This window comes from Methylotenera sp. (assembly GCF_036401095.1).
Taxonomy (GTDB): Bacteria; Pseudomonadota; Gammaproteobacteria; order Burkholderiales; family Methylophilaceae; genus Methylotenera.
Window position 1 is genome coordinate 1 of sequence record NZ_DASWWA010000008.1, and the last position, 115,343, is coordinate 115,343.

The following is a 115,343-nucleotide window of genomic DNA, read 5'->3' on the forward strand; positions in this document are numbered from 1 at the left end:
AATGAATGGTGCATCTGGGAACATCTCTTTCAACTCTGGCATCAAAGGACCGTTCGGGCCATTCTCAAAGCTAGTAGTTAAGATCGTTGGCAACTTAAAGTACTTAGCTGCATCTGCTAATGCCAACACATTGTTCTTGAAACGATCTGGCTCGATATCGCGCACTAAAGATAACAGGCCTGCTTGGTGATCTACTAATAAAACTACTGCGTTATCACGGTCTAGACGTACGTATGGTTTGTTCATGGTATTACTCCTCAATAGATAATTTGAAATTAAAGTTTGGTATTGTTTTTATGCCGCTACTGCAAAGCGACCATTGTTGTAGTCATCAACAGCCTGATTGATTTCTTCCCAGGTGTTCATGACAAAAGGGCCATGGCCAACCACTGGTTCATTCAGCGGTGCCCCGTTTAATAACAGTAAAACTGTGTCTTGCTGTGCTTCTAATACCAGTTCTGCTCCTTCGCGCTGCATCACCGCAAGCTCGGATGGCTGGATAATGTGTACATCGCCAGTGCTGATTGCACCATGCAACACAAATAAGGCAGTGGTATGACCCTCTGGTAAATTGAATGTGGTCGTGCTGCCGGCATTCAAGCGTACATCCCACACATTCATGCTACTGAATGTATGCGCAGGGCCTTTTTGACCTGCAAACTCACCTGCAATCACGCGCACTTTCCCTGCATCCCCAGCTAGCTTAACTTCTGGAATTTGCGCACTGGTAATGCCTTGATAGCTAGGCGCTGTCATCTTGTGTTTAGCCGGCAGATTGACCCAAAGTTGAATCATCTCTAAAGGGCCACCGGTACGGGCGTAATCATCTCCGTGATATTCCTCATGGATAATGCCGGAGCCGGCTGTCATCCATTGCACCTCACCTGCACCGATAGTGCCGCCGGCATTGGTCGAGTCATGGTGTGATACTTGGCCATCGTAGACTATCGTTACTGTTTCGAAGCCACGGTGCGGGTGTTTGCCTACACCACGGCGTTGCTCGGTTGGCTCAAAATTGGCTGGGCCTGCGTAATCCATGAGTAGGAACGGTGACATTTCTTCGTAGATATCACGGTAAGAAAAAATGCTTTGCACAGGGAAGCCGTCACCTACCCAGTGATTGCCGTTGCTTCGTTTAATAAAAGACAGTTTTTTCATGATGATTTTCCTTGATTTCTGTACTTCAGTTTTTTTACTTAGTTACGATGGTTCCCACTATAAACACATGACAAATCATAGACTAGATGGTTAAATATTAAATTACTTTTCATTTAAATGAACAATTATGGATTTCAACGAATCGGCAGTGTTTGTAAAAGTAGTACAGGCTGGCAGTTTTAGTGAGGCGGCTAGGCAGATTGGCCTGCCTACCTCTACAGTCAGTACCAGAATTTCTAGGTTGGAGAAGCGCTTGGGCATTACGTTGTTACAGCGTACGACGAGAAGGCTTAGCTTGACTGAAGCCGGCAACGTTTATTATCACCACGCATCGCAGGGGCTGAGCTATTTACTGGAGGCTGAAGCCGCTGTTGACGAGGCGCGCAAGCAACCGCAAGGCAAGCTGAAAGTGACCGCACCTGCCGACCTTGGCGATAGCATGCTTGCCAATCTGATACAGCGTACACAGCAAGAGTTTCCTCAATTAGAGATGGAGTTGCTGTTGACCGACCGCTATATAGACTTGGTAGCAGAGGGGGTGGATGTCGCAATCCGCACCGGTGATTTACGCGATTCCAGCTTGGTTGCAAAGTCATTGGGGACCATACATTGGGAAGTATTCGCTAGCCGTGATTATTTAAAGAGCGCTGCCCCATTGGAGGTGCCACAGGATATACATGCGCACCATTGCCTGCAATTTACGCCTATGGGGCGTGATGCCTGGACCCTAAGGAGTGAACACGGCAACGTGACTATTCCATTACAGGCACGCACCATGGCTAACAGTATCGGCGTGGTGAAGTCGATGGCAGAAAATGGGCAGGGGGTAGCACTATTGCCAGCTTTTATCTGCAGACAGGGTTTAACTAGCGGTGATTTGCTAAGAGTGCTGCCGGAGTGGCAAGGTAGGGCCGACCCCGTGCATCTTGTGTACCCCAGACAACGCTTTATGCCGCCTAAGCTGCGGGCATTTTTAGACCTTGCCCAAGCGGAACTAAGGCCGCAATTTATTACTTAGCTAATTTAAAACCAGATTACGCCTAAAACTAGGTTTAGCTTAAAGCCAGATTGCACATTTGGTAATCAACTCAGCTTGATTTGCGGCATTGAGTGTATCTCTGGCGTTTCTGAGTTGGTTCTCTATGGTGCGTACAGATTTACCTAATTCATTTGCAATTTGTTTGTAGCTCATGCCCTTAGCTGCAAGTTTGATTGCAATTAACTCGGACTCGGTAGGTTTTTTGATGAGCTGGTATTTTTTAGGGTCATGCCAAAAATGACTAATGCCTAGTAAGGGTCCTAAAAAAGTTTCGCAGAATTCTGCGACAAATTCGATTTCAGTTTGCGTCCAAAAATGAGGCTCATGCGTAAAATCAATACAGGCCATGCCCAGTGGGCTTCTATCCCATACTAATCTTTGAAATAAAATAGACTTGCTCTGGATTGACTCGAATTTTTTCCTGGAATCAAGCAGCAGAGGGCTGGAAGTTACATTGTCACAAGCTACCGGCAGGCGCTGATGCCAGGTTTTCTGGAACACTCTGTCTTGGTTGGAATACACTGTTCCAGTGCAGTTCAGCGGACTTGAGCTTGCGTTGTAATAAATAAAAGCAGGCCTGTAAATACTGTCTTGTGGCCTGACAAAGCCAATATCTGCACGGCACGCTTCGAGTTTTTTCACGATAAACTCTAAAGCCACCGACATCATTTCATCCGGGCTTTCAATCACCAAAATCAAGTGCGCAACACAGTTAAGCGTATCTTGCGGAAAGGCGTCTCTGTTAGCATCAATGAAGTGCTGTTTCAATAACCGCTTAGATGGCGGCTCATCTTTATAATTGAACAAGTTCAATCACTTACGCCTTAAATAACTCTAGTTAGCAGCGGACTGCCTATTTATATCTTACTCCTAATTTTTAATGATTAGACAAACTATTCAACAATATTGATTCACAGTTTTATTACAAAAATATTTAGTTTTTTTGATTTTTATAGGGGTTTTTTGTCATGTCTGTACACTCTATTAACAAATAAGATATCTCCAATGAAAGAGCAATCTTTCTTAATTGAAACATTAATTTTTAATATTGGAGATGGACATGAAAAAGTCATATTTATTAAGTGGTTTGATCGCAACTTTAGCTGTTTCTTATGGCGCTGCGTTAATGGCGCACGGCGTAGAGGTACCTGCAGGCAGCAAAAAAATGGAGTATTTTAAAAATGCCTCACGCATGAAAATTAAATCGATGAACATTAAAGGCACCAATGCTTACTTGCAGGATATCGTTGCCTCTAGCGACCCGAAAGCGCCGATTGCATGTGGTTTGTTTAAAATTGAAAAAGGCAATTCATTAACTTATACATACGGTTACGATGAGGCTAAAATCATTATCAAAGGTGAGATGATAGTGAACGATGGCACTACCAAAGTTAAAGCGGTACCTGGTGATGTGCTTTTCTTTCCTAAAGGTTCAACCATCACTTTTAGCACAGAAAGTTCAGGTTTAGGATTTATCTGTGGTCAACGTGAAATTGACGGCGCTTAATATTCAATAGCAAAAATTTCAGTTGAACCAGAGAGCTCCAAGGAGAGCGAAATGAACAAACTATCAACTTATGCAGTGCCATTGTTTGCTTCCCTTTACATTGCATCATTTGGCACCCAGGCAGATGAAAGTATTAATCTTACCGATCTGACGCAGGGCGACCCGTTTTTTTATACCAGTGATCAGAACATTAAAGATGACGATGCACAGAAGGCTTTACTAGGAACGGGTCGCCCGAACAAGACCCATTCTCAGATTCCGCATCTGCCGTTTTATACAGGATATATGAGTACCAACTATACCTATCGCTTTGTGACGGTGGCAGAGCAAGTGCTGACCATGATAGGTGAAGGTAAACATGGCCTGTGGCGTGTGCAAGAAAACGGCACAGTCCGTGAGTACCTTAAAAAAGGTGCGAGCGGATTACCCGCAACTGCCGATTTAACCGCTAAAGAAAACTTAGCAAAAATCGAAAGTGACTACAGCGCTTATTTGCCACAGGAAAGCTGGTCTGGCTATAAATACCCAGATGAGAAATTGAGTAAAGATGGCCAGCTAAACTATATTGATTTACCTATCAGCCATCCTAAATATAAAGGTAAGTACGCAAAGCACGAGCCTATTGAACTGCCAAACTTTTATTGCACTATGTCTGAAAACGACTATCCATATGCCAAACAGGCAATGAATTTTGCGTTTAACCAACCGGGGGCTAACAAAATTGGCCCGCTTGGTAAACGCGCAGGCTTAGATGTAAAAGAAAACTACACCAATGTGCTCAGGTTGAATCAATTATCGGATGCGCGTTCCTGGATTAACGTCGGGCAGAAGGGTAAGGACAATCTCCATGTGAAGTGGGAGGCTGTTGATGCCAATAAAACCAATGTTGAATACTACTTGGTGGAGCGTCCATTCTTTAATAAGCCTTATCTTTTTGTGACTGCGGTATATGACAACAAAGATAACAATGACTTACGGTATGTGCGACCTGAAGGCCCTTATTACGACAGTATTAAGAATGAGGGCTTGAAGTTAAAAACCACTGTGACTGCCCAACCTAGATTTCACTTGGAAAATGGCGAAATCGGGCAACCAGTTGGCCTACCTATTTATGGCGTACACCACCCAAACCGTGCTGCATTTGGTGGCGGAGGTGCTTGCCCATTTAAAGGCGGGGATTGGGGGCGTTACCCTAAAACCACAGGTGGTTCTGGCTGGCCGACCCAATATGAAGAGGTGACCCCACTGTGCGATGCTGTATTAGTAGACATTAAGTTCTATAGCAACCTTGATGGCAGAGATTGGAATGATGCCAACAAATATATGGCCAATGCAGGTGTAGGTGACAAAACCGTTACTTACAAAATGCAGCCTGGTGAATATGGCGTATTTGATGACGCATACAACACCAAACGTGGCGTTAAAAATGCTGAAGCGCAAAATGTACCAAATGTAGTAACACTCACTTACCCCGCAGTTGAGCCTGCCGTTACTTATGTTGAACCACCCAAACTGGACCTAGCTAACCGCATGGTTCCTACAAAAGGCACCACCTGCCGACCTGTACAGCAATAACAATAAAACAGCTGTAAGGCCACATCACAACTTAGGAGAGAATAATGTACACACGTATATTAAAAACCGTGAGCTTGCTCATGGTGAGTATGGTTTTGTCTGTAAATGCCGTAGCGGCAGGCGCAGATAGACCAAAAGACGAAACTGGACCTGTAGAAACAGGCCCTGTAAAAGCTGCAAAAGAGTCCACCACATTTGATGATTTTTTAGATGATGAAACTTTGTTTGGCGGTAAATTTTCTACTTGGGTAGAGTTTGCCTCTGATTACGTTTTTAGAGGTGAATCAGAAACCAATAACGGTAAAATTCCATCGTTAAAAGCGGCCATTACCTGGTCACACCCTAGTGGTTTTTATCTAGGCTATTACGGGGCAAATAACTTGTTCCCAGGCAACGATGCTGCGCACAACAACCCCAATATCAATGCGCTTTGGGGCCCGTATGCAGGCTATAGCGTTAAGGATATAGCAGGTAGCGGCATTAACTACAACGGTATGTTTTTCCAATACATCTACCCAGGGTCTAGAGATTCAAATTACCTAGAGATGTTTAACTACTTAGATACGCAAATTGGTAACTTGAATCTTAAGTTTGAATACTCACCAACGATTACTGATTGGTTTGGCGTTAAAGGCCTGCAATCTCATAACGTTGCCATTCTTCCCAGCTATGCGCTGCCACATAAGTTTGTTGTCTCTGGCGGGGTGGGGTACCAGTTCTTTAATAACCATGGCCCTAACTTGGATGCAAACGGAAATGGCAAAGAAGAACTGAATTGGGTGCATTGGAATATCGGCATCAGCCGTAAGATGTTTGGTTATAACGTAGACTTACGTTACCACGACACTAATATTAAAGAGGGTCATCATGATTTTTATGGATTCTCATCCAATCACCAGATTGTAGATTCACGTTACGTATTTTCACTATCAAGAAGCTTTTAACTCTCAACTTATCCTGCCCACTTAAGCGTTGGGCAGGTTTCTCATATATAAAACAGTGCATTTGTGTTTTATCTCATATGAAAATTGCTACAGGCGGCGAATCATCATATCTAAATCTACAAGATGATAAATTAACCTCTTAGCCAGTCTCCACTATTTGGCAGATTTAACACAATTTCTACCCTCAAGTTTCGCTTTGTACAAAGCTTTGTCCGCACGGTTAAGCAGGCTTGCTGTGCTTTCTCCATATTGCATCTGCGCGACACCAAAGGATGCAGTTACAACGCCAACCATACTGTCGTCCTTTAGCTCGAAGCTGTTTCTGATTCGCTCAGCAAACTTTAAAGTAGCCTTAAGCGTAGAGTTTGGTACGACAATTAAAAACTCCTCGCCACCCCAGCGGATGACGCTATCTGTAATCCTTGCCTCATTTTTGAGTAATTGGCTGCTAGCTTTTAATACCTGGTCACCGACTACGTGTCCGAACGTGTCATTGATTTTTTTAAAGTTATCAATATCCAACATAATCAGGCAGAGCATATTGTTAGGCGGCTGTTTCATATCATCGTACTGCTTAAGTAGTTGCTCGCCAGACCTTCGGTTGAGTAGACCCGTTAAAGCGTCTCTGGATGCCAGATCTTTTAGCTCAAGCTCCTGTTTCAGTCTGTCAGTTGAGTCTTTACTAAAACTCACATAATGCGTTACGTTTCCAGCGTCGTCCTGAATCTTGGCAATACTTTGATCGACATAAAATACTGCTCCATCTTTACGTAAATTAGGCGCTTGTGATTTGAAATGCATGCCGAAGACTTGTGGGTCTGAGTTATCAGAAGCTATTTCTGATGATGTGTAGCCCCATAAAAAAGATGGCTCTTTGCCGAGCACCTCATCTTGCCCATAACCGGTTAATTGTTCAAAACCAGTATTCACAAATATAATTTTATTTTGTATATCAGTAATCATCACGCAATCGGGCGAGTCATTAAGTGCTTTTGCCAGCAGGCTGCGCTCTTGCTGCACTGCAATTAAAGCGGTGATGTTTTTTTGTACAGAAATGAAGTGTTGAATAACGCCAGATTGATCCTTAATCGGAGAGATAGACCACTCTACATTGTAAGGGGAGCCATTTTTATTGTAATTAATCGTGGAGCCTTCAAAAAACTTTCCGCTTTGTATGCATAACCGCATTTCTTCTATCACTCGTTGATCCGTGAGTGGGCCTTGCAGAATTTTAGGAGACCTGCCGATCAGTTCACATAGCGCATAACCGGTCATTTTCTCAAATGAAGGATTGGCATAAATGATGTGAGGGCCGTCATTTTGGGTGTTGGCATCTGTAATCACGACAGAGTTGTATGACTGATCCAGCGCTACTTGAAAAAGTAGCGTTTTGGCTTCAACTGGCATCGCCAGGTCTGAATGCGTATTGCTGTTCAAATCAGTCATGCCTGTTTAAATCAAAAGAAGGGCAATAGGTGGTTAATGAAAACAGATGCCATCATAACCATGCCTCTTCTCTAATCGAAGGCAATGTTTCAAAACCGGGTCTGGCAAAATGATAGCCCTGAAATAAATCGACTCCTTGCTCAAACAAGGTTTTGCATTCCTCTTCGCACTCAATACCTTCAGCAATGATTTTGATCGATAGTTCTCTGCATACCGTAATAATGCCAAACACTAAAGACCTGCGAACGCGGTCATTATGGATGTTTCTTGTTAATGACATATCCAGTTTGATGACATCAGGTTGCCAGTCCGCTAGAAGATTTAGTCCCGCGTAACCTGCGCCAAAATCATCGATAGCAGTAGTAAAGTTTTGTTTTTTATATTCAATAAAAATGCTCTTTAAATGATTATGGTCTTTAACTTTTTCACCTTCGGTGACCTCAAACATAATGCGGTCAGTTGGGAAGTCTAATTCTGCTGCGGCTTCAAGCGTTGCTCGAATACAGGTTTCTGGACGATATACCGCATTAGGCAGAAAGTTGATACTCAACATTCCCTGCAGGTTCAGTTTTTTTGCTAAATCCAGCGCCTTTACTCGAATTGCCTGATCGAACTTATAGCGGTTGCTGTCATTGAGCTGTGAAAGTACAGAGTCTGCACCTTCACCATTGATACCCCTGACCAGTGCTTCATATCCAAAGATAGATTTATCGCGCACATTCACTATAGGCTGAAAAGCCATGGTGAATTGGATTCCGAGCTTTTCCGGATCACGACAGTCTTTGCAGCCGACAGACTGAAATGGTTTAACCTCAATCATTGAATTTTACCCCCGATGCTAACTATATAATTTTTATACTTTCAAATTATGCCACGGACAGACATAAGTGTTACTGCAGAGAAAACAAACGCACTTATCGAGAGGAATAAAGCTAAGATTACTAGCTTCTTATAACCACTTGGTTGCGGTAGTGTGTGCTGGATTACGTCTTTGGCATCTGCCTCTAGCATTAACGTTGGGTCATATGCGTCAATTAGCAGCCCCAAAACCTTTTCTGTCATGGCTGGAACAAATGCGTAGGGATCGAATGTCTGATATCCATTCTCTTTCAGGAATTTACCCATTTTTTCATCAAGAGGCGCATATTTCATCGCCCAATCTGGGAAAGAGAGCTTTGCAATATGTTTCCTGGAAATTAACTTGAGGTCTTTATGACGAGGATCTTTTTCGATTTTGGCAAAAAGAGTATTAATTGCGTCCTCATCGCCTTCCAGACATTGAAAGAATGCACCATCGCCAAAATACATCACACCAACCAAGCCATTCTTGCGGTTATTAATTCTAGATTTCGCCAGAATTCTCACCACGTTTGGTTCTATCTTATTTACTTTATCCGCACTTTCAAAAGTTGAACGGCTGATATAGATAATCTGAACAAGCTTTCCCATATTACCCCTTGTAATATTTTGATTTGTAGCGGTTTAAACAGCAGTGTTGATTAAAATTGCCTTCAATTGACAACTGAATTGACGACTTGTTCTGTCGTTTCACAAATTGGTTAAAAATCACAGCTGAACCAAAGGCTTAATATCGGATTTTCTACAAACTTATATTCATGTATCCCTTTGATTCAATAGATAATTAAAACCTGTAAAAGCTTGTTACTGATACCCGTATTCAGGCAGGATTTTTAGCGCATATGAAAAGTATATACAGATCTGTATAAAAATGGTGAACTTTAGTGTTAATTAATGCTCATAGCAACAAGTAGCTCAAGCTACTTTACTGTTAAACCAGCAAATGAACATTAATTAAGGGGTCAAAAAATGAAATTAAGTCTTGTGGTATCGTCTTTAATACTTGGCATGTCTTTCAACACTTTTGCTGCGGATGCAAAAAAGCTTACTGTCAATGAAACCGTAACAATTAACGCACCAGCGGCTAAAGTTTGGGAAAAGGTACATAACTTTAATGACCTAGGTGCTTGGCACCCTGCCGTTGCTAAAACAGAAATTACTTCAGGCACAAATAATAAAAAAGGGGCTGTGCGCCAATTAACACTGCAAGACGGTGGAAAGATTAATGAAAAATTATTAGCCTTTAGCGATAAGCATATGACTTTTAAGTATGCGATTATTGATGGTGTGTTGCCGGTAAGTAATTATGTTTCCAGCGTTATCGTTAAAGCAGACGGTGCTGATAAATCAATCGTGATATGGCGTGGTGACTTTAAACGTAAAGATTTAAACAGCACCCCTGCAAAAGATCAGGATGATGAAACAGCGACTAAAACTATTACCAGCGTATATCGTGGTGGTTTAGATAATCTTAAGAAAATCAGTGAGTAATTATCCAAGTAAAATAATAGGTAACTTTGGTTAAAAGCATCTGACTCTTCATGATGGCATGTAACTGTTAGTACCTATTTTATGTGTTTGGCTTTATAAAGGCCTACTTCCCATCGGGGGTAGGCCTTTATAGTTTTTACGTGCCATAACAATGCTAGGGATAGCTATGAGTAAGTATTGAGGTGGTGAGTTATGGCGGCCAGTAAGGCCAGAAATTGCCTCTCGCAGATAGTTAAGTTAAATTTGGTTATTCACCTTAAATCAGCTATTAAGTATAAGTTTTAAACAAGGCCTAAACCGATGTAAGAGTGTAGCTGATGTAAACTCTCATTAATTAAGTCGATGATATTTTTATGACAGCACAACGTACATTCTGGACATTAGTTATTTCAGCAGCTGCAATTCTGGCTGTTACCATGGGTATACGGCAATCATTGGGCTTATTTTTATCACCATTAAACACCTCTACTGGTTTAGGGATTGTGACTGTGAGCTTTGCAATGGCCGTTGCCCAGTTTACATGGGGTCTAGCCCAGCCAATGTTTGGCATGCTCGCCGATAAAGTTGGCTCTTATAAGGTCATCGTATTAGGTACTTTACTGCTAGCCATAGGTTTGGTGCTAACGCCTTTTATGACCTCAGGCTTTGGTTTGATATTTGCAATCGGCATCCTGACAGCAGCAGGTGCGGGTGCAGGAAGCTTCTCAATTTTAATTGGTGCTGCAGCACAGCGATTACCTGCTGAAGGTCGTTCTAAGGCTGCCGGATTTATCAATGCCGGTGGCTCGTTAGGCCAGTTTATTTTTGCGCCTGTCACGCAGGCTTTAATCAGCTCATTTAACTGGGTAATTGCCTTATTTGCCCTAGCCGCCACTTCACTGACAACCATGCTTTTAGCACTGCCGCTACGTGAGAAAAAAGACATTGCAGATAAACGTATAGCAGCACAGGGCGATGGGATGGGTTTGAAGCAGCAACTGCAACTTGCATTTAAAGATAAAAGCTACCTCTGTTTGAATGCTGGATTCTTTACTTGTGGCTTTCATATTGCTTTTTTAGTGACGCACCTGCCAGGTGAGGTCAGTCTGTGCGGTTTGCCCGCATCGGTAGGGGCCGTATCACTTGCCATTATCGGCCTCTCAAACGTAGCCGGAAGCATTGCCGCTGGCTTGCTAGGTCAAGTCAAGCGTATGAAAATGATTCTGTTCTGGATGTATGCTTCGCGCGCTGTTGCCATTGCTATATACCTGATGGCACCTAAAACAGAGCTCACTTTTTATATTTTTGCAGCCATCCTCGGGCTCACCTGGCTGGCAACCGTACCGCCAACGGCTGGATTAATAGGAAAGTTATTTGGCCCGCGTTATTTAGCAACGCTGTTTGGATTTGCTCTACTTAGCCACCAGATTGGCGGTTTTTTTGGAGCATGGTTGGGCGGAATCACATTCGTGCAAAGCGGAAATTACGAATGGATGTGGTACGCAGATATTGCACTTGCAGGTATTGCGGCGTTGGTTAATCTACCCATTCGTGAGGCACATCCAAAATTGTCGGTGACTTCGGCTTAATGCTTAAACGGTGTTAAGTCATAGCCTTTCATTATTGGCTAGTGCGTAATTCAGGCATTTTTAATTGAATGCAGCACAGTTGGGTATAGCCAACTGTGCTGTTAAAGCTGCAAAAGTTAAGCTTGATAACGACTAGCTGCTTGCGTGTGTGACAAGTTTGGCCCAAGTGCTTTGCGGGCATTATCTAATGCATGCCATTCTTCAATATTGGGTAGTGAAGGGATGGTAATGACTTCGCCTAAGTCAAACCCGGCTAGTGCCGCATCAACCAAACTCTCTGGGCTCATCACTATTTGCGCAGGTAGATTATTCACTGGCAATCCGCTCTTGTCCCAGAACGGTGTATCAATGGCGCCAGGTAATACAGCCTGTACTCTGATACCTTTATCTACAAGTTCATGATGCATTGACTGTGTGAAGTTAACGACGTATGACTTAGAGCCGCTATATGCACCATTTAAAAGCTCCGGGGCAAGTGCAACGATAGAAGCAATATTGATAATTGCGCCATGAGCATTTGCAATCAAGCCCGGCACAATTGCAGCTGAAAGTCTTGTCAGTGCGATCACATTTAATGAAATCATAGTTTCAATATCGTCCATATTGGATTCTGCAAGTTTGGTCACCGCACCCAAGCCTGCATTATTGACCAGCAGCGTAATGCTTTTATCAGCCTTTAATAGATTTTCTATCTGTGCTAACTCTGATTTTACTGTCAGGTCAGCAGGTACAACCGTCACATTAACTTTGTAATCAGACTTTATTTTATTGGAAACTGCATTTAGCTTATTCTCATCACGGGCAACTAAAATAAGATCATATCCTCGCTTAGCAAGCCTATCTGCATACACGGCACCCATGCCGGTTGATGCCCCAGTAATTAATGCTTTACCTTGATTTTCTATTGAACTCATCACAACCTCGCTTATTAAAAATGAATGAAAATTTATATTTAAATACCAATCGGTAAATAAATATAATTCAGCGCAGCTTGCTTTGTCAACACTTTTTTGTAACAATTGGTATATTATTAAATTTATGAAATTTAACGATGTCTATTAATGATAAAAAATTACGCGGTCGACCTAGAGTTTTTGATATGGATGAGGCGCTTGATAAAGCTTTAGCCATTTTTTGGAAAAGAGGCTACGAAGGCGCGTCACTGGCTGAGTTAACGGAAACGTTGGGGATCAATAAACCCAGCTTGTATGCCGCGTTTGGTAACAAAGAGGAGTTGTTCAAGAAGTCGTTATCAAGATATACGGCGGGACCAGTTGCCTTTGTGAAAGACGTAATTAATGAGCCTACAGCATTCAAAGTGGCCGAGCGTTTTTTATTAAATGCTGCAGAGTTTCTTACCGCCGCTAATCACCCTAAGGGTTGCATGATTGTTCAGGCAGCATTATCTAGCGGAGAAAGCTCCGATATAGTTAAGGATTTATTGATTCAATATAGATATGCTTATGAGCAACAGTTAGCCGCACGTTTTGAAAAAGCCCAAATCGATGGAGATTTAGCTAGTGATGCTAACCCTAAATCACTGGCCAAATATTTGGCTACATTACATCAGGGCATGTCGGTACAAGCAACCAGTGGTGCTAGCAAAGATGAATTGTTCGAAATTGCTAAATTAGCGCTTAAAAATTGGCCGAATAAAAATAAATCGAGTAATTAATTAAGTGCAGGACGTATAAGCAAGTTATCAATTAGATTAACTATCGATCAAATTGAAGTTGAGCACGCTGCGAGTCCTCTTTACCGATTTTATGGCATTGGAGGCAACGCTTCCGATGAACGTCTGCATCACCACCAATGTTTAAATACTGATCATTCGTTTTTGAGGGGGCAGCCGCCTCAGCAAAAACGCTATGACGCCACATTCTAGCTGGCCTTAGCAGCCATATTGGCACGGGCCGTATGCAGCTTTCTGTAGCTGTCAATTAGGCGGTGGTGTCTGTCTAGCCCTTCTAATTTCAGACTGGTTGGCGTTAAGCCGAAGAAGCGCACGCTACCGTCTACTGAGCCCATCACAGCGTCCATTCTGGCATTGCCAAACATCCGGCGGAAGTTTACCTCGTAGTCGTCCAGCTCCAACTCTTCATCTAGCAGAACTTCCAGCACCACATTCAATGCTTGGTAAAACAATCCGCGCTCGACCGTGTTGTCGTTATACTGCAGGAAGGCACCCACTAACTCATGTGCCTCCTCAAATTGCTGCAAGGCTAGATTAATTAGCAGCTTCAATTCAAGCACTGTGAGCTGGCCCCAGTCCGTATTCTCATCAAATTGGATGCCGATTAAAGTGGCGATGTCGCCGTAATCATCTAACTCGTTATTCTCTAAACGCTCAAGTAGAGCCTCCAAGCTCGCATCATCCAACTGATGCAGATTTAAAATGTCCGCACGGAATAACAGCGCCTTGTTGGTGTTATCCCACACCAGATCCTCTACCGGATAAACTTCAGAATAGCCTGGCACCAATATGCGGCAAGCCGTGGCACCTAGCTGGTCATACACTGCCATGTAGGCTTCCTTGCCCATAGCCTCCAGTATGCCAAACAAGGTTGCCGCTTCCTCGGCATTGGAATTCTCACCTGCACCAGAGAAATCCCACTCAACAAACTCGTAATCTGCTTTGGCACTGAAAAAACGCCACGACACAATACCGCTAGAATCAATGAAGTGCTCCACGAAGTTGTTTGGTTCAGTGACGGCTTCACTGGCAAAGGTAGGTTGTGGCAAATCGTTCAGGCCTTCTAAGCTGCGCCCTTGTAGTAATTCGGTCAGGCTGCGTTCCAGCGCCACCTCTAAGCTTGGATGCGCGCCGAATGAGGCAAACACACCACCAGTGCGCGGATTCATCAAGGTGACGCACATCACTGGGTATTCGCCCCCAAGCGACGCATCTTTTACCAGTACCGGAAAGCCTTGCTCTTCCAAGCCTTTGATACCGGCCACTATGCCCGGATACTTCGACAGTACTTCTTGTGGCACATCAGGCAAGGCGATTTCACCCTCCAGAATTTCGCGTTTCACCGCCCGTTCAAAAATCTCCGACAGGCATTGCACTTGTGCTTCAGCTAGGGTATTGCCGGCACTCATGCCATTGCTCACGTACAAGTTTTCAATCAGGTTAGATGGGAAATAGACAGTCTCGCCGTCCGATTGACGCACATAGGGCAGCGCACAGATGCCGCGCTCGGCATTGCCGGAGTTGGTGTCTATCAGGTGCGAGCCACGCAGTTCGCCATCTGGGTTGTAAATCTCCAGACAGTAGTCATCCAGAATCTCTTTCGGCAACGCATCTTTACGGCCAGGCTTGAACCAGCGCTCGTTCGGGTAATGTACAAACGCTGCGTTGGCGATATCCTCGCCCCAGTAAGAGCCAGCATAGAAGTGGTTATTACTCAGGCGCTCAAGATACTCGCCCAAGGCTGACGCCAACGCGCTTTCCTTGGTTGACCCTTTTCCGTTAGTGAAGCACATCGGTGAGTGCGCATCACGGATATGTAATGACCACACATTGGGAATGATATTGCGCCATGAAGCGATTTCAATCTTAATGCCTAGGCTCGCCAGCAGCTCAGACATATTGGCGATGGTTTGCTCTAGAGGTAAGTCTTTGCCGGTAATGTAGGTGTGCGTATCGGCAGATGGTTTCGCCATCAGCAAAGCCTGCGCATCTTCGTCCAGATTCGCGACTTCTTCAATCACAAACTCAGGGCCAGCTTGCACCACTTTTTTAACCGTACAACGGTCTATGGAGCGCAAAATCCCTTGGCGGTCTTTGTCAGAGATATCCGCTGGCAACTCAACCTGAATCTTGAAAATCTGCTGGTAACGGTTTTCCGGATCAACAATATTATTGTGTGAAAGACGGATATTGTCGGTAGGAATGTTGCGCGTATCACAGTACAACTTCACAAAATAAGCCGCGCATAAGGCTGATGAAGCCAGAAAGTAATCGAAAGGGCCGGGCGCCGAGCCATCGCCCTTATAACGGATAGGCTGATCTGCAATCACCGTGAAGTCATCGAACTTGGCTTCAAGACGTAGCTTATCGAGAAAGTTGACTTTAATTTCCATGGTGATAATTCCAAAAATGGTGCAAAAAATGATGTGGGCGCTATTATCCCTCACAACGCCGATGCCGTGTAATACATCGATGCTTTTAACGAGCGTGATTGTATCTGGATACGCTGCGAACGAGAGTAGGCTGCGAGCTTTGTGGTAGATCTTAAATTAGCAGTTAAAGCTATTTGAATCAAAAGTTGGCGGTGGGTATGAAAATGCACAGATTGATTGTTTTTAATCAATCAGTATCGGTCCATGCATTGACCACTCTAGAGCGTTTGGCACACTTTTTGTAAACTTCTGGCAGAGTCTCACAATTTATTGCGAAACGGCCACTGAGTTTCAGTGGCCGTACATACTTAGACCTGAGCTAAACCACCATCAACAAAGAATTCGGCGCCTGCGATAAAGCTTGCATCCTCAGAGGATAGAAAAGCAACAGCTTTGGCAATCTCTTCAGGTTCACCTACACGTCCCAGTGGAACTTGTGACCCCATGTAATCCAGCAAGCCTTGTTGCGCTACTGGGTCGTCGCCTGCAAGCTCTACCAAGCCCGGCGTTCTGATTGGGCCAGGGCTAACGACATTGACACGAATACCACGTTCTTTCAGGTCGATGGTCCAGCTTCTTGCCAGGTTACGGATTGCGGCTTTAGTGGCACTGTAGATACTGAACGCAGCTGTACCCGTAATGCTTGTTACAGAGCCAGTCAACACGATTGATGCGCCATCTAGCAGTAAAGGCAAAGCTTTTTGAACCGTGAATACCACTCCCTTAACATTGCTATTGAAAGTATTATCGTATTGCTCCTCGGTGATTGCGCCTAAAGGCAACATGGTGCCGCCACCTGCATTGGCAAACAGCACATCAATCTGGGAATGCTGTTGTTGAATCTCATCATATAAACGATCTATATCCGCCAGTTTTGACATGTCACCCCTGACGCCAACCACAGTACCACCTATTGTTTTGATGGCTTGATCTAGCTCAGGCTGACGGCGACCAGTGATGAATACCTTGGCACCTGCGTCGGAAAAATGTTTAGCTGTTGCAAGACCAATACCGCTAGTACCACCAGTAACTACAACTACTTTATTTGTAAAATCGTATGACATTTCGTTCTCCTTAATTAATTGAATTGCGTGAGGAGAATATTGCCATTGGGCTAATACATGCACTAGACTGTTATTGTGAGTTACATTGTTCCATTAATGAGTCAATATGCGCGATATTAACGATTACATACTGTTCACAGATGTGGTAAAAGAAGGCAGTTTTGCTGCCGCCAGCCGCAAGGTGAAAATTCCAAAGTCTACCATCAGCAGGCGAATAGGCAATCTTGAGGCTAGGTTGGGTGTCCGCTTGGTAGAGCGGTCAACCCGACGCTTCAGGGTGACAGAGATTGGTCAAACATTTTATGAGCGCTGCAAGACTATATTGCTGGATGTAGAGCAAGCTGACTCCATTGTGTCAGAGTCTTTGAGCGAACCGCAAGGACTGGTGCGCTGTAGCTGCCCACTTGGTTTGTTTGAGTTACTTTCACCCACGTTTTCATCGTTCATGCTTCAATTCCCGAAAGTAAGATTGCAACTGATCGCCGGTGATCAGCCCGTGAATTTGATAGAAGATAGAATCGATGTGGCCGTCCGAGTGCGCATCGCACTTGAGACCGATGCATCATTGATAGTGCGAACCCTGGGGCATTCCAGAAGGATTTTAGTGGCTTCACCTACACTGGCTGTAAAGTGCAATCACGCCGATATTCAACACCTTTCATCTCTACCTACCTTGGCGACGGTAGAGCATGCGGGCGAAGTTGATTGGAAATTCAATCACCTTGAGTTCGGCGATGAGGTCGTTAGGCATGAGCCTAAAATGACCTGTGTGGATTTTGCTACCGTAAGAGAGGCTGCAATCAATGGATTGGGTATTGCATTGTTACCAGACCATACATGTAGAGAGTCGATTGAACGCAATAAGCTGGTACATGTATTTCCGGACTGGAGTGCCGATATGGGCATAATGCATATTGTGTTTACAACCAGACGCGGACTTCCGCCAGCAGTAAGATTGTTTATTGACCATCTGGCTAAATCACTCAAATGATTTTGTAGCGGCATTAGGCCGATAGTGGTTTTTTTTAACTAGAATCAGTAAATGTTGTGATGAGTAAAAGTGGCCCAGACAACAAAGACAAAAAGCTCACAGCTATTAAACTGTGAGCTTTGTTTTTCCTGGCGCGCCCGGCGGGATTCGAACCCACTACCCTCGGCTTCGGAAACCGATACTCTATCCAAATGAGCTACGGGCGCAAAGTAGCGTTGCATTATAGCAAACTGAGGTGCTGTATGTAGCCTTAATGCGCAATGGAGACACGCTACAAAGTCATATTTTTTGTGGGGGTGCTTTTTGTCATAAGCTAAAGTGTAGGTATAATAAGGTTTTTATCCATATATTTTCAGGAACAAACGTAATGAGCAATGTAGATAATGAAGCTAAAGGCTACTCTCTAGGGCAGATTCTGCTCGCGACTTTTGCTGGTGTCGTTGGTATTGTTGCATTTATAGTGATTGTCGCTAAAGTTTTTGGTGTGACAGATCCAGTTGAAGTTGATGAGCCTGTGGCGGCGGTTGCAGCTAAGCTTGAAGAAAACATTAAACCTGTTGCGGTTGTAGAAGTTGCAGAAGAAACTACTGGTGCGACAGCAGGTAAGAGCGGCGCTGAGGTAGTGAAAGCCGTTTGTTCTATGTGTCACGCGGCTGGCTTAATGAATGCGCCAAAAATTGGTGATAACTCACAATGGGCTCCACGTATCGCTCAAGGCTACCAAACATTGGTAAAACATGCGCTTGAGGGTATTCGTAGCATGCCTGCTCGCGGTGGTAATCCAGCATTAACCGATGATGAAATTGCAGCTGCAGTGGCTGAAATGGCAAACGCATCAGGTGCTAAATTTACTGCACCTAAACCTAAAGCGGCTGACGCGGCGCCTGCTGCAAAAGCAGCCGAAGCTGCACCTGCAGTGACTGAGCCTGCTAAAGCGGTTGAGCCAGCAAAGGCAGCAAAAGGATCGGACCTAGTTGCTGCAGCTGCAGCCTCTGCACCAGTTGCTGCCGGTAAAAGTGGCGAGGAAGTGTATAAAGCGGTTTGTTCTATGTGCCACGCTGCAGGCTTGATGAATGCGCCTAAGTTTGGTGATAAAGCACAATGGGAGCCGCGCATTAAACAAGGCTACGACACATTGGTTAGTCACGCAATTAATGGCATACGTACAATGCCAGCTAAAGGTGGTAACCCTGCATTATCTGATGCAGAAGTTGCTGCAGCAGTAAAACATATGGCAAATGCTGCGGGTGCCGGATTCTAAGCAGAGATTTTTGCAAGGTAGTACACTAAAGCCACTTGATACATTAAGTGGCTTTTTTATTGGCGATATATTTTAACTATCAGGGCGGTATGGGTTAGTGGCTACTTATGCAATAGGCGATTTACAAGGTTGTTATCATGCTTTTCAGGCATTATTAACACGTCTTAAGTTTGATCAAGATAAAGACCAGCTTTGGCTAGTGGGTGATTTAATTAATCGCGGCAGCGGCACGCTGGAGGTTTTGCGCTGGTGCTATGCACACCGAAACAGCTTACGTATTGTGTTGGGTAATCATGATTTGCATGCCATCGTGGTAGCTGCGGGTATCGTTGCTGCGCATAGGGGTGATACTTTGCAATCATTGCTGGCTGCTGATGACCGCGATGTGCTGCTAGATTGGCTACGTCACCAGCCCTTGGTGTATCAGGAAGCTGATTACTTGATGGTACATGCTGGTTTGCTGCCTCAATGGACTGTAGATCAAACTATGGCCTACGCGGCAGAGGTTGAGTCAGCGTTGAGTGGTGAGAATTATCTGCACTTTTTAACGCACATGTATGGCAACTTACCCAACTGTTGGACGCCAGATTTAACGGGGGTTGATCGTTTACGCGTCATTACTAATGCGGCAACACGCTTGCGTATATGTACGGCAGAGGGTGAAATGGAGTTTAAATTTAAGGGCGAACTGCAAGATATCCCTCACGGTTATATGCCTTGGTTTGATGTGCCTACGCGCGCGAGCAAAGATACTCAGGTGATTTTTGGGCATTGGTCTGCGTTAGGGTTGCAACAACGTAAAAATCTATTTGCTTTAGATACCGGATGCTTATGGGGCGGCAAGTTAACTGCCCTGAATTTAAATACTAAAGAAATTGTGCAGGTCGATGCACACCCTTTAGATCGGCCAATAGCGATACAAAAATCAGAGCATTAATTGTTTGCGAATTAAACCTTCAATATGCAATGTGATGGTGCGCCTGTCCATTGCCTCGTACTCTGCTGGCGTGATTGGCGCTAAGAAATGCAAGGCGATGACTGGGTTCTTTTGCAATAGCATATTACGCATAGATTCAACCAAGGTGGTTTCTCCTGCGTAAGCAATCTTAGTGTTGATGCTGCCATCAGCGTTTGGGTAGTTTAAGGCTACTGGCCAGATGGGTGATTTTGCCAGAATAGCAGCCTGAATTAAGCTGCTCTTAAATGGCTTCATTTCTGTGCCATCTGTCGTAGTGCCTTCAGGAAATAAACACAAGTTATCGCCGTTTTGCAGGCTGGTGTAAGCGATATCAATCGTGCGCTTAGCGTCCTGCCGTTTAGTCCGATCAATGAATAATGTGTTGGCTTTGCTAACTAGATAGCCAAAGATTGGCCAGTTTTTAATTTCAGATTTTGCAATAAAACGTAACGGAATCACACTATTGAGTGCGTGGATGTCGGACCATGAAACATGGTTTGCCACAAACAAGGTATTGGTGAGCACCGTGTTTTCGTTAGGCGGTAAACCGGTCTTTTTTACTTCAATATTGAATGCGGCCAGTAAGCCACGGCACCACCATTGAATCAGCTTGGCTTTTATTTGATTGCCGGTGAATGGAAATAAAACGGATGCCAAGACTAATCCCACACATGTGTGGCACACGATGCGCGCTACACGGAAATAACGAGTAAGCGCATTGGTTGGGTGGGTGGGGGATTGTGTTGGTTGCAAAGTAACAGAGCTAATCAAGGGCCGGGCTTTTATTTTACATGAGTTATATGTTGTTGCATCTGACAATATGCCACAACCTTGGCGCTTTTAACCTTAGCTGGTGTTGCGCAGTTTGACGCACAGCACTGCAGCCAAGCTAGGTGAGTCAGCACTAGATTTATTTTAAAAAGTGCGCGGCGTATCTTGGGTTGATTCTGGATAGTGGCAGCATCACCAGCATATCTGCGGTGTTGAAATAAGGGTCCCAAGCTGGCTCGCCGCAAATATAAGCACCTAGACGCAAATAGCCTTTAATCAGAGGCGGGCATGCAACTTGCAAGTTGTCATGTAATGCCTGGATTGGCAATGGGTTGCGTGCAAATACACGGTACTCTAAAGGTGATAAGTATTCGTCACGTAATTTGTTGTAAAGGCTGGCTGCGCTGTGGCCGCCATCCGACATGCTCATGCTGCCGCAGCCAATCATGTACTCGTAGTTATGAATCTGCATGTACTTGGCAAGGCCCGCCCATAACATAGTAATGGTTCCGCCGTTGCGGTAGTTCTGGTGTACGCAGGCTCGGCCAACTTCAACAGTACGGTCAAACAGGTGAGAGAGGCGGCTTAAATCAAACTCACCGGCAGAGTAGTAGCCGCCAGCTTCGTTAGCCTTGGATGGGCTTAATATTCTATAAGTACCAATCACTTGATTGGTGCCGCTGTCACGCACAATCAGATGGTCGCAAAATTGGTCGAAGCCATCAATATCTAAACCACCAGTACCTGAAAGTTGTGCACCCATTTCTTCAGCAAATACTTTGTAGCGCAGGCGTTGTGCTTCTTCAATTTCAGCCTGCGTGTGTGCTAGATTCACATACAGTCTTCTTTGTGATGCTGACTCTTGGTTACGTGTATTGATGCTGCCAATTAGGGTTAAATCTTTACGCATGATCTGGCGACTCTCCATGAAATTTATCTTTTATGCTTGAACAGCACTTTAAAGATGGAATATGAAGAATTAATGACGTGCAGATGATGCTTTGTTGACAGCAGTTTGGTGTAAAGCAAAGCTATGTTCAGGTTTGATATAGCGAACGCTCAGCACTTGGCTTTAGATTGTTTGGTTTGTTGAGTGAGTGGTGATTCTCAGTAATGCAACCGCGATGCCTAATTTATCTGTAGCTTAGGCATCACGGAGGTTGTGAGCGTTAGTCGCTGTTTAGTGCGATACGCGTGTGGTGCCGCCGTTTTCAATCAGGCGGACTCTTTGACCTGCAGAAAATGCTTCATCCGCTTCTTGCACCACTGCAAGCAGACCGCCGCCATCAAGTTTGACAGTGATTTCCAACGCATCTTTTCTAGTGGCTACTTCTTCAGCAGCTGAGCCCGCAAGGCCGCCAACCACAGCGCCAATCACTGTGGCGATTGCACTGCCTTTGCCGCCACCCACTGAACTACCTGCGATGCCGCCAACTGCGCCACCAGCTAGGGTACCAATCGGTGATTTTGTGCCTTCAAGTTTTACCTGACGCACACTTTCTACGGTACCAGTTCTTACTGTTTGCGTTTTTCGGGCATCTTCTCTGCTGTACACAGAGCCAGAGTTGGAGCTTGCGCAAGCAGCTAAAAATACGCTGAGTAGGCTTACTGCGATAAGTCGACTGATATGCATTTTATTTTTCCTTTAATCAGTGAATATAAATTTTAAAAGTTTTACCTCTACCAGCATACTAAAGGTAGCCAGTATTTAATTGGCTAAGCCTTCAGTTAACGCCGTTTCATTGACGAGTGCCTGAGTGTAAATAATCTCAATCTCTGCACGTGTCGGTGCATGGTTTTGTCCACCACGGTGCGCAATTTTAATTGCGCCCATGGTCGAAGCAAGCCTGCCGCAAGTTGGCCAATCCCAGCCTTTAGCAATACCATACAGCAAACCTGCACGGTAGGCATCCCCACAGCCGGTTGGATCAACAATCTTATCTGCCACAACGCATGGAATATCAAAACGTTGACCATCAGCATAAATTTGTGAGCCCTGACCGCCTAAGGTTACGACCAGCGCTTTAACTTTTAGTGCCAGTTGCTCGAGAGATAAGCCGGTTTTATCTTGAATAATTTGTGACTCATAATCATTAACAGCAAGATAGTCAGCCATTTCAATAAAGTGCAACAGCTCTTCACCATTGAACATAGGTAAGCCTTGTCCAGGGTCAAATAAGAACGGAATGCCAGCTTCATGGCATTCGCGCGCATGCTGAAACATACCGTCTCGGCCATCGGGTGCAATCACTGCCAAGGTGATATCTTTGGCTTCTTTTACACTGTTTTGGTGAGACTCTATCATCGCACCTGGGTGGAATGCTGTGATCTGATTGTCATCAGTATCTGTTGTAATAAAGGCTTGGGCAGTAAAGCTGTTAGGAATGATTTTGATGTGGGCTGTGTTGATTTTGTTTTTATTCAGCCATTGTGTGTAAGTGCCAAAATCTTCACCGGCGGTTGCCATGATGAGCGGGTTGCCATCTAGTAGTTGCAAGTTATAAGCAATATTACCTGCTGTGCCGCCAAATTCACGACGCATTTCAGGCACATAAAACGCAACGCTTAAAGCGTGAATTTTATCTGGCAAGATATGATTTTTGAATTTATCTTGGAACACCATAATGGTGTCAAAAGCGAGTGAGCCGCAAATAAGTGTGTGCATGGAATTAACGCAGAAATGAAAAAAGAATCATTATCTTAGGTATTAGCCCAGATAGGCAAGTTTAATAGATGGGCTAGCCTAATATCTGCCAGTATTTGCTGTGCGCGATGCACGTGTTCGTTTTATTGCGTTGACGCGCCGTCTATGAGAATTTTTGCTGCTGTTTTTGCGTATTTAATTGCACCTGAGCCACGCTTCATTTGCTCAGCCTGTACCGCGCCTTCAAATATCAAAGATAGCTGTAGCGATAAGCCCTCGGCATCTTTAATATTGGCCTCGGTTGCCAAGTGGTGAATATACTGCTTAAACTGCTGCGATTGCTGTGAAGATAGTTGATGCACCGGGTTATCTTCTTGAGGAAACTCTGCTGACGCTTTAATAAAACCTACGCCATGAAAATCGGGAGAGGTGACCCACTCTTCAATGTAGTCAAACAGCTTTTGCAACTTTTCGCTAGGTTGCTTGGTGTTGTTGCTCAGTTTGTCGTTGAGCCAGTTTTGAAAATCGAGATGACCTTGTTTCAGTACTTCGAGAATAAGTACTTCTTTGCTGCCAAAGTATTTATATAACGTCATTTTGGTAGTGCCGGCGACAGCCACAATGGTATCAACTCCGGTTGAGTTAATGCCCTGCGTTTGGAACAGATTGCTCGCAGTAGTGAGTATTTTTTCACGTAGGCCAGTCATAGCATCATTATACTAATCTGTATACAGTGATTGCAACTGTTTTTAGCGTGTGGTTTTCTATTTGGATGCAGCCATCAGCATTGGCGTGTAGTTGCATCGTATTTTTTCTAAGTATTCATTCGCTATAGCAAGGTCTTCCAGGTTGGCTGGCAGCTTGCCAGCCACTACATTTTCTAGGTAGATGGCTTTATGCTTATCTGGCATTTGTAATACTTCAGGAAACTGACATGAGCCCTGACGCATCAGCTCAAATTTAGCGTACATCTGCGTTGCATCTTGAGCGGTCAGGGGTTGTGTTGCTGCAACAGCCTGCTTGCTGTTGTTTGTATCGCTTGTTTCAGCGCGTGCATGTGTTGCTAATTGTTGATCTTTTAGCATAGGTGCCCATATGAGTGAGGCACCTATGGCAAGCGCCAAGGTTGCCGCAATACTGTATGCAACCGGCTTGTTAACGGCGCGCTTTACCTGAGTAGGCGCCGGTGGTTGGGTTTGTGCCAAAATGAGAGCATTAGCTGCTTTTTTGGCATGCATTAGGCTATTGCTTAATGGGTGCGCAATGTTTTGCTGGGCAGCATTGCGCGCAATCAGTACGATATGTTCGGCTAAAGTTTCAGGACTTTCTGCCCCTAACGCTTGTGCCTGCGCGATACAGTAGCTAAGTAATAATGCATGGTTGGTATTACTTAAATGACAGTGCTTCAGCATGTTGGGTGCTTTTAACCAGTCATTAAGAATATCAAACAAGCTTAATAAGCGCCCTTCGGGGGTATTACTTGATTTGGCTAACATGTAAATGAGCCAAGACGAGCCTAGCAGGTCAGAATCTTCATTATTCATGTTTAATCTTTCTATTAAAAAGGTTTAACCACAACCAGTATGACAATGGCGATGAGAATGAGCACCGGCAGTTCGTTAAACCAGCGATACCAAATATGGTTGTGCTGGTTTTTATTCTGCTTGAAGTCATTCACGAGTTTGCCGCAGTAGACATGGTAGCCGATAAGTATAGCTACCAGTGTTAGTTTTGCGTGCATCCACGCGCCAGAAATGCCATACCCCAGCCATAGCCAAAGGCCAAAGCCAAGCGCTAATATGGCGAGCGGTAGCATAAAGCGGTAAAGTTTGTTTTCCATCAACTTCAGGCGTTCAGAGGTGTTTTGGTCGGGCGTTGCGCTATCTAGCACCATCGCGTGGTTAACAAATAGTCTGGGTAGGTAAAACAAGCCGGCAAACCAGCTAGTGATGAAAATAATGTGCAGCGCTTTAATCCAAAGCATTTAAACACCTAACTCTTTATTTAATAATTGCTGTAATGCTGCAAAATCTAACTCACCCATGGTTCTTTGCAGTAAATCGCCTTGTTTGTTGTAGATAAATGCAGTGGGTGTCAGGCGCACTTGACCGAATAGTTCAGTGAGTGCTGCACTTTGGTCATATGTCACAGGGAATGGCAGTTGTTGAGCTTTGCTGTAATTTTTGATTTGCGATATTTCATCATGTGGCATGGCAACCGCAATGATTTCAAGCCCCTTGGATTGATAGGTGTTATATGTTTTAATTAACTCAGGCATTTCTTTAATGCAGCCTGGGCAGTCTGTGGCCCAGAAGTTAACGATGACGACCTTGTCTTTCAAAGATGCCATTGAGATTTCTTTGCCATCGATCGTGTTAAATGTCACATCCGGCGCTTGTGGCTTTTTGGTTAGCTGTAACCCTAGCAGAACTAAAAGTGCAATAATAATTACCGGCAGTAAAGATTTCTTTAATAATTGTTTCATCTTGGTAGTCTAACTTTATTAATGGATATTCAGGGTGAATTTTTTTCAGGTGTTGCTATCATAAATGTGTGAGTGTGATAAATAACCATATCACAGTCGCGCTTATTTGCCAGCTTACACCATGTTATAATGATTCTTTAATAGCAAAGCTATTTGTCAAAAACTACAATGAACGCACCTCTATTAAGCACTATTTTAAACGCAGAGCCTAAGCCTGCTACGCGCTTGCGCGAAATTCCCTATAACTATACTTCTTTCTCTGACCGTGAAATTGTCATTCGGTTTCTTGGAGAGGAAATTTGGAGTATTTTAAATGAATTGCGCGGCGAGCGTAAAACTGGGCGTTCCGCACGCATGCTATTTGAAGTGCTAGGGGATTTGTGGGTGGTCTCTCGCAATCCTTATTTGCAGGATGACTTATTAGAGAACCCTAAGCGTTGCAAAGCGCTAGTCGATGCCTTAAAACACCGCATTGCTGCGATTGATGAGCGCAGTGCGGGCAACGCAAAAGTAGTTAAGCTGGTAGTGGCTGCACGCCAAGCTGTGACTAAATTCGAGAATGAATTTAAGCATACAGCTAATCTACGTAAAAAAGCACTGGCTAAACTTTCAAAAATTACGCGCAAAGATAATGTGAAGTTTGATGGCTTATCACGTGTATCTCACGTGACTGATGCTACCGACTGGCGTGTAGAGTATCCATTCCTGGTGTTGACGCCGGACACCGAGGGCGAAATTGCTGCCTTAGTACGAGCATGTATTGAGTTAGGGCTTACTATCATTCCACGTGGCGGCGGTACTGGCTATACGGGTGGTGCAGTCCCATTAACACCTTTGTCAGCTGTAATTAACACAGAAAAGCTGGATCAACATACAGGCGTGCAAATGCGCACCTTGCCGGGTGTTGCTCGCCAAGTTGCTACTATCGAGTGTGGCGCTGGTGTGGTCACCAGACGCGCGATGGAAGCTGCCTCTGATGCAGGTTTAGAGTTTGCTTGCGATCCAACCAGTGCCGATGCCTCTTGTATCGGTGGTAACGTAGCCATGAATGCGGGTGGTAAAAAAGCCGTGTTATGGGGTACTGCTTTGGATAACCTAGCCTCATGGCGCATGGTGACGCCAGATGGCGAGTGGATGGAAGTTGAACGCTTAGATCACAATCTAGGTAAGATTCACGACATTGAAATGGCTAGATTTAAAATCAGCCGTTACAGCGAAGATATGAAAACGCTGTTGTCTGAGCCTGAGATTTTGGAAATTCCAGGTCCAAGTTTCCGTAAAGTTGGTTTGGGTAAAGACGTTACCGATAAGTTCTTATCTGGCTTGCCTGGCATTCAAAAAGAGGGTTGTGATGGTTTAATTACTAGCGCTACTTTCATTTTGCATCGTATGCCTAAGTACGTGCGCACCATTGCCTTGGAGTTCTTTGGTAATGTGTCACATGCAGTGCCGGCTATCGTAGAAATTAAAGACTACCTAGATGCAACCGCGAAGCAAACGCCAGCCGTTATTATGGCGGGGCTTGAGCATATGGATGAGCGCTATATTAAAGCGGTCGGCTATGCCACCAAAGCTGCCCGTCAGCAACGCCCGAAAATGGTGTTGATTGCAGACATTGCATCCGATGATGAAAATGCTGTAGGTGAAGTTGCGTCCAGCATGGTGCGTTTATGTAACGCACGTAATGGTGAAGGCTTTATTGCAGTATCTAGTGAGGCACGTAAGAAATTCTGGTTAGACCGTGCACGCACAGCTGCAATTGCTAAGCATACCAATGCGTTCAAAATCAATGAAGATGTGGTGATTCCGTTGCCGCGTTTGGGCGATTACTCTGATGGTATTGAGCGCATAAATATTGATCTATCTATCAGAAACAAGCTTAAGCTGATTGATGCCTTAAAAGTATTCATGCAAGGCGAACTGCCTTTGCAAGCAGACGAAGATGGTAATGCTGATTTGAATATGGTGAAAACAAAGCAAACAATGGCGTTGGCTTTGTTAGATGATTTGCGCGCACGCTGGAGCTTCGTGTTAGAGCATCTGGATGAGCCTGTTTCAGTGTTAGGCGAGGCTGGCAAAGCATATGCACATTATGAGAATGTGTTCAGAGCCGTGCAGTCTTATGACTTACGAATTTCTTGGAAGCGCGAACTAAAACGCCCAATGGCAGATATTTTTGCCGGACGTGAGTATCAGAAAATTCTTGAGCGCTGCGATGAGATTCATAAACAAGTGCTAAAAAGCCGCGTGTTTATTGCGTTACACATGCATGCGGGCGACGGTAACGTGCATACCAATATCCCAGTCAACTCAGATGATTATGGCATGATGCAGGATGCTCATGCGGCCGTAGCTAAAGTAATGGCACTGGCACGTAATTTAGACGGTGTTATTTCTGGTGAGCATGGTATCGGCATTACCAAAATGGAGTTCTTGGATCAATCTACCATTGATACATTTACTAACTATAAAAATAAAGTAGACCCTAACGGGCACTTTAATAAAGGTAAATTGCTAGCTGGCTCTGGTTTAGAGAATGCTTATACGCCAAGCTTTGGTCTGCTTGAGCAAGAATCTATCATTATGGAGCAATCTGCAATTGGCGAAATTGCAGACGACATTAGTGATTGTTTGCGTTGCGGTAAGTGTAAGCCTGTGTGTTCTACCCATGTGCCTCGTGCAAACTTATTGTACAGCCCACGTAATAAGATTCTAGGTACATCATTGCTTATTGAAGCCTTCTTGTACGAAGAGCAAACACGTCGTGGTATTTCAATTAAGCATTTTGATGAGTTTAACGATGTAGCTGACCATTGTACGGTTTGTCATCGCTGTGAGAAGCCGTGTCCTGTGGATATCGACTTTGGTGATGTCTCCATCAAAATGCGTAACTTCCTGCGTGAGCAAGGTAAAAAGCAATTTAATCCAGGCACAGCGCTAGGCATGGCATTTTTGAATGCTAAAGATCCTGCCACCATTAAATTATTGCGTACTGTAATGATTAATTGGGGTTATAAAGCACAAAATCTGGCACATAGTCTGGCTAAGCGCTTTGGCTTGCTGCGTGATAAAAAACATCCGCCGGCAACCGTAGGTAAGGCAGAAATCAAAGCACAGGTGATACATTTTATTAATCGCCCTATGCCGAAGAAAATGCAGTCTAAAACCTCACGTGCTATGCTGGGCTTGGAAGACGATCATATGATTCCGGTAATCCGTAACCCGCAAAAGGTAACGGATGATTCTGAAGCAGTGTTCTACTTCCCAGGCTGCGGCTCTGAGCGTTTGTTCTCAAATGTAGGTTTAGCTACGCAGGCCATGCTGTATGAAGTTGGCGCGATTACAGTGTTGCCGCCAGGTTATCTATGTTGTGGTTACCCGCAAACATCCGCAGGCAATCATGACAAAGGTCAGGAAATTACTGCAGATAACCGCGTGTTGTTCCATCGTGTCGCAAATACACTGAATTACCTGGATATTAAAACGGTGATTGTGTCTTGCGGTACTTGTATGGATCAGTTGCAGAAATACGAGTTTGAAAAGATTTTCCCAGGCTGCCGCTTGTTAGATATCCATGAGTATCTGATGGAGAAAGATGTGCGCTTGCAAGGCGTTACCGGCACGCGCTATATGTATCATGACCCTTGCCATACGCCTATGAAAACGTATAAACCACTAGAAGTGACTAATACGCTAATGGGCCAAGATGTAGCATTAAATGACAGATGCTGCGGTGAGAGCGGTACTTTTGCGGTAGCACGTCCAGATATTTCTACGCAGGTAAAAATGCGTAAACAGGAAGAGCTGGAAAAAGGCATGCAGCAAATGGGCTTAACTGTAGGTGCACCGGAAGAACAAGTGAAAATACTGACCTCTTGCCCAAGCTGCTTACAGGGTCTGTCACGTTATGGTGAGGATACTGGTATTGAAGCTGACTACATTGTGGTGGAAATGGCTAAACATATTCTAGGTGAGAACTGGATGCAAGAATATGTACACAAAGCCAACAATGGCGGTATCGAGAAAGTATTGCTGTAATAGTAACTACGATTCCATGTAGATTGCATACTGCAATTTACATGGGACGTTAGTGGTAGTCTTTGGGTTGCGGTTCGGTGCAGAAGTGTTGCGTAGCGCAATGCTCAGCAAATATTTCGCTTGAGAGCTCAGTAAGTTAAGCTTTTAGGTTAGAACGGCAAGAATAGGGCGGTAGCAAGGTTCTGCACTACGCGTGAAATCAAACGTTGCGACTTCTCAGCCAGTACAAGTGCATACAGGTCAATGCGGCCAATCATTTTCCCAAACTCACGTTCAAACGATAAGTTCTTATCGTGATCATTAATCTCATTGCTAAGTAAATACAGTGCGCCGGTTTCGTCCCTGGCGTTTGATAGTTTCCACACAGCAATTTCTATATTGCGCGCCACATTGTATATGCGCTGTGGGTCTAGGCTGTCTGTGAAGTAAAACTCGGTTTTATCGTTATGTGCCTTGAGTAGCATGGTGTGCAGGCCGACGGTAAACGCTAGCACTCTGTCGCCTTTGAACTCCGGATTAAACGCCAGGAAAATTGCATCAGTCGTCACCAGATTGTTAATCTCCGGCAGTTGATAGTGATGCTGCGCTGCACCATCAAACACCCAGTCAATCATTTTTTCGGCAGGATCTGAAGTGCTTTTCTTGAGTTCCTGCGGGTTACGTTTGTACAACTTGAGCATCAGCAGGCGTAAGCTCTGCGCGTTCTCGCGCATTTCTACATCGGCCATTCTATCGATATCTGCTTTTGCAATCTGGCTAAGCGTACTTTTGTCTTTTTGGTCTGGAACGTTCTTTTTACCGTTTTTATCTAGCGGCACATTGGAGGCGCAGGCAGAAAGTAAAAAAGCACAACCGATGTATGGCGTGATTTTCTTAAGCTTAGCAGCAGCGCTTATCACTTTTGTATAATCCGCGCTTTAGGGAAGACAGCGCTGAATGTACTACCCACGCCAAGTTCACTGGTGATTTCAAGCTTTGCCTGGTGTCTGGTTAAGATGTGCTTAACGATAGAGAGCCCGAGCCCCGTGCCGCCCGTTTCGCGGCTGCGGCCTCTGTCCACACGATAAAAACGCTCAGTTAAGCGATGAATATGTTGTTGGTCTATACCAATACCGTTGTCTGATACGCTAAACACACCTTGGTTATGATTTAGTTGCCAGCTGATATTAATTTCACCGCCTTCTGGTGTATAGCGTATGGCGTTGCTTACTAAATTGCCTAAAGCGCTTTGTAACTCATCAACAGCGCCGGTTAAGTCGAAATGTGGGTTGGTTTGTGCGGTAATCTTGTGTTTGCCTTGGCTCAGTGCATTGGCGTCATTTAATAACATATTCATGAGCATGGACATATTAATCGGGTTGTTGTCAGGAGCCTGCGTGTTACTTTCTATATGCGAAAGGGTGAGTAAGTCCTCTATTAGGCGTCGCATACGCGTCGTCTGGTCTTGCATCATACCAAAGTAGCTACGTATGCTCTCGGGAATTGCACCTTCCATGTCTGAAAGTGTTTCAATAAAACCGCCAACTACGGTCAGTGGCGTGCGTAACTCGTGTGACACGTTTGCAATAAAGTCACGGCGCATCGCGTCAACTTTTTCAATTTGCGTGACATCACGGCTAATCAACAGTTTTTGCTTGGTTGCTAGCGGAATTAGCCAAATTTCAAGGGTTGACTCAGTACTCTTAACGTCTTTCAGTTTAAATGGCTCGTCGTAAACTTCATTATACAAATAAGCAATGAAGTGGCTGCTTCTGAGTAAGTTAACTATGGGCAGATTTTTATCGGTTCTAAGGTCTAATCCTAGCTGGTATTCTGCATGGGATGTACACCACTCGATAGTATTGGCTGCGCTGAGGATAACTAGCCCATCTGGAATCGCATTTGCAACAATTTGAAAGCGCTCTAAGGCAGAGTTTAATTCTGTTTGCTTGAGCGTATTGTTGCGTTCGTATTTGAGTAGGCTACTGTATACATCTTCCCACAGACCTGAGCCCTCCGGCACCTGACGTATGTCCGGTGTTTTGAGCCAGTTGTTGAGTTGGTGTATCCAGCGAATATGGTTAACGAGGTAAAGTAACAGCCCCAGTGTAAATACAACCAGGGCGGTTACCAAGCTTGAGATTAGCCAAAGAAAAACGCTCACTATGCTTAGAGCGCAAATAAATAAGGCGGCTTTCCAGCGTATATCAATCACGAGTCATATTTTCAGTTGTTTTTATTAAAGTGATTATAGCGAGGATTTGCAAGTAAGCATGAGTTTTTGCTGTCATGTGTAACCACTTGATGTTCTGCGTGCACTGTTTAATTGTGACTGGCTTCACTAGGTTGCGAAGATAGTCGGTAGCCGGCACCTCTTACTGTTTGAATCAAGTCTTCGTGCCCTGAAGCTGACAGTGCGTTGCGTAAGCGTCTGATATGTACATCTACAGTGCGGTCTTCAACAAATACACGGTCGCCCCAGACTTTGTCCAACAGTTGACTGCGGGTATGTACGCGCTCGGCATTGGTCATGAAGAAGTGTAGCAGTCTGAATTCTGTCGGTCCTAAATCTATGGTTTTTTGATTGCCAGTCACGCGGTGCGTGGTTGGGTCTAACCTTAGTCCGCTCAGTTCAATTGGGTCATCTGTCATTTGTGGTGCCCTGCGACGTAACACAGCTTTGATGCGCGCATTAAGCTCGCGTGGGCTAAATGGTTTTGTAACATAATCATCGGCGCCAACTTCTAGGCCGCGCACCTTGTCGTACTCTTCGCCACGTGCGGTAAGCATGATGATAGGAATATTTTTAGTGTAGGTGTCTGATTTAAGTTTGCGTGCAAGTTCTAAGCCGTTCATTCCGGGCAGCATCCAGTCTAACAGGATTAAATCAGGCACGGTTTCACGCATGAGGTCTAGCGCAATTTCACCACTAAGCGCGCGGATTGCGTTGTGACCAGCTTGGGTGATGTTCAAAGCGAGTAACTCTTGAATGGCTGGTTCGTCTTCAATTACTAATATATTGGCTGGCATATATATTTCCTCAATTAAATTGCCTCGGATATTTAAGCCTAATCAGTTTATGACGCTAATATGACATATTCATGACAAAGTTTAAACATGTATATATGCAGGTAAATGCAATAACTAAATTGCCATTTTTAACAATTTGTTACACTATACCGTTAGCGATATTAATCGGGTATTAAAAAATAATAATGCGTGTGGAGAGTAATGAATGACGGATTTTTTTTCTAAAGAGAGAATCACGGCTAGTCCTAGTTTTAATCGTTGGCTGGTGCCGCCTGCCGCCTTGGCAATTCATCTGTCTATAGGCATGGCGTATGGGTTTAGCGTGTTTTGGCTGCCCCTCTCGAAAGCGCTAGGGATCCAAGACCCAATTGCGTGTGCTGATACCATGGGGATATGGGCACGTGCGTTTGCGACAGACTGTGATTGGAAAGTAAGTGATTTAGGCTGGATGTTTACTTTGTTTTTTGTATTTTTAGGCACATCAGCTGCCGTGTTTGGTCATTGGCTGGAGCATGCAGGGCCGCGTAAAGCGGGTGCAGTTGCTGCGGTATGCTGGGGTGGCGGTCTGCTATTGTCCTCCTATGGGGTTTACACGCATCAGTTATGGTTGATGTGGCTAGGCTCTGGGGTGATTGGCGGCATTGGTCTAGGCTTGGGTTACATCTCACCAGTTTCTACATTGATTAAGTGGTTTCCGGATCGCCGTGGTATGGCAACCGGTATGGCAATTATGGGCTTTGGCGGCGGTGCCATGATTGGTGCGCCACTTGCTAATACCATGATGTCGCACTTTGCTACGCCTACTTCAGTTGGTGTATGGCAGACTTTTGCAATTATGGGTGTGTTCTATTTTATTGCCATGATGATAGGTGCATTGAGTTATCGTGTGCCGCCAACCGGCTGGGCGCCTAAGGGCTGGGTGCCGCCTGTGAACAATGGCAACAGCATGATTACCAATCGCCATGTGCATGTGAATCATGCGCATAAAACACCGCAATTCTGGCTGCTTTGGGCGGTACTGTGCCTGAACGTGAGTGCAGGTATTGGTGTAATTGGCATGGCGTCACCTATGTTGCAAGAGGTGTTTGGCGGTGCCTTAATCGGCGAGCATTTGAAGTTAGCTGAACTGTCGCCAGAGCAGTTGTTACGTGTGACGGCGATTGGCGCTGGCTTTGCTGGCTTACTCTCCCTGTTTAATATTATCGGCCGTATTGGCTGGGCGTCGCTGTCAGACTGGTTGGGACGCAAGCGTACTTATATTATCTTTTTTGCATTAGGTTTCTTTTTGTATATCTCTGCGCCATGGGCAGGCGGCACCGGCAGTGTTGCTGTGTTTGCCGGTTTGTTCTGCGTTATTTTGACCATGTACGGCGGTGGCTTCTCTACTATTCCAGCTTATCTGGCCGATATTTTTGGTACCCAGCATGTGGGTGCGATTCATGGGCGGCTCTTAACCGCTTGGGCTACTGCCGGCGTGTTGGGTCCTGTGATTGTCAACTACCTGCGAGACTACCAGTTGGATCACGGCGTGCCCGCTAGCGCAGCATACAATGTGATTATGTATGTGTTAGCTACACTGCTTTTGCTTGGTTTTATCTGTAATTTGCTGGTAAAACCAGTAGCAGAAAAGCATTATATGACTGACGCCGAACTAGAAGCAGAGCGACAATTAGCGCATGAAAAATCAATCAAATTAAATGGCGATAAAGTGGAAAGCCAGCAAGCTGAGAGCCATCCGCTACTAGCTATTGTCGCGTGGACTCTGGTTGCGATCCCAATTTCGTATGGCATATTCAGTACATTGCAAAAAGCTTGGATATTGTTTCACTAGTTGATACTGATTTTATCTAGGTCGAGTGCTTTGAATATATCGCCTATGATGTTGGCGATATGCGGTAAAATATTGCTTTATTAAGTTTAAGCAAGTTTAAAGGAAGCGTACGTGAGAGAAATTAAGAAAAACCTAGATGGATCAGGGATGCAGGTAGGTGTTGTTTTATCAAGATTTAACAGCAATATTGGTGACGGTTTACTTGAGGCGTGCAAGAACGAGCTGCTTAAGTTAGGTGTGGCTAGTGATGCAATTACCATTGCAACGGTGCCAGGCGCGCTGGAAACACCTCTGATCCTTCAGCACATGGCTTTAAGTGAAAAGTATGATGCGTTAATTGCTTTGGGTGCGATTATCCGTGGTGAGACCTATCATTTTGAAGTGGTAGCCAATGAATCTGCTCGCGGAATTTCAGAAGTGCAATTGAATACAGGCGTGCCTGTTGCAAATGCAGTGCTGACTACAGAGGATGATGATCAGGCGATTGCACGCATGCACATTAAAGGTGCTGAGGCAGCTCAGGTAGCTGTTGAGATGTTTAATTTGGTTAAAGCGCTATGATTGAAAATAAACCAGCAGTAACAAGCTTAGTGATAGATACCGAAGCCGAAACTGGCGCTGCTGCCAGTGGCGGTGCTAAAAAGCCGGGCTCTAGAAGTGGTGCCAAAAAAAGCGGTAGTCAAAATCGTAGAAAATCACGCGAGTTAGTATTAAAGGCAGTTTACCGCGGTATGTTAAATGACTCTGAGCTGTCACAAGTGTTCCGTGATATGCGTGATGACCCAGATTACAACAAGGCCGATGAAGCTTACTTTAAGCATTTATTGCAAGCAGTTACTGAAAATTTGACTGCTATTGATGGCAAGATTGTTAACTTTATTGACCGTGCTATCAGCGAGCTTAGCCCGGTAGAGCATGCAATTTTACGCATTGCAGGTTGTGAATTGATGTTTGATCTAACCATTCCATACCGCGTTGTGATCAATGAAGGTGTTGAGTTGGCAAAAGTGTTTGGCGGTACAGATGGGCATAAATATATCAACGGTGTTTTAGATAAATTTGCAGCAGATGTACGCGAAGCAGAAGTTAAAGCTGCGAGAAGCTAGTCTCTGATATTAAACACGGTAGTTTTGTGATGCATGCTCAGTCAAGGCAGATATCATGGATTTGAGCCACGCTCTGGAAATTGTACGTTTAACAGATGTTGGATTGCTGCGTAGTCACAATGAGGATGCCATCGCCAGTGATGCTAGCATCGGTTTAGTGGTTCTGGCCGATGGCATGGGTGGTTACAATGCAGGAGAGGTGGCCAGTGAGATGGCGGTGCTTAGTATCACCGCTGAACTCAGCGAGGCATTAGGTTCTTATTCAGCGGCATCTGGCGTGCTGGATATTGTTGATAGACCCTTTGTAAGTAAAGCAACTCTCAGAAAGCTCTTGATTGATGTAGTGGCTACGGCAAATGCATCTATTTATCAGGCATCACAAACATACTCGCAATGTGCGGGTATGGGTACGACTTTGGCATTAGGATTGTTCACGAATAATCAGTTGCTCGTCGGACATATTGGCGACTCTCGCGTCTACAGGCTACGCAACCATCAGTTGCAGCAAGTGACCGAAGACCACTCCTTATTGCAAGAAGAGATTAAAGCTGGTGTCGTGACTTTGGAGCAGGCAAAGCATTGTACCCATAAAAATCTGGTGACCAGAGCTTTGGGTGTGGATCCAGAGGTTGAGTTAGAACTGAATGAATTTAAGGTTGAAGTAGGCGATATTTATCTATTTTGCTCTGACGGATTGAGTGATTTAGTGGATGATGCGCTTATCCAGGCAACACTTAATCATTACTTATTGGATTTATCCAGCGCAGCCGATGCGTTGGTACGCTTGGCGAATAATCATGGCGGTAAAGACAATGTTTCTGTCATACTAGCCAAAGTTAATAGCTCTTATGAAGATAAGAATACCTGGTATGATAATTTTATAGGTTGGATAAAGTAACAGGATAGATTATGGCAAAGCTTATTCTTACCCTAGACGGTTCATACTTAAATGAATATACATTAAGCCATCTTAAAACTACCATCGGTCGTAAATCCAGCAATGACATTCACCTTGATAATCTAGCCATCAGTGGTGAGCATGCTGTTATCCTGAAACAAGGGAATGATTTCTTTGTGGAAGATCTTAATAGTACCAATGGTACGCGCATCAATAATACAGTCGTTAAAAAACAGCAGTTAAACAATGAAGATGTGATTGAGTTGGGTCGGTTCCACCTTACATTTCATGAGCATGAGGCGAGCGTCGCAGGGTTTGAAAAAACCATGATGGTGCATCCTTCAGCTTTTAGTGCCAAACCTCAACAGTCTTTTTCTAATGCAGCATCTGAAGCACAAACCTCAGCACCACGGCAAAGTGTTAGGCCATCAGCTATTTCAAATGTAATATCTGACGATAGTGACCAAGCCCAGCCAGCTTTAGTTGGCAAGATACAGGTATTAAATGGTTCTAGCAGTGGGCGAGAGTTGGTGCTCAATAAGGCGCTTACCACATTGGGTAAAACTGGCGTGCAGGTCGCTGTGATCACCAAGCGCCCTAATGGTTATTTTATTACGCATGTAGAAGGTAAAGTCTTGCCTGTGGTTAATGGCGTTTCTACAGGTGTGCAGGCGCATGCATTGGTTGATCATGATGTGATTGAGCTGGCAGGCGTGAAAATGGAGTTCTATCTATCTCATGCATAGAAGTACTGAGCATGAGTTTTAATCAGTGTGTTTGCGTTATGTGCTTAAGGCACAGTGTTAAAGAAGTTTAAGTTACCCAGTTAATGAGGTATAGCATTCAATGTTTGAACATCAGCACCCATACTTATTAGCGCAGCTAGAGCGCCTAAATGCAATCGGTATTGCGCTCTCGGCTGAGCGCGATCACCAGCGCTTGTTAGAAATGATTCTGCTTGGCGCACAAGAGATCACCAATGCTGACGGCGGTACCCTTTATACCATTACGCAAGATCAGCATCTTAAGTTTGAAATGATGCGTAATAAGTCGCTGAACATGTATCTAGGCGGGACGACGGGTAAAGAAATTCCATTTTTGCCATTGCCTTTATATTTGGAGGACGGAAGCCCTAACCTAACTACTGTTGCCGCCTATGCCACCCTACAAGATCAAACGGTTAATATAGCGAACGTGCGTGAGGTAGATAGTTTTGACTTCTCCGGTACGCGCAAATTTGATGAAAAAACTGGCTATCATTCGCAATCATTTTTAACGATTCCGATGAAAGACCACGAATCAAAAGTGATCGGTGTGCTGCAACTGATTAACGCTATAGATAAAGATACTGGCGCTATTATTCCATTCTCAATAGCCAATCAAACACTGGTCGAGTCTTTGGCGTCGCAGGCCGCTGTCGCGATGACCAATCACCACTTGATTGAAGGGCTGAAAGGCCTGTTCGAGGCGTTTATTGAGTTGATTGCTGATGCCATCGACCAGAAGTCACCTTATACAGGCGGGCATTGCCGACGCGTCCCCGAGCTGACTATGATGCTTACGCAGGCCTTAATTGACGCTAAAAGCGGGCCTTTTAAAGACTTCACGCTAAATGAAAATGAGCTTTACGAGCTGAAAGTGGCAAGCTGGCTGCATGATTGCGGTAAGGTGACGACGCCGGAGGCGATCATGGATAAGCCGACAAAGCTATCCTCGATTTTTGACCGCATCCAGTTGATTGAGCAAAGGTTTGAGCTCTTAAAACAGCAGGCCGAGTGCGCAATGCTAAGAGAGCAAGTGGCAATGTTGAAGGCGGGAGAAACAGAGCAGGAAAAGTTCAATCAGCAGCAATCAACGCTAGATGCTTTTAAAGCCTATTGTGATGAGGCTGTTGCCTTTTTAAGGATGGCCAACATTGGTAGTGAGTCTATGACTGCGAGTGATTTACAGCGCATACAAGAGATTGCCAAGTTGGAGATATTGGATACCTTAGGCAATAAAGTGACATTTTTGAATGAAGACGAGACCTATAACTTAAGTATCAAGCGTGGCACTTTAACTGCAGAAGAGCGCCAAGTGATTAATAACCATATTGTCGTGACTATCAGCATGCTGGATTCGCTACCGTACCCGCAGAGCCTGGCGCGTGTTCCAGAGTATGCGTGTGGCCACCATGAACATATGGATGGCAGTGGCTATCCTAAAGGCCTAACACGAGAGCAGATGTCGGTGCCAGCGCGCGTGATGGGAATTGCAGATATCTTTGAGGCGCTCACGTCTAAGGATAGGCCATATAAAAAAGCAAAAACGCTTTCTGAATCATTGGCGATATTGGGCCGGATGAAAGTAGATAATCATATAGACCCAGAGCTATTTGATATCTTTATACGAGAAGGTATTTACCTGAGGTATGCTCAGCAGTTTTTAGAGCCTGAACAGATCGATCAAGTTGATTTGACCTTAATACCAGGGTACCAGCCGTAATGCTTGGTTGCTACGCCACGTAGACTAAGCTGGTTTAATTGCTGTTAAGGTTGACGCTACGGCAGCCTGATGCATCGCACACCAAGTAGCTACCCTGTTCATACCAGTCACCCAGCACCCATCTTGTGGTTGTGTTACCGTCCACTAGCAATTGGTGCTGATTTGGTCTGTGTGTGTGGCCGTGAATCAGCAGGCTAGGGTGGTTATATTCTCTTAGCAACTGGTTTACTGCATCTGGATTTACATCCATGATCGCAGCTGACTTATTGGATTTTTCTTGTTCACTGCGTAATCTAATAGCTTCAATCTGATTCTTGCGTGCCTGTAATGGTTGGCTTAAAAAATCTGCTTGCCACTGCTTATTTCTCACCTGCGTGCGGAACTGCTGGTAGGTGACATCATCCGTACATAACGCATCGCCGTGGCTTAATAGCGTAGTGTTTCCACTTAAGTCTATCAGTGTAGGGTCATTGATTAAATGTATCTGTGCCGCGTTACAGAAGTCATCGGTAATTAAAAAGTCACGGTTGCCGTGCATTAAGTAAATCAAGACGCCGGAAGTGGCTAGCTGCTTAAAACCTTGAAGGATCTGCTTGTTAAAAGCGTCCTCAATATCATCATCACCAGCCCAGTATTCAAATAAATCGCCCAGTATATAAATCGCTTTGGCTGACTTTGCCTCGGATGATAGAAATTGCAGAAAAGCATCGGTGATATGCGGACGACTCGCACACAGATGTAAATCAGAAATGAAAATAGTCACGTCTGATGAAGCGGGGCTGCCAGTGTTGAGATTAACCAAAATGTGCAGCCCCGATTTTATTGCGTTTGCCTAGTTTGCTTGGAAGTTTCAGCATATTATTTAACTGGATAAGTATTCTGCAGCAAACTAATGCTAATCAATATTGCGATTAAACGCGTGTAGCACGCTCAATCACTACGTTGCTTGAAGGCACGTCTTGATGGCCTTTAAGGCTGGTGGTAGCAACTTGTTTGATTTTATCAACTACGTCCATACCTTCTACCACTTTGCCGAACACACAGTAGCCCCAGCCGTTACCGCTAGGCGCAGTGTGGTTTAAGAACTCATTGTTTGCAACGTTGATAAAGAATTGGCTGCTTGCTGAGTGTGGTGCAGATGTACGTGCCATAGCAATAGTATATTTTTCGTTACCTAAGCCATTATCCGCTTCATTTTTAATTTCAGCCTCTGTGCTTTTTTGTGTCATGGTAGTGTCAAAGCCACCACCTTGAATCATAAAGCCATTAATCACACGGTGGAAAATTGTGCTGTCATAAAAACCGTTATCCACGTACTGTAAAAAGTTAGCTACTGTAATCGGCGCTTTTTCAGCGTTTAGTTCGATAGTGATATCGCCAAAATTTGTTTGTAGTTTAACCACGAAATTTCCTTAATAAATAATTGTTAAAACTGTTGAAGATACCTAATAAAAATTAGCGGTGTGCCTATAACGGCGTTTTGTTCACTTTAACCTGATGCACAACGATAGGTGATCTTGGAACATCGCCGTATGGTCCTACATTGGCAGTTGATGTTGCGGCAATGTCACGCACCACATCCATGCCTTTTAGCACTCGGCCAAACACGCAGTAGCCAATAAGTTGTGCATCCGGGCTTTGGTAGTTAAGAAACTGGTTGTTCTCTAGGTTAATGAAAAACTGTGAGGTTGCAGAGTCTGGGTCTGAAGTTCTTGCCATGGCAATGGTGCCTACTTCATTGGTAAGGCCGTTGTTGGACTCGTTAACAATGGGCGCGCGTGTTTCTTTTTCTGTCATGTCGGCATTAAAACCACCGCCTTGAATCATAAAGCGCTTAATCACGCGATGGAAAATAGTATCTTGATAAAAGCCGGAGTTCACATACGCCAAGAAGTTTGCCACAGTTTTAGGTGCTTTTTCAGGATACAACTCCACGATAAAGTTGCCGCGATTGGTTTCAAATACCACTTGTGGGTTGGCCGCCATAGCTGGGCTGCTAAGTAGTAATAAGGTTAGAAGAATATAGAGTTTGCGCATAGGGTTCCTTGAGTGATGATTGAAGCAGCCTAGTGGAAACTAAGCCGTACCTTCATAAATGATTTTCCAGCGGTTGCCTTCTTGAATCCAGTACTGGCGTTTTTGCATGACATTTTTTAAATGTGGGCTATTAAAACTTTGTGTGAAATCGACCACCACCAGCTTTTTCTGTGGGTCAGGATAGCTAAACATACTGATGTTTGACAGTGAAATGTCGATGTCAGGCTTACTAGCTTGCACGCGATATTTATGCTCAGCCCACTGCTGATAGTTGATACCATTGGTTGAAAAGTCTTTGGAGTAATGCGACAGGTATTTCTCTGTATCCTGTGCGCGCCAGTCGTTCAGCCAATGGTCTATTGCTGAGTTGAGTAACTCTTTTTCAGCTTCTGGTGCATCAGAGCTGTTTAACCATTCCAGATTGTTGGCAATGATAATCGGAGTTTTACCTGATTGCAGTGCAGGCTCCAGCGCTTTTAAGTCTTGATTGGCAACTACAACACAGCCATCGCTTGCGCGTGGCGGGCGGCTATAAGTGCTGCTTGGTGTGCCGTGCAGCCAGATGCCTGAGCCGTTTCTATTATGTGCTTTATCCCATTCATTAGGGTAGCTAAGCGGGTAAGCGCCTTCGCCATAAAAGTCCGGTAGTTGTTGTTTTAGTTTGGTGCTGGCAAAGTAGACGCCAATCGGTGTGCGCTTGTCGCCCTCTGTCTGTTTCTCAACACCATTTTTGCCTACGGTAATGTAATAGTCAGCAACGTATTTGAGTTGATTGTCCTGTTTTTCATACAGATACAATCTGGATTTGCTGGTGTCAATCAGCATCAAATGGCTTTGTTGGGCATTAGGTGCCAGAATCAAATTGGGTTGTTTCGCTTTGGATTGCTTGGCTAGATATCGCTCAATGCGAACGCGCGCTTCTTCCTGCAAGTCTTGCACTGCTTCTGGGCGATTGATGCTTGGGTCGCCAAACGCCTGCAAATACTTACCTTGCGCCATGAGTAAGTCGCCACGTACCAAGTGTGCAAGCTTGAAATTAGGAACGCTTTGAATCAACTGATCTATGGTATTCAGCGCTTGCTGGTGCTTACCCTCAGAAATCTCGAATAAACTTTTTACCAGTAATTCCTCTACCAGATTAGCTGCCGCGTTAGATGCGATGGCTGCTGCGCTACCGAAGCTAGCTTTAGGCAACAGGTTGCCAAAGCTAAAGCGATTCACAGCGGTTGCATTCCATGGCACCAGCGTAATGGCAGCTAATAGCGTATAGGTCAGTGCTTTGTTAATCATCATGCCTTATATTTCAATACCACTATTTCAAAAATACCATGCGCAACTAGTTGCTTGCGATTTCTTCAGTAATTAACCAGTTGTCGCCTGATTTTTTAAGCAATAGTGTTTTGCTGGTACGGATTGGTGAGCGCTTGTCAGCTTGGTAGCTTTGCTTAAAGCGTACTTTTGCTGTATTGCCTTCATTTGCGACCACCGCAATATTGTTGAGTTCAACATTGATTTTAGATGGCGCGCTAATGCGTTCGCGTCTTTGTTTTTCCCATGCTTTGTAATTTTGACCTTTAGCCGGCTTAAAGTCGTCTGCATAGCTAGCAAAGTATTTGTTTAAATCCTTGTTAGACCAAGCTTGCGCCCAACTGTTTATAGACGCTGTAATGTTGTCTGTATTGTTGCTTGCTGGATTTGGTGCTTTTTTAACTTCAGCCGCCGGTGTTGGGGCAGGAGTTGTTGCGTTTGCTGTAGTTGACGCGCTGGCAGTTTTTACAGGCTCTCTAGCGGCAATGGTAGTTTTGTTGCCGGTGCCGAACAGGTCTTTAATTAAAGATAGTTTGCCTTGCGCACGCGTGTTGGCGGTGTCAAGTTGCAACGCTTTATCATAAGCCTCGCTGGCCATACGTGCATAAATGTCGCCTAGGTTTTCGTGAGCGGTTGCATAGCTAGGATGGGTTTTAATTGCAGTTTCCAGTGCTTTGCGCGCTTTATCAAACTGGCCTTGGTCAGCATATAACACTGCTAGGTTGTTGTATGGCTCTGGCAGGTTTGGGAAGCGTTCAGTGACTTCAGTAAATGATTTGATTGCTTCATCTCTACGTCCTTGCTCAGCTAGCAATACGCCTTTCATAAATAACGCTTGTGCGTTTTTTGGGTTTGCCGCAATAAACGTATTGATGCGGTCGAGTGCTACCGCAGTTTGACCTTGGTCAGCTAGTTTTGTGATGTCTTTTAGTTCGTCTGCATATGCAATATTGAATGCAAAACTTGCTGAAGCTACTAGAACAAAGCGAGCGATTGAAGGAGTCAGTGACGCAATAAAATTATTCATTGTGATATACTTTTTGGGTGAATAAATAAAGTGTAATTCTATCAATAGCCTAAGCAACCTCCAATAGCTCATTTTGATTTAAGCCAATATATTTCTTCATTGCGCACATTAATCGGCTTGGTGGGCGCTTAGTTTCAGATAAAAACAAATAACCAACCCTCTAGCTCTTAAATATATGTTAAAAATTTACAATACATTAGCCCGCGAGAAGCAAACATTTACACCGATTGTTGCTGGCAAGGTCAGTATGTATGTATGCGGTATGACCGTTTATGATTATTGTCATTTAGGCCATGCGCGCGTGATGGTGGTTTTTGATATGGTGAGCCGCTGGTTGAGGACGTCTGGCTATCAAGTAACTTATGTACGCAATGTGACCGACATTGATGACAAAATCATTAAACGCGCCAATGAAAATAACGAAACCATTGCGCAGCTGACCCAGCGCTTTATTGATGCCATGGATGAAGACTCTGCCAAGTTGGGTGTGTTGCGCCCGGATATAGAGCCTAAAGCTACCGAGTTCGTCGGCGGCATGCTCACCATGATTACTGCGCTAATTGAAAAAGGATTTGCCTACCCAGCAGCTAACGGTGATGTATTTTATTCAGTGAGCAGCTTTCAAGGTTACGGCAAATTATCAGGCAAATCTTTAGAGGACTTACGTGCGGGTGAGCGCGTTGAGGTAGATAACTTTAAAAAAGACCCGATGGATTTTGTATTATGGAAGGCAGCAAAGCCTGGTGAGCCAAGCTGGGATTCACCTTGGGGTAAAGGTCGACCTGGCTGGCATATTGAATGTTCGGCAATGAGTTCGCATCACCTAGGTCAGCATTTTGATATTCACGGTGGCGGGCAAGACTTACAGTTCCCGCATCATGAAAATGAAATCGCACAGTCTGAGGCTGCGCATAGCCATGATGGCAAGCCATGTCAGATGGTGAATTACTGGATGCATAACGGCTTTGTGCGTGTTGATGATGAAAAAATGTCTAAATCTTTAGGCAATTTCTTTACGATACGTAGAGTGCTGGAGAAATATGATGCAGAAGTCATCCGCTTTTTTATCCTGCGCGCGCACTATCGCAGCCCGCTTAATTACAGTGATCTGCACTTGAATGACGCCAAATTGGCGCTCACGCGCCTTTATACTGCGCTGCGTGGTTTAGATGTTACTGATACCACTATTGATTGGCAGAATCCTTACGCTGCGCGTTTTAAGCTAGCCATGGATGATGACTTTAATACGCCGGAAGCAATGGCGGTGCTGTTTGATTTGGCCAATGAGGTGAATAAAACCAAGTCTGCCGAAGCGGCAAGCCTGCTTAAGCATTTGGCTGGTGTGCTTGGCCTATTGTCACGTGACTCTGACGAGTTTTTGCAGGCTAAGTCAAACGCTAGTAGTGCGATGTTAGCTGCAAATGGTGAGACGGTAGCGTTGAACGTGGATGATTTAATCACGAAGCGCCTTGAGGCAAAACAGGCCAAAAACTTTGCAGAGGCAGACCGCATCCGTAAAGAGCTGGCAGAAGCTGGCATTATTTTAGAAGATACGCCACAAGGTACAACCTGGCGTAAAACTTAATCAGCTTGTTTTTAAATATTATTTGAATTGAGTAAGGAACTGTTATGCCAGTTAAATTAACTGCACCCCTAGCTTCATCTTTATTGCCTGTTAGCGGCGTTGAGTTAGGCTATGTAGAAGCGCATGTGAGAAAACCTAACCGTAAAGATGTATTGGTGATTAAGCTTGCTGAAGGCACGCGCGTGGCCGGTGTTTTTACTAAAAATCGTTTCTGTGCTGCGCCAGTGGTGCTGTGTAAAGACTTTTTAGCGCAACAAGCTGGAATTCGAGCTTTGCTAGTTAACACTGGTTGTGCCAATGCAGGTACGGGCGAGGATGGGTTGCAACGTGCTCAGCAAAGTTGTGATGCGCTAGCTAGCTTGCTTGGTATCCAAGCGAATCAAGTGCTGCCATTTTCTACTGGCGTGATTTTAGAGCCATTGCCTGTTGATAAAGTAGTGGCTGGTTTGCCGGCAGCTATCGCTAATTTAAAGGCTGATAACTGGCTGAATGCAGCTGAAGCAATTATGACCACTGATATTGTGGCTAAAGGCACATCTCGTCAACTGAACGTGGGTGGTAAAACCATCACCATTACTGGCATGAGCAAAGGCTCAGGCATGATTCACCCTAATATGGCCACCATGTTAGGCTACGTTGCAACTGATGCTGCGATTAGCCAATCTGCACTCGAAAGTATGATTCAGTACGCAGTGAATAAGTCATTTAACTGCATTACGGTAGATGGCGATACTTCGACCAATGACAGCCTGATTTTCATGGCGACCAACCAAGCGGCTAACGCTGAAGTTACCGAAAATAGCGCAGATTACATTGCGCTGCGTGATGCATTTACCGATGTGGCGGTTGAGCTGGCGCAAGCGATTGTGCGTGACGGTGAAGGTGCAACCAAGTTTATGTCGATTGTTGTCGAGCGTGGCCAAAATGAAGAAGAGTGCCGCAAAGTGGCTTATGCCATTGCTCATTCACCATTAGTTAAAACCGCATTTTTCGCATCAGACCCTAATTTAGGCCGTATCTTAGCTGCGATTGGTTATGCAGGCGTAGATGATTTGGATGTAAATGCCTTACAGTTGTATTTGGGTGATGTGTTGGTGGCTGAAAAAGGCGGTAGAGCTGCTTCATACCTAGAAGAACAAGGCTCTGCCGTAATGAGTGAGTCAGATATCGTGGTGCGTGTGGTGCTTAACCGTGGTGATGCCGCAGTAACGATTTGGACATGTGACTTCTCGTATGATTACGTAAAGATTAATGCAGACTATCGCTCTTAAATCATCATTAAGCTGCATTTAACTCAAGCTAACAAGAAAACCTAAAACATGAGCACCAGCGCCCTTAATTTCTCCTCAGATAATTCGGCTGCAAGTATGCCTGTTTCGCAAGTGACAGAGGCAGCTGTTGGCATTATTCAGCGCGATAACGGCATGGTATTGTTGGGTGAGCGCCCAGTCGGAAAGCCCTGGGAAGGTTATTGGGAGTTTCCAGGAGGTAAAGTAGAGCCTAACGAGACGCCGGCACAAGCCCTGAAAAGAGAGTTGCTGGAAGAGTTGGGCATCGTTGTCACACGCTTTCACTCATGGATTACGCGCACTTACGAATATGAGGCGCGTTATGATCAAGCAGGAAAGTTAATCACACCAGCTAAGGCCGTCAAGCTACATTTTTTTATTGTGGTAGAGTGGCAAGGTGATCCGGTTGGTTTAGAGGATCAATTGTTAAGCTGGCAAAATCCGGAAAAGCTCACGGTGGGGCCTATGTTGCCAGCCAATAGTCCAATTCTCACTGCGCTCAGCTTAGCGTCTACTTATGCCATCACTAATTTAAAAGAAATGGGTGAGGCGCAGTTTTTTGAGCGCTTAAAGATTGCGCTGGAAAATGGGTTGATGATGATACAAGTGCGCGAACCGCACTTATCCAAGCAGGATTTAATGCTGTTTGCCGAGCATGTGATTGCGCTGGCAAAGCCGTTTGAGGCGAAAGTATTTATCAATACCGATGTAGAGAGTGCGCAGCAGCTTAACGCTTCTGGCGTGCATTTGTCAGCACAGCGCCTGATGCAGCTTACGACTAAGCCTGACGGCTTGTTGGTTGGGGCTTCTTGTCATAATGCCGCGGAGCTAGCGCACGCAAAAATGCTGGCGCTAGATTATGTAACACTGTCACCAGTTAAATCTACGTTAAGCCACCCGGATGCATCGCCGCTTGGTTGGGATGTATTTAATCAGATGATTGCCGGTTATGCACTACCTGTGTTTGCGCTAGGTGGTATGCTGCGGGAAGATCTGGATGCTGCAAGAGTCTATGGTGCACATGGAATAGCGATGCAGCGCGATGTATGGGGTGCGCTATAAGTTGGTGTGTTCTGTCAATCAGTGGCTATGGTGGTGTTCGTGATTGTCATGGTTGGCTGGGCCGCTAATATTTTCTGCGCTCTTAACCATGGCTTTTACACTTTGTTTGAATTCAACATTCTGCTTGTTTTTAAATGTCAGTTCAAAGTTCACCGTTTGTGTATCTGCTAACGGTTTTTTCAGATCGAACAGCATAAAGTGGTAACCTGCCGGTTCTAGCTTGTAAGGCTTGCCCGCAGTTAATGGAAGTGAGGTTAGCATGCGCATTTTCATCACGTTATTTTCCATTTTCATGCTGTGAATTTCCACGCTATCGCTCACGTCACTTTCAATCTTCACTAAAGTCACATCATTGGCACTGGTGATTGTCATGTATCCGGCGCTGACACTCTGTCCTGGGTAGGTGGCTTTTACCCACGGGTTGTGGATGCTAATGCTCTCTTGCGCATAACTTAGTGTGGCTGTGGCGGTAAGTATTAACGCTAAGCCATAACGCAAGTTACGCTGTATGTGGTTACGTATTAGGTGTAGCTGCGTCATTATCATATTGAACACCGTGAGATTTATCGTGGATTAAGTGCTTACTGTGTTAATTCATCAGGTAAGTCATTATCTTTTGCTACTGCCGGTATTGCGTAGTCTTCATTGGCCCAAGCGCCCAAATCTATCATTTCACAGCGTTTGCTACAAAATGGCCTATAGGCGTTAAGTGGAGAAAATTCCACTAGTTTTTTGCATGTCGGGCATGCAACCAGCCGTTTGTTTTGGGTCATATGTAGGTGCTTTGCTATTGCTTTATGGTTTAAGCATTATATCTTGAAGATGGATGTGACTTGTTTAGGCGTATTGCACTTAAAGATTACATAGCGTTAAAGTGAAGTCTACATCTTCTTCAAATTTTTGAGGTTTTTGTGTGCAGTCCAGCGTATTAAATCTAATATTGATCGCGTATTTGTTGGCGCTTACCTCAGGGAAGCAGTTGAGGTTGTCCGCAAGGTTGATTTTCAACATTTGCGCTGGTCTTACGCCGCCCAGCATTTGTTGGTAAACACCATTAGTTGCAACCAGTTTGTTGGTGCTGCCGCTACCGCGCAAAATACGTAAGATAATAATGATAGCCTGCTGCATTGGAATCAGCGGTTTGATCCATGACTCCAAGTCATGCTTTCGGCGCTCCGCACCAAGACCTAACCAGTAGTGGTAGGACGGCACATCAAACTCACATACACCACCTGGGATACCTGCGCGTTGTTTAATGCTCATTAACCATTCGTTGGCGCGTAAGGTTTGCCCGAGTTTAGTGGTTTCTGCACGTAACGCATCTGAAGCTACGCTTATATCGTCTAGTGTTGCTTCTAGCGCCTCTGCAGAAATAATAGGGTTGCCAATTAACATGCGCATAGCTGTTTTCTGGCGGTCAAGTTCTTGCAGTAAATCAACCTTGAGTTCAGCGCGGTCTACTACATCCAAAATTTGTAACAGCGTTAGCAGAGCGCAGTGGTGTTGAAACTCATGCTCTGCAGCAACGTTATGCAAAACTTTGGCAAACAAATCCTCTACGCGCAGCAGCGTGCGTATGCGTTCATTAAAAGGATAGTCGTAACTAGGCATGTTTAATCATGTAGCCAAATGCTTTTTTTCGGTTAGGCCGTTGCATTGAATTTAAAAGTTGAACTGGATTATCAAATTTATTTGCTAACTATGCAAGTCTTAATAAGTTTTTTATGGAATTCATTAATTTTTTCCGTTAACTCTTGTACGGTGCTGCTGTTATCTATGATTGCATCGGCAAGATTGCGTCTATTTTCTCTCGATGTTTGTGCGAGCATTAACTTTTTCACCTCATCGGCCGTTAGCTGGCTACGGCTCATTGCGCGCTGGATTTGTAATGACTCATCGCAATCAATCACTAAAGTTGTATTGGCAATAGATTGATAGCGCTTATTTTCAAACAGCAGTGGCACCACTAATAATTGATAGTTTGGATGCAGGTTTTGTTCATTATTTTGTAGGGTTTTCCATGCCTGTTGATAGATAGCCGGGTGCAGCAATTGTTCCAGCTTAGCCTTTTCATCGGCGTCGCTGAGGATGTGCTGACGGAGTTTGGCACGGTTAAGCGTACCATCGGCATTAAAAAAATGTGCGCCAAATATGCGCTGAATTTCCTTGAGTAACGGGCTGCCAATCGCAGTTAGTTCATGTGCAATCACATCTGTATCTACCACTGGAATGCCTAGGCTGGAAAAATGCCTAGAAGCTTCGCTTTTGCCCGAGCCGATTCCGCCAGTGAGTGCTACGACGTACATGGCTGAACTACGGTAAGTAAAGCGTGGCCAGTGATTGGCCAAAAAATAATGCAGCAATACCACCAATAGCTAAGAATGGGCCAAACGGCATGGGTACTTCTTTACCGCGATTGGTGACTACGATTAAAGCAATGCCGATGATTGCGCCTAGTGTGGAGGATAGCAGTACCACGGCAGGCAATAGCTGCCAGCCAAACCAAGCGCCAATTGCTGCTAATAGTTTGAAGTCACCATAGCCCATGCCTTCTTTGCCCCGAATCAGCTTAAATAGCCAATAAACCGACCACAGCACCAGATATCCAGCCATGGCACCAATGACGGCAGACTTTAAATCCGTCAAGCCAGTATTTAAGTTAAATAAAATACCTAGCCACAGTAGTGGCAGGGTAATGTCATCTGGTAGAAGCTGGGTGTCAAAATCAATAAAAGTCAGTGCGATAAGCGCTAACGCAAATATCCATGCCATCAAGGTGATGCTGGAATAGCCAAACTTCCAGCTGATCGCGCCAATTAAAGTGCCGGTTAGTGCTTCAATCAGAGGGTAGCGCATGCTGATCGGAGTTTTGCATCCTTTACAGCGCCCTTTCAGTGCCAAGTAGCTAATGATAGGGATATTTTCCAAAGCTGATATGTGGTGGCCACAGTGCGGGCAGGCAGAGCGCGGATGGCATAGGTTGTATTTGGTTGCAGGAGGAATCTCTTTCCCTTGCAACTCTAGGCAGTTGTTATGCCACTCTTGCTCCATCATTTTGGGTAAGCGGTGGATAACGACGTTTAAAAAGCTGCCGACCATCATGCCAATTAGCGTAGAGAGTGCGATAAATAAGGTATTGCTTTGTTGAAGGATAGTAGATATTTCATTTAATGCATCAGGCATGGCAATCCTTTAGTCGGGCTTGTTGTGGGCATCGCTTCAAGATAAAACTATAACGTGCCGTTAACTAACTGTAAACTTAATGCACGGTCTTCGCGTTGAGTGATTATAGCTATCATGGTTTAGTTTGTGGCTTCAGACTTGAAATTTAAGCAGGGTGCCACAAATATAGAGTTGGTAATTGATATTATAATAGAGCGGTAATTTGTATTAAGGACACAATATGACAGACACTAATCTTCAACTGAATGCAGCTGAACTAGTTCAGGCTGAGATGCATCACCCAGAGTGGGATGAGCCTATTATTTGCCGTGTTGAGGTTGATTTGCCAAGTTGGTTATCACAATTGGCGGGGGGTAGAGATTGGGAAGTCTATTCTGAGGCGGAGGAGGAAAACTGCATTAGTTTCGCGATGCGTGAAATTGCAGTGAAAAAGCCAAAGTTGGCAGAGGTGACGTTGTACCACAACGGATACGCTGTGGTTGATGTTGAAGGGCAGTCTTTGTTTGACGGGTCTTTAACCGCCGGCACTAGTGATTGCGCGCATCTAACTTACTACCACGCGGATAGTGGTGAGAAAATCGTCTTGAACTAAATATCAGCTTTTAGCAGAGGTTTACTCCGCGGCTAAAAGCTTCTTGTTACTGCAAAATCTGCAAGCTCAATCAGTGCTTGCTTGAATTTTGATTCCGGAAAATGCGCAATCGCCGCGCGGCATTGTGCGGATTCTGCTTCAGCAATTTTCTTTACATGATCAAGTGCCCCAGAGTTTTTCACAATTTCTACAACCTGGGTTAAATGTTCCAAGCCGCCTTGCTCAATCGCATTGCGGATAAGTTGGCTTTGTTCGGCGTTGCTGTTACGCATTGCGTATAAAAGCGGCAGTGTTGGTTTGCCTTCGGCTAAATCATCACCTAGGTTTTTACCGATGTCTTCACTGTTGCCGCTTAAATCCAGAATATCGTCTATCAACTGAAAAGCCGTGCCCAAATGCATGCCGTAAGCGGTGAGTGCGGCTTCGTCTTTTTCGCTAGCCTCGCTGATGATGGCGCCTAGTCTGGTGGCGGCCTCAAAAAGCTTGGCGGTTTTGTAATGAATTACTTGTAAATAAGCCTCATCTGAAATGTCAGCGTTATTTACGTTAAGTAGTTGTAGCACTTCGCCTTCGGCAATCACATTAGTCGCATTGCTGAGAACTTCCATGACGCGCATATTCTGTACGGCAACCATCATTTGAAATGCACGTGAGTAAACAAAGTCGCCAACCAATACGCTAGCAGCGTTACCAAATAAAGCGTTAGCTGTGCTTTGACCTCTGCGCTTGGAGGACTCATCTACGACATCATCATGCAGCAAGGTTGCTGTATGGATAAACTCAACAACCGCAGCTAATTGGTGATGCTGCGCCTGGATTTCACCAAACAAGCCTGCTGACAGTAGTACAAGCATGGGGCGCAATCTTTTGCCGCCGCTGTTGATAATGTATTCGGCTACTTGATTAACTAGAGTCACTTCGGAATGTAGTGATTGGCGGATAGTGGTATCCACCATGCGCATGTCGTCGTTTATGCAAGATTGAATGATGCTTGGAGTCACATTAATAAAACCTGTAAAATGAAATCGGATTTTATCACAGCCTATTTAAATCCTAGATTTTGAATGACATGGTTTTTTAACCATATTCATCTATATAATAATGTTTTTGGTTTTTTAAGCTGGCTGCTCCATTGTTAAGCTAAGTTTCCGTAGGCAAAACCTAGTCTATGTGTATTTAGTGGTTCTTGGGGGTTGTTTTTCTGCTTGGGGTGCAACCAAACACTTGGCTGTGCATTGCTAATTAGGCAGCGGCAGTTTACCTGACAAAATTTAATCTAATATTTTTGTGAATTTGCTAGATTAAGGTTTGCTTTACAGGATAAATTGCGTATAATGCGCGATTCTTTTGAAGTATGAGTTAAAGGCATAATCATGTATGCAGTAATCAAAACTGGTGGTAAACAATATCGCGTAGTTCAAGGCGAAAGATTAAAAGTTGAGAAACTAGAAGTTGAAGTTGGCGGCACAGTTACGCTAGATCAAATTCTTATGGTTTCTGACGGTGATAACACAACAATTGGTTCTCCAATTATTAAAGGTGCTACTGTTAAAGCAACGGTTGTTTCACACGGCCGTGGCGACAAAGTAATGATTTTTAAATTCCGCCGTCGTAAGCACTACCGTAAAACACAAGGCCATCGCCAAAGTTATACGGAAATTAAAATTGAAGCAATCGCTGCTAAATAAGCAGTTATCGTTAAGTTAAGGATTAAATCATGGCACACAAAAAAGCAGGCGGTAGTTCACGTAACGGTCGCGACTCACAAGCCCAACGTTTAGGCGTTAAAGCATTCGGTGAGCAATTTGTTTCAGCTGGTAGCATTATCGTGCGTCAACGTGGCACTAGAATGCACGCTGGTGAAAACGTAGGTATGGGTAAAGATCATACTTTGTATGCTAAAGCAGACGGTAAAGTGAGCTTTACAATTAAAGGCGCATTAAAACGTAAAACTGTGAATATTATTCCAGCTTAGTTTTTTGCGATAATTTAAGAAGCCCTGTCGTTTGATAGGGCTTTTTTATTTGGTACGCGCTGGCAGAATGTTTTTTCAATTCGTGCGTTCTTGCTAGTTTGTTATGAGGTAGTGTTTTTCTTATTGAATGGTAATGCGCTTGTCATTACACTTTATAAAATCTCCTACAAAACATAATCTTGCGCGATAATTACATGAACTGATTATACAGTCTGGGTATTATGAAATTTATTGACGAAGCTACTATTAAAATCTATGCGGGTGACGGCGGTAACGGCGTAGCTACGTTTCGTCGTGAAAAATACGAGCCGATGGGTGGCCCTAGCGGCGGTGATGGCGGCCGTGGTGGTTCTATCATTATCGAAGCAGATCGTAACATCAATACTTTAGTTGATTACCGTTATACCCGTAGCTTTAGGGCTGAGCGTGGTGAAAATGGGCGTAGTGCTGAGTGTTATGGTGCTAAAGGCGAAGATATGATTTTGCGTGTGCCGGTTGGTACCGTAATTTCCGATAAGTCTAGCGAGCAAATGCTGGTGGATTTAAGCGAGCATGGTCAGCGTGCGCAAATGGCAACTGGCGGCAAAGGCGGCTTGGGCAATGTGCATTTTAAATCCAGTTTGAATCGTGCACCGCGTCAATGTACTAAAGGTGAGCCTGGTGAAGAGTTTGAGCTTTATTTAGAGCTTAAAGTGTTGGCTGATGTGGGTTTACTGGGCATGCCTAACGCAGGTAAGTCTACATTTATACGCTCTGTGTCTGCAGCTAAACCTAAAGTTGCCGATTATCCGTTTACGACATTGCATCCTAACTTGGGTGTAGTGCGTGTGGATGCTGAGCGTAGCTTTGTGATTGCGGATATTCCAGGAATTATCGAAGGTGCGGCAGAGGGGGCTGGTTTAGGTCATCAGTTCTTGCGTCATTTACAGCGTACCTCATTATTGCTACACCTAGTTGATATCGCTCCATTTGATGAGGCAGTTGATCCTGTGCATGAAGCGAAGGCGATTGTAGAGGAGCTCAGAAAGTATGATGAGGCGCTTTACAATAAGCCACGCTGGTTGGTCCTGAATAAGATTGATATGTTGCCAGAGTCTAAACAGGTGGTTGAAGACTTTGTGAAGGCTTATGGCTGGGAAGGGCGCGTGTTTGCAATTTCTGCCATTAGCGGCATTGGTTGCAAAGAGCTGACCTATGCCATCATGCAGCATATTGATGAAAGTAAACAGCATGTAGAAGATGCTGTTGAGAGTAAACAAGAAGCCGTGGTAAGTGCTATTGCTGATAAAGAAGCTGGGAATGAAGTCGTCTGAATTTAACTCTCTAGTGCTAGATGCAAAAGTCATTGTAGTGAAAGTAGGCTCTAGCCTAGTCACTAACAATGGCAATGGTCTTGACCAGGTAGCTATCGCTGAGTGGGCCGCGCAAATTGCTGCGCTGGTACAGCAAGGCAAGCAGGTTATTTTGGTTTCAAGCGGTGCGGTGGCTGAAGGCATGCAGAGGCTGGGTTGGAAAAAGCGTCCAGTCGCTGTCAATGAGTTGCAAGCTGCTGCGGCGGTCGGCCAAATGGGCTTGGTGCAAATGTATGAGCGCTGTTTTAGTCAGCATCAGTTACATACTGCGCAAGTATTGCTTACGCATGATGATTTGGCTGATAGAAAGCGCTATTTAAATGCACGCACCACATTGCGCACTTTACTGGACTTAAAAGTTATTCCGATTATTAATGAGAATGACACGGTTGTAACTGATGAGATTAAGTTTGGCGATAACGATACTTTAGGTTCGTTGGTCGCTAATTTGATCGAGGCTGATACTCTGGTGATTCTAACGGATCAGCAAGGTTTGTATTCTGCGGACCCGCGTAAAGACCCCAATGCTCAATTTGTGCAGCATGCAACGGCAGGTGATTTGGCTTTAGAGCAAATGGCTGGCGGTGCAGGCAGCAGTGTAGGTACTGGCGGTATGTTGACCAAGATTTTGGCAGCAAAGCGTGCTGCGCGTAGCGGTGCGCACACCGTGATTGCTTCTGGTCGTGAACATAACGTACTTGTACGTTTGAGTGCTGGTGAAGTAATTGGCACCCATCTTGAAGCAGCGCAGATGAAGATTGCTGCTCGTAAGCAGTGGCTTGCGGACCACCTACGTACTAATGGTAAATTGGTGCTGGATGCGGGTGCTGTGCGCGTACTGGTGACTGAAGGCAAAAGTTTGCTGCCAATAGGTGTAACTGCGGTTGAGGGTTATTTCGAGCGCGGTGATGTAGTGGCCTGTGTAGATGTTGATGGTCATGAGATCGCACGTGGTTTGGTCAATTACTCTGCGAGTGAAACCTCGCGGGTGATGCGTAAGCCTAGTCAGCAGATAGAATCAATTTTAGGTTATGTGGATGAGTCTGAATTGATTCATCGTGACAATCTGGTCCTGTTAAAGCAAGGCTAAGGTTGCAATAGGAAAGTCGTTAGTTTAATTAAATCCTCTAGTTCTAATTTAGATTACATAAAGGAATGCATGTGGCAAATAATCAACCGTTGGTAGCCATTATTATGGGGTCAGACAGTGATTGGCCTGTAATGAAGAATGCTGCGCAAATGCTTGCTGATTTTGGTGTGGCTTATGAAGCCAAAGTGGTTTCAGCACACCGTACACCTGATTTGATGTTTGAGTTTGCAGAAACGGCTGCCACTAAAGGTATTCAAGTGATTATTGCCGGTGCGGGCGGGGCTGCACATCTGCCAGGTATGGTTGCTGCTAAAACTACGCTGCCGGTTTTAGGTGTGCCAGTGCCATCTAAGCACTTGCAGGGTCAGGATTCGTTATTGTCAATCGTGCAGATGCCAAAAGGTATTCCAGTTGCAACGTTTGCTATAGGTGATGCGGGCGCTGCCAATGCAGGTTTATTTGCGGTATCGATACTTGCTAACCAAGATGCTACGCTGTCTGCTAAATTGGCAGAGTTTCGTACTAAACAAACAGAAAAAGTATTTAACATGGAGTTAAGCGACAAACCATGAGTCAATCTTCTATGATTCTTCCACCAGCAATGCTGGGTATGTTGGGTGGCGGTCAATTAGGCCGTTTTTTTGTGATTGCCGCACATGAAATGGGTTATAAGGTGACGGTGCTAGACCCTGATCAAAACAGCCCAGCTGGCAAAATTGCTGATGTACATATCTGTGCTAAGTACGATGATGCTGATGCATTAGCTAAAATGGCAGCCACTTGCCAAGCCATTACCACTGAATTTGAAAATGTGCCTGCTGCAACCTTGAGGACATTGGCGCAGGCTGTGCCGGTGCGACCATCTGCAGAGGCGGTTGGTATTGCGCAGCATAGAGTGAGTGAAAAGAATTTTCTGAAAGAAGCCGGCTTGCCGGTGGCGCCTTATGCAGTGATTGATGCCGAGTCAGATTTACCGGCGGATGATAGTGAAATTTATCCAGCTATCCTTAAAGTGGCAAGATTTGGTTATGATGGTAAAGGCCAGGCGCGTGTTGCCAATTTGAGCGAAGCTAAGGCGGCTTTTGCTGCATTCTCTCAAGAAGAGTGTGTGCTGGAAAAAATGCTGAAGCTGGATTACGAGGTTTCTGTGGTGCTTGCGCGTGATGTAAATGGGCATGTTGCAACTTTCCCTACTGCTGAAAACAGCCATCTAAATGGTATTTTGGATATCTCTATTGTGCCGGCACGTGGCAGTGATGCAGTGAATCATCAGGCGCAGAAGTTAGCAATCAGCGTGGCTGAAAAGCTGCAATATACTGGCGTGCTGGGTGTTGAGTTCTTTGTGTGTGACGGTGAGTTGCTGGTGAATGAAATTGCGCCACGTCCGCATAACTCAGGCCATTACACTTTGGATGCATGTATTACCAATCAGTTTGAGCAGCAAGTACGTGTGATGACAGGCTTACCATTAGGTAGCAGCCGTCAGCACAGTCCAGCTGTGATGGTTAATCTGCTTGGTGATATTTGGCCAAGTGAAGCGCCGCAAACCGAGCCAGCTTGGCAATTAGCGCTGGGTGCTCCTACGCTTAAAATGCACCTGTATGGTAAAGCGGAAGCGCGTGCGGGTAGGAAAATGGGTCACTTCACTGTACTGGGTACCAATCGTGATGATGCAATTAAATTGGCGATGCAAGTGCGCTCTGAACTCAAAATCGGCGAGTAAGCATAGTTAATCGTCTGCAAGACCCAAGACCTGGTCATGATGTGACTAGGTCTTTTTTTATGTCCTTTTTATTTGATTTAAGATTTTTATTAAGAATTTGGTACTATTTACTTACTAATAACTTTAAAAAAATAGAGAGACATTATGGCTATACTCAATAACCCCTCAGTTCAGTCTCAATCTGGCGCAATCAGGGCAATTAAATATGTCGCGATATTGATTGCAGCACTCATCCTTATCTCTTGGCTGAATCCGTTTGTGGTCATTAACGCAGGTAACCGCGGCGTGATTACGACTTTCGGTAAGGTTAATCCAACAGTGCTAGAGGAAGGGCTGCACCTCCGTATCCCAATCATGCAACAAGTGACTGAAATTAATGTACAAATTCAAAAAGGTGAAGGAGACGGCGATGCAGCTTCGCGTGACTTGCAACAAGTGCACGCCAAGATCGCACTTAACTATCATTTGATTCCAAACCGCGTAGCTGAAACCTATCAAGCGATTGGTGATTTGAACTCTGTGGGTGACCGTATTATCATTCCTGCGGTACAAGAGGCAACCAAAGCCACTACCGCTAAATACACAGCGGAAGAACTGATTAGCAAGCGCCCAGAAGTGCGCGATCAGATCAGCCAGTTCATGCGTGACAGGCTGTTGCGTCACGGCATTCAGATCGATGAGTTCAGCATCGTCAATTTCCGATTCTCCGAAAGCTTTAACCAAGCCATTGAAGCCAAAACGACCGCTGAGCAATTGAAGCTGAAAGCTGAGCGTGATCTGGAAAGGATACGCGTAGAGGCTGAACAGAAAATCGCATCAGCCAAGGCGGAGGCCGAGTCACTGCGCTTGCAAAAACAAGAAATAACACCGGATCTGCTGAAGTTGCGTGAGATAGAAAATCAGCGAGTGGCTCTGGAGAAATGGGATGGCCGTTTACCGCAGGTCACAGGTGGTTCTGTACCCCTCATCAATATTAAGTAAGTGAGATACATGTTGAAGCTTGCAGTATTTCGTACCTTAATCATTTTGCTGCTGTGCGGGTTCAGTTGGGCGGCATTAGCTAAGCCGCCTTATTTGGAGCCTGGTGTTAATAACTACAATGACATGCTCAGATTGCTAGGAACGCCTCTGTCAAAAGAGGTTATGCCTGATGGTTATAATTACTTATATGATGGCGTGATTGTCAATATCAGTGGCCCTGATCAAGCTACGATTTTGACAGTAACTTATCTTAAACCCAATATTTACAATAAATACCTATATCTTGATGTTGGTTCAACTGCTAATCGAATCAAAGAAAATATAAGTGATTATTACGAACATAAAGAGGCTGCTTATCATTTCATCACCGATTATGAAAGGTCGGTAATTTTTTGGTTTGATAAGAATCAGCGTGTTGTTAAATATGTTCAAGCGCGCAAAGGCAGTTTGAAGCGTATTTAATATGTAGAGTCTTATAGAACCAGTGGACAATAAAAAAGCCGAACATCGGTTCGGCTTTTTTATTTGATTTAAATAACGACGCAAGTGCAAACACTTGCGAGGCTAATTATGCCATCGCTTTAATTGCAGCGTTTAAGCGGCTTTTATGACGTGATGCTTTGTTCTTGTGAATGATGTTTTTGTCCGCAATGCGGTCAATAACACTTACATTCTCTGAGTACGCAGCAGTAGCTGCAGCTTTATCGCCAGCTTCTACAGCTTTAATGATTTTTTTAATTGCTGTGCGCAAAGTAGAACGCAAGCTTGCATTGTGAGCGCGTTGCTTAACTGCTTGACGAGCACGTTTTCTTGCTTGTGCGGTATTTGCCATCTGTTTTTCCTAAAAAGCTATTCAAAATACGAAGCCCGTAATCATAGCATTTTATAAATATATTGCAAGTTAAAATAATGCAAATATGTTTGTAAATAATACCTAGTGACTATTGGCGTGTTAAAATTACGCAATATGTTGTTAATGCTATACTTTTCTTCACCTACATTATAACGATAAAGCATGAATTTACTCAACGCGCTGGCTAAAGTCGGCAGCATGACTTTTGTTTCGCGTATTTTGGGCTTCGTGCGCGATACGCTGATTGCACGTGTATTTGGTGCAGGTATGCTGAGTGACGCCTTTATCGTCGCGTTTAAAATTCCTAATTTATTGCGCAGAATTTCTGCTGAAGGCGCCTTCAGCCAGGCGTTTGTGCCTATTTTGTCTGAATACAAAAGCCAGCGCGGTTTTGATGAAACGCATCATCTGATCAATCGGGTTGCCACTTGGCTCGGCCTGATTCTGGTGGCGGTTACCATCATCGGTATGTTGGCCGCGCCTTGGATTGTTAGTTTGGTCGCTCCCGGTTTTAGGGGGGATGCGGTGAAAATGCAGCTGACTATAGAGTTGCTGCGTATTACTTTCCCATATATTTTCTTTATATCTTTAGTGTCCATGGCTGGCGGGGTACTCAACACCTATAATAAATTTGGTGTGCCAGCCTTTACACCGGTGTGGCTCAACGTGGCGATGATTGTTGCCATCTTATTTTTTGCGCCTTACTTTGATGAACCGGTTAAGGTGTTAGCGTGGGCGGTGTTTATCGGTGGATTTTTGCAATTAGCGTTTCAGGTGCCATTTTTAAAGCAGATAGGCCTGTTACCTAAGCTTGATTTTAAATCTGATGATGAGGGTGTCTGGCGCATACTGAAGTTAATGGGCCCTGCGGTACTTGGCGTGTCTGTGGCGCAGATATCACTGATACTGAATACGATTTTTGCTTCATTCTTAAATACAGGTAGCGTTAGTTGGCTTTATTACGCAGACCGCCTGATGGAGTTTCCGACTGGGGTGCTCGGCGTTGCGCTAGGCACCATATTGCTACCTAGCTTATCTAAGGCTTATGCTGGCAAAGATGATAGCGAGTACTCGCAATTGCTGGACTGGGGCTTGCGCTTAACCTTTATTTTGGCTGCACCTGCCGCGGTTGCCTTGGCCGTGTTGGCGACGCCTTTAGTTGTGACTTTGTTTAACTATGGCAAATTTACGTCATTAGATGTGCTGATGACGCAGCAGGCCTTAATTGCCTACAGCGTGGGCTTGCTCGGGTTGATTCTGGTTAAAATTTTGGCGCCTGGCTTTTATGCGCGGCAAAATATCAAAACCCCAGTCAAGATTGCCGTATTTACCTTGGTGATGACACAGGTCATGAATCTAGTGTTTGTTTTTGGGCTGAATTTGCAGCATGTAGGCCTGGCGTTGGCAATAGGCGTGGGCGCCTGTCTGAATGCCAGCTTGTTATATCACCACTTACGTAAAGCCCATATCTTCCATCCGCAATCAGGTTGGCTGCTGTTTATGGCCAAGTTACTGCTGGCATTAAGTGTGATGGGTGTGGTACTGCACTTTGCGATGGGTGATGTCAGTTTGTGGTTAGGCTTGGGTTTAATGCAGCGTTTAGTTTATTTAAGTGGCTTGGTGGTGCTAGGTGCAGTGAGTTATTTTGCCATGCTCTTGTTGTTAGGGTTTAGGCTGCGTGACTATATGCGTAGAGTGAGCCGATAGATGCAGATTTTTAGACACATTCCCACCAACTTGCAGCCGCCATGTGCATTGGCGATAGGTAATTTCGATGGCATGCATTTAGGACATCAAGCGTTATTTGCGCAACTTAAGCAAACTGCGTTAGCTTCTAATTTAGAGGCCGCGGTGATGACATTTGAGCCCCACCCACGTGAGTTCTTTACACCAGAAAGCGCGCCAGCGCGGCTCTGTTCTATGCGCGAAAAGTTGGAGTACTTTGCGCAGGCAGGGGTGGGGCGTGTTTATGTGTGTAAGTTTAATCAGCGCTTTGCTAAGGTGACGGCTGAAGCTTTCATGCAAGATATTTTACGCCATGCGATTCATGCTGAGGCGATACTGGTTGGTGAGGATTTTCGCTTTGGCGCAAAACGCGCTGGCTCTGTAGATGATTTTGTGGCGGCAGGGTTTAACTTGGTGAGTTTGCCGCAGGTCGACATGGCCGGTGTTAGGGTTTCTAGCACCAGAGTGCGCTCAGCTTTGGCTGATGGGCATTTGCAAGAAGCGGCATCACTGTTAGGCCGTGGTTACAGCATTAGCGGTAAGGTGGTGCACGGCGCAAAGCGTGGGCGTCAGCTTGGCTTTCCTACTGCAAATGTGCATATGCGGCATGAGCGGCCTGCATTAAAAGGGGTATATGCAGTAAAATTAGACGGTTTGAATGCAGTGGCCAATTTAGGGGTGCGCCCAACGATTGCCGGGGTGCCTAAACTATCATTAGAAGTGCATGTGCTTGATTTTAATGGTGACTTGTATGGCAAGCATGTGCATGTGGAGTTTTTGCATAAAATACGTGATGAAATGAAGTTTGATGGTTTGGATGCATTAAAAGCGCAAATTGCAATTGATGTAGAATTGGCAAGAAATTTTTTTGGGATGGTTACTCCCGCTTAGTGATAAATGTAACCAGTTGATGGGATGTAATGCTTATTGAGATACCAGAATGGTATGTCGGCAACTGGATTTCTGTGTAAGCTTAATGCGACGTTAAGCGGGCAGAAATGATGAATATGAAATGTGTTGAGATTTTAAATGACTGAAGATAATAAAGAGCAAAGTAAGTATAAGTTAAATCTACCTGAGACCGCGTTTCCTATGCGCGGCGACTTGGCAAAGCGTGAGCCTGCATGGTTGAAAGCGTGGCAGGATAAAAAACTGTATGCACGTATTCGCAATGCGCGCAAAGGTGCCAAGAAATTCATTTTGCATGATGGCCCTCCCTATGCCAACGGTGATATTCACATTGGTCACGCAGTAAATAAAATCTTAAAAGATATCATCGTAAAATCTAAAACGTTCTCAGGGTTTGATGCACCTTACGTGCCAGGCTGGGATTGTCACGGCTTGCCGATTGAGCTCGTAGTAGAAAAAAATCACGGTAAAAATATAGACCCGGCGCAGTTCCGCGAGTTGTGCCGTGCGTACGCTGCTGAGCAGGTAGAAAAGCAAAAGAAAGACTTTATTCGTTTAGGTGTACAGGCTGATTGGGATAATCCTTACTTGACGATGGACTTTCAAACCGAAGCCGACATCATGCGTGCTTTGGGTGATATTTATAAAAATGGCTACCTGTATCAAGGCAGCAAGCCTGTACATTGGTGCGTAGATTGTGGCTCAGCCTTAGCTGAAGCAGAAGTTGAATATGAAGACGTAAACTCGCCTGCGATTGATGTAGGATTTAAGGTTGTAGACAATACAGCCTTGGGTAAAGCGTTTGGCATTGCGGTTACAGGCGATGCGTATGCGGTGATTTGGACCACCACACCATGGACCTTGCCGGCAAATCAAGCGGTGAGTGTACACGCTGAGCTTGATTATGATTTGATTCAAACCAGCAAGGGCTTGCTGATACTGGCAAATGCTTTGGCCGCGGCGACATTAACGCGTTATGGTGAAGCGGATGCAAAAGTGCTGGCAAGCTGTAAAGGTTTGGCATTAAAACACTTACAGTTAGCACATCCGTTTGACGCACGCCAAGTGCCTGTTATCTGCGGTGACCATGTGACGACAGAGGCAGGTACCGGCTTGGTGCATACGGCAGCCGCCCACGGTAATGATGACTGGTTGGTGATGCGAGCTAACTTCCCAGAGCAAAAACCAAGAGTCTTAATCGGTAGTGATGGCAAGTTCTTTAGCAGTGAGTTGGTCGAGTTTGCCGCTATTCGTGGCCTAAGCAGACAAGACGCGAACAAAGTTATTTTGGCGAACATGCAGGAGAGTGGTCGCTTACTTGCAAGCGCACGTTTGAACCATAGCTTCCCACATTGCTGGCGCCATAAAACGCCACTGATGCAGTTGGCAACGCACCAATGGTTTATTGGCATGAACGCACATGACATTAACGGTAAAGCATTGCGCGAGCATGCTAACAAAGCCGTGGATGAAACTGAGTTTTTCCCGAGCTGGGGTCGTGCACGTTTAGAAGCAATGATTAAAAACCGCCCAGATTGGTGTGTATCACGCCAACGTAACTGGGGCGTACCGATGCCATTATTTGTGCATAAAGAAACTGGCGAACCACATCCGCAAACCGCCGAGCTGTTAGAGCAGGCGGCCTTGCTCACGGAAAAAAGCGGTGTAGAGGCTTGGTTTAGTTTAGATGGCGCGGCTTTCTTGGCACAACATGCCCCAGACTATGCTGAGCAATATAAAAAGGTGACTGACACGCTAGACGTGTGGTTCGACTCAGGCAGTACTCATGCTGCAGTGCTTAAACGCCGCCCTGAATTGGCCTTCCCCGCAGATTTGTATTTAGAGGGCTCAGATCAGCATCGCGGCTGGTTCCAGTCTAGCTTATTGACCGGTTGTGCAATTGATGGTCATGCACCTTATAAAGCATTGCTGACGCATGGTTTTGTGGTGGATGGCAGCGGCCACAAAATGAGTAAATCTAAGGGTAATGTGGTTGCACCACAAAAAGTGATGGATACCTATGGCGCAGATATCTTACGTCTATGGGTCGCCTCTACCGACTACTCAGGTGAACTGACCATTTCAGATGAGATTTTAAAGCGTGTCGCTGAAAGCTATCGACGTATCCGCAACACTTTACGTTTCCTGTTAGCGAACTTGGCTGACTTTGATGCGGCTAAAGACTTGTTACCTGTGAGCGAGTGGTTAGAAATTGACCGCTATGCTTTGCATTTAACTAACAAATTGCAAACTGAAATATTGGCGGATTATGACCGTTACGAATTCCATTTGGCGGTGCAAAAATTTGTTAGCTTCTGCTCAGAGGACTTGGGCGGTTTCTATTTAGATATCTTAAAAGACCGTTTGTACACGACGGGTGAAGCCTCGCATGCGCGCCGTGTTGCGCAAAGTACTTTGCATCATATTACCCACACGATGATGCGCTTGATGGCACCAATTTTAAGTTTCACTGCGGATGAAATTTGGCAAACGCTAGGTTTGGATGCAGATAAAACCGTATTTGAAGAACTTTGGTATGCCTTGCCAGCGCACGGGCTAAGTGATGCAGAGGTCCAGTCTTGGCAAACAGTGCTTGAGGTGCGTGCCTTAGCAAATAAAGCGATAGAAGAGAAACGCGCGGCTGGTTTGGTGGGCTCGTCATTGCAATCTGAATTGGATATTTATGCAGATGGCACAACATTTGAGGCATTAAGCCGCCTACAAGATGACTTGCGTTTTGTGCTGATTACATCACGTGCTTCGCTGCATCAGCGTGCTGGCGCATTAGAGGTGCAAGTTGCGCCTAGTGCACATACAAAATGCGATCGCTGCTGGCATTACCGTGCAGATGTAGGGGCCGATGCTGCGCATCCACATATTTGCGGGCGCTGTGTAAGCAATTTGTTTGGCAAAGGTGAGGTTCGTTCACATGCGTAAGTGGTTTGCTATTAGCGCAATTGTGGTCGCCCTGGATTTGTACACCAAATATCTAGTTCAACATGCTTTTGTGTATGGTGAGCACTTAACCATTACTAGCTTTTTTGATTTGGTACGTTTTCATAATGAAGGCGCAGCGTTTAGCTTTTTAGCCAACGCTGGTGGCTGGCAAAAGTGGTTCTTCACTGGAGTCACTGCAATTGCCGCCATTGTGATTACTTATCTGATTAAAAAGCATCATCATGAGAAACTATTTAGCTTAGGTTTGGCCTTAGTATTAGGTGGTGCGATTGGTAATTTGTACGATCGCCTGACCTTAGGCTATGTAGTGGATTTTCTGTTTTTTCATATTGATCAGTTATATTGGCCGGCTTTTAATGTGGCAGATAGTGCAATATGCGTTGGGGTCGGTTTGTTGCTTGCGGATAGTTTCAAGAAGTCGAAAGTAAATTAATCAACTCGTAGACATTTAGTTCGGAACAAATCTATGCCAGACTGGAAAAAGCTTATCGAAGGAAAAATAGCATTAGCAAAACGTGGTGCAAAGCCAGGTAAAACCAATGCAAATGAGCGGATTCCGGCAGGGCAAACCGAGGTGAAGAATTTTCCAACTTTAGATTTAGGAATTCGTCCGCAAGTGACAACTGAAAGCTGGAGCATGCGTGTATATGGCTTGGTAGAACATGAGCTTGATATTAACTGGTCGCAATTTCAGGCAATGCCACAAGTGACCGAAGTCTCGGATTTTCACTGTGTGACGCGCTGGAGCCAATTAGATATGGATTGGCAGGGAGTGCCAGCCCGCGAGATTTTAGCAATGGCGGCACCGTTGCCAGCCGCCAAGCATGTGACTTTGCATGGCTATGATGGCTACACTACCAACTTACCCCTAGATGCCTTATTAGATGATGACGTCATCATTGCCCACAGCGTGCTGGGTGGGCCATTAACCGCAGCGCATGGTGGTCCGGTGCGCATGATTGTACCTAAGCGTTACGCGTGGAAGGGTGCCAAATGGCTGAAAGCGATTGAACTGCATGAATTTGACCGTCTAGGGTTTTGGGAAGTGCGCGGTTATCATAATGAAGCTGACCCATGGCGTGAAGAGCGCTTTAGCGACGAATAAAGATTAACCTTGTCTCAATGCTAGTGTTGTTCTCTTAGCAGGTCTTGAATGCGATTAAATAATGCTGAGGTTGATGCTAGGTTTCTTGCCTAATTTTCTTTGTAACGTACGTCTGTGCATATTTAAGCTGCGTGCGGTGGCGGAGATGTTGCCATCATTCTCTGACAATACCCGTTGAATATGCTCCCACTCTAACCTGCCTACAGGTAGCGGGGAGGACGCTAGTTCAACTTCTGAATCTCCAGCTTGTTTATCAAATGCAGCAACAATTTCATCCGCATCAACAGGTTTGGCTAAGTAGTGGGTTGCGCCTAGTTTGATTGCCTCTACCGCTGTGGCAATGCTGGCGTAGCCTGTGAGCACCACTATTTTTGTGGCTGCCTGCAAGCTTGCCAACTGCCTGACTAACACTAAGCCGGAGTTGCCTGACATTTTAAGGTCAACCACCGCAAACTCCGGTGGGTCGGTCTGTGCAATTGCAAAGGCAGACTCAGCACTGCTGGCAAGCGTAACTAAAAAACCGCGTTTGCGCATTGCCATTGCCAGTGCGTTTAGGAATACTTCATCATCGTCAACCAGCAGCAGGGTAGGCTGTTCATCGCTACTTTTTAAGTCTGCTGCATGGTTTGAGTTTATTGTGTCGCTATCAAGCATCGCCGTATCCCTAATGACCTATGCGCAATTGGTGTAGCGGTAAGGAGATGGCAGTGAGCACTCCGCCTTCGGCATGATTGCTGAGCGTGAGTGTGCCGCCAAATTTTGCAATAATCATTTGTGTGAGGTACACCCCCAAACCCATGCCGTTACCATTTTTTGAGCTAAAAAAGGGTTTACCAAGCTGTGTTTTTACTTCATCACTTAAGCCGTTACCAAAGTCCCTAATATACACCTGCAAGGTATTTTCATCCCAGTTTGCATCAAATAGCACCCGGTCTGGTGATGCGTCGGCTGCGTTGTCTAGTAAGTTCTGTATGGCCTGACTTAGTGTTCTGTCTGTGAAAATTAATGGGTTGCTAGCGCTATCGCTCAAGCTGACTATTAGCTCGGTTGCTGGGCGCGTATCACGCCAGCGTTGAATCGCATCTTGCAAGAACTGGTTTAGCGGCAAACCATGCCCGGCATCTGCGCGGCTTTGACCTGCATTACGCGTGATGGACGATAGTATTTCTTTGCAGCGGTCAATTTGGGTACGGATGATGACTAATTGCTGTAATGGCTCAGGCTGATTAGATAAATCTCGTGCCAGCTCTTTGCTAATCACCGCCATGGTGGCGAGTGGTGTTCCTAACTCATGCGCGGCACTGGCAGCGAGGGTTCCTAATGAGAGTGCAAGCTCACTTTCAAGTGATCTTTCTCTCACTGCGGCAAGCAGTTGATCGTAATCACGTAGGCTTTGCCCAATGCGCGTGACAAAAAAAGCAATAATGCCAGCACTCACCACAAAGCCCAGCCACATTCCGACCAAGTGGATGTCTAGTGATTTTCCCGCCAAGTAATGCATATGTAGATGCGATAACGGCACATAATAAAACACCAGTGTGGAGTAACAAATAACGGCAATCGCGGCCAGTAGCCAAGTGTACTCTCGTTTTAAAGCAACCGCGGCAATGGTGAGCGGTAATAGATACATCCACACTAGCGGGTTGCTGTAGCCACCAGTGAAATAAAATAAGACAGTGAGCCCGAGTAAGTCGCCCAGTAACTGTAATAGTAGTTCATGGTCAGTCACGTTGCTGAATTTTTGCAGGCGCAATAATGTCATCAGGTTAAGTAACAGCATGCCACCAACAGCAAGCGCGATAGGAATTTTTGGTAATGGGATATGCAGGTAATATAGCGCCGCTGTAGCGGCCAGCATGAACGCGAGCATGACGCTGCGCAGCAAAAATAAGCGCTGCAAATTACGGCGTGTTGGGTTTTCTAAAGTGGGAAAATGCGTATTCATCACCTGATTATTATACGTGCTGATACTCAAATTGCATTGCGTCAAATTGTCGCGCATATATGTGCACGTCCCTGCGACAATTGGTCACATTACGTAGCGCACATATCTAAAATATACTACTAACCTATCAAGATGTAGCGGCACTAACCAGAGCCATCACAGATAGGTCCTGCATCAATATTAAAAATAATAATTATAGAACTTAGTATATAAAAATCAGGGGTATGCAATGCGTATTAAGCTAATTTCGACCATCATCGCAGCAAGCTTTAGCAGCACATTATTTGCGGAGCATAATGAGGCAATTGATTTAGATGCGGTTGAAGTGCGCGCACCAATGATTGATAGCCGCATCACTAACCATCCAGCCACCGTAGAGACTTATACTAAAGAGCAAATCCAAGATACGGTAAATGCAACCACCTCTATGCAGACATTGAAATATCTGCCAAGTTTCCAAGTGCGTGAGCGTTACATTGGCGATAGAAATGGCCCGATTGCTACTCGTACTACAGGTACATTATCCAGCGCGCAAACCATGCTTTATGCCGATGGGGTGCTGTTATCTAACCTGCTCGGTAACTCTTACAGTTTCCCGCCGCGCTGGGGATTTGTCAGTCCGGAAGAGATTGATAGCGTCAGTATTTTATACGGGCCATTTTCTGCTTTGTATGCTGGCAACTCATTTGGCGGTGTTGTTAGCTTGAATACGCGCATGCCGACAAAGCTTGAAGTGCATGCCAGTGCACAGTCTTTTATGCAGAGTTTCGAGTTGTATGGCACAGATAAAACCTTTAAGGGTAATCATGAAACGGCGTCTATTGGTAATAAAATCAATGATCTAAGTTTCTTGCTAACTGTTGACCGCTTGCAAAATGACAGTCAGCCTATGCAGTTTGCCAATGCGTTGCGGTCAACTACTGCATCTGGAGGTGCACCTGTGGTGACTGGTGCGTACCAAGATAAAGACCAGACCAATAAGGACCGAGTTATTTTCGGCGCAACAGGTTTTGATCATAGCGAGCAGACTAATGCCAAGATTAAGTTGGCTTATGACATCACGCCGCAAATCAAAGCTAGCTATAGCCTAGGTATATGGGATATGAATAGCAAAGTCGATGTGAAAAGCTACCTGAAAGATGCTGGCGGCAATGCAGTCTACAATGGACCGGTTAGTTTCGGCGGCTTTCGCTACAATGTTTCTGGTTTTACGCCATCAGAGGCTGAGGCTTTACATATCATGCAAGCGCTTGATATTAAGTCTAATACCAAAGGCTTCTTCGATTGGCAATTTACCTTGTCTGACTATGATTACCAGAAAGATAAAAACAGTGCATCAAGTGCCCCCACCAATTGTGCAACATCTGTAACAGGAAACCCTTACGCCAATCGAACTGGTTGCGTTACCGACTTGACCGGCACCGGTTGGACGGTATTTGATGCGCGCGCTATTTTACGTCCGGTAGATGGTTTCGGACGCCAGCATTTGATAGACTTTGGCTACCACATCGATAATTACCAGCTACGCAGTGATACTAACAATACAGTGGATTGGATGCGTGGTAGCAAAACTAGTCTGTTTGCATCATCACGTGGTGAAACGCAAACCCAGGCCTTGTATGTGCAAGATAAATGGCAAATTAATCCATTGTGGGCACTCACATTTGGCGGTCGCCAAGAATACTGGCAGGCGACAGATGGGCGCAATCAAACTACTTTAGGTGGTGCATTACGTACAGCGAATTATGCCAGTCAGTCGAATAATAAATTCTCACCCAAGTTATCACTAAGCTTTGAGCCTGAACCTGCATGGGGGTTTAGAGCGGCGCTTGGTCAGGCGTTTCGGTTTCCCACTGTCAGTGAGTTATATCAGCAGTTGAGTCAGGGCAGCACCGTGGTGGAGAACAACCCTAACCTTAAACCGGAAGAAGTGATTTCCGGTGAGTTCACCGCTGAAAGACGTTTTAATAATGGTTTGGTGCGGGCAACGTTGTTTCATGAAAGTAAGTTTGATGCATTGATCAGCCAAACAGTGGGCACGGGCGCCAGCATTCCATTCGGTAGTGGTACTTGCACTGGAACAAACTGTTCATACATCCAGAATATTGACCATGTGCGTACCAATGGGATTGAACTCTCTACTATTTGGGAGAATGTAGCGATTGATGGCTTGGATATCATGGCTAACGCAACTTTCAGCGATGCTGAAATATTGAAAAACAGCCTTGCCCCTTCTACAGAAGGTAATAAGCCGTCACGTATTCCCAAACAACAATACAAAGTAATTGGCACTTATCACCAAGGGCATAATCTCACGTATAGTGTTGCAGCACGCTATAGTGGTCGCCAATACAATACTCTGGATAATAGCGATGTAAATCCAGATACTTTTGGTGGTACTAGCAAATTTTTCATTGTAGATGTTAAAGCCAACTACAAATTTGCAGATAGGCTCACAGCCAGCGTGGGCGTTGATAATCTTAATAATTACAAGGCTTATGTATTTCATCCCTATCCACAGCGGACAGGTTACGTTCAACTGAAATTTGATTACTAACCATGAAAATTACCACATTATTTTTGACCTTTTTGCTTTGTTTAAGCACACCGCTAAGAGCGCATGAAGACCATACCCATCCGCAAAAGAGTAGTTTAGCTGTAAGTGTTGCCTTTGATGCTAGCGGTCGTCTATGGCGGGTTGGCGTGCAAGATGGTTTTGTCGTAGTGGATGCAAGTACAGACGGCGGCAAGAGCTTTACTCAGCCACACAAGATTAACGCTAAGCCACAGAAAATCGGTGCCGATGGCGAGGCGCGACCAAAGATAGCTGTTGGCCCAGAAGGTAATCTATACGTCACCTGGACGGAAGGGCTTAAAGCACCTTTTTCCGGGTACATATGGTTTGCGCGCTCTGTAGACCAAGGTAAGACATTTGAAAAGCCTTTGGTGGTGCATCATGATAAAGCGGAAATTACACATCGCTTTGATTCACTTAATGTGAGCCATCACGGAAAAATCACCGTTACTTGGGTAGATAAGCGAGATTTATTAGCTGCTAAAGCCGCCAATAAGCCTTATGAAGGCGCCGCGATTTACTACGCTGTTTCTGATAATAAAGGCGTAAGTTTTGCATTGGAGCAAAAGCTTGCAGACAGTAGCTGTGAGTGTTGTCGTATCGCTCTGACAAATAAACCCGATGGCACTGTAGCTGCGATGTGGCGTCATGTGTTTGAAGGGAGCGAGCGTGATCATATGATGGCAGAGATCCCAGCCAATCAAACAGCGCCCCAGTCTAAGCGAGCAACTTTTGGTCGCTGGAAAGTGGATGGTTGCCCGCATCACGGCGCGGCGCTGGCTAGTGGCGGGGAGGGCGACGACTGGTGGGGCTACCATATGGCATGGTTTGATGGCGGTAATGATGATGCGGGTGGAAAAGCCACACTCTATTATGCGCGTATGGATGGCGAAGCATGGGTGTCGTCACCGGCCAAAAAGTTTGGCAATATGAAGAAGCAGGCAGGGCACCCGGCAGTGGCTGCAATTGCAGACAATGTTTGGTTGGTTTGGCGTGAAAAGGACCTAGGTAAGAATCAAATCTGGATGATGAAGTCTGATGATGCTGGAAAAAGCTGGGATGTGCCACATGTGCTGAGTGAGAGTAGCGGGGTGGCTGATTACCCCGTGCTGTTGCAAAAAGATAAACAAATGTTTTTGTTATGGAATACTGCTACTGATGGTTTAAAAGTATTGGCTATTTAGCGTTATTTTTGTCCGCAGAGTTGCTGCAACTCAGTTATGTTGCGCACCATACTTTGGTATTGTGGGTAAGCTCCATCCAGATTGCCCAAGCGCTTGCTGCGCTGAGTAACACACCAGCTAAACGCATGCCGTAAGGCTCAATCGTGTTGGTCTTCAGTTTTAGCCATAGCCATGGCGCTAGAAACAGGGATACACTGGACCCCAATGCAAAAGCTGACATGCTTAATGCGCCGTCTAATGGGTTGCCGTTAAATGATGCAATCACCAGTGCTGAATATAACAAGCCGCACGGCATCAGCGCCCATAACATGCCAATGTAAAAGTGGCCGCCTTGCTTGGTACTAAGCTTTTTTACATGCCCCCATATGTTGCGCCCGGCACGGTCTACCCAAATGGGTTGACGTGCGTAGATGATGAGCAACACGCCCCAGAAGAATATCAACACATGGAAGAATGTCCATAGTGGGTGCAATACGCTGCTATAGCTAGATAGCCAGGCAATACTTTGAATCGCAAAGGTGGCGATTGCCCCCAGCATGGCATAGCCAAATAAGCGACCAATGTGATAATGGTAAATTGCGTAAGGCGTTTGTGGAGACTGTGTAAGTGCAGTACAGGCTGCGCCACACATAGCAACGCAATGTGGCCCTCCTGCGATACCCATCAGTAATGAGCTGTAAATAAGCGCGGTTTGCATTGCGCTACTATTTATCCAGATTTACACCAGTGGCTGCATGGTTGCGAGCAAGAACAGCTGGTTCTAGCGCATTTTTCTCTTCAGTAGTGAGGGGTTTGTTAGTATGAAACTCTGAATTTTCATCGTGAGCTAATACTGGGTCTTGCCCATTTACTGCAATATATACGGTGGTTAAGCTAGCTACCACTACAATAGCTGGGCCACAGAACACTAGCCACGCATAGCCAGATTTCCACCACTTTGCTTTTTCATTTTGCGTTTGTTTTGTTGACATAGGATTACCTCTTTAACGAGACATATAAAAAATAGACTTTTCAAATAAGCGTTCTTTTGAATCGCCTGCAACAATTTCAAATACTACTGGGTGTGAACCGCTTTTAATCGAGCCATCTGCAATCTGCAAACTTACTGCCACCATTCTTGACTCTGCGGCGTTCACGGTAAATTCTGAATCAGAAGCTAAAGATAAGCCTTCTATACCTGATACTGAAATGTGATAAGTTTCAACATGCTCTGAAGCGTTGGTGATTTGCAGTTGATAAACGTTCTCTACTTTGCCGCCAGGTGCAATACGCGACATCACTCCGCGATCGCGAATCACATCTACCTTAAACGAAATGCGTGTAACTAGCGAGTAAACAAGCCCCGCACTCATCAGCAGCAATAGCGCGCTATAAATGAGTACACGAGGCCGTAGAATTTTTTTCAGTACCTGTTCTTGTGACCAGTGATTAGTGAGTGCGTTCTGTGTGGAGAAGCGAATTAAGCCACGCGGGTACTCCATTTTGTCCATAATGCTATTACATGCATCTACACATAAGCCGCAGCTAATGCACTCTTGCTGTAAGCCATTGCGGATATCAATGCCGGTTGGACATACCTGCACGCAGAAACTACAGTCAATACAGTCACCTAAACCGGTTTGCTTTGCATCTACCTTGCGTGAGCGGCCGCTACGTGGCTCGCCGCGCTCTTGATCGTAAGTCACGATGAGCGTGTCATTATCAAACATCGCACTTTGGAAGCGTGCATACGGGCACATATGTTTACAGATTTGTTCGCGCAGAAAGCCAGCGTTACCATAAGTGGCAAATGCATAAAAACAAATCCAGAATGTTTCCCATGGGCTTAAGCTCCATTGTGAAATGTTATGGATAAGATCGCGGATAGGGGTAAAGTAGCCGAGGAAAGTAAAGCCAGTCCATGCCGAGAAACTGATCCACAAGGCATGCTTGATGGTTTTTTTGGATAGTTTATTAGTGTTAAGTTTGCTTGCGTCTAGACGTAAGCGTGAGGCGCGGTCGCCTTCCACCTGCCGCTCAATCCATAAAAATATTTTAGTATAGACGGATTGCGGGCATGCGAAACCGCACCAAAGTCTGCCGGCAACCGCTGTAAATAAGAACAGGGCCAGCGCGGCAATAATTAAAATGACGACTAGGTAAATAAGGTCTTGCGGATACAGCACCAATCCAAAAATATAAAAACGGTGGGTGCTAATATCTAGCAGCACAGCTTGGCGTTGTCCCCATTCTAGCCACGGCACACCGTAGAACACAATCTGGGTAATCCAGATCATCGCCCAGCGCCAGTTTTTATAGAAGCCGGAGATGTTACGCGGGTAAATTTTCTGATGCGGTTCGTACAACGACCTAGTGACTGGCTGTGCCGGATCGTTAATGATAGGAATCGTTTTCTTTGGTGTACGAGGCTTAGTGGACACTTTGATTCAGACTTAATTTAGAAATTCGGTGAATAAAAACAAAAACGCCCACTATTTTAGCATAAGCGCAAATAGCGGGCGTTAAGATGTTGTTTGTATTAAATTAATCTTGGCCAGTTTTTAGCCTCGGACTAATTATTTTGCGTTAGAAAAACGCCAAACATAAGCAGCCAATACATGAATTTGTTCAGGTGTCAGGCGTGATCCTTGTGCTGGCATTTTGTTATCTATACCATTGTTAATGCGTTGGATAATCGCCGCTTCACCCGCACCGTGCAACCAGATGTTGTCAGTTAAATTAGCTGAACCAATTGCTTGGTTACCTTTACCATCAGGGCCGTGACAAGCTGCACATGCGGCAAATTTTTCTTTACCTAATGCAGCGCGTTCAGCGTCATGCTCACTGTTAGATAAGCTCAACACATAGTTTGCTACGTTTTTAACGTCGTCAGCACTACCTATAGCTGCAGCCATAGGAGGCATCATGCCATGTCTACCGTTAGTAATTGTTTGCTTGATGGTCTCGTGTGAACCGCCATGTAACCAATCGTTATCGGTTAGGTTAGGGAAGCCTCTGCTACCGTGTGCGTCAGAGCCGTGGCATTGTGAGCAATTGTTCATGAACAAACGCTCGCCGATTGCCATTGCTTTTGGATCCTGCGCAACTTCTTCACCCTTCATCGATGTGAATTTTGCGTAGATTGGCGCAATACGGTCATTGGTTTCTTTAACTTCCTGCTCATACTGTTTGAGTGCAGTCCAGCCTAGTTTACCTTGGTAAGTGCCTAAGCCTGGGAACAGGAATAGGTAAGTTGCACCGAATACACAAGTGATAATGAACATCCACATCCACCATCTTGGCATTGGGTTGTTCATCTCAATGATGTCTTCATCGTACACGTGGCCGGTTGACTCACCTGTGTGTGCTGGATCATGTGACTTGCTTGTCATAAATAGTACCGTTAAACAGAAAACGATACCGCCAATCACGATTGCCGAAATAAAATACGGCCAGAAATCGCTTGTAAAATCACTCATTCTTCATCTCCCTCAAGCGGCAATCTTGCCGCTTCGTCAAAGTCTTTTTTATGCCGCCCAGACCAAGCCCAAACCCATATACCTACAAAGGTAACTAGGGCTAGGACTGTGGCAATGCTGCGTAAACCAATAGTGTCCATGGGTTCAGTTGCTTATTGTTTAAGCGCTGTACCAAGCACTTGTAAGTAGGCGATTACAGCCTGCATCTCTGTTTTTCCATAAACATCGTTAGCTGCGCTCTTAATTTCAGCATCAGCATATGGAACACCAGCGATTTTTAAAGCGCGCATGTGTGCAGGTAAGTTTTTCGCATCTACTAGGTTTTTCTCAAGCCATGGGTAGGCAGGCATAACAGACTCAGGTACCAAATCACGAGGGTTGATCAAGTGAATGCGATGCCATTCATCACTGTAACGGCCGCCTACACGTTGTAGGTCTGGACCTGTACGTTTACTACCCCATTGGAATGGGTGGTCGTAAACAAACTCACCAGCTACTGAGTAGTGACCATAGCGCAATGTTTCAGCTTTAAACGGGCGAATCATTTGTGAGTGGCAGTTGTAGCAGCCTTCACGGATATAAATGTCGCGCCCAGCTAATTGCAGTGCTGTGTAAGGTTTTAAGCCTTCCACTGGTTGTGTTGTTGATTTTTGGAAGAATAGCGGTACGATTTCCACCAAGCCACCAAATGAAACCACAACCAAAATTAAGATGACCAATAAGAAACTATTGGTTTCAATTTTTTCGTGGCTAAAGCCTTTTTGTTCTTTATCTGACATTTTCGATCTCTTAAGCATGAACAACTGTTGAAGGGATTCTGGCGCGAGCAGGCTGCCCCATTTGAACTGTTTTAATTACGTTCCACAACATGATCGCCATGCCGCTCACGTACATCAAGCCACCAACCATACGAATTACGTAGAATGGGTGCATTGCTTTAACAGACTCAACAAATGTGTAAGTTAATGTGCCGTCGTCATTCATTGCGCGCCACATCAGACCCGCGGTAACGCCTGAGATCCACATTGCAGTAATGTAAAGAACCACGCCGATCGTTGCTAACCAGAAGTGCAACTCAATCGCTTTCTTGCTGTACATTTGTTTTACACCCCATAAGCGAGGTACCAAGAAGTACAGTGAACCCATAGATACAAAACCAACCCAGCCTAAAGCACCTGAGTGCACGTGGCCAACGGTCCAGTCTGTGTAGTGTGAAAGTGAGTTAACGGTTTTAATCGCCATCATTGGGCCTTCAAACGTACTCATGCCGTAGAAAGACAATGAAACGATCAAGAAGCGTAGGATAGGGTCATCGCGCAGTTTGTGCCATGCGCCAGACATAGTCATCATACCGTTAATCATGCCGCCCCAGCTTGGCGCTAATAGGATTAAAGACAGTACCATGCCTACTGATTGTGTCCAGTCAGGCAGTGCGGTGTAATGTAAGTGGTGTGAACCTGCCCACATGTAAGTGAAAATCAAACCCCAGAAGTGCACGATAGACAAGCGATATGAGTACACTGGGCGCTCAGCTTGTTTAGGAATGAAGTAGTACATCATGCCCAAGAAACCAGCTGTTAAGAAGAAACCAACTGCGTTATGACCATACCACCATTGGATCATTGCATCTTGTACGCCAGCGTAAGCTGAGTATGATTTCATCCATTCGGCAGGGATTGCAGCACTGTTAACGATGTGCAAGATTGCTACCACAATGATAAATGCACCGTAGAACCAGTTTGCAACATAAATGTGTTTGATTTTTCTTTTTGCGATAGTGCCAAAGAAAACAATTGCGTACATCACCCAAACTACCAGTAGTAGTAAGTCGATAGGCCACTCTAGCTCTGCATATTCTTTAGCTTGAGTGTAACCCAAAGGTAAAGAGATAATCGCTGCGATAATGACGGCCTGGTAACCCCAGAATGAGTAACGAGCCAACATCGGAAATGCTAGTTTAGCTTGGCTTGTACGTTGCACTACATAGTACGACGTAGCAAACAGTGCACAGCCACCAAAAGCAAAAATAACCAAGTTGGTGTGCAACGGACGTAAACGTCCAAAGCTGGTCCATGGTAGTCCTAAATTTAATTCAGGAAATGCCAGTTGTGAGGCAACAATCACCCCCATTAACATTCCAAGAACTCCCCAAACTACCGCCATTACGCTAAACCGGCGTATGACGTAGTCGTCGTAAAACGTTTCTACATTATTAGTGCTCATTACTTTCATCCTTAAATAAAACCAAATCATATTCATGACTAGTGGCGGGCCCTAGCGCCGTAGTCATATCAGCATCCGTTTCAATTCTAAACAATAGTGCACGTGCTTTAATCGCGGAATTATACAACGTAATCTTTGCTTTTACATTGGATTTAGCGACTTTTTGTATGCATTTATATGAATCAATTCACGAACTGTAATGCTTGTTTACATTAAATTTTTTTCAGAATTTAAAGTGGCAAGTAGTGATCAATTAATAAACCTGCAAATAATAGGGTTAAATAAATAATGGAGTACCTGAATGTACGCTTAGCTAGTGCATCGGAGTAGTTTAGGTAAAGTTTGATTACGTAAGCCATGAAAATAGCATCAAGCACTAGCACTGAACTTAAGTAAATCATACCGCTCATGCCCAAGCCATAAGGCATGAGTGATACTGCTACCAAAATAACGGTGTAGAGCAGAATGTGTAACAAGGTAAAGGACTCACCATGCGTTACTGGCAACATGGGCATGCCAACTTTGGCATATTCCTCTCTGCGGTATAGCGCGAGTGCCCAGAAGTGCGGAGGGGTCCAAGCGAAAATGATTAAGAACATAATCAGTGACTCAGGTGAAACGGTGTTGGTGACCGCAGCCCAGCCCAAGATGGGCGGCATCGCGCCTGATGCACCGCCAATTACGATATTCATTGGCGTTGCCGGTTTAAGGAATATGGTATAAATCACGGCATAACCGACAAAGGTTGCTAGTGTTAGCCACATGGTGAGTGGGTTAACATAAAAATACAGGATAGCTAGCCCAGCGCTGCCGAGTAGCGTGGCAAATATCATGGTTTCACTTGATGACACTTGCCCAGTTGGTAGCGGGCGGGCACGGGTACGTGCCATATTGGCGTCAATTTTGTGCTCAATCAGGCAGTTAAACGCTGCGGCCGCCCCCGATGCAAAGGCAATGCCTAGTGTTGTTGCAATGAGCAGCGGTAGCGGTACCATATTAGGCGTAGCTAAAAACATACCAATCAGTGCAGTAAACACAATGAGTGAGGTCACGCGCGGTTTGCACAGCGGGAAGAAGTTTTTTAATCGCGGAACGAGTGCTTTAATTTGGCCCATGACGTTAACGTGCATGTGTAGCTCACTTTTAAGTTTTTGCGTGGTCATGTTGATGCTCCGTGATTTTAGAGTTAAGAACGATGGTGGTAATAATAAGTAATGCTGCGCCTAAGTTATGCAGCACGGCCAATGCCAAGGGTAAGTGGAGAATCAGATTAGCGATGCCGATGGTGACCTGTACTGTTAGCAGGCCAAGTAGCAGTAACGCGATTTTCCTAAACGCAGGTAGTTTGAGCAGTTGTGCAACCAGTGTAGCGATGTAAATAAACGTGACTAGTGCGCCTATTCTGTGGGTCCATTGGATGGCGGTCAGTGATGCCAGTGTTAAATTACCGCCATCAGCACTTTGCCCAAGCTCGCGTACTAGGTGAAATGCATCATTAAAATCCATTTCCGGAATCCAGTGCCCATGGCAAGTTGGGAAATCAGTGCAAGCGAGCGCCGCATAGTTGGTGCTGGTCCATCCGCCTAGCAGTACTTGCAGTAGTAATATCAATACTGCGCCGCGTACCATAAGCTTTAAGTGGGGTGGGGTGGGTATATTGTTATGCGTGACCCAATGGCGGTGCGCTAGCCAGGTGAGCAAGCCCAGTGTGGTTAACCCGCCAAGTAAGTGTGCGCTGACAATCACCGGTTTTAATAACATGGTGACGGTCCACATGCCTAGCATGGCTTGCAATATGATAATAACCAGCAGTACTGTGGTCAGTACTGGGCTGGCTGTTAATTGACGTTTATTGCGCCATCCCAGCACAAAAATTGCCAGCACCACCAAGCCTAGTGAGCCCGCTAAGTATCGATGCGCCATTTCTTTCCATGCCTTGGCAGCTTCAACTGGTTTATCAGGATGCAATGCCTGTGCCTGTTGAATTGCAGTTTCACTTTGTGGCACAGTGAGTGTGCCATAGCAGCCTGGCCAATCTGGGCAGCCGAGCCCTGCATCAGATAGCCTGACATAAGCGCCCAGCACTACAACGCACAGTGCGAGCATGGCGCCAAACAGGCATAGATTTTTAAATAGTTTGTAGCCCATGACTAGCCTGTCCAGGAGTATTTCATTAAACGCGTGATGTCTTTACGAACTAGCGCAGGTGACGTAGATGCGTGGTAGCTCATGATGAGTTGGCCCAGCGGGTCGCTCAGGTAAATTCTATTAGTGTTAATGGCGGTCTCATTAGCTATGTTGAATTGCTTGCTAAATGCAATGACATCTTCAGCTGGCTGATTGATGATTAATAACTCTGGATAGTTGCGTGCAATATCAGCAACGTCAGGTGAAGTTGTGATTAATACGCGCTGCATGCGCGGGATTTCTTTATATAAGGAGACATGAAGTTGCCGCATCTGGTGCAGTTTATTTTTACATTGGAGATCACAGTCTGTAGTGACATAGACCATGCTCCATTTATCTTTGAGCAAGTTGTTGCTTACTCTAGTGCCATTGCTATTGATGAGTGCTTGGCTGATAGGTAATGCCCTGGGGGGTGACACTAACTCGCCCACGCTCTCTCCCTTGGGTCGCCAGTCGAGTTTGTACATCGCGATAACGGCGATGATAGGGATAATAAAAAAAATCAACATGCATAAGAGTGTCAAGCGGCCTCTACGTTGCTGGTTGAGATACTCAGTGCTTTCCATGGCCGTATTTATCATATGACTTTGCCTATATTTTGGTGTTGTTGGCTTTTTTAATGCTGGTGAATAAAAAAATAAGTACGCTAGCCAGTGCAAACCCAAACCATTGGTAAGCGTAACCTATGTTGGTTGTAATTTTGCTGGTTGGCAGTTGCCAGTTACGCACAAAGCCACCTGCATTACTTTTGGCATCTAATTTGATTACCAGCGGTAATATGTGGATAGGTACGCTTTTTCTGTAACGCTCCATATCCATATGCTGCCAGATGACATTCCATGTGTTTTTTTGCGGTTCACTTTCCAGTGTGAAAATCTTGTTGCTAGGCAGCCAGACTAAGCCGGTTACCTCTAGTGCCTGATTGGGGGTACTGATGGTTGGTAAGTCAGTATGTGTGGCGCTACCTGCTACCCAGCCCCTGTTAACCAAAACATAATCATTGCTGCCATCCAGCTTTAATGGTGTGATGACATGGAAGCCTGCGACACTGTTCTCCACTTGATTGTCGAGCAGGATTTGGTACTCAGTTTCATAGTGGCCTTTTATTTTTACTTTTTTGTATTTCCATGTGTCTAAATTATTAAAGCTACTTGGCAGATTTAATGCATCCTGCTCAAGTGAACGGTTGTAGCTAGACTGTATTTCTGTACCTAACTGCGCTTTGTGGTATTGCCATAAACCCAGTTTGATAAATATTGGTAAGCAAATCATCAGGATTAATAAGCCTTGCCATGAAGGGCGCAGTAAGTAATTTCCTAATCTAAATTGCATTTGTGTGATGTGCATCGCATAATGACTTAACTAAACTGATAGGACATGATTATGATATTCAAAGTTGTTATTGTGTTGGTGCTGGTTGTCATCATTGCTAGCTTGTTTTCAGCATTGTATTTTTTAGCCAAAGATAAAGATGCTGGGGTGCGTACGGTAAAAGCATTGACCATACGTATCGGTCTTTCTATTACCTTGTTTGTGTTTTTGTTGATTGGGTATTACTTTAATTGGATTCCACATGCTGCTACCTAAAGGTTTGCGTAAAGTAACTCACTGATTTAGCAGTGTTAGTTCGAAATAGGCGGTGCATATGCACCGCTTATTCTTTGCTGGTGTTATAACCAGTAAACAAAAATAAATAATCCTAGCCAGACTACATCTACAAAGTGCCAATACCAGGCAACACCCTCAAAGCCAAAATGACTTTTTGCCGAGAAATGACCTTTCATAGAGCGTAACAAAATCACAATCAGCATGATTGTGCCCAATGTTACATGGAAGCCGTGAAAGCCTGTCAACATGAAAAATGTTGCACCATAAGCGCCGCTACCTAATGTTAGCCCCATATGGGTATAGGCTTCGTGATACTCGAAGGCTTGGCATACCAGAAAGGCAGTACCCAAAGCAACAGTTAGAAATAAACCGAAAATTAGCTGTTTGCGGTTGTCTTTAAGCAAGCCCCAGTGTGCCCAAGTAATGGTTGCACCTGAGCTCAGCAGTAATGCGGTATTGATTGCGGGTAAGCCCCATGCTCCCATTGGTGTTAGTGTGCCCGGTTTGTACTCTGTACCTAATACCGTACCGCCAGGGCCAGCAGATGGCCATGTACCTAAGAAGTCTTTGTAAGGAGTAAAGATAGGGTCGAATGCTGCAAGGTCGGGTACCGAAATGATGCGCATATAAAATAGCGCGCCAAAAAATGCAGCAAAAAAAGCAATCTCGGAGCAGATAAATACGATCATGCCGATCCTAAAGGATTTATCTTCCCATTTTTTATATTGGCCTGTAATGCTTTCTACCACAACGGCACTTAACCATTTGAAGGTCATTAGCAGAATGATAGCAGCGCCTATGTACATCATCCATTTTCCTGGTGTTTGCAGGTAGGCGAGATCTTTGTTTTTATCCGTAGCTACACTAAAAATAAAACCAGACGCCAGTGTGAGTAACCCCGCTGATAAAGTGACAGGATATAAAGCGCCATGTGGGACATAGTAATGATTATTTGAATGTGTTGTCATGCATAAGCTCCCCATTACATTATTTAACTTACTTGTAGCTAAAATAAAATCAATAAATGATGGCTATTGTTTTATCTAGACCAATATATGCGTTATTTTTTCAATTTAATTACCTGTTATTTACTCTTTAATCACTTTGGATGCTTATTTATCTATACTGAAAAATGCGTACGATAAAGTCATCTCTTTTACATCTGCAGGTATGTCTGGGCTTACAAAGAAACGTAAGGGCAATAGCTTTGTTTCCCCCGGATTTAGTGCCTGCCTTTCAAAACAAAAACATGCTAATTTTTTAAGGTGGGCAGCGGCCACACCAGGTGTTACGCTTGGCACTGCTCTACCAGCCACTACCTCATTGGTGATGTTTTTAGCCTCAAACAGTACGGTTTCAACTTTGCCAGGATGCACCTTAATGCTGGATTGTTTAGGATAGAAGTTCCAGCCCAATCCAGGCATGGTGCTGGTGGTAAATTGCACAGTTACCCAGCGTGTTTCATCTACCTTAGTGTTATTTAGCTCACTGGCTGTACTTTTGGTTTTGCCGTTTAGCCCTGTCATCGTGCATAACACGTCATATATCGGCACTAACGCAAATGCAAACAAAAGTGCTGCAACGACTACCCATATCATTTTGTAGCCTAGCTTTTTGTTAGCGGCCGACCTAAGTTCTATAGCGCTTAGGTCGGTTTTTTTTGCATCTATTTCCATATGGTGAACATTGATGCTAAATACCAAATGAACGCAATGACAGCCAAAACAATCGCTACTTTTTTGTTCTTATCACTTCTGGAAGTTTCTTGATTTTTCATATCAATTAAGTAGCTGCCTTTATCCTATTTAATAGTCGGTTGCTCGGTAAAGCTATGGTAAGGCGGAGGCGATGACAAGGTCCACTCCAATCCCTCTGCACCTTCCCATACTTGGTCCGTTGCTTTTTTGCCACCTTTGACGGTGCTGATAATGTTATAAACAAAAATCAGTTGGGATAAGCCGAGTACAAAAGCCGATATGGATGAAATCATATTGAATTCTGCAAACTGTAATGCATAATCTGGAATGCGGCGTGGCATGCCGGCTAGGCCCAAGAAGAATTGCGGAATGAAAGTAAGGTTAAACGAAATGGCAGTGAGCCAGAAGTGTAGTTGCCCCAGTTTTTCGTTGTACATGTGCCCAGTCATTTTTGGCAGCCAGTAGTAAACCCCAGCCATAATGCCCATGATGCCGCCAGCAAATAGCGTGTAGTGGAAGTGTGCTACAACAAAATAGCTGTTGTGATATTGCGCATCAGCTGCCACGTCAGCGAGTACTAAGCCTGTTAGGCCGCCGATACCGAATAGGATAATCCAGCCTACCGTAAATAGCATAGGCGTTTCAAAGCTCATCGAGCCGCGCCACATGGTTTTAATCCAACAGAAGAACAACACTGCTAGCGGTAGTGAAATAGCCATAGTGCTGTACATAAAGTAAAGCAGTGCAGGTACTGGCATGCCGGCGGTAAAGAAGTGGTGCGCCCATACAATTACTGACATCGCACCAATCGCCCATAATGAATATACCTGTGCTTTATAGCCATACATCGGTTTACGTGAGAACGTTTGTAAGATTTGTGGAATGAAGCCCCATACCGGTAACAGCAAAATATAAACCTCTGGGTGACCAAAGAACCAGAATAAGTGTTGGAACATAATCGGGTCGCCGCCACCCGCTGCGTCAAAAAAGTGTGTACCAAAATGACGGTCAGTAAGCAGCATGGTAACAGCGCCTGCAAGTACCGGAATTGTTGCAATTAACAAGAACGCTGTAATCAACCAGCCCCATGCAAACATCGGCATTTTCATCAGTGTCATGCCTGGTGCGCGCATGTTAAATAAAGTGACGATAATGTTGATAGAGCCTAATACAGAAGAAATACCTAGCAAGTGCACCGCAAAAATTGCGAAGTCCACGCCAATGCCACCTTGTATCGAGAGTGGTGGGTAGAATGTCCAGCCGGTTGCCAGTGCGCCATCTCCAATGCCGAATAGTGCTAGGGTAAATGGCAGTGTGAGTAGAATGGCTGACGGTGGCAACAACCAAAAGCCCCAGTTGTTCAAACGTGGCAGCGCCATATCTGGCGCGCCAATTTGCAATGGCAGCATCCAGTTGGCAAAGCCAGTGGCTGCAGGCATGAGCGCTGCAAAAATCATAATCAGTGCATGCACGCCGATCAGCTGGTTAAAGAAATCAGGCTTAATTAGTTGTAAGCCTGGTTGAAATAACTCGGCACGAATGCCTAGTATCATTGAGCCACCCACCAAAAACATAATCAGTGAGAAGGTCAGGTACATGGTACCGATATCTTTATGATTGGTGGTGGTTAGCCAGCGCATGATCCCCGTCGGGTGGTCAGTGTGCTCATCATGATGTGCGACTGTAGTAGTGCTCATAACTCTCTCCTGTACCTGTGTTTATTGACGTGCGGCTTTAACCTGCGCGGGTTGAAGAACATCACCCACACTGTTGCCTAGCGCGTTGCGCTCATAAGTGATGACAGCAGCAATTTCAGTGTCAGTTAATAATGCTTTCCATGCCGGCATCACACGTATCCCATTGAGTACTCGATCTAAATGACTGTCTGGCAGGTATTTGCCACTGGCATCAAAGATTGGTGAAGTTGCAATTTTGCTACCGGTGAGTGCCGGGAAGGCAGGCGGTAAGCCAGCGCCAGATACTTGGTGACAGACTGCACAGTTTTTATCATAGACGGCTTTTCCTTGAGCGATTAACTCGTCTTTACTCCATTCTTTATCGGCGCCTGCAGCTTGTGCGCTGATTTCTTTCTGCTTGAGATCTACCCAAGCTGCGTACTCTGCTTTAGGCAGCGCATCAACCACTACCGGCATGTAGCCGTGGCCTTTGCCGCACAGCTCTTTACATTGGCCGCGATAAGTACCCGCTTTATCAACCTGCACCCAAGTTTCACGGATAAAACCAGGAACGGCAACGCGTGAAGAGCCAAATTGCGGCACCCACCAGTTGTGCAGTACATCGGTTGATGTCATCAGTATGCGTACCTTGGCGCCAACCGGTAGCACCAGTCGGTTATCTACATCTAGCAGGTATGGGCTCTTAGGATCGTCAACGGGAGGTACTGTGCCGTTTACTTGGTCTTGAGGGGTAGATAGGGTGCTGGTGAACTTAATACCTTTGGCTTCTACTAGGCCGTTTTGGTTCCCTTTGTCGGTATTGCCTATATATTCATATTGCCAACGCCATTGGGAGCCCGTGATTTTAATCATCATGTCGGACTCGTTCTTCGTGTCCTCCATCATCACCACGCTATGGTAGGCCGGAATGCCCATGATGACAAAGTCGATGACGAGCAAAATAACAAACGGAATCAGTGTCCAGAAAATTTCTGTCGCGGTGGACGGTGCTTTGTCTACCACTGCTTGATGACCAACACTCTTGCGGTGTTTGATCAGTGAGTAAATCATGATGGCGAGTACTACAACAAAAATCACGGCAACAATCAGCATGAATTTGTTATGTACATGTAACGTATCAAGTGCCATCGGGGTGACTGGCTCAGGAAAGTTCCAGCGAATCTCAGCAAGCACGTGCGGTGCTGTGAGTAACAAAAGTAAACCGAAACCAATCTTTTTCATAGCCTGCTTCAACATACCTTCTCCCAAAACAAAAACCATTAAACGATTTTTAAATCTTGCTTCAGTTGCTTGGCGATGACTTCTCGCTCTTCTTTGTTGATGTAACGACTGCCAAATTCGACTTCCTTGCCGTGTGAGCCAATGAAAATCGCGGTTGTACCGTCCAGGGAGTCGTGTAATGTCACCCTGATCCAGTAGCGCTGAAAAGTGAATTTCTCAAAACTTTTATAACTGTATTTCTCTATTACCACATCATCATTAACGATTTTGATGCTTTCAAAGTCACCGTAATGTAGGTAAGCATTGATAAGCACGTATGCCAGTACGATGATTTCCATTCCGGCAAAGGGCAGCACTAGCCAAGCACCTGCTAACGTAAACCCAACGGTAATTGTCATGGTGATGGTGAAAACACCAACAAACAACCAGACAAATCCTGTTGGGGATAGCGAGTTATTGGGCTTTGCAATCAATATGTTGCCATCTGAGCCAGAAACCGTCATGCATCATCCAAGTTTCACGTTTAAATTGATGATTTGCTAACACAATTTCATATGCGTCAATTTGACGCATGTCAGAAACTAGCATAAAAAAAATAATTACTCAAGAGAATTTGTTACAGATTTGAAACAAATAGAAATATTTTTGAAAGGATTTTTTAGCGTGTTTTTACTTGGAAAAACACGTACTTTGAGGCTGGGTTTATGTGTGCAGTTCGTTGCTAATAAGTCAGAATGTATAGAACCGTTGTGACTTTCGAACAAAAAATATTTTAGTCGTCATCTTCTAAAATACGTTTGCCTTCGTCTTCGATATCTTCAAATTGACCACGGTAAATTGCCCACCATAACCCACCAAGGACGACAAGGGCCATGATGACTGAGAGTGGAATAAGTACAAATAATATGTCCATGACTAGCTCCTTGATTGATCGCTATGCGTGTCGGTTTCTGATGATGAAAATTTAGTTAGGCGCAGTGCATTAGCCACCACAATCAGTGAGCTAACGGCCATGCCCAGACCCGCCAGCCATGCGGATAGTATGCCAAAAAAAGCGAGTGGGATACTGATTAAATTATAGACTATCGCCCAGGCGATATTTTCCTTAATAATTTTCATGGTTTGTTTAGCATGGCGAATCAGGTGCGGAATCTGACTGATGTCGCCATTTAAAAATACGTAATCTGCATGCGCCAATGTGAGCGGCACACCTTTGCCCATCGCGATAGATACATGGGCACTTGCTAAAATAGGTCCGTCATTCAGGCCGTCGCCCACCATCAATACTTTCTTGCCTTCACCTTTGAGCGCTTGCAGGCGTAAAAGTTTGTCCTCCGGGCTACAGGCAGATTGAAATTGGGTAATGCCTACCTGGGTTGCGGTATTTTCTACCGCGTTGGAGCGGTCACCAGACAGTAGTTCGATGGCGAGTTTAGCTTCTTTTAACGAGGCGATGGCAAGCGCTGCATTGTGTTTAATGGCTTCTTGTAAAGTAAAGGTCGCCAGCCAGCCTTGCTTGTTTGCTAAGTACACTTGTTGTGTATGGTTGTTGGTTTCCGTAATGCCGCAGAAAATTGCGGAGCCAAGTTTTAGTTCGTTGCCGGCAGCGCTGTGTTCAAGTGCATCGGCTGTACTGGTTTTAATCGTGGCACTAATACCGGCGCCTGATGTTTCTTCAATATCAGTTAACTCAACGTAATTTACCCCGGCTTGTGGCGCGGATAAGCCACTTGCTTTGTGGGCATTTGCCAGTGCGCGCGAAATAGGATGCATAGAGTGCTGTGCAACTGCCGCGGCTAGCGTTAACGCTGCTGATTCAGTTAGTCCCGCTTTGGTTGCGATGGCTTTAATTTGAATATGGTCTTCTGTCAGCGTGCCGGTTTTATCAAAAATTATTGTATCGATGTCTGCAATGTTTTCAATCGCCTGAATGCGCTTAATTAAAATGCCGCGCTTCACAAAAGCGCTAGCGCTGGCGAGCATGGCTGCTGGCGTGGCTAATGAGAGCGCACATGGGCAGGTGACAATCAGAACGGCGGCGGCTGTCATTAAAGCGCGTCCGTGGTCTATATTCCATAGTAATGCGGCAGCACCGGCAGCGCTTAACATCACAAAAATCAGGAAGGGGCGGGCAACACGGTCTGCTAGCTTTGATAGGCGCGGTTTCTCAACCGCGGCATTGTTGATGAGGTTAACAATTTGACCGTATTTTGTAGATTCGCCTATGGTATTGAGCGTGATGCATACAGGCTGACGCAGGTTGTAGCTACCGGCAATTACCTCATCATGCAGGTTTTTCTGGATAGGGGTAGATTCGCCTGTGAGCAGCGATTCGTCGACACTGGTATTGCCGCTGATGATTTTTCCGTCAGCCGGAAACGCCTCACCAATCTGTACGCGGACAATGTCGCCTACTTTCAGTTTGGTATTCAGCACCCGTGTAAAGGTGCCGTCTGGGTTCTGCCGTTCTGTGTTTTCAGGAATGCGGCTGGCGAGATTATCTAGCGCGCCCAGTGTTTTGCGGTGCAGTTTTACTTCAACCAGACGTGCTGAAAGTAAGAAGAATACAAACATGGTGAGTGAGTCAAAATACACGGTATTGCCCCACCAGCCGCTAGGGTCAAACGTGGCGGCTGAACTCACGATAAAGGTGATAATAATACCTAGCGCTACAGGTAAATCCATGCTGATTTGCTGTTGCTTCAAATCACGCAAGGCGTTGCTAAAGAATGCGCTGCTGGAGAATAGCAGTACCGGTAAGCTCAGTAACCACGATGCCCAGTTGAGTAAATGCAATATGTCGCTGGAAATTTCGCCCGGTGTTGTAAAGTAGGTGGGGCTGGCGTACATCATGACCTGCATCATGCAGAAGCCAGACACCATCCAGCGCCAAAACGCTGCTCTTTGTTTTTGCAGTGAGGCTAGATCATCTTCATGTTGGGTGGCGGGGAACGCGCTGTAACCTAAATCATGAATGGCGGTGAGTATTTTGGAGGGCAGAGTTGCGCTGGGTGACCACACTACCACCGCGCGTTTTTTGGACATGCTCACGCGCGCACTGACAATGCCCGGTGTTGATTTCAAGCCTTGTTCAATAATGCCGGAGCAAGCGGCGCAACGTAACCCATCCAGTAGTAAGTCCGATTGCACTAATTGCTGTGTGGATTGTATGTCTTGATTTAGCACCGGCTTGCTAAACGCTTGCCATTGGTCTTCGGTATCTAAAATCGTCCAAGCTGCGTTGGATGGTGTGTCTACAGCACTGAAAGTATTGGTAAGCAAAAATCCACTCCATGCAATGGCGTAGTCAATAAGACGGTGAATCCCATTGCCTTTTAAATAAGGAATTAATACTTTGTATTATATATTGAAAAGTGAATATTCAGCCCCACGTTAGCTGCAGAAAAGCATTTAAACCTTAGAGTGATAATAGGAGAAATCTGTGCGCTTTGATAAATTAACGACTAAATTCCAACAGGCGATTAGTGATGCGCAAAGCTTGGCTTTGGGCGCTGATAATACCGCCATTGAATCACAACATTTACTACAGGCGTTGCTACAGCAGGAAGATGGCGGCACCGCGTCGCTATTAGCGCGCGCTGGAGTGCAACTTAATCAGCTGAAAACAGGCTTGAATGCCGCTATAGCTAATTTGCCTAAATCAGCTGATACCAGTGGCGAGGTGGCCATCTCACGTGATTTAAATAATCTGCTGAATGTGACAGATAAGCTTTCGCAAAAGCGCGGCGATGCTTATATCGCCAGCGAGATGTTTTTATTAGCGCTGGCTGATGATAAGGGTGAAACAGCGAAATTACTCAAACAAAATGGCTTAACTAAGGCCGCACTAGAAGCGGCGGTGCAAGCTGTACGCGGTAATGAAAATGTAGATAGCCAAGAAGCCGAAGGTCAGCGTGAGTCACTGAAGAAATATACGATAGATTTAACTGAGCGTGCGCGCCTTGGCAAGCTAGACCCAGTGATTGGCCGCGATGATGAAATTCGCCGTGCTATTCAAGTATTGCAGCGCCGCACCAAAAACAACCCGGTACTGATTGGTGAGCCTGGTGTGGGTAAAACTGCGATTGTAGAAGGCTTGGCGCAGCGCATTGTTAATGGTGAAGTGCCAGAGTCGTTAAAAGGCAAAAAAGTATTGTCATTGGATATGGCTGCCTTGCTCGCAGGTGCAAAATACCGTGGTGAGTTTGAAGAACGTTTGAAATCCGTGCTGAAAGAATTAGCGCAGGATGAAGGCCAAACCATTGTGTTTATTGATGAAATTCACACCATGGTGGGCGCTGGCAAAGCAGAAGGTGCGATGGATGCTGGCAATATGCTGAAGCCCGCTTTGGCGCGTGGTGAGTTGCACTGCGTGGGTGCGACCACTTTAGATGAGTACCGCAAATATATTGAAAAAGACGCGGCACTGGAGCGCCGTTTCCAGAAGGTATTGGTGGATGAGCCTAGTGTTGAGGCGACTATTGCCATATTGCGCGGCTTGCAAGAAAAGTATGAGCTGCATCATGGCGTGGAAATTACCGACCCTGCCATTGTTGCCGCGGCTGAATTAAGCCATCGCTATATTACAGACCGCTTTTTGCCTGATAAGGCAATTGATTTGATTGATGAAGCGGCAAGCCGCATTAAGATGGAAATCGACTCCAAGCCTGAGGTGATGGATAAACTAGAGCGCCGTTTGATTCAGCTCAAAATTGAGCGCGAGGCGGTGCGTCGTGAAAAAGACGAAGGCAGTAAAAAACGCTTTGAGTTGATTGAAGAGGAAATTGGCAAGCTAGAGAAGGAGTATGCTGATTTAGAAGAAATCTGGAAGGCAGAAAAAGCACAGGTGCAGGGCTCTGCTCACATTAAAGAAGCGATTGAAAAAGTAAGATTTGAAATAGAAGAAGCCACACGTAAGGGCGACTGGCAGAAAGTTTCTGAGTTGCAGTATGGCAAATTGCCGCAGCTGGAAACGCAACTCAAGCAGGCCTCAACTGCTGAAGTGAGTGTAGATTTAACCAAACACAAAATGCTGCGCACTGAAGTGGGTGCTGATGAAATTGCCGAGGTGGTGAGTCGCGCCACAGGTATTCCTGTAAGTAAAATGATGACCGGCGAGCGTGAAAAATTGCTGACCATGGAAGCAAAATTGCATGAGCGTGTAGTGGGTCAGGATGAGGCGGTGCGCTTGGTTTCTGACGCGATTCGCCGTTCCCGTTCTGGTTTAGGTGATCCGAGCCGACCTTATGGCAGCTTCTTGTTTTTAGGCCCTACCGGAGTGGGTAAAACTGAGTTATGTAAATCATTGGCTAACTTCTTGTTTGACAGTGAAGACCATTTGATTCGAATCGACATGAGCGAATTTATGGAGAAACACTCAGTTGCGCGCATGATAGGTGCGCCCCCTGGTTATGTGGGTTATGAAGAGGGCGGTACCTTAACCGAGGCGGTGCGCCGTAAACCTTACAGCGTGATATTGCTAGACGAGGTGGAGAAAGCCCATCCAGATGTATTTAATGTGTTGCTACAAGTGTTGGATGATGGTCGCTTGACCGATGGCCAAGGGCGCACGGTGGATTTTAAAAATACCGTGATTATCATGACTTCTAACCTTGGCAGCCAAATGATACAAAGCATGAGCGACCAAGACTACCAATTGGTGAAACTGGCGGTAATGGGAGAGGTGAAAACCCACTTCCGGCCTGAGTTTGTGAACCGGATTGACGAAGTAGTGGTGTTCCATGCGCTAGGTGAAGAGAACATTAAATCTATTGCGGCGATTCAGTTGCAATACCTTGCAAAACGCTTGGCAGCCATGGATATGCAGCTAGAACTGACGGATGCAGCGATTGCTGAAATTGCAAATGCAGGGTTTGATCCTGTATACGGTGCTCGACCTTTAAAACGCGCAATACAGAGTGAAATAGAGAACCCGTTGGCACGTGAAATTTTGGCAGGGAATTTTATTGCCAAAGACATTGTCAAAATCGACGTGAAGGCTGGGAAGCTGGTGTTTTCAAAAGCGACTACCTAGCCTGTAATAATGGAGTGCCTTCGTAAAGGAGTGGGTTAATCAATACTGCGTTGATCAAAAAGTTGAGCATAGCCACACTGACGATGTTGTTTGCGGTGGTGGGCGTGTCGCACGCGGAACCTAGCCGGCATGAGCAAGAAGCCTTTAATCACGATGCTTTTAATCTTGAGCCGGAGGTGATTAAAGGTTTGCTCCTGCAAGCTGCAAATGCAGAGCACGATGCAAAAGGCTTGGACAGCGACTGGCAGGCCGCACGGCTGTATTGTCAGGCCTCGCGCTTAGGCAGTGCCGAGGCACAGTTCAGGCTAGGCATGCTGTATGCGGCCGGCAAGGGTGTGCCTGCTAACCGTGACTTGGCTGCTGCTATGTTTGCAACTGCATCGTTGCAGGGGCATTCGGAGTCGCAGCGCATGTTGGAAACGGTAGAACTGGGCGCAGTTGATTTGCCACCGTGCGTTACCGCGGAGGTTGACCCAGAGAAAGCAGTGGCTAGTGCTGATGGCATAGACCAGTATGTCGCTGGTTTGCCTGACAACAAGCGCTGGATTCTGCATTTGGTCGATACGATTTCCGCTTGGTATAAGGTCGATGCTAAGTTGGTATTGTCTATTATTTCGGTTGAATCCGGTTTTGCGCAGTCTGCACAGTCTAACAAGCAGGCGCAGGGTTTGATGCAATTGATTCCTGATACAGCGGAGCGGTTCAACGTAAAAAATGCATTTAACGCCAGCCAAAATATTAAGGGCGGCGTAGCTTATTTACGTTGGCTGCTCGCTTACTTCAAAGGTGATGTTGCCCTAGCTGTGGCAGCCTACAATGCAGGTGAGGGTGCCGTGAATAAATATAACGGTATCCCGCCTTTTCCGGAAACGCGCCAGTATGTTAAAAAAGTGCAGGCACGTTATCCCATCAAAAATCATGTGTTTGATGGTGCGATTGTCGAGCCATCACCGATTTTCAAACGGAGGGGTTGATTGTGATAGAGGTTAGTAATCGTGCTTATTTGGCATTAATCATTACATTGTTATTGGCTACCGGCTGCGCAACGAGTGGTCAGGGTGTGGCTAATCCTGCCATCGACAGAATCTCGGCTGAAGAATTGGAGAAAATAATGCCGCAAGCGCATCCGGTGTTGAGCTTGGATGATATTGTTGCTCTATCTAAACAAGGGCTGGGTCACGAGCAGATTATTCAAAAAATTAAAGACACAGACTCCGCTTACGATCTAACGCCTAGCCAAAGCGTGGATTTAAGCAAGCGCGGCGTGGATGGCAGAGTATTGGATTATATTCATACCAGCCGCGAACTGGCGTTAAGAAACAAGCTAGCGGAAGAAATTAACAAACGCGAACAGGCCAAGCGAATTGAAGTGGATAAACTGAAACAGCAAGTGATTAACAGCCAGCGTTTTAATGACCCGTTTTGCCGCTACCCTCGCTTTGGTATGAGTCCTTATGCGTTTGGTGCCTATGGCTCACGCTTCAGGCCAGGCTTTGGTATGGGCGCAGGCTACCTGTCGCCTTGGGGCTGCTGGTAGGTTTGCATTGAGTTTTTGTTGCTAGGTTATATACTCTGCGTATTAAGAATGAGTTTGGAGTCATCAATGCAGCAAAAAACATCGCAGATTAGCGTAAACACAAAGGGGCGCAAGCTTTACGATATTACACCGCAGGTGACAGCGTGGGCTGAGTCTAGCGGTTTAAGTACTGGATTGCTAACAGTGTATATCCAGCATACGTCTGCTAGTTTGTTGATTAATGAAAACTATGATCATGATGTGCTGGTGGATATGGAGGCGTTTTTTAATCGATTAGTGCCTGATGGTGATCCGCTATTTATTCATACGGTAGAAGGGCCGGACGATATGCCGGCGCATGTACGCTCTGCACTGACACAAACGCATTTATCTATCCCTTTACTGGAAGGTAAGCTTGCATTAGGGCAGTGGCAAGGTATTTTTCTGTATGAACATCGTCACGTTGCGAGTCATCGCCGCGTTATTTTTCATCTGATTGGTAATTAACTAGCAGTGGGCGCTAGCTCGCAGCAAGTAGTTGTGCCCAAGTTAATGGAAATGGTTTTGGCCTTGTGCGTATTAAGGTTGCAGAGAATCTTGAATCCGTTAGAATAGCCGTTGGCTTCAAGAAACAACTTAACTGATTGTCTGTAAAACATTGAATATAGAACAATGAGTTAAGTTGTTTAATTTATTTAAAATACAAGGGGAATATATGTCTATGTTATTGCGCTCATTATTGGCTGTGGGTATGACAAGTTTGTTGTTGGTAGGCTGCGGCGAAAAAGAAGAGGCTGCACCAGTAGAAGCTGTTGCACCAGTTGCGGCTCCAGCACCTGCACCAGCAGCGCCTGTTTCAGGTGGCTATGAGCCATCTGCAGAAGAGCGTATTCCTGGTATTACTTTAGACCCAGCTCAAATTGCAGCTGAAACAGAAGCAGCTGCAGCTGCGGCTGCGGGTGAAGTAGCAAACTTTGCAGATTCAGAAGCACAGTAATTGCTATCGCTGAACAGTATTTGAAATAACACAGCATTCGAGATAACTTAGTACAAGGCAATAGCGTCTATTGAGTGATGAGTTATCAGGCTGTTGATTAAATAAAAAAGCACGCAAATTTGCGTGCTTTTTTATTGGGGTATTGGCAGCCTAAAGGCAGGTAACGGCTAAGTGTTGTGGCTTAAATATAGCGGCTTCATTATGGCCGCCTAGTTCACGCTGCTCCATGTCATTGGGTCAAAAGGTCGGCTTTGGTTTCTTAGTTCGTAATACAGCCCATTCGATTCATTGCCGCCAGTGTTACCCACTGAGGCAATCGTATCGCCGCTTTTTACCATCTCGCCTGCTTGTTTTAAGACAGATTGGTTGTTGCCGTACAGACTCATGTAGCCATCGCCATGGTCAATAATAATCAGGTTGCCAAAGCCACGCAGCCAATCGGCAAAAACTACGCGGCCTGTGGCAACGGCTTTTACTTCCGCACCTTCGCTGGCTTTGATGAACAAGCCCTTCCATGATACGCCGCTGTCTTGTCTGGCTGATCCAAAGCGATTGCTCACTGTGCCACGTACCGGTAGGCGTAACTTGCCTTTTAGGGCAGAGAAGTTAGCGCCGGCGAAATTGTCGCTAGGTAAGTTGTCATTGTTAAGGGCAATATTGCTGCTAGGTGTATTTTTAATAGCAGGGGATGCCTGCTTGGTTGATGCTGGCTTGCTGACCGGTTTGTTTTTAGGAATGATTTTAGCTAGCCTGCTTACGAGCTGAGACAGTCGCTTTTCGTCGCGACTTAATTTTTTAATCTGCCCACGCTGCTCAGCAATCTGCTGTGAAAGCGAATTCACAACTTTAGATTTTTCTTTCTTTTGCGCCTCTAGAATGCGCTTTTCATTCAACTGTTTTTGTTTCAGGTCTGTGATTTCCTGAAGTTTAGATGCAGTTAACTCGTTAAGCCTTTTAATCTTATTCAAGTTGTTCTGCATCTTGTTGATTAGGTCTGCACGCGCTTTTGCCACGTAGGAGAAGTAATGCAGGTCACGTGCAACTTCATTAGGGTGTTCGCTTTGCAGAATCATCTGCACATAGCTTTGCTGCCCGTGTATATATTGCTGGTAAAGCTGGCCGCTTAGCAGTTTTTGCTCTTGGCTCAGTGCTTGGTTGGTAGATTTTGATTCAGCATCCAGTTTGGCTAATTCTTTTTTGTTATCAACCTGTTGTTTGCTGATTTCATGCAGCTTTTTATCAGCGCCGCTAATGGCCACTTCACTTTCCTTAAGTGCGTCTGCGGCGTCTTTGTGTTCTTCCTGTGCCTGATCCAGCTCCTTTTTTAGCGCCTCTAGCTGCTGCTGCAGTTCGTTTAGTGCCTGTTTTGGCTGTTCGGACTTTTTCTCTGCATAACACCATGATGCGTTAAATAGCAACGAGAGCATCAATGTCCATATTGATGTTGTTTGAATAATACGTTGGCGCATCATGGTATAGGGCGTGGGTTTAAGCGTTAAACTGAACTAAGTTTTTACCTGTCATCTCAGCTGGCTGGTTGAGACCCATTAAGCTTAAGATAGTAGGGGCTAGGTCTGATAGTGCACCATTCTGATTTAACTTCCCGTCTCTACCAATGTAAATGAGCGGTACCAAGTTGGTGGTGTGCTGTGTATGTGGCTGGTGGTTGCCTGCGTCATACATTTGCTCTGCATTACCGTGGTCTGCGGTAATCAGTACTTCACCGCCTATACTTTGCATTGCGTTCACTACACGGCCGATACAGGTGTCCAGCGCCTCCACTGCAGCAATTGCTGCCTTGAGGTTGCCTGAGTGGCCAACCATGTCGCAATTGGCATAGTTGCAAATAATTGCATCGTATTGTCGATTCAGAATCACTTCTTCCAGTTTTTCCGTGACCTCAAAAGCGCTCATTTCTGGCTGTAAGTCGTAAGTTTCAACCTTTGGCGAGGGCACAAGAATTCTGTCTTCACCGGCAAATACAGTTTCTTCACCGCCGTTAAAGAAGAATGTTACGTGAGGATACTTCTCGGTTTCAGCAATTCTCAGTTGTGTCAGTCCTTGTGCGGATAAATATTCGCCTAGCGTGTTTCTGACTTCCTGTGGAGGGAAAATTACCGTCGCCTTAGTTTCTTTTTTATCGTACATAGTGAGCGTGAAGAAGCCTGCCAGTTTTGGCGTGCGACCACGATGGAACCCATCAAACTCGTCCGCCAGTAATGCGTGTGTGAGCTGGCGTGCGCGGTCAGAGCGGAAGTTCATAAATACGGCTAAATCACCGTCTTCCATGCGTACTGCTGCTTCATGTGGTTGGTGGATAGCGGTGGTTTTTACAAACTCATCGTTTTCTCCGCGTGCGTATGCATCCTGCAGGCCTGCGGCTGCAGTTTCTGCGGTAAATTCGCCAACGCCTTCGGTAAATAATTTGTATGCGGCCTCAACACGCGGCCAGCGTTTATCACGGTCCATACCGTAAAAACGGCCGCTGATAGATGCAATTTTACCTATGCCTATGGCTTTGCATTGTTGCTCTAATGCCTCAATGTATGGCGCGGCGCTGACTGGAGGCGTATCGCGGCCGTCCAGAAAAGCGTGTATGTACACCTTACTTACGCCGTGTAACGCAGCCATTTTAATCATGGCATGAATATGGTCTTGATGGCTATGTACGCCACCGTCTGATAGTAGCCCAAAAATATGCAGAGCCTTATCAGCGTTTTTGATGTTAATTAGTGCTTGCGTAAGCTCAGTGTGCTGAAAGAACTCTCCGGTGGCGATGCTGTTATTAATACGCTCAAAGTCTTGAAATACCACACGTCCGGCACCAATATTAAGATGACCCACTTCCGAGTTGCCCATTTGGCCGTCAGGTAAACCTACATAGTGTTCTGATGCGTTAATCAGGGTATGTGGGAAATTGTTCCAAAGTGCATCTAAGTTAGGCTTGTTTGCTTGGGCAATGGCGTTATCGGTGATTTCTTCACGATAGCCGAAGCCATCCAAAATGAGCAGGCATACTGGAGTGATATTTTTATTAGGGGTCATATTGCGCCTCAATCTTTTGCATAAATAGTGATATCAATATGCACATTTTAGCGCATTTGCACGTAAAATCTGATTATAAATGCGTAAGTGTCGGTGCTCAGGTGCGGTAAGCCAAGCTTACGATTAAATGCAAAAAATTTTGAAAGGTAAGTTGTGGAGTTTATAAAAGATAATGTCTTATTGATTGGCCTGGCTTTAGGCTCCGGCATCATGTTGCTATTACCTGATTTTGGTAAAAAAGCGGGTGGTGTGCCTAACGTAAATGCAACTGAGGCCGTGGCATTGATTAATCGTAACCATGCCTTAGTAATTGATGTGCGCGATGATGTAGAATTTGCAAGCGGCCATATTGTGGATGCGAAACATATCCCACTGGATAAGTTGGCTGATCGCCTCAAAGAGCTGGCTAAATACAAAGATAAACCGCTGTTAGTGAATTGCCAGCGCGGCGCGCGCTCAGCAAAGGCCTGCGATATCTTGCGTAAAGCTGAGTTCAAGCAAGTGCACAATTTGCAAGGTGGGATCAATGCGTGGCTTGAGGCTAAACTCCCAGTGGTGAAAGCGTAATCGTATGGCAAATATCCTAATGTACACCTCTGCAGTTTGCCCTTATTGCATCAACGCTGAGCGTTTGTTGGTAAGTAAGGGTGTAACTGAGATAAATAAGGTACGTATCGACCTGCAGCCTGAGCGTCGTGAGGAAATGATGCAGAAAACAGGGCGTCGTACTGTGCCGCAAATCTATATTGATGATCGCCATATTGGCGGTTTTGATGATTTGCGCGCGTTAGACCTAGCAGGCGGGCTCGATCCATTGTTGGCGGCATAGCTGCTACTTTAGCGGCAGTGTGGTTTTGCTGTGCATTTATAGCCGAGCGCAAAATTTATATAGCCTCAGGCGCAATATTTAAAGTCTGCTAGAATGCCAGCTTAAGTTTTAACCAGCTGTAAATTATTTTAATCACGTTTATCAATTTTAATTAATATTTTAAGTAGAAAATTATGGCACAAGAAGACAACAACGTAGCACAAGAACAAGCGCAACAACCAGGCTTCAGCATTGAAAAAATTTACGTGAAAGACGTTTCATTAGAAATTCCTCATGCACCACAAATTTTTACTGACCGTACCCAGCCACAAGTAAGCATTGAGTTAAGCAACTTAGCGCAGCAAATTGAAGAAAGCGTGTTTGAAGTTGCAATCAAAGTAACTGTGACCTCTAAAATTGCAGAAAAGACCGTGTTCTTAGTTGAAGTAACACAAGCTGGTATTTTCCAAGTGCGTAACGTACCAGCAGAAAGCATGGAAATGATTGTTGGCATTACTTGCCCTAACATTCTGTTCCCATACCTACGTGAGAGCGTGTCTGATTTAATCGTACGTGCTGGTTTCCAACCTGTATTGTTGAATCCAATCAACTTTGAAGCTTTGTTTGCACAACAAAAGCAACAAGAAGCTGAGCAAGCAGGTTCTGTGCAATAAGTGTAATGCTTCAATTTCCGAAAGTTGCTTTAATTTTCATGCTGATGTGGGTGCCGATCACGGCATCCGCATTGGATTTTAGGTCGGTTTCCGTGCCTAAAGCCATCTTGTACGATGCGCCTTCAAATTCATCCAAAAAAGTGTTGCTGCTAAGCCAGTTCTACCCGGTAGAGGTGGTAGTGAACCTTGGCGATTGGCTAAAGGTGCGCGATGCACAGGGCAGCATGAATTGGGTTGAAGCTAAGCAGTTGTCGACCAAGCGCTCGGTGATGGTGACTAAAAGCCTGACAGAAATGAGAGTGCGGCCTGAGGCTACTGCCGACTTGGTGGCAACGTTAGAAAAAGATGTAGTGTTAGAACTGATGGATGTTAAAGCGAATAACGGCTGGTTAAAAGTAAAGCATAGAGACGGCGTTATGGGGTATGTTTTAGTGTCATCTACTTGGGGTTTTGATTAATGGCAAAAATAGCAGTATTGGGTGCCGGGGCGTGGGGAACTGCGCTGGCGATGAACATCAGTCAGCGTCATCAGGTTGCTCTGTGGGCACGTAATGCTGGTCATGTGTCCGGTATGCGTAAAGCACGTGCCAACCCTTTGTATTTGGGCGACTTCAGATTTAATGACCAGTTGCAGGTTGAAGATAACTTGCAAACTGCGCTAGATGGCGCTGATTTGATTTTATCTGTAGTGCCTACTGCCGGCTTTAGAAATATTCTCAAAGATATTAAGCAATTAGGCTGTACGTTGCCGATTATTTGGGCACACAAAGGCTTGGAGCCGCAAACGGCTAAACTGCCGTATGAGGTCGCGTTAGAGGAGCTGGGCAACGCCCAAAAATGGGGTGCACTCTCTGGGCCTAGCTTTGCTGCGGAGTTGGTGCGTGGCTTGCCAACCGCGGTAACGCTGGCTGCCAATGATGAGGCATTTGCTAACGAAGCTGCGCTGTTGATTCATGGTGCAAATCTGCGCGTGTACCATACTACCGATGTAGTTGGTGTTTCAGTTGGTGGCGCGGTGAAAAATGTAATGGCAATTGCCGCTGGTATCTCAGATGGTATGGGCTTTGGCAATAATGCACGTGCCGCCATGATTACGCGCGGTTTGGCAGAAATGACACGGTTTGGCTTGGCACTGGGTGCCAAAGTGGAAACTTTTATGGGGCTGGCAGGTGCGGGTGATTTGATATTGACCTGTACTGGGCAATACTCTAGAAACCGCGAAGTAGGCTTGCAACTTGCCAGTGGCAAAAGCCTGACTGATATTTTGCAAGGCCTGGGGCACGTGGCAGAGGGTGTGAATACAGCGCGCGAGGTAATGCGCCGCGCTGAAACACTGGGTGTTGATATGCCAATCACTTATGAAGTTAATCAGGCGTTGTCGCATGGTAAAAGTGCGCAAGATGCCGTGATGGATCTTCTAGGGCGCGATCAAAGACCTGAGGGTGTGTAAGGGGCTGCTGCCAGATTGTGCATAAGGCGCACAATCTGTAGTCGTTCCATATTTAGCTGTGCAGCATTTGCAATGTTGATAGCGTAGTTTTCGTCTAGTTATTAAGTTTGCTCGCTCAACTTCCACCTTCAAATCCGATTTGCCTCCACGCTTCATAAAGCAATATTGCCGCAGAGTTTGATAAATTCAGGCTGCGGCTGTTTGGCAGCATCGGTAAGCGCACCCGATGCTCAGGCGTAAACTCATTGCGTACTTCTTCTGATAGGCCGCGAGTTTCTGGGCCAAACACAAATGCGTCACCTGCTTTAAACTTAATATGGCTATGTGTGGTGCTGCCTTTAGTGGTGATTGCAAACAAGCGGTGTCCTGCCAATGCTGCTTTGCAGTCTTCCCAATTTTCATGCACTTTTAAGTTTGCGTACTCGTGATAGTCCAAGCCAGCGCGTTTAAGTTGCTTATCTTCCAGACTAAAGCCTAGCGGCTTGACTAGGTGTAACTGCGCGCCAGTGTTGGCGCATAAGCGGATGATATTGCCTGTGTTTGGAGGAATCTCAGGTTCAAATAAAACAATGTGGAACATAAGTTTGTTAATCTCTCTAAATGTGCAAGCTGCCAAGCATATCGTGTAGGATCGCATCCATGATGACGGAGTCTACTTGGGTAGGGTTCTTGCTATCACCCAGCATTCTACACGTGCTGCACCTGCCTGTTTTAATGTTTTGGCGAGTTCATCTAAACTGGCGCCAGTCGTCATCACATCGTCGATCACGGCAATGTTCAAATTATGCAAGGGGCGTTGGCAGTGAAATGCCCCGCGTATATTTTTGATGCGGTCTTTAAGTTTTAGGCTGGCTTGTGGCGGCGTGTATTTAACGCGCTGGCAGGCAGTGTAATCTAGCGGAATAGTGAATGCGTTACTTAAACGCTTGGCGATTTCCAGTGCCTGGTTAAAGCCACGTTCGCTTAAGCGTTTTTCATGCATAGGCATGGGGATAATCAGGTCAGTCGTGTGCTTTTTTGTGTTTTGTATGTGCTGATAATCTAACCAGAGCGCAGCGAAAGTCCGCGCTAAATTTAAGCTGGCATTGTATTTGTAGTGCTGTAATAAGCCATCTAACGGGTAGTCGTAAGTAAAGGCGGCTGTGGTGGCGTCAAAATGAGGCTGGTTGCTTAGGCAGGCGCCGCATAAACCACCGTTGCTGAGAAGTGCACACTGAGGGCATTGTGCTGCACGGTGCCAAGGTAAATCTGCCATGCACGGCGCGCATAGGCCGAAATCGCCGCCGTAGTGACTGGCGCAGAGTATGCAAGTCTGCTGCATATGGATTGCTTGCTTAAATTTTAATCTATTGTTCAAAATTTGCAGTCAGATTTATTGACAATGTATAATCGCACTCAAATTCTATCTCAATTTCACATCATCACCGATTTTGTGAATATACAAGGAACAAACCATGCTTGGACTATCACCAGATTCAGAGACAACAACTCCCTGCGCAACCGCATCTAATGAGGCAATTATTAATACCGATAGCCTAAAAGCGGGCTTAAATAAATCATGCGGTACGCACGAGGAAAATACAGTGAACCGCTGGAGCGTTGCAGAGATTGTTGAGCTGTTTGAATTGCCATTCAGTGATTTGATGCATCGTGCGCAAAATGTGCATCGCGAAAACTTTGACCCGAACGCGGTGCAAGTGAGCACTTTACTCTCGATTAAAACTGGCGGCTGCTCTGAAGATTGCGGTTACTGCCCACAGGCTGCACGCTACCATACCGATGTGGAAAGTGAGCCATTAATGGCTTTGGATGACGTGCTGGCTGCTGCGCAAGAAGCAAAAGATAACGGTGCGAGTCGTTTCTGTATGGGTGCTGCATGGCGCGGCCCAAAACAGCGCGATTTAGAGCCTGTGCTTAAAATGATTGCAGAAGTTAAAGCCATGGGCTTAGAAACTTGCGCAACTTTGGGCATGTTAAAAGAAGGCCAGGCCGAGCAGTTGAAAGATGCGGGTTTAGATTATTACAACCACAATTTAGACACTGCACCAGAGTTCTATGGCGAAGTGATTACTACACGTACTTACCAAGACCGTTTGGAAACACTAGACCGCGTGCGCAGTGTAGATATCAATGTATGTAGCGGTGGCATTATCGGCATGGGTGAATCACGTAATCAACGTGCGGGCTTGTTGGCACAATTAGCTAATATGGAGCGCCCGCCAGAAAGCGTGCCGATTAACCTATTAACTCAAGTAGAAGGCACACCGTTACACGGTACGGATGAGCTAGACCCATTGGAGTTTGTACGTACCATTGCCGCGGCACGTATTACCATGCCAAACAGTTTTGTGCGCTTATCGGCTGGCCGTCAAAGTATGCATGAAGGTATTCAAGCTTTATGCTTCCTCGCAGGTGCTAACAGTATTTTCTATGGTGAAAAATTACTGACTACCGATAACCCGGAGGCGGAAACAGATAAACAGTTATTTGCCAAGCTTGGCATTAACAAGATTTAATTACGCATGTTAGCTTCTTTACAACGTGAACTTGACCAGCGTAAAGCTGATGGCTTATTACGCCAGCGTCGTTTGTTGGATTCGCCGCAAGCTGAGCATATTGTGGCGAACCAGCAGCCGTATTTATCTTTTTGCAGCAACGATTACTTAGGGCTGGCCAATCATCCTGAGCTGATTGTCACGATGCAAAAGGCGGCGGGAGATTCTGGTGTAGGTAGTGGGGCTTCCGGTTTAATCACCGGGCACCACCGTTACCATGATGACTTAGAAAAGCAGCTTGCAGCATTCGTTGAGTTACCAGCCGCGCTGCTGTTTTCTACCGGCTATATGGCAAATATTGGGGTGCTAGGCGCACTGACCGGCCGCGGTGATGCGATATTTGCGGATAAATTAAATCATGCCTGCTTGAACGATGGCGGTTATTTCTCGCACGCGGAGTTTCAGCGCTACCCACATAATGATGTAGCCGCACTAGAAAAACTATTGCAGGCAAGTACGGCCAAGCATAAATTGATTGCTGCGGATGCAGTGTTCAGCATGGATGGTGATATTGCGCCTATCCCTGAGTATCTGGCGCTGTGTGAAAAGTATGATGCTTATCTGTACTTGGATGACGCGCATGGCTTTGGTGTGTTGGGTGAGCATGGCAAAGGTTCGCTGAGCCACTTTAAGATTAAATCACCGCGCATTATCATGATGGCAACTTTAGGTAAGGCGGCTGGAGTGGCGGGTGCTTTTGTGGCTGGTGAGCAAGTGGTGATTGATTACTTGATTCAAAAGGCAAAAAGCTATGTGTACTCTACGCCTGCGCCGCCAGCTTTATCTGCCACGCTTTCTGCATCGGTTAAGCTGATTGAGCAGGGTGACCACCTGCGCGCGAATCTGCAACAATTAATCCAGTATCTGAAAGCGAATCTCGGGCTCAATAAATGGCACTTACTTGATTCTGACACTACCATCCAGCCCTTAGTCGTAGGTGATAACTTGGAGGCGCTGGCGTTAAGTGAGTATTTGCAAACCTGCGGTATTTTGGTGCCGGCGATACGCCCACCAACCGTGCCTGTCGGTACGGCAAGGCTACGCATATCATTATCAGCAGCGCATACGCTGGATGATATGAAAAAACTGATTGCTGCTATTCATCAGGCAGAAAGAGAGCTGAGTGCATGATCGCTAATCATCTCCACGTTGAAATCATCGGGACTGGCCCTAACCTAGTGCTGCTTCACGGATGGGGGATGAATGGCGCGGTCTGGCAGCCGCTTGTCAAAAAGCTAAGCAAGCTGTTTACGCTACATATTATCGATTTGCCAGGCATGGGCTTAAGTCGTCCGATAGAGCCGTTTCATTTACCTGCAATTGCAGAAAAGGTAGCAGAAGTGCTGCCTGCTCATGCTGATGTGGTGGGCTGGTCTTTAGGCGCACAAGTCGCTATGCGTATCGCTTTGGATTATCCTGATTTGGTACGTCGATTGGTATTAGTTGGGGCAACACCTTGTTTTGTAAATAAGAGCTTTGATCAGGAAAGCGTGGAGTATAAATCCACCTGGGATATTGGCATTGAGCCTGAAATATTTGGCAACTTTGCTGACAGCGTGAATGAAGATTATCACAAGACCATGACGCAGTTTTTAACCTTGCAGTGCATGGGCGCTGATGATGCCAGAAGTACAGTTAAATTGCTGCGTAATAAATTCGCCGAGCGCCCAGCACCAACCTCGCAAACTTTATATCGCGCGCTGAATATCTTGTTAGAAACCGATTTGCGTGCGGAAATCGAACATTTAAGAAAACCCACATTGCTAGTACATGGTGACCGCGATACCTTGGCGCCGGTGCAGGCAGCGCATTGGATGATGAAAACACTGCCCGTTGCTTATCTGCGGGTGATGGCGGGCGCGTCACATGCCCCATTTTTATCGCATCAGGAACAGTTTATTGATGCCATTGTTCAATTTTTAGAACCTCAAGTGCAGTAACCACAATGACAGACGATATTTATCGCATAGATAAAGCGCGTGCACGTGCCTCTTTTGGTCGCGCAGCAGACACTTACGATGCCGCCGCTATCTTGCAAAAGCAAGTGCGCGAAGAAATGCTAAACCGCCTGAATTTAGTTAAGTTAAGCCCGCAAACCATATTGGACGCAGGCTGCGGTACGGGCTTGGGTAGCCATGCACTACAAAAGAAATATAGTGCAGCACAAGTTGTATCACTGGATTTTGCTTACCCTATGTTGCAAAAGACACGTAAAACCTACCCGAACGTTGGTTTGGTACATGTGCTGAAGTCTTTGGTTGGCTTGGTGAGGCAAAACTTGGTTTGTGCCGATATCGAGGCTTTGCCGCTTGCAAATGCTAGTGTAGGCATGGTGTGGTCTAACCTCGCCATACAGTGGTGCAATGATTTAGATGCGGCCTTGCAGGAGTTTCACCGCGTATTGCAGCCAGAGGGCCTGCTCACGTTTAGCACATTTGGACCAGATACTTTGCGCGAGCTTAGGGTGGCCACTAATAGTGCCAGTGGCTACACTAGTATTAGCCGTTTTATTGATATGCATGATATTGGCGATGCCTTGGTGCGCGCAGGCTTTAGTGCGCCGGTGTTGGATGTGGAGCGATTTACGCTGACTTATGATGATGTGAAGAGTGTGATGCGTGACCTGAAAAGTATAGGCGCGCACAATGCTACAGATGGCCGCGCCAGAGGCTTGCTCGGCAGAGGTTTCTTCAGCAAGCTAGAGTCCGCTTACGAGCAATTTAGACAAGACGGAAAATTGCCTGCAACCTTTGAAGTGGTTTACGGCCACGCGTGGCGCGCCAAAGACAAAACCGTATTGCCAGATGGTGCAGCGCCTATCCATTTTTCACCCAGAAAATAACCTATCGTTGTTGAACACTATTAGCTAAAGCATGCAGTCCTCTTATTTCATTACCGGCACCGATACCAACGTAGGTAAAACCTATATTGCCAGTGCTTTGGTTAAGCATTTTGTGCGTGCAGGCTACCAAGCAGTCGGCATGAAGCCGATTGCATCCGGCTGTAATCTAACGCCAGATGGCGAGCTGCTAAATGACGATGTGCTTGCACTAAGGGCAGCGAGTAACGTGAGTGCGCCGCTAGACTTGATTAACCCTTACCGCTTTGCGCCAGCGATTGCGCCGCATATCGCAGCTGAGCAAACTGGGCAGGATATAGACTGCACGCAGATTATGCAGGCATATCAGCACTTAGCCACATTGGCTGACATCGTGGTGGTGGAGGGCGCGGGTGGCTTTTTAGTGCCATTGAATGCTCAGCACACCATTGCCGATTTGGCCGTGATGTTAAATATTCCGATTATTTTGGTCGTAGGCATGCGTTTGGGCTGCATTAATCATGCCTTGCTCACGGTTGAAGCTATTCAGGCGCGCGGGCTTACCCTGACCGGTTGGGTCGCCAACCAAGTTGACTCAGAGATGCCGGTGTTTGCAGAAAATCTTGTTACTTTGCAGCAGCGCATTGCCGCGCCATGTTTGGGAGTGGTTGGTTGGCAGCAGGAAGCCAGCTTTAGCTTTAGTTAGCCACGCGACCATGTCAGCCACTAGCCGCATGTGATTGCGGCTTAAGGTAGGCTCTGACTACACCCTTACTGCGCGATTTCCGCAGTTTCTACTACTACCTTGTACAGATTAGCCTCTTGAGGCGTTGCAACATGCTCACCCACTGCCACTTGGCTGCGTTTGCCCGGGGCCACACCGCCACTTATCAATAGAGGCTGGCTTTGTGCGATAGCGCGGCCAGCGGCGTTATATTTGATGACGCGGACTTGTACACTGCGCAGCGATACTGCTGTGTCATTTTGCACTACTGCAAACAAATTGCCGTAATTATCGTGCTGTATGCCAGATTTAATATACTTGGCCGGGTTGCGTGGTAGGTCTATGCGCACCGCTCTGGCGATAGCGTCTTTGCCGATATCTGAGTTAGAGCTTGCCGCTACTTGATAGTGCTGCAAAGCAACGTCGGTCTGGCCACGGTCTTCTGCAATTTGACCCAAGAGCGCATGACCAGGTGCTGTTGGCAGTAGCTCATTAGCACGTTTTAAATATGGCTCGGCTTCCGCCTTTTTACCCATATTGAATAATGCAATACCACTTTGAATGTGCGGTTTAAAGTAATCTGGCTGCATTTTAATGGCTTTTGCGTACAGTTTTAATGCATCTTGCGGCTTTTTCTCGGTCAGTGCAATGTCGCCTAACAGCTCTTGAAAGCGTGCTTCACGCGGCTCCCCTGCAATGGCTTGATTAACCAAGGTTTTGGCTTTGTCGATATTTTTCTCGCTGAGGGCTTTCACAGCATCATCGTAGGCTTTGTAGGCACTTTGGGTGGCCCTTAATTTGGCAGTTTTTTGCTTATAAATCTCTTTGCCCCAATCGCCCCCAGCCCCAATCTGTGCCAGCGTTGCTTTATTGGCATCTACACGCGCTTCTGACGGTGGATGGCTGGCAAACAGGCCATCAATAAAGCTGCTCTTTCTGTCTGCACTTAGTCTCACAAAAGTTTCCTGTAGCGTGACGGCGGCAGCTGGGTCGTAACCTGCTCTTTTCATGTATTGCATGCCGTATAAGTCCGACTCGCTTTCTGCGTCGCGGCCATACTTGCTATTCACCAGCTGCGCACCAGCCTGTGCACCGCCCACAATCAGGTTTGCATAGTCTGTATTTTGGGCGCCGATACCTACGGCAATCATTGCGCCTTGCAGAAAAATACCGCGCTCCATGCCTTGTGCGCCATGGCGTGCAGCTGCATGTACCAGTTCATGGCCCATAACAGCGGCTAACTCTGCCTCGCTGTTAAGCTCATAGAGCAGGCCGCGGTTAAATGCGATTTTTCCGCCTGGCATGGCCCAGGCGTTGGGAACAGAGTCATTGAGCAGGTTAAATTCATAGGGGAGCTTGCGGTCAGAAACGGCGGCTAATTTATTGCCTACACTTTGTATGTATGCGGTTAGTTCAGGGTCTAGTACATAATCTCCGCCTTGTGATTGGCGGGTAGGTGAATAGTTCTGGGTGCCGATAGAGATTTCCTGCGCTTCGGATACAAACTGGAATTCACGCTTTTTGGTCACAGGGTTCACGCCGCAGGCACTGACCATGAGCGTTAGCGACAACACAAAGGCTAAATTAAATCTAGTGTAAAAAGGCTTAGGTAAATATAATTTCATCGTGTGGGCTCGTCTGTAGGGTACAGGACAAAAATTAAAGCATGCGCTTGTTTGCAGTGCGTTGGCTTAATGTAATAGTCTTAAATGTAGTAATTTAAATCTAGTAATCTGAATTTAACAATCATAGATGATATTTATGTCACCTGCATTATAGAACATAGTGCGTAGTGCCACGTTATTTGTAAAGTTGGTGACTTTTAATGTAATCAATCACGCTATCCGGCATCAGGTAGCGTGTGGAAACGTGCTGTTTAAATGCGGCGCGAATCGCGGTGGACGAAATATCTAAAGCAGTGACTTGTCGCATGGTGATATAACCAGCAGCGCTGCTCTGCAGGTCTTCACCGTTTTCTGTGTAATGTGCATGCAGAAAGTCTTCCAGTATTTTGGGTAGCGGGTTGCCGGCTTGATTTTTGTTGGTATGTGGCCGCTGCACCAGCGCAATATGGCAATGCTGCAAAATCTCTTGCCAGCGATGCCATGTATTAAATTGAGTGAAAGCATCACTGCCCATAAAGAGGGTCAGGCTAGTCTCGTTGCCCAGCTCCGCACGCAGGCTTAGCAAAGTATCTATGGTGTAGGAGGTTCCGTTACGGTTTAGCTCACGCTTATCCAGCATAAAGTGTGGGTTGTTGCCAATCGCCAACCCTACCATACTGGCGCGATGCTCTGCGCTAATGGCGACTGCATTTTTATGCGGCGGATTGGCAGCAGGGATGAAGCGTATCGTATCCATGTGCAGGTCGTCTGCAAGCTCTTGCGCCATGCGTAGATGCCCGTAGTGTATGGGGTTAAATGTGCCGCCAAGTATGCCTATGGTTTTCATTGCATCAACATTAAGGTAGAAAAATCATGGTATGCCATAAGCAATTGTAGATTGCTGGCAGTTAGTGGGGCTGGTTGGGTATTTAGCCACAGATGTGTACTGTTGCTAAATACCCCGTTTTTTATTCGTGACTGCTGAATATGGCTAATAGCTAGTGTGCCAGATTAAGCGCGAACGTGCCCGTCACCTAATACTACGTATTTAAGTGAGGTTAAGCCCTCTAACCCTACAGGGCCGCGCGCATGTAGCTTGTCGGTTGAGATGCCGATTTCTGCACCAAATCCGTATTCAAAGCCATCAGCAAAGCGTGTGGATGCATTTACCATCACGCTACTAGAATCAACCTCACGTAAAAATCTGCGAGACTTGGTGTAGTTTTCGGTCACAATGGCTTCGGTATGTTGTGATGAGTGCTCGTTAATGTGAGCAATCGCTTCATCCAAGCCGCTAACCACTTTGCATGAAATAATCGCAGCAAGGTACTCTGTGTAGTAATCCTCTTCCGTTGCTGGAATCGCTTGGCTAACAAGTGCGCAAGTTTCGGCACAGCCACGAATCTCAATGCCATGCGCGGTGAGCATGGCTGCCAGCTTAGGTAGCATATCAGCTGCTACTGAGCGTGCTATCAATAATGACTCTGTCGTATTGCAGGTGCCAAGTCGCTGTGTTTTACTGTTCTCCAGAATGCGTAGCGCTTTAGCAAAGTCGGCTTCGTCATCAACATACACGTGGCAGTTGCCATCCAGATGCTTAATCACAGGGATGCGTGCGTCATTAGAAATGCGCTCAATCAAGCCTTTGCCGCCACGTGGCACGATAACATCCACGTATTGCTTCATGGTGATGAGTTCCCCCACTGCTGCACGGTCTGTAGTTTCTACAATTTGCACTGCCGTAGTTGGTAAATTCGCTGCCGCAAGCCCCTCATGTACGAGTTTGGCCAAGGCCTGATTACAATGAATCGCCTCGCTGCCACCGCGCAGAATCGCGGCATTACCGGATTTAATACATAGGCCAGCCGCATCAACCGTCACATTAGGACGTGCCTCATAAATGATGCCGATAACACCCAGTGGTACGCGCATTTGGCCAATTTGAATCCCGCTAGGGCGGTATTTGAAATTGCTCATTTCACCGATTGGGTCCGTGAGGCTTGCAATCTGGTCTAGACCCTCCGCCATATTGGCGATGGATTTTTCAGTAATGGTAAGCCTATCCAGCATCGCAGGTTCTAAGCCATTGGCTTTTGCGGCTTCTAGGTCTAGTTTGTTGGCGGCGAGTAATGTGTCTTTTTCACGTAATATTGCAGCTGCAATTGCGTTGAGCGCGATATTTTTCTGGTTCGTGTCAGCACTAGCCATAAAGCGCGAGGCTTTACGTGCTTCTACACCGATATTTTGCATGTATTGTTGAATGTTCATGATTAATTATACTTTTTATTGCGCGGAATAAAAATAAATTTGGCATGCAGCAAGTGCTGAAAATACATCAACAGCGATGGGTGTGCGCTGAATTTTCAGCTATCGGCTACGTACTTTTGCTAAGCCAAAACATAGCCTGGATATTTCTAGCCAAGCATCACCGAGCATGACGCCTTTTGCCATCCTATCAATATCAGCCAGTTTTTGCAGCGCGGCATCTAATTGACGTAAACTTAAACGCGATAGTGCGCGCTTGACTAGTATTTGTTTGTCGCCATAAATACGCGCGTTAGTCATAGCTGTTGTCAGGTTGGTGCCGCGCATTTCGGCTTGTTTAATCCGCACTAATGGACGCAGCACCCACATGAGCGGATTCATAATGGCTACGGCATTTTCGCCTTCATCTTGCAAGCCTTGCAGAATTCTGACGGTGCGTTCAGCATCGCCAGCAAGTACCGCTTCACCGAGTTGAAAGGCATCGTAACGTGAAACGTTGAGTACGGCTTCACGTACGGCAGCGTCTGAAAGCTCCCCTTGCGGATAGAGCAGGCTTAGTTTCTGTACTTCTTGATTAGCTGCTAGCAGGTTGCCTTCAACCTGATGCGCGAGGAACTCCAGTGTTTGCAGGCTGGTGCGTTGCCCATGTAGCGCCAGGCGGTTCGCAATCCATGTGGGTAGGTTGGCCGCATCTACTTCGTTAATGGTTAATACTTGCGCATGTGCTTCCAAGGCTGCAAACCACGCGCTATTCTTAGCTTCACGCTCTAGCGTGGGCAAGATGATAATGACAGTGGTGTCAGGTAGTGCCTTGGCCGCAAGCGCCTGCAAGGCTTTACTGCCATCCACGCCAGGCTTGCCATTGGGAATGTTGAGTTCTAATAAGCGGCGACTGGAGAACAATGAAATGGACTGGCCAAAACTCTGAATTTGCTGCCAGTTGAAATTGCGTTCAACAATTAAGCTGGTGCGCTCGTCAAACCCTTGCGTGTTAGCCGCCGCGCGAATCGCGTCTAGGCATTCGCGCTGTGCTAGGGGCTCGCTACCTACTAGCACGTAGAGTGGCTGCAAACCTTGCTGTAAGTGTGACGCTAGTTGGGCTTGGTTTAAGCGCATGCTGCGGTGCTATTGCTTGTCTTGATTGGTGGCGGATAGCCTACGTAATATGGCTCGCACCGATTCTTTACGCATGTCGGCATAAAGCCCGGCTTCTTCTTCCGCCTTACCTAGTAATGCTTTGTCGTTGTAAGAAAAGTCACGGCGAATCTGTATGGTTTGTACTCTTCCCCATAATGTTTCGCTCTGCGGCCGCGTTCTGAAATTGACGGTATAATACAGTTCAAACTCACGCACCAAACCTGCACCACTTAAAGAAAGAATACGTTTTTCAGTGGACTCGTTTAACAGCTCTAGCAGCATCTCAGCGTCTTCAGCACTGTCCACAATCTTGACGTTATTGGTTTCTAGCGTGCGTTTTAAGTCTTTTTTTATACTAAGTGCACCACCTTGAAAATTTAACGTAGTAAAAGATAAAGGGGCAGAGCCGCGTAATTGAAAGCCGCACGCAGTGAGTAATAGCGCAATTAAAAACACCCAACTTAATTGACGTGTAAATGTTAAGTTCAGGTATTGCATGGTTTACCCCACAACAACGTTAATGAGTTTATTTGGCACTACAATCACTTTACGTACGCTCATGTTTTCTTCAATGAACTTATGTACGCAAGGTTGTGCCAAGGCGAGTGCTTCCAACGCTTCTTTGCTTTCGGTTTTTGCGGCGGTGATGCTGCCGCGCAATTTACCGTTCACTTGTATCATATATTCGATGCTGTCCTGGACCATTGCGGATGAATCTGCAACTGGCCAGCCCGCATTTAAGATATGGCTAGTCGGGCAAAGTTCAGCCCATAGTGCCTGACAAATATGCGGCACGATAGGCGAGAGTAATAACGCAACATTTTGCAGCACTTCTTGTCTTACCTGGCGTGAAATTCCATCAGTGCCTTCCACTTTGGCTAAGCTGTTCATTAGCTCCATCACCGATGAAATAGCAGTGTTGAAACTATGGCGACGACCATAGTCATCCGCCACTTTTTCAATAGTAAGGTGTAGTTGGCGGCGTAATGTTTTAAGCTCAGCGTTTAGCTCACCCGATGTATAGGCTGCAGTTGCACCAAGCGCTACATGGTCGTAGGTAGCTTGCCATAGTCTGCGCAAAAAGCGATGTGCGCCTTGTACGCCACTGTCCGCCCACTCTAGGCTTTGCTCAGGCGGTGCGGCAAACATCATGAATAAGCGTGCGGTGTCTGCGCCATAGGTATCAATCAACTCTTGCGGGTCTACCGTGTTACCTTTGGATTTACTCATTTTGGTGCCTTCTTTCAGCACCATGCCTTGCGTGAGCAAGTTGGTAAACGGCTCATCGTTTTTAATCAGTCCAACATCACGCATCAGCTTGTTAAAGAAGCGCGCGTATAACAAGTGCAGAATTGCATGCTCAATACCGCCTACATATTGGTCAACTGGTAACCAGTAGTTGGCGCGTTCGTCTGCCATTGCGTTGTTGCTATCAAAGCTGGCATAACGTGCAAAGTACCATGATGATTCAAAGAATGTATCTAAAGTATCTGTTTCGCGTGTGGCTTTACCGTGGCAAGTTGGGCAGGTGGTTTCGTAGAAGCTCGGATCCTTTTTAATCGGAGAGCCCACACCATCCATCACCACGTCTTCAGGTAATACCACTGGTAATTGCTCTACTGGGACTGGCACTTCACCGCAGCTGGCACAGTGCACAATAGGAATTGGGCAACCCCAATAGCGTTGGCGTGAAACGCCCCAGTCGCGTAGGCGGTATTGGGTGCGGCGTTTACCTAAGTTTTTAGCAGACAACGCGGCGGCAATAGCTGCGCTAGCACCGTCAAAATCTAAGCCATCAAATTCTGCTGAGTCAAACAAAATGCCGTGTTCTGTCATCGGCAATGTGTCGATGTCGCTATGTTTGATCACTGCTTTAACTGGCAAGTTGTATTTACCAGCAAACTCAAAGTCACGCTCGTCATGCGCAGGTACCGCCATCACGGCACCTTCGCCATAGCTTGCCAACACATAGTTCGCTACCCAAACTGGCAATTGCTCGCCGTTTAATGGATGGGTAACAAATAAACCGGTAGCCATGCCTTTTTTCTCGGCGGTGGCAATGTCTGCCTCGGCCACGCTACCGCGTTTGCATTCGGCGATAAATTCAGCAAGGGCAGGGTTATTCTCTGCCGCTAAAGTTGCCAGTGCATGTTCTGCCGCAACAGCTACATAAGTTGCACCCATTAAAGTGTCTGGACGGGTGGTATATACCTTAAGGTTGCCATCTTGGCCAACGATAGGGAACTCCACCTCGCAACCGTAACTTTTCCCTATCCAGTTACGTTGCATGGTTTTTACTTGTTCTGGCCAGCCTTCCAGCTTATCCAAATCATTCAGTAACTCTTCGGCATATGCCGTAATTTTCATAAAGTACTGTGGAATGTCGCGCTTTTCTACCAATGCGCCACTACGCCAGCCGCGGCCATCAATTACTTGCTCATTGGCCAGTACCGTACCGTCAACTGGGTCCCAGTTCACGGTAGAGGTTTTTTTATAGATTAAGCCTTTTTTGAATAGCTCGGTAAATAGCCATTGCTCCCATTTGTAATACTCTGGTTTGCAGGTTGCAATTTCGCGGTTCCAGTCCACGCCTAAGCCTAGCTGTTTGAGCTGGGCTTTCATGTGCTCAATATTGCTGTAAGTCCAAGCAGCTGGTGCGGTTTCATTTTTAATTGCCGCATTTTCGGCAGGCAAGCCAAACGCATCCCAACCCATAGGTTGCATCACGTTAAAGCCCTTCATTTTATGAAAGCGGCTTAACACATCGCCAATGGTGTAGTTACGTACATGCCCCATATGCAGACGGCCACTTGGGTATGGAAACATCGACAGGCAATAATATTTGGGTTTGTCTGATTGTTCAGTTGCGGCAAAGGTTTGATTTGCTTCCCAGTAGGTCTGTGCTGATTGTTCGATGTCTTTGAATGGATATTGCTGGTGCATGTGAGTAGCTTAAGAGTTAATTTTTAGATTTCGGAATTATACCTTTTGGCGTGCGAATAATGTGACTTGACGTGTAAATAACCAACTTTAGTTGGTATGTTCACGGGCAAGCCCAATACTGGCTTACCGCAAGAATAATGTGCTTTGACGTGCAAGTAAGCGAATGCAAAAAACCTGCAAATGCAGGTTTTTATATCCTTGTGAGCGTTAATGTGATGGCTTATTGGTTGGGAATTTCAGCTTGTACCAACTGTGCCAGCAAAGCTAACGATTCTTGCCAGCCTAAATAGCAGCCATCTACCGGAATTATGGCGGGGATGCCTTCCTGTGTGATATTGATTTCAGTGCCTACGGACACTTCTTTTAACGTGATAGTCGTGACCATTTCACCCGGCCAGTTAGGATCATCGAATTGATCTGTATGGCGAATCAATGTGTTAGGCACCAATTCTAGGTATTTGCCGCCAAAAGCATGGGTCTGGCCAGTCGTGAAGTTAGTAAAAGACATTCGGTAGCTGCCGCCGACTTTAGCATCTATCGCATGCACCTTGCCTGTAAAACCATGAGGCGGAAGCCACTTCGCCATGGCGTCTGCATCTAAAAGCGCACGGTAGACTCTTTCAGCTGGGGCAGTTAGAACACGGTGTAATTTAACGGTGCCGGTAGTCATGACTTTTACCCTCTCGTTGTTAACTGATTCTATTGCTTACTGCATATTTTGGTAATGTTCAGAACTTGTTAAGTTAAGCTGTGATTACAGGTCTGCACTTAGGCTTTCTAGGGACACAACCCGCGACATTAGAATTTTTTGATCAACGCCTGGGTATTGATCTAATTCTACTTGAATAAAATTCACAATGTCTGGGATGTCAGCATCTGACTTAACAAACACATACCGTATATCTCTTGGACCAAATTTGATTACACAATGTTCTCGTGTTTTTTCATTGGCCGAAGTTAGAGTGTCGATATT

At 45.6% G+C, this 115,343-nt stretch carries 115 protein-coding genes, 1 tRNA gene and 1 pseudogene (1 of these 117 running past the window's edge); 52 read left to right on the forward strand and 65 right to left on the reverse strand.

Translation table 11 applies throughout. The annotated features are described in order from the left end of the window. A pseudogene (locus VGD82_RS06785) lies at positions 1 to 246 on the reverse strand (hydrolase); the annotation flags it as partial. 48 nt (positions 247 to 294) lie between these two features. Next, positions 295 to 1,158 (reverse strand): pirin family protein, encoded by an 864-nt coding sequence (locus tag VGD82_RS06790; RefSeq protein ID WP_331019681.1) that lies wholly within the window; start codon positions 1,156 to 1,158, stop codon positions 295 to 297. Positions 1,159 to 1,285: 127 nt separating this feature from the next. Here VGD82_RS06790 and VGD82_RS06795 point away from each other — a divergent pair, with 127 nt between their 5' ends. Next, positions 1,286 to 2,176 (forward strand): LysR family transcriptional regulator, encoded by an 891-nt coding sequence (locus tag VGD82_RS06795; RefSeq protein WP_331019682.1) that lies wholly within the window; start codon positions 1,286 to 1,288, stop codon positions 2,174 to 2,176. Positions 2,177 to 2,215: 39 nt separating this feature from the next. Here the strand turns inward: VGD82_RS06795 and VGD82_RS06800 are convergent, their stop codons facing one another. Beyond that, positions 2,216 to 3,010 carry a sigma factor-like helix-turn-helix DNA-binding protein gene (locus VGD82_RS06800; RefSeq protein ID WP_331019683.1) on the reverse strand — a complete coding sequence of 265 codons (795 nt, stop codon included), beginning with the start codon at positions 3,008 to 3,010 and terminating at the stop codon, positions 2,216 to 2,218. 247 nt (positions 3,011 to 3,257) lie between these two features. On the opposite strand from VGD82_RS06800, the gene VGD82_RS06805 reads away from it, so the two are divergent. The 3 genes from VGD82_RS06805 to VGD82_RS06815 are packed head-to-tail and all read left to right on the forward strand — an operon-like array spanning position 3,258 to position 6,223. After that, entirely contained in the window at positions 3,258 to 3,704 is a 447-nt protein-coding gene (locus VGD82_RS06805) for a cupin domain-containing protein (RefSeq protein WP_331019684.1), read from the forward strand. Between the two features lie 51 nt (positions 3,705 to 3,755). Continuing rightward, complete coding sequence (locus VGD82_RS06810; RefSeq protein ID WP_331019685.1) at positions 3,756 to 5,279, forward strand: hypothetical protein; 1,524 nt, start codon at positions 3,756 to 3,758, stop codon at positions 5,277 to 5,279. 44 nt (positions 5,280 to 5,323) lie between these two features. Then, positions 5,324 to 6,223 (forward strand): TorF family putative porin, encoded by a 900-nt coding sequence (locus VGD82_RS06815; RefSeq protein ID WP_331019686.1) that lies wholly within the window; start codon positions 5,324 to 5,326, stop codon positions 6,221 to 6,223. A gap of 153 nt (positions 6,224 to 6,376) precedes the next feature. On the opposite strand, the gene VGD82_RS06820 is transcribed toward VGD82_RS06815, so the two are convergent. From VGD82_RS06820 to VGD82_RS06830, 3 genes are all read right to left on the reverse strand, one after another. Beyond that, a complete protein-coding gene (locus VGD82_RS06820) occupies positions 6,377 to 7,660 on the reverse strand; it encodes a diguanylate cyclase (RefSeq protein ID WP_331019687.1) in 1,284 nt (427 codons plus the stop codon). 61 nt (positions 7,661 to 7,721) lie between these two features. Further along, complete coding sequence (locus VGD82_RS06825; protein ID WP_331019688.1) at positions 7,722 to 8,489, reverse strand: EAL domain-containing protein; 768 nt, start codon at positions 8,487 to 8,489, stop codon at positions 7,722 to 7,724. A 41-nt stretch (positions 8,490 to 8,530) separates the two neighbouring features. Further along, the gene (locus tag VGD82_RS06830; RefSeq protein ID WP_331019689.1) at positions 8,531 to 9,118 is read right to left on the reverse strand and encodes a BLUF domain-containing protein; all 588 of its coding nucleotides are present in this window, start codon (positions 9,116 to 9,118) and stop codon (positions 8,531 to 8,533) included. 378 nt (positions 9,119 to 9,496) lie between these two features. Between VGD82_RS06830 and VGD82_RS06835 the strand changes: the two genes are divergently transcribed. Beyond that, a complete protein-coding gene (locus VGD82_RS06835; RefSeq protein ID WP_331019690.1) occupies positions 9,497 to 10,018 on the forward strand; it encodes an SRPBCC family protein in 522 nt (173 codons plus the stop codon). A 353-nt stretch (positions 10,019 to 10,371) separates the two neighbouring features. After that, entirely contained in the window at positions 10,372 to 11,586 is a 1,215-nt protein-coding gene (locus VGD82_RS06840) for an MFS transporter (RefSeq protein ID WP_331019691.1), read from the forward strand. Positions 11,587 to 11,702: 116 nt separating this feature from the next. Here the strand turns inward: VGD82_RS06840 and VGD82_RS06845 are convergent, their stop codons facing one another. Next, positions 11,703 to 12,500: an SDR family oxidoreductase gene (locus VGD82_RS06845; protein ID WP_331019692.1), complete on the reverse strand. Its 798-nt coding sequence runs from the start codon at positions 12,498 to 12,500 to the stop codon at positions 11,703 to 11,705. Between the two features lie 137 nt (positions 12,501 to 12,637). Between VGD82_RS06845 and VGD82_RS06850 the strand changes: the two genes are divergently transcribed. Further along, entirely contained in the window at positions 12,638 to 13,261 is a 624-nt protein-coding gene (locus VGD82_RS06850; RefSeq protein WP_331019693.1) for a TetR/AcrR family transcriptional regulator, read from the forward strand. A 206-nt stretch (positions 13,262 to 13,467) separates the two neighbouring features. On the opposite strand, the gene VGD82_RS06855 is transcribed toward VGD82_RS06850, so the two are convergent. Both VGD82_RS06855 and VGD82_RS06860 read right to left on the reverse strand, forming a co-directional pair. Continuing rightward, a complete protein-coding gene (locus tag VGD82_RS06855; RefSeq protein ID WP_331019694.1) occupies positions 13,468 to 15,672 on the reverse strand; it encodes an OsmC domain/YcaO domain-containing protein in 2,205 nt (734 codons plus the stop codon). Between the two features lie 347 nt (positions 15,673 to 16,019). Continuing rightward, positions 16,020 to 16,775 (reverse strand): SDR family NAD(P)-dependent oxidoreductase, encoded by a 756-nt coding sequence (locus VGD82_RS06860; RefSeq protein WP_331019695.1) that lies wholly within the window; start codon positions 16,773 to 16,775, stop codon positions 16,020 to 16,022. 106 nt (positions 16,776 to 16,881) lie between these two features. Between VGD82_RS06860 and VGD82_RS06865 the strand changes: the two genes are divergently transcribed. Then, positions 16,882 to 17,766, forward strand: a complete 885-nt coding sequence (locus VGD82_RS06865) for a LysR family transcriptional regulator (protein ID WP_331019696.1) — start codon at positions 16,882 to 16,884, stop codon at positions 17,764 to 17,766. A 129-nt stretch (positions 17,767 to 17,895) separates the two neighbouring features. Here the strand turns inward: VGD82_RS06865 and VGD82_RS06870 are convergent. Then, positions 17,896 to 17,972 (reverse strand) — tRNA-Arg (locus VGD82_RS06870). 161 nt (positions 17,973 to 18,133) lie between these two features. Between VGD82_RS06870 and VGD82_RS06875 the strand changes: the two genes are divergently transcribed. Then, positions 18,134 to 19,027 carry a c-type cytochrome gene (locus VGD82_RS06875; protein ID WP_331019697.1) on the forward strand — a complete coding sequence of 298 codons (894 nt, stop codon included), beginning with the start codon at positions 18,134 to 18,136 and terminating at the stop codon, positions 19,025 to 19,027. Positions 19,028 to 19,124: 97 nt separating this feature from the next. Continuing rightward, positions 19,125 to 19,964, forward strand: a complete 840-nt coding sequence (locus tag VGD82_RS06880) for a symmetrical bis(5'-nucleosyl)-tetraphosphatase (protein ID WP_331019698.1) — start codon at positions 19,125 to 19,127, stop codon at positions 19,962 to 19,964. Here VGD82_RS06880 and VGD82_RS06885 read toward each other — a convergent pair. The 8 genes from VGD82_RS06885 to VGD82_RS06920 form a co-directional block, all read right to left on the reverse strand. Further along, positions 19,953 to 20,756 carry a lysophospholipid acyltransferase family protein gene (locus VGD82_RS06885; RefSeq protein ID WP_331019699.1) on the reverse strand — a complete coding sequence of 268 codons (804 nt, stop codon included), beginning with the start codon at positions 20,754 to 20,756 and terminating at the stop codon, positions 19,953 to 19,955. The two genes, VGD82_RS06880 and VGD82_RS06885, sit on opposite strands and share 12 nt — an antisense overlap. Positions 20,757 to 20,895: 139 nt before the next feature. Continuing rightward, on the reverse strand, positions 20,896 to 21,666 hold the full coding sequence (locus tag VGD82_RS06890; protein WP_331019700.1) for a GNAT family N-acetyltransferase: 771 nt from the start codon (positions 21,664 to 21,666) through the stop codon (positions 20,896 to 20,898). Positions 21,667 to 21,936: 270 nt separating this feature from the next. Then, positions 21,937 to 22,389: a glycine zipper 2TM domain-containing protein gene (locus VGD82_RS06895; RefSeq protein WP_331019701.1), complete on the reverse strand. Its 453-nt coding sequence runs from the start codon at positions 22,387 to 22,389 to the stop codon at positions 21,937 to 21,939. A 75-nt stretch (positions 22,390 to 22,464) separates the two neighbouring features. Continuing rightward, a complete protein-coding gene (locus VGD82_RS06900; RefSeq protein ID WP_331019702.1) occupies positions 22,465 to 23,421 on the reverse strand; it encodes a carbohydrate kinase family protein in 957 nt (318 codons plus the stop codon). Between the two features lie 122 nt (positions 23,422 to 23,543). Beyond that, on the reverse strand, positions 23,544 to 24,107 hold the full coding sequence (locus VGD82_RS06905; protein ID WP_331019703.1) for a TetR/AcrR family transcriptional regulator: 564 nt from the start codon (positions 24,105 to 24,107) through the stop codon (positions 23,544 to 23,546). 57 nt (positions 24,108 to 24,164) lie between these two features. Beyond that, the gene (locus VGD82_RS06910) at positions 24,165 to 24,944 is read right to left on the reverse strand and encodes a hypothetical protein (RefSeq protein ID WP_331019704.1); all 780 of its coding nucleotides are present in this window, start codon (positions 24,942 to 24,944) and stop codon (positions 24,165 to 24,167) included. A gap of 14 nt (positions 24,945 to 24,958) precedes the next feature. Beyond that, positions 24,959 to 25,384 (reverse strand): CopD family protein, encoded by a 426-nt coding sequence (locus VGD82_RS06915; RefSeq protein ID WP_331019705.1) that lies wholly within the window; start codon positions 25,382 to 25,384, stop codon positions 24,959 to 24,961. Then, complete coding sequence (locus VGD82_RS06920; RefSeq protein WP_331019706.1) at positions 25,385 to 25,885, reverse strand: TlpA disulfide reductase family protein; 501 nt, start codon at positions 25,883 to 25,885, stop codon at positions 25,385 to 25,387. 168 nt (positions 25,886 to 26,053) lie between these two features. Here VGD82_RS06920 and VGD82_RS06925 point away from each other — a divergent pair, with 168 nt between their 5' ends. Continuing rightward, complete coding sequence (locus tag VGD82_RS06925) at positions 26,054 to 29,923, forward strand: DUF3683 domain-containing protein (protein ID WP_331019832.1); 3,870 nt, start codon at positions 26,054 to 26,056, stop codon at positions 29,921 to 29,923. A gap of 149 nt (positions 29,924 to 30,072) precedes the next feature. On the opposite strand, the gene VGD82_RS06930 is transcribed toward VGD82_RS06925, so the two are convergent. The 3 genes from VGD82_RS06930 to phoB all read right to left on the reverse strand — a co-directional run bounded on the left by VGD82_RS06930 (position 30,073) and on the right by phoB (position 32,932). Beyond that, complete coding sequence (locus tag VGD82_RS06930; RefSeq protein ID WP_331019707.1) at positions 30,073 to 30,822, reverse strand: hypothetical protein; 750 nt, start codon at positions 30,820 to 30,822, stop codon at positions 30,073 to 30,075. Continuing rightward, entirely contained in the window at positions 30,819 to 32,117 is a 1,299-nt protein-coding gene (phoR, locus tag VGD82_RS06935) for a phosphate regulon sensor histidine kinase PhoR (protein ID WP_331019708.1), read from the reverse strand. Before phoR ends, VGD82_RS06930 begins: the two co-directional genes overlap by 4 nt. A gap of 107 nt (positions 32,118 to 32,224) precedes the next feature. Beyond that, positions 32,225 to 32,932, reverse strand: a complete 708-nt coding sequence (phoB, locus tag VGD82_RS06940; protein ID WP_331019709.1) for a phosphate regulon transcriptional regulator PhoB — start codon at positions 32,930 to 32,932, stop codon at positions 32,225 to 32,227. 205 nt (positions 32,933 to 33,137) lie between these two features. Between phoB and VGD82_RS06945 the strand changes: the two genes are divergently transcribed. The 6 genes from VGD82_RS06945 (at position 33,138) to VGD82_RS06970 (ending at position 39,251) form a co-directional block, all read left to right on the forward strand. After that, entirely contained in the window at positions 33,138 to 34,763 is a 1,626-nt protein-coding gene (locus VGD82_RS06945; protein WP_331019710.1) for an OFA family MFS transporter, read from the forward strand. Between the two features lie 111 nt (positions 34,764 to 34,874). Next, positions 34,875 to 35,324, forward strand: coding sequence for a 6,7-dimethyl-8-ribityllumazine synthase (ribH, locus tag VGD82_RS06950; RefSeq protein WP_019899568.1), 450 nt, complete (start codon positions 34,875 to 34,877; stop codon positions 35,322 to 35,324). After that, a complete protein-coding gene (gene nusB, locus VGD82_RS06955) occupies positions 35,321 to 35,869 on the forward strand; it encodes a transcription antitermination factor NusB (protein WP_331019711.1) in 549 nt (182 codons plus the stop codon). Before ribH ends, nusB begins: the two co-directional genes overlap by 4 nt. A gap of 55 nt (positions 35,870 to 35,924) precedes the next feature. After that, a complete protein-coding gene (locus VGD82_RS06960) occupies positions 35,925 to 36,767 on the forward strand; it encodes a Stp1/IreP family PP2C-type Ser/Thr phosphatase (protein ID WP_331019712.1) in 843 nt (280 codons plus the stop codon). An 11-nt stretch (positions 36,768 to 36,778) separates the two neighbouring features. After that, positions 36,779 to 37,513: an FHA domain-containing protein gene (locus VGD82_RS06965; protein WP_331019713.1), complete on the forward strand. Its 735-nt coding sequence runs from the start codon at positions 36,779 to 36,781 to the stop codon at positions 37,511 to 37,513. 100 nt (positions 37,514 to 37,613) lie between these two features. Next, entirely contained in the window at positions 37,614 to 39,251 is a 1,638-nt protein-coding gene (locus VGD82_RS06970) for an HD domain-containing phosphohydrolase (RefSeq protein WP_331019714.1), read from the forward strand. A gap of 34 nt (positions 39,252 to 39,285) precedes the next feature. On the opposite strand, the gene VGD82_RS06975 is transcribed toward VGD82_RS06970, so the two are convergent. The 5 genes from VGD82_RS06975 to VGD82_RS06995 form a co-directional block, all read right to left on the reverse strand. After that, a complete protein-coding gene (locus tag VGD82_RS06975; protein ID WP_331019715.1) occupies positions 39,286 to 40,053 on the reverse strand; it encodes a UDP-2,3-diacylglucosamine diphosphatase in 768 nt (255 codons plus the stop codon). Positions 40,054 to 40,162: 109 nt separating this feature from the next. Further along, positions 40,163 to 40,654 carry a peptidylprolyl isomerase gene (locus VGD82_RS06980; protein WP_135276217.1) on the reverse strand — a complete coding sequence of 164 codons (492 nt, stop codon included), beginning with the start codon at positions 40,652 to 40,654 and terminating at the stop codon, positions 40,163 to 40,165. Between the two features lie 64 nt (positions 40,655 to 40,718). Next, positions 40,719 to 41,288, reverse strand: a complete 570-nt coding sequence (locus VGD82_RS06985; RefSeq protein ID WP_331019716.1) for a peptidylprolyl isomerase — start codon at positions 41,286 to 41,288, stop codon at positions 40,719 to 40,721. A 39-nt stretch (positions 41,289 to 41,327) separates the two neighbouring features. Next, the gene (locus tag VGD82_RS06990; protein WP_331019717.1) at positions 41,328 to 42,581 is read right to left on the reverse strand and encodes a L,D-transpeptidase family protein; all 1,254 of its coding nucleotides are present in this window, start codon (positions 42,579 to 42,581) and stop codon (positions 41,328 to 41,330) included. A gap of 43 nt (positions 42,582 to 42,624) precedes the next feature. Further along, a complete protein-coding gene (locus VGD82_RS06995) occupies positions 42,625 to 43,623 on the reverse strand; it encodes a tetratricopeptide repeat protein (protein WP_331019718.1) in 999 nt (332 codons plus the stop codon). A gap of 175 nt (positions 43,624 to 43,798) precedes the next feature. Here VGD82_RS06995 and cysS point away from each other — a divergent pair, with 175 nt between their 5' ends. From cysS to VGD82_RS07010, 3 genes are read left to right on the forward strand one after another with little or no spacing between them, the layout of a single operon-like run. Further along, a complete protein-coding gene (gene cysS / locus VGD82_RS07000) occupies positions 43,799 to 45,208 on the forward strand; it encodes a cysteine--tRNA ligase (protein WP_331019719.1) in 1,410 nt (469 codons plus the stop codon). Between the two features lie 44 nt (positions 45,209 to 45,252). Beyond that, entirely contained in the window at positions 45,253 to 46,479 is a 1,227-nt protein-coding gene (gene argJ / locus VGD82_RS07005; protein WP_331019720.1) for a bifunctional glutamate N-acetyltransferase/amino-acid acetyltransferase ArgJ, read from the forward strand. Between the two features lie 48 nt (positions 46,480 to 46,527). Continuing rightward, the gene (locus tag VGD82_RS07010; RefSeq protein WP_331019721.1) at positions 46,528 to 47,559 is read left to right on the forward strand and encodes a Nudix family hydrolase; all 1,032 of its coding nucleotides are present in this window, start codon (positions 46,528 to 46,530) and stop codon (positions 47,557 to 47,559) included. Positions 47,560 to 47,577: 18 nt separating this feature from the next. Here VGD82_RS07010 and VGD82_RS07015 read toward each other — a convergent pair whose 3' ends face one another. From VGD82_RS07015 to VGD82_RS07035, 5 genes are all read right to left on the reverse strand, one after another. After that, on the reverse strand, positions 47,578 to 48,099 hold the full coding sequence (locus VGD82_RS07015; protein WP_331019722.1) for a copper chaperone PCu(A)C: 522 nt from the start codon (positions 48,097 to 48,099) through the stop codon (positions 47,578 to 47,580). A 41-nt stretch (positions 48,100 to 48,140) separates the two neighbouring features. Further along, positions 48,141 to 48,332 (reverse strand): DNA gyrase inhibitor YacG, encoded by a 192-nt coding sequence (locus VGD82_RS07020; protein WP_331019723.1) that lies wholly within the window; start codon positions 48,330 to 48,332, stop codon positions 48,141 to 48,143. A 79-nt stretch (positions 48,333 to 48,411) separates the two neighbouring features. Beyond that, complete coding sequence (gene zapD, locus VGD82_RS07025) at positions 48,412 to 49,170, reverse strand: cell division protein ZapD (RefSeq protein WP_331019724.1); 759 nt, start codon at positions 49,168 to 49,170, stop codon at positions 48,412 to 48,414. A 77-nt stretch (positions 49,171 to 49,247) separates the two neighbouring features. Beyond that, the gene (gene coaE / locus VGD82_RS07030; RefSeq protein WP_331019725.1) at positions 49,248 to 49,907 is read right to left on the reverse strand and encodes a dephospho-CoA kinase; all 660 of its coding nucleotides are present in this window, start codon (positions 49,905 to 49,907) and stop codon (positions 49,248 to 49,250) included. Continuing rightward, positions 49,873 to 50,742, reverse strand: a complete 870-nt coding sequence (locus VGD82_RS07035; RefSeq protein WP_331019726.1) for an A24 family peptidase — start codon at positions 50,740 to 50,742, stop codon at positions 49,873 to 49,875. The genes coaE and VGD82_RS07035 overlap by 35 nt, the downstream gene beginning before the upstream one ends. A 220-nt stretch (positions 50,743 to 50,962) precedes the next feature. On the opposite strand from VGD82_RS07035, the gene VGD82_RS07040 reads away from it, so the two are divergent. Then, complete coding sequence (locus tag VGD82_RS07040) at positions 50,963 to 51,334, forward strand: hypothetical protein (protein WP_331019727.1); 372 nt, start codon at positions 50,963 to 50,965, stop codon at positions 51,332 to 51,334. Between the two features lie 32 nt (positions 51,335 to 51,366). On the opposite strand, the gene ispB is transcribed toward VGD82_RS07040, so the two are convergent. Next, the gene (ispB, locus tag VGD82_RS07045; RefSeq protein ID WP_331019728.1) at positions 51,367 to 52,335 is read right to left on the reverse strand and encodes an octaprenyl diphosphate synthase; all 969 of its coding nucleotides are present in this window, start codon (positions 52,333 to 52,335) and stop codon (positions 51,367 to 51,369) included. 372 nt (positions 52,336 to 52,707) lie between these two features. Here ispB and rplU point away from each other — a divergent pair, with 372 nt between their 5' ends. The 8 genes from rplU to VGD82_RS07085 all read left to right on the forward strand — a co-directional run bounded on the left by rplU (position 52,708) and on the right by VGD82_RS07085 (position 58,917). Beyond that, positions 52,708 to 53,022 (forward strand): 50S ribosomal protein L21, encoded by a 315-nt coding sequence (gene rplU / locus VGD82_RS07050; protein ID WP_015831468.1) that lies wholly within the window; start codon positions 52,708 to 52,710, stop codon positions 53,020 to 53,022. A gap of 29 nt (positions 53,023 to 53,051) precedes the next feature. Next, the gene (gene rpmA, locus VGD82_RS07055; RefSeq protein WP_015831469.1) at positions 53,052 to 53,309 is read left to right on the forward strand and encodes a 50S ribosomal protein L27; all 258 of its coding nucleotides are present in this window, start codon (positions 53,052 to 53,054) and stop codon (positions 53,307 to 53,309) included. A gap of 221 nt (positions 53,310 to 53,530) precedes the next feature. Beyond that, the gene (gene cgtA, locus VGD82_RS07060) at positions 53,531 to 54,622 is read left to right on the forward strand and encodes an Obg family GTPase CgtA (protein ID WP_331019729.1); all 1,092 of its coding nucleotides are present in this window, start codon (positions 53,531 to 53,533) and stop codon (positions 54,620 to 54,622) included. Next, positions 54,609 to 55,751: a glutamate 5-kinase gene (gene proB, locus VGD82_RS07065; protein ID WP_331019730.1), complete on the forward strand. Its 1,143-nt coding sequence runs from the start codon at positions 54,609 to 54,611 to the stop codon at positions 55,749 to 55,751. The genes cgtA and proB overlap by 14 nt, the downstream gene beginning before the upstream one ends. Before the next feature lie 65 nt (positions 55,752 to 55,816). Further along, positions 55,817 to 56,323 (forward strand): 5-(carboxyamino)imidazole ribonucleotide mutase, encoded by a 507-nt coding sequence (gene purE / locus VGD82_RS07070; RefSeq protein WP_331019731.1) that lies wholly within the window; start codon positions 55,817 to 55,819, stop codon positions 56,321 to 56,323. Continuing rightward, positions 56,320 to 57,474 (forward strand): 5-(carboxyamino)imidazole ribonucleotide synthase, encoded by a 1,155-nt coding sequence (locus tag VGD82_RS07075; RefSeq protein ID WP_331019732.1) that lies wholly within the window; start codon positions 56,320 to 56,322, stop codon positions 57,472 to 57,474. Before purE ends, VGD82_RS07075 begins: the two co-directional genes overlap by 4 nt. Positions 57,475 to 57,618: 144 nt before the next feature. Further along, entirely contained in the window at positions 57,619 to 58,455 is an 837-nt protein-coding gene (locus tag VGD82_RS07080) for a prohibitin family protein (protein WP_331019733.1), read from the forward strand. Between the two features lie 9 nt (positions 58,456 to 58,464). Continuing rightward, entirely contained in the window at positions 58,465 to 58,917 is a 453-nt protein-coding gene (locus VGD82_RS07085) for a hypothetical protein (RefSeq protein ID WP_331019734.1), read from the forward strand. A gap of 106 nt (positions 58,918 to 59,023) precedes the next feature. Here the strand turns inward: VGD82_RS07085 and rpsT are convergent, their stop codons facing one another. Then, a complete protein-coding gene (gene rpsT / locus VGD82_RS07090) occupies positions 59,024 to 59,287 on the reverse strand; it encodes a 30S ribosomal protein S20 (protein ID WP_015831476.1) in 264 nt (87 codons plus the stop codon). Positions 59,288 to 59,470: 183 nt separating this feature from the next. Here rpsT and murJ point away from each other — a divergent pair, with 183 nt between their 5' ends. From murJ to VGD82_RS07115, 5 genes are all read left to right on the forward strand, one after another. Further along, positions 59,471 to 61,015, forward strand: coding sequence for a murein biosynthesis integral membrane protein MurJ (murJ, locus tag VGD82_RS07095; protein ID WP_331019735.1), 1,545 nt, complete (start codon positions 59,471 to 59,473; stop codon positions 61,013 to 61,015). Beyond that, positions 61,016 to 61,924, forward strand: coding sequence for a bifunctional riboflavin kinase/FAD synthetase (locus tag VGD82_RS07100; RefSeq protein WP_331019736.1), 909 nt, complete (start codon positions 61,016 to 61,018; stop codon positions 61,922 to 61,924). A 138-nt stretch (positions 61,925 to 62,062) separates the two neighbouring features. Further along, positions 62,063 to 64,879, forward strand: coding sequence for an isoleucine--tRNA ligase (gene ileS, locus VGD82_RS07105; RefSeq protein ID WP_331019737.1), 2,817 nt, complete (start codon positions 62,063 to 62,065; stop codon positions 64,877 to 64,879). Beyond that, positions 64,872 to 65,333, forward strand: coding sequence for a signal peptidase II (lspA, locus tag VGD82_RS07110; protein WP_331019738.1), 462 nt, complete (start codon positions 64,872 to 64,874; stop codon positions 65,331 to 65,333). Before ileS ends, lspA begins: the two co-directional genes overlap by 8 nt. Positions 65,334 to 65,366: 33 nt before the next feature. Next, positions 65,367 to 66,005, forward strand: coding sequence for a molybdopterin-dependent oxidoreductase (locus VGD82_RS07115; RefSeq protein ID WP_331019739.1), 639 nt, complete (start codon positions 65,367 to 65,369; stop codon positions 66,003 to 66,005). Between the two features lie 54 nt (positions 66,006 to 66,059). On the opposite strand, the gene VGD82_RS07120 is transcribed toward VGD82_RS07115, so the two are convergent. Together VGD82_RS07120 and VGD82_RS07125 are read right to left on the reverse strand one after the other, a co-directional pair. Beyond that, a complete protein-coding gene (locus tag VGD82_RS07120) occupies positions 66,060 to 66,659 on the reverse strand; it encodes a response regulator transcription factor (protein WP_331019740.1) in 600 nt (199 codons plus the stop codon). A 10-nt stretch (positions 66,660 to 66,669) separates the two neighbouring features. After that, on the reverse strand, positions 66,670 to 67,950 hold the full coding sequence (locus tag VGD82_RS07125) for an ATP-binding protein (protein WP_331019741.1): 1,281 nt from the start codon (positions 67,948 to 67,950) through the stop codon (positions 66,670 to 66,672). A gap of 229 nt (positions 67,951 to 68,179) precedes the next feature. Here VGD82_RS07125 and VGD82_RS07130 point away from each other — a divergent pair, with 229 nt between their 5' ends. Together VGD82_RS07130 and VGD82_RS07135 are read left to right on the forward strand one after the other, a co-directional pair. Next, positions 68,180 to 70,507: a TonB-dependent receptor gene (locus VGD82_RS07130; RefSeq protein WP_331019742.1), complete on the forward strand. Its 2,328-nt coding sequence runs from the start codon at positions 68,180 to 68,182 to the stop codon at positions 70,505 to 70,507. A gap of 2 nt (positions 70,508 to 70,509) precedes the next feature. Beyond that, positions 70,510 to 71,709 (forward strand): sialidase family protein, encoded by a 1,200-nt coding sequence (locus VGD82_RS07135; RefSeq protein ID WP_331019743.1) that lies wholly within the window; start codon positions 70,510 to 70,512, stop codon positions 71,707 to 71,709. Between the two features lie 34 nt (positions 71,710 to 71,743). On the opposite strand, the gene VGD82_RS07140 is transcribed toward VGD82_RS07135, so the two are convergent. From VGD82_RS07140 to VGD82_RS07190, 11 genes are all read right to left on the reverse strand, one after another. Continuing rightward, positions 71,744 to 72,406 (reverse strand): sulfite exporter TauE/SafE family protein, encoded by a 663-nt coding sequence (locus VGD82_RS07140; RefSeq protein WP_331019744.1) that lies wholly within the window; start codon positions 72,404 to 72,406, stop codon positions 71,744 to 71,746. A 7-nt stretch (positions 72,407 to 72,413) separates the two neighbouring features. Continuing rightward, the gene (locus tag VGD82_RS07145; protein ID WP_331019745.1) at positions 72,414 to 72,680 is read right to left on the reverse strand and encodes a hypothetical protein; all 267 of its coding nucleotides are present in this window, start codon (positions 72,678 to 72,680) and stop codon (positions 72,414 to 72,416) included. 12 nt (positions 72,681 to 72,692) lie between these two features. Then, complete coding sequence (ccoG, locus tag VGD82_RS07150; RefSeq protein WP_414684465.1) at positions 72,693 to 74,129, reverse strand: cytochrome c oxidase accessory protein CcoG; 1,437 nt, start codon at positions 74,127 to 74,129, stop codon at positions 72,693 to 72,695. Positions 74,130 to 74,264: 135 nt separating this feature from the next. Further along, positions 74,265 to 75,167 carry a cytochrome-c oxidase, cbb3-type subunit III gene (gene ccoP / locus VGD82_RS07155; RefSeq protein ID WP_331019746.1) on the reverse strand — a complete coding sequence of 301 codons (903 nt, stop codon included), beginning with the start codon at positions 75,165 to 75,167 and terminating at the stop codon, positions 74,265 to 74,267. Next, complete coding sequence (locus VGD82_RS07160; RefSeq protein ID WP_135276188.1) at positions 75,164 to 75,307, reverse strand: cbb3-type cytochrome oxidase subunit 3; 144 nt, start codon at positions 75,305 to 75,307, stop codon at positions 75,164 to 75,166. Before VGD82_RS07160 ends, ccoP begins: the two co-directional genes overlap by 4 nt. A 12-nt stretch (positions 75,308 to 75,319) precedes the next feature. Beyond that, a complete protein-coding gene (gene ccoO / locus VGD82_RS07165) occupies positions 75,320 to 75,946 on the reverse strand; it encodes a cytochrome-c oxidase, cbb3-type subunit II (protein WP_135276187.1) in 627 nt (208 codons plus the stop codon). A gap of 10 nt (positions 75,947 to 75,956) precedes the next feature. Continuing rightward, complete coding sequence (gene ccoN, locus VGD82_RS07170) at positions 75,957 to 77,390, reverse strand: cytochrome-c oxidase, cbb3-type subunit I (RefSeq protein WP_331019747.1); 1,434 nt, start codon at positions 77,388 to 77,390, stop codon at positions 75,957 to 75,959. A gap of 230 nt (positions 77,391 to 77,620) precedes the next feature. Further along, a complete protein-coding gene (cyoE, locus tag VGD82_RS07175) occupies positions 77,621 to 78,520 on the reverse strand; it encodes a heme o synthase (RefSeq protein WP_414684472.1) in 900 nt (299 codons plus the stop codon). A gap of 13 nt (positions 78,521 to 78,533) precedes the next feature. Beyond that, entirely contained in the window at positions 78,534 to 79,538 is a 1,005-nt protein-coding gene (locus VGD82_RS07180; RefSeq protein ID WP_331019748.1) for a COX15/CtaA family protein, read from the reverse strand. Positions 79,539 to 79,540: 2 nt separating this feature from the next. Next, complete coding sequence (locus tag VGD82_RS07185; RefSeq protein WP_331019749.1) at positions 79,541 to 80,158, reverse strand: SCO family protein; 618 nt, start codon at positions 80,156 to 80,158, stop codon at positions 79,541 to 79,543. Between the two features lie 10 nt (positions 80,159 to 80,168). Further along, positions 80,169 to 80,924, reverse strand: coding sequence for an SURF1 family protein (locus VGD82_RS07190; RefSeq protein WP_331019750.1), 756 nt, complete (start codon positions 80,922 to 80,924; stop codon positions 80,169 to 80,171). A 36-nt stretch (positions 80,925 to 80,960) separates the two neighbouring features. Between VGD82_RS07190 and VGD82_RS07195 the strand changes: the two genes are divergently transcribed. Further along, positions 80,961 to 81,164: a twin transmembrane helix small protein gene (locus VGD82_RS07195; protein WP_331019751.1), complete on the forward strand. Its 204-nt coding sequence runs from the start codon at positions 80,961 to 80,963 to the stop codon at positions 81,162 to 81,164. An 83-nt stretch (positions 81,165 to 81,247) separates the two neighbouring features. On the opposite strand, the gene VGD82_RS07200 is transcribed toward VGD82_RS07195, so the two are convergent. The 7 genes from VGD82_RS07200 to VGD82_RS07230 all read right to left on the reverse strand — a co-directional run bounded on the left by VGD82_RS07200 (position 81,248) and on the right by VGD82_RS07230 (position 89,082). Continuing rightward, positions 81,248 to 82,153, reverse strand: coding sequence for a cytochrome c oxidase subunit 3 (locus tag VGD82_RS07200; protein ID WP_331019752.1), 906 nt, complete (start codon positions 82,151 to 82,153; stop codon positions 81,248 to 81,250). A gap of 144 nt (positions 82,154 to 82,297) precedes the next feature. Further along, entirely contained in the window at positions 82,298 to 82,861 is a 564-nt protein-coding gene (locus VGD82_RS07205) for a cytochrome c oxidase assembly protein (protein WP_331019753.1), read from the reverse strand. A 125-nt stretch (positions 82,862 to 82,986) separates the two neighbouring features. Further along, complete coding sequence (gene ctaD, locus VGD82_RS07210) at positions 82,987 to 84,579, reverse strand: cytochrome c oxidase subunit I (protein WP_331019754.1); 1,593 nt, start codon at positions 84,577 to 84,579, stop codon at positions 82,987 to 82,989. 21 nt (positions 84,580 to 84,600) lie between these two features. Continuing rightward, positions 84,601 to 85,815 carry a cytochrome c oxidase subunit II gene (coxB, locus tag VGD82_RS07215; RefSeq protein WP_331019755.1) on the reverse strand — a complete coding sequence of 405 codons (1,215 nt, stop codon included), beginning with the start codon at positions 85,813 to 85,815 and terminating at the stop codon, positions 84,601 to 84,603. Positions 85,816 to 85,838: 23 nt separating this feature from the next. After that, positions 85,839 to 86,303, reverse strand: coding sequence for a DUF2244 domain-containing protein (locus VGD82_RS07220; protein WP_331019756.1), 465 nt, complete (start codon positions 86,301 to 86,303; stop codon positions 85,839 to 85,841). 269 nt (positions 86,304 to 86,572) lie between these two features. Next, positions 86,573 to 86,713, reverse strand: a complete 141-nt coding sequence (gene ccoS / locus VGD82_RS07225; protein WP_135276176.1) for a cbb3-type cytochrome oxidase assembly protein CcoS — start codon at positions 86,711 to 86,713, stop codon at positions 86,573 to 86,575. 2 nt (positions 86,714 to 86,715) lie between these two features. Further along, entirely contained in the window at positions 86,716 to 89,082 is a 2,367-nt protein-coding gene (locus VGD82_RS07230; RefSeq protein WP_331019757.1) for a cation-translocating P-type ATPase, read from the reverse strand. 160 nt (positions 89,083 to 89,242) lie between these two features. On the opposite strand from VGD82_RS07230, the gene clpB reads away from it, so the two are divergent. The 5 genes from clpB to VGD82_RS07255 all read left to right on the forward strand — a co-directional run bounded on the left by clpB (position 89,243) and on the right by VGD82_RS07255 (position 94,347). After that, the gene (gene clpB / locus VGD82_RS07235; protein ID WP_331019758.1) at positions 89,243 to 91,834 is read left to right on the forward strand and encodes an ATP-dependent chaperone ClpB; all 2,592 of its coding nucleotides are present in this window, start codon (positions 89,243 to 89,245) and stop codon (positions 91,832 to 91,834) included. 62 nt (positions 91,835 to 91,896) lie between these two features. Beyond that, the gene (locus tag VGD82_RS07240; protein WP_331019759.1) at positions 91,897 to 92,808 is read left to right on the forward strand and encodes a lytic transglycosylase domain-containing protein; all 912 of its coding nucleotides are present in this window, start codon (positions 91,897 to 91,899) and stop codon (positions 92,806 to 92,808) included. Between the two features lie 2 nt (positions 92,809 to 92,810). Continuing rightward, the gene (locus VGD82_RS07245) at positions 92,811 to 93,371 is read left to right on the forward strand and encodes a hypothetical protein (RefSeq protein WP_331019760.1); all 561 of its coding nucleotides are present in this window, start codon (positions 92,811 to 92,813) and stop codon (positions 93,369 to 93,371) included. Between the two features lie 66 nt (positions 93,372 to 93,437). Further along, positions 93,438 to 93,857: a secondary thiamine-phosphate synthase enzyme YjbQ gene (locus VGD82_RS07250; protein WP_331019761.1), complete on the forward strand. Its 420-nt coding sequence runs from the start codon at positions 93,438 to 93,440 to the stop codon at positions 93,855 to 93,857. A gap of 208 nt (positions 93,858 to 94,065) precedes the next feature. Beyond that, positions 94,066 to 94,347: a hypothetical protein gene (locus tag VGD82_RS07255; protein WP_331019762.1), complete on the forward strand. Its 282-nt coding sequence runs from the start codon at positions 94,066 to 94,068 to the stop codon at positions 94,345 to 94,347. Positions 94,348 to 94,556: 209 nt separating this feature from the next. Here the strand turns inward: VGD82_RS07255 and VGD82_RS07260 are convergent, their stop codons facing one another. Together VGD82_RS07260 and gpmI are read right to left on the reverse strand one after the other, a co-directional pair. Next, positions 94,557 to 95,816 carry a murein hydrolase activator EnvC family protein gene (locus tag VGD82_RS07260; RefSeq protein WP_414684473.1) on the reverse strand — a complete coding sequence of 420 codons (1,260 nt, stop codon included), beginning with the start codon at positions 95,814 to 95,816 and terminating at the stop codon, positions 94,557 to 94,559. Between the two features lie 19 nt (positions 95,817 to 95,835). After that, positions 95,836 to 97,392, reverse strand: a complete 1,557-nt coding sequence (gene gpmI, locus VGD82_RS07265; protein WP_331019764.1) for a 2,3-bisphosphoglycerate-independent phosphoglycerate mutase — start codon at positions 97,390 to 97,392, stop codon at positions 95,836 to 95,838. Between the two features lie 153 nt (positions 97,393 to 97,545). Between gpmI and VGD82_RS07270 the strand changes: the two genes are divergently transcribed. From VGD82_RS07270 to VGD82_RS07290, 5 genes are all read left to right on the forward strand, one after another. Then, complete coding sequence (locus VGD82_RS07270) at positions 97,546 to 97,959, forward strand: rhodanese-like domain-containing protein (protein ID WP_331019765.1); 414 nt, start codon at positions 97,546 to 97,548, stop codon at positions 97,957 to 97,959. 4 nt (positions 97,960 to 97,963) lie between these two features. After that, positions 97,964 to 98,221, forward strand: a complete 258-nt coding sequence (gene grxC, locus VGD82_RS07275) for a glutaredoxin 3 (protein ID WP_331019766.1) — start codon at positions 97,964 to 97,966, stop codon at positions 98,219 to 98,221. Positions 98,222 to 98,394: 173 nt separating this feature from the next. Further along, on the forward strand, positions 98,395 to 98,874 hold the full coding sequence (gene secB / locus VGD82_RS07280; RefSeq protein WP_015831514.1) for a protein-export chaperone SecB: 480 nt from the start codon (positions 98,395 to 98,397) through the stop codon (positions 98,872 to 98,874). 5 nt (positions 98,875 to 98,879) lie between these two features. Next, positions 98,880 to 99,332: an SH3 domain-containing protein gene (locus tag VGD82_RS07285; RefSeq protein WP_331019767.1), complete on the forward strand. Its 453-nt coding sequence runs from the start codon at positions 98,880 to 98,882 to the stop codon at positions 99,330 to 99,332. Further along, positions 99,332 to 100,324 carry an NAD(P)H-dependent glycerol-3-phosphate dehydrogenase gene (locus VGD82_RS07290; RefSeq protein ID WP_331019768.1) on the forward strand — a complete coding sequence of 331 codons (993 nt, stop codon included), beginning with the start codon at positions 99,332 to 99,334 and terminating at the stop codon, positions 100,322 to 100,324. Before VGD82_RS07285 ends, VGD82_RS07290 begins: the two co-directional genes overlap by 1 nt. A 115-nt stretch (positions 100,325 to 100,439) precedes the next feature. Here VGD82_RS07290 and trmL read toward each other — a convergent pair whose 3' ends face one another. Then, positions 100,440 to 100,904: a tRNA (uridine(34)/cytosine(34)/5-carboxymethylaminomethyluridine(34)-2'-O)-methyltransferase TrmL gene (gene trmL, locus VGD82_RS07295; protein WP_331019769.1), complete on the reverse strand. Its 465-nt coding sequence runs from the start codon at positions 100,902 to 100,904 to the stop codon at positions 100,440 to 100,442. 72 nt (positions 100,905 to 100,976) lie between these two features. Beyond that, positions 100,977 to 101,579, reverse strand: coding sequence for a ComF family protein (locus VGD82_RS07300; RefSeq protein WP_331019770.1), 603 nt, complete (start codon positions 101,577 to 101,579; stop codon positions 100,977 to 100,979). Between the two features lie 199 nt (positions 101,580 to 101,778). Between VGD82_RS07300 and bioB the strand changes: the two genes are divergently transcribed. Genes bioB through bioD form a run of 5 tightly spaced genes read left to right on the forward strand, consistent with a single transcriptional unit; the run spans position 101,779 to position 106,403 of the window. Further along, a complete protein-coding gene (bioB, locus tag VGD82_RS07305; RefSeq protein WP_331019771.1) occupies positions 101,779 to 102,840 on the forward strand; it encodes a biotin synthase BioB in 1,062 nt (353 codons plus the stop codon). 6 nt (positions 102,841 to 102,846) lie between these two features. Beyond that, complete coding sequence (gene bioF / locus VGD82_RS07310; protein WP_331019772.1) at positions 102,847 to 104,010, forward strand: 8-amino-7-oxononanoate synthase; 1,164 nt, start codon at positions 102,847 to 102,849, stop codon at positions 104,008 to 104,010. Further along, on the forward strand, positions 104,007 to 104,819 hold the full coding sequence (gene bioH / locus VGD82_RS07315; RefSeq protein WP_331019773.1) for a pimeloyl-ACP methyl ester esterase BioH: 813 nt from the start codon (positions 104,007 to 104,009) through the stop codon (positions 104,817 to 104,819). The genes bioF and bioH overlap by 4 nt, the downstream gene beginning before the upstream one ends. Before the next feature lie 5 nt (positions 104,820 to 104,824). After that, positions 104,825 to 105,721: a malonyl-ACP O-methyltransferase BioC gene (gene bioC / locus VGD82_RS07320; RefSeq protein ID WP_331019774.1), complete on the forward strand. Its 897-nt coding sequence runs from the start codon at positions 104,825 to 104,827 to the stop codon at positions 105,719 to 105,721. Positions 105,722 to 105,752: 31 nt separating this feature from the next. Then, positions 105,753 to 106,403 (forward strand): dethiobiotin synthase, encoded by a 651-nt coding sequence (gene bioD, locus VGD82_RS07325; RefSeq protein ID WP_331019775.1) that lies wholly within the window; start codon positions 105,753 to 105,755, stop codon positions 106,401 to 106,403. Between the two features lie 65 nt (positions 106,404 to 106,468). On the opposite strand, the gene VGD82_RS07330 is transcribed toward bioD, so the two are convergent. The 8 genes from VGD82_RS07330 to VGD82_RS07365 form a co-directional block, all read right to left on the reverse strand. After that, positions 106,469 to 108,046 (reverse strand): M48 family metalloprotease, encoded by a 1,578-nt coding sequence (locus VGD82_RS07330; RefSeq protein WP_331019776.1) that lies wholly within the window; start codon positions 108,044 to 108,046, stop codon positions 106,469 to 106,471. A gap of 175 nt (positions 108,047 to 108,221) precedes the next feature. Beyond that, complete coding sequence (gene nadD / locus VGD82_RS07335) at positions 108,222 to 108,872, reverse strand: nicotinate-nucleotide adenylyltransferase (protein ID WP_331019777.1); 651 nt, start codon at positions 108,870 to 108,872, stop codon at positions 108,222 to 108,224. Positions 108,873 to 109,036: 164 nt separating this feature from the next. Then, entirely contained in the window at positions 109,037 to 110,293 is a 1,257-nt protein-coding gene (locus VGD82_RS07340; protein WP_331019778.1) for a glutamate-5-semialdehyde dehydrogenase, read from the reverse strand. Positions 110,294 to 110,392: 99 nt separating this feature from the next. Next, the gene (gene holA / locus VGD82_RS07345; protein WP_331019779.1) at positions 110,393 to 111,406 is read right to left on the reverse strand and encodes a DNA polymerase III subunit delta; all 1,014 of its coding nucleotides are present in this window, start codon (positions 111,404 to 111,406) and stop codon (positions 110,393 to 110,395) included. Positions 111,407 to 111,415: 9 nt separating this feature from the next. Beyond that, complete coding sequence (lptE, locus tag VGD82_RS07350; protein ID WP_331019780.1) at positions 111,416 to 111,925, reverse strand: LPS assembly lipoprotein LptE; 510 nt, start codon at positions 111,923 to 111,925, stop codon at positions 111,416 to 111,418. Between the two features lie 3 nt (positions 111,926 to 111,928). Continuing rightward, a complete protein-coding gene (gene leuS, locus VGD82_RS07355) occupies positions 111,929 to 114,370 on the reverse strand; it encodes a leucine--tRNA ligase (protein ID WP_331019781.1) in 2,442 nt (813 codons plus the stop codon). A gap of 220 nt (positions 114,371 to 114,590) precedes the next feature. Then, entirely contained in the window at positions 114,591 to 115,040 is a 450-nt protein-coding gene (locus VGD82_RS07360) for an SRPBCC family protein (protein WP_331019782.1), read from the reverse strand. Between the two features lie 84 nt (positions 115,041 to 115,124). Beyond that, positions 115,125 to 115,343, reverse strand: partial view of an abortive infection system antitoxin AbiGi family protein gene (locus VGD82_RS07365; protein ID WP_331019835.1) — the 3' portion only. Its footprint extends 447 nt past the window's final position; 219 of the gene's 666 nt are visible here — the last part of the coding sequence; its start codon lies off the right edge, out of view; the stop codon is at positions 115,125 to 115,127.

Coding starts and splice junctions, on each gene's coding strand:
- lspA (WP_331019738.1), top strand. CDS start 64,872: ATGCGTAAGTGGTTTGCTATTAGCGCAATTGTGGTCGCCCTGGATTTG.
- VGD82_RS07010 (WP_331019721.1), top strand. CDS start 46,528: ATGAGCACCAGCGCCCTTAATTTCTCCTCAGATAATTCGGCTGCAAGT.
- VGD82_RS06960 (WP_331019712.1), top strand. CDS start 35,925: ATGGATTTGAGCCACGCTCTGGAAATTGTACGTTTAACAGATGTTGGA.
- nusB (WP_331019711.1), top strand. CDS start 35,321: ATGATTGAAAATAAACCAGCAGTAACAAGCTTAGTGATAGATACCGAA.
- VGD82_RS06850 (WP_331019693.1), top strand. CDS start 12,638: ATGTCTATTAATGATAAAAAATTACGCGGTCGACCTAGAGTTTTTGAT.
- ccoN (WP_331019747.1), bottom strand. CDS start 77,390: ATGAGCACTAATAATGTAGAAACGTTTTACGACGACTACGTCATACGC.
- purE (WP_331019731.1), top strand. CDS start 55,817: ATGCATGTGGCAAATAATCAACCGTTGGTAGCCATTATTATGGGGTCA.
- VGD82_RS07100 (WP_331019736.1), top strand. CDS start 61,016: ATGCAGATTTTTAGACACATTCCCACCAACTTGCAGCCGCCATGTGCA.
- VGD82_RS06995 (WP_331019718.1), bottom strand. CDS start 43,623: ATGAATAATTTTATTGCGTCACTGACTCCTTCAATCGCTCGCTTTGTT.
- VGD82_RS07195 (WP_331019751.1), top strand. CDS start 80,961: ATGATATTCAAAGTTGTTATTGTGTTGGTGCTGGTTGTCATCATTGCT.
- proB (WP_331019730.1), top strand. CDS start 54,609: ATGAAGTCGTCTGAATTTAACTCTCTAGTGCTAGATGCAAAAGTCATT.
- VGD82_RS07205 (WP_331019753.1), bottom strand. CDS start 82,861: ATGGAAATAGATGCAAAAAAAACCGACCTAAGCGCTATAGAACTTAGG.
- VGD82_RS06805 (WP_331019684.1), top strand. CDS start 3,258: ATGAAAAAGTCATATTTATTAAGTGGTTTGATCGCAACTTTAGCTGTT.
- secB (WP_015831514.1), top strand. CDS start 98,395: ATGGCACAAGAAGACAACAACGTAGCACAAGAACAAGCGCAACAACCA.
- VGD82_RS06825 (WP_331019688.1), bottom strand. CDS start 8,489: ATGATTGAGGTTAAACCATTTCAGTCTGTCGGCTGCAAAGACTGTCGT.
- VGD82_RS07255 (WP_331019762.1), top strand. CDS start 94,066: ATGTCTATGTTATTGCGCTCATTATTGGCTGTGGGTATGACAAGTTTG.
- ccoO (WP_135276187.1), bottom strand. CDS start 75,946: ATGTCAGATAAAGAACAAAAAGGCTTTAGCCACGAAAAAATTGAAACC.
- VGD82_RS06815 (WP_331019686.1), top strand. CDS start 5,324: ATGTACACACGTATATTAAAAACCGTGAGCTTGCTCATGGTGAGTATG.
- VGD82_RS07185 (WP_331019749.1), bottom strand. CDS start 80,158: ATGATAAATACGGCCATGGAAAGCACTGAGTATCTCAACCAGCAACGT.
- VGD82_RS07190 (WP_331019750.1), bottom strand. CDS start 80,924: ATGCACATCACACAAATGCAATTTAGATTAGGAAATTACTTACTGCGC.
- bioB (WP_331019771.1), top strand. CDS start 101,779: ATGCTTGGACTATCACCAGATTCAGAGACAACAACTCCCTGCGCAACC.
- bioD (WP_331019775.1), top strand. CDS start 105,753: ATGCAGTCCTCTTATTTCATTACCGGCACCGATACCAACGTAGGTAAA.
- VGD82_RS06900 (WP_331019702.1), bottom strand. CDS start 23,421: ATGCACACACTTATTTGCGGCTCACTCGCTTTTGACACCATTATGGTG.
- VGD82_RS06890 (WP_331019700.1), bottom strand. CDS start 21,666: ATGCGTAAAGATTTAACCCTAATTGGCAGCATCAATACACGTAACCAA.
- VGD82_RS06865 (WP_331019696.1), top strand. CDS start 16,882: ATGCGCGATATTAACGATTACATACTGTTCACAGATGTGGTAAAAGAA.
- VGD82_RS07080 (WP_331019733.1), top strand. CDS start 57,619: ATGGCTATACTCAATAACCCCTCAGTTCAGTCTCAATCTGGCGCAATC.
- ccoP (WP_331019746.1), bottom strand. CDS start 75,167: ATGAGTGATTTTACAAGCGATTTCTGGCCGTATTTTATTTCGGCAATC.
- VGD82_RS07145 (WP_331019745.1), bottom strand. CDS start 72,680: ATGTCAACAAAACAAACGCAAAATGAAAAAGCAAAGTGGTGGAAATCT.
- VGD82_RS06910 (WP_331019704.1), bottom strand. CDS start 24,944: ATGAATAATGAAGATTCTGACCTGCTAGGCTCGTCTTGGCTCATTTAC.
- VGD82_RS06985 (WP_331019716.1), bottom strand. CDS start 41,288: ATGCGCAAACTCTATATTCTTCTAACCTTATTACTACTTAGCAGCCCA.
- VGD82_RS07020 (WP_331019723.1), bottom strand. CDS start 48,332: ATGACCCAAAACAAACGGCTGGTTGCATGCCCGACATGCAAAAAACTA.
- VGD82_RS07330 (WP_331019776.1), bottom strand. CDS start 108,046: ATGAAATTATATTTACCTAAGCCTTTTTACACTAGATTTAATTTAGCC.
- bioH (WP_331019773.1), top strand. CDS start 104,007: ATGATCGCTAATCATCTCCACGTTGAAATCATCGGGACTGGCCCTAAC.
- VGD82_RS06830 (WP_331019689.1), bottom strand. CDS start 9,118: ATGGGAAAGCTTGTTCAGATTATCTATATCAGCCGTTCAACTTTTGAA.
- VGD82_RS07085 (WP_331019734.1), top strand. CDS start 58,465: ATGTTGAAGCTTGCAGTATTTCGTACCTTAATCATTTTGCTGCTGTGC.
- ctaD (WP_331019754.1), bottom strand. CDS start 84,579: ATGAGCACTACTACAGTCGCACATCATGATGAGCACACTGACCACCCG.
- VGD82_RS06945 (WP_331019710.1), top strand. CDS start 33,138: ATGACGGATTTTTTTTCTAAAGAGAGAATCACGGCTAGTCCTAGTTTT.
- VGD82_RS06835 (WP_331019690.1), top strand. CDS start 9,497: ATGAAATTAAGTCTTGTGGTATCGTCTTTAATACTTGGCATGTCTTTC.
- cyoE (WP_414684472.1), bottom strand. CDS start 78,520: ATGCACGTTAACGTCATGGGCCAAATTAAAGCACTCGTTCCGCGATTA.
- argJ (WP_331019720.1), top strand. CDS start 45,253: ATGCCAGTTAAATTAACTGCACCCCTAGCTTCATCTTTATTGCCTGTT.
- VGD82_RS07135 (WP_331019743.1), top strand. CDS start 70,510: ATGAAAATTACCACATTATTTTTGACCTTTTTGCTTTGTTTAAGCACA.
- rpmA (WP_015831469.1), top strand. CDS start 53,052: ATGGCACACAAAAAAGCAGGCGGTAGTTCACGTAACGGTCGCGACTCA.
- VGD82_RS06795 (WP_331019682.1), top strand. CDS start 1,286: ATGGATTTCAACGAATCGGCAGTGTTTGTAAAAGTAGTACAGGCTGGC.
- VGD82_RS07015 (WP_331019722.1), bottom strand. CDS start 48,099: ATGACGCAGCTACACCTAATACGTAACCACATACAGCGTAACTTGCGT.
- VGD82_RS06840 (WP_331019691.1), top strand. CDS start 10,372: ATGACAGCACAACGTACATTCTGGACATTAGTTATTTCAGCAGCTGCA.
- VGD82_RS07125 (WP_331019741.1), bottom strand. CDS start 67,950: ATGAATACGCATTTTCCCACTTTAGAAAACCCAACACGCCGTAATTTG.
- grxC (WP_331019766.1), top strand. CDS start 97,964: ATGGCAAATATCCTAATGTACACCTCTGCAGTTTGCCCTTATTGCATC.
- bioF (WP_331019772.1), top strand. CDS start 102,847: ATGTTAGCTTCTTTACAACGTGAACTTGACCAGCGTAAAGCTGATGGC.
- zapD (WP_331019724.1), bottom strand. CDS start 49,170: ATGCCTAGTTACGACTATCCTTTTAATGAACGCATACGCACGCTGCTG.
- VGD82_RS06860 (WP_331019695.1), bottom strand. CDS start 16,775: ATGTCATACGATTTTACAAATAAAGTAGTTGTAGTTACTGGTGGTACT.
- VGD82_RS06905 (WP_331019703.1), bottom strand. CDS start 24,107: ATGACTGGCCTACGTGAAAAAATACTCACTACTGCGAGCAATCTGTTC.
- VGD82_RS07260 (WP_414684473.1), bottom strand. CDS start 95,816: ATGCGCCAACGTATTATTCAAACAACATCAATATGGACATTGATGCTC.
- VGD82_RS06990 (WP_331019717.1), bottom strand. CDS start 42,581: ATGATGATTAACAAAGCACTGACCTATACGCTATTAGCTGCCATTACG.
- VGD82_RS06915 (WP_331019705.1), bottom strand. CDS start 25,384: ATGCTTTGGATTAAAGCGCTGCACATTATTTTCATCACTAGCTGGTTT.
- holA (WP_331019779.1), bottom strand. CDS start 111,406: ATGCGCTTAAACCAAGCCCAACTAGCGTCACACTTACAGCAAGGTTTG.
- VGD82_RS07250 (WP_331019761.1), top strand. CDS start 93,438: ATGCAGCAAAAAACATCGCAGATTAGCGTAAACACAAAGGGGCGCAAG.
- trmL (WP_331019769.1), bottom strand. CDS start 100,904: ATGTTCCACATTGTTTTATTTGAACCTGAGATTCCTCCAAACACAGGC.
- leuS (WP_331019781.1), bottom strand. CDS start 114,370: ATGCACCAGCAATATCCATTCAAAGACATCGAACAATCAGCACAGACC.
- VGD82_RS07160 (WP_135276188.1), bottom strand. CDS start 75,307: ATGGACACTATTGGTTTACGCAGCATTGCCACAGTCCTAGCCCTAGTT.
- bioC (WP_331019774.1), top strand. CDS start 104,825: ATGACAGACGATATTTATCGCATAGATAAAGCGCGTGCACGTGCCTCT.
- VGD82_RS06970 (WP_331019714.1), top strand. CDS start 37,614: ATGTTTGAACATCAGCACCCATACTTATTAGCGCAGCTAGAGCGCCTA.
- ccoS (WP_135276176.1), bottom strand. CDS start 86,713: ATGGACATATTATTTGTACTTATTCCACTCTCAGTCATCATGGCCCTT.
- VGD82_RS06925 (WP_331019832.1), top strand. CDS start 26,054: ATGAACGCACCTCTATTAAGCACTATTTTAAACGCAGAGCCTAAGCCT.
- VGD82_RS07180 (WP_331019748.1), bottom strand. CDS start 79,538: ATGGGCTACAAACTATTTAAAAATCTATGCCTGTTTGGCGCCATGCTC.
- VGD82_RS06965 (WP_331019713.1), top strand. CDS start 36,779: ATGGCAAAGCTTATTCTTACCCTAGACGGTTCATACTTAAATGAATAT.
- VGD82_RS07300 (WP_331019770.1), bottom strand. CDS start 101,579: ATGGCAGATTTACCTTGGCACCGTGCAGCACAATGCCCTCAGTGTGCA.
- ileS (WP_331019737.1), top strand. CDS start 62,063: ATGACTGAAGATAATAAAGAGCAAAGTAAGTATAAGTTAAATCTACCT.
- VGD82_RS07360 (WP_331019782.1), bottom strand. CDS start 115,040: ATGACTACCGGCACCGTTAAATTACACCGTGTTCTAACTGCCCCAGCT.
- VGD82_RS07340 (WP_331019778.1), bottom strand. CDS start 110,293: ATGAACATTCAACAATACATGCAAAATATCGGTGTAGAAGCACGTAAA.
- VGD82_RS07290 (WP_331019768.1), top strand. CDS start 99,332: ATGGCAAAAATAGCAGTATTGGGTGCCGGGGCGTGGGGAACTGCGCTG.
- VGD82_RS06895 (WP_331019701.1), bottom strand. CDS start 22,389: ATGCATATCAGTCGACTTATCGCAGTAAGCCTACTCAGCGTATTTTTA.
- VGD82_RS07115 (WP_331019739.1), top strand. CDS start 65,367: ATGCCAGACTGGAAAAAGCTTATCGAAGGAAAAATAGCATTAGCAAAA.
- nadD (WP_331019777.1), bottom strand. CDS start 108,872: ATGAAAACCATAGGCATACTTGGCGGCACATTTAACCCCATACACTAC.
- VGD82_RS07140 (WP_331019744.1), bottom strand. CDS start 72,406: ATGCAAACCGCGCTTATTTACAGCTCATTACTGATGGGTATCGCAGGA.
- VGD82_RS07130 (WP_331019742.1), top strand. CDS start 68,180: ATGCGTATTAAGCTAATTTCGACCATCATCGCAGCAAGCTTTAGCAGC.
- VGD82_RS07075 (WP_331019732.1), top strand. CDS start 56,320: ATGAGTCAATCTTCTATGATTCTTCCACCAGCAATGCTGGGTATGTTG.
- lptE (WP_331019780.1), bottom strand. CDS start 111,925: ATGCAATACCTGAACTTAACATTTACACGTCAATTAAGTTGGGTGTTT.
- VGD82_RS06920 (WP_331019706.1), bottom strand. CDS start 25,885: ATGAAACAATTATTAAAGAAATCTTTACTGCCGGTAATTATTATTGCA.
- VGD82_RS06810 (WP_331019685.1), top strand. CDS start 3,756: ATGAACAAACTATCAACTTATGCAGTGCCATTGTTTGCTTCCCTTTAC.
- VGD82_RS07220 (WP_331019756.1), bottom strand. CDS start 86,303: ATGACGGTTTCTGGCTCAGATGGCAACATATTGATTGCAAAGCCCAAT.
- cgtA (WP_331019729.1), top strand. CDS start 53,531: ATGAAATTTATTGACGAAGCTACTATTAAAATCTATGCGGGTGACGGC.
- gpmI (WP_331019764.1), bottom strand. CDS start 97,392: ATGACCCCTAATAAAAATATCACTCCAGTATGCCTGCTCATTTTGGAT.
- VGD82_RS07040 (WP_331019727.1), top strand. CDS start 50,963: ATGACAGACACTAATCTTCAACTGAATGCAGCTGAACTAGTTCAGGCT.
- VGD82_RS07200 (WP_331019752.1), bottom strand. CDS start 82,153: ATGACAACACATTCAAATAATCATTACTATGTCCCACATGGCGCTTTA.
- coxB (WP_331019755.1), bottom strand. CDS start 85,815: ATGTTGAAGCAGGCTATGAAAAAGATTGGTTTCGGTTTACTTTTGTTA.
- phoB (WP_331019709.1), bottom strand. CDS start 32,932: ATGCCAGCCAATATATTAGTAATTGAAGACGAACCAGCCATTCAAGAG.
- VGD82_RS07285 (WP_331019767.1), top strand. CDS start 98,880: ATGCTTCAATTTCCGAAAGTTGCTTTAATTTTCATGCTGATGTGGGTG.
- VGD82_RS06855 (WP_331019694.1), bottom strand. CDS start 15,672: ATGGAAATTAAAGTCAACTTTCTCGATAAGCTACGTCTTGAAGCCAAG.
- rplU (WP_015831468.1), top strand. CDS start 52,708: ATGTATGCAGTAATCAAAACTGGTGGTAAACAATATCGCGTAGTTCAA.
- murJ (WP_331019735.1), top strand. CDS start 59,471: ATGAATTTACTCAACGCGCTGGCTAAAGTCGGCAGCATGACTTTTGTT.
- VGD82_RS07035 (WP_331019726.1), bottom strand. CDS start 50,742: ATGCCTGATGCATTAAATGAAATATCTACTATCCTTCAACAAAGCAAT.
- VGD82_RS06790 (WP_331019681.1), bottom strand. CDS start 1,158: ATGAAAAAACTGTCTTTTATTAAACGAAGCAACGGCAATCACTGGGTA.
- VGD82_RS07120 (WP_331019740.1), bottom strand. CDS start 66,659: ATGCTTGATAGCGACACAATAAACTCAAACCATGCAGCAGACTTAAAA.
- cysS (WP_331019719.1), top strand. CDS start 43,799: ATGTTAAAAATTTACAATACATTAGCCCGCGAGAAGCAAACATTTACA.
- VGD82_RS06845 (WP_331019692.1), bottom strand. CDS start 12,500: ATGAGTTCAATAGAAAATCAAGGTAAAGCATTAATTACTGGGGCATCA.
- VGD82_RS06875 (WP_331019697.1), top strand. CDS start 18,134: ATGAGCAATGTAGATAATGAAGCTAAAGGCTACTCTCTAGGGCAGATT.
- rpsT (WP_015831476.1), bottom strand. CDS start 59,287: ATGGCAAATACCGCACAAGCAAGAAAACGTGCTCGTCAAGCAGTTAAG.